Origin of the sequence: Saccharopolyspora soli (genome assembly GCF_022678645.1) — a bacterium.
GTDB classification, from domain to species: Bacteria; Actinomycetota; Actinomycetes; order Mycobacteriales; family Pseudonocardiaceae; genus Saccharopolyspora; species Saccharopolyspora soli.
On sequence record NZ_JALBWV010000002.1, the window covers coordinates 115,343 to 230,685 of the forward strand.

At 68.2% G+C, this 115,343-nt stretch carries 102 protein-coding genes, 3 tRNA genes and 1 pseudogene (2 of these 106 running past the window's edge); 53 read left to right on the forward strand and 53 right to left on the reverse strand.

Annotated features, from left to right (window positions below; genetic code table 11):
- Positions 1 to 105: the 5' end (the start) of a hypothetical protein gene (locus MOQ72_RS02000; protein WP_242180093.1), read on the reverse strand. It extends 144 nt beyond the left edge of the window; 105 of the gene's 249 nt are visible here — the first part of the coding sequence; it begins with the start codon at positions 103 to 105; its stop codon lies off the left edge, out of view.
- 437 nt (positions 106 to 542) lie between these two features.
- Here MOQ72_RS02000 and MOQ72_RS02005 point away from each other — a divergent pair, with 437 nt between their 5' ends.
- Positions 543 to 1,406 (forward strand): helix-turn-helix domain-containing protein, encoded by an 864-nt coding sequence (locus tag MOQ72_RS02005; RefSeq protein WP_242180095.1) that lies wholly within the window; start codon positions 543 to 545, stop codon positions 1,404 to 1,406.
- A 41-nt stretch (positions 1,407 to 1,447) separates the two neighbouring features.
- Positions 1,448 to 1,639, forward strand: a complete 192-nt coding sequence (locus tag MOQ72_RS02010) for a DUF397 domain-containing protein (RefSeq protein ID WP_242180097.1) — start codon at positions 1,448 to 1,450, stop codon at positions 1,637 to 1,639.
- A 506-nt stretch (positions 1,640 to 2,145) separates the two neighbouring features.
- Here MOQ72_RS02010 and MOQ72_RS02015 read toward each other — a convergent pair.
- From MOQ72_RS02015 to MOQ72_RS02045, 7 genes are all read right to left on the reverse strand, one after another.
- Positions 2,146 to 3,417 (reverse strand): HNH endonuclease signature motif containing protein, encoded by a 1,272-nt coding sequence (locus MOQ72_RS02015; protein WP_242180099.1) that lies wholly within the window; start codon positions 3,415 to 3,417, stop codon positions 2,146 to 2,148.
- A 788-nt stretch (positions 3,418 to 4,205) separates the two neighbouring features.
- Positions 4,206 to 4,637 (reverse strand): hypothetical protein, encoded by a 432-nt coding sequence (locus MOQ72_RS02020; protein WP_242180101.1) that lies wholly within the window; start codon positions 4,635 to 4,637, stop codon positions 4,206 to 4,208.
- Positions 4,634 to 5,833: an RAMP superfamily CRISPR-associated protein gene (locus MOQ72_RS02025; protein ID WP_242180103.1), complete on the reverse strand. Its 1,200-nt coding sequence runs from the start codon at positions 5,831 to 5,833 to the stop codon at positions 4,634 to 4,636. The genes MOQ72_RS02020 and MOQ72_RS02025 overlap by 4 nt, the downstream gene beginning before the upstream one ends.
- Complete coding sequence (locus tag MOQ72_RS02030) at positions 5,830 to 7,050, reverse strand: type III-B CRISPR module-associated Cmr3 family protein (protein WP_242180105.1); 1,221 nt, start codon at positions 7,048 to 7,050, stop codon at positions 5,830 to 5,832. The genes MOQ72_RS02025 and MOQ72_RS02030 overlap by 4 nt, the downstream gene beginning before the upstream one ends.
- On the reverse strand, positions 7,047 to 7,589 hold the full coding sequence (locus tag MOQ72_RS02035; RefSeq protein ID WP_242180107.1) for an RAMP superfamily CRISPR-associated protein: 543 nt from the start codon (positions 7,587 to 7,589) through the stop codon (positions 7,047 to 7,049). Before MOQ72_RS02035 ends, MOQ72_RS02030 begins: the two co-directional genes overlap by 4 nt.
- Complete coding sequence (locus MOQ72_RS02040; RefSeq protein ID WP_242180109.1) at positions 7,586 to 8,932, reverse strand: Cas10/Cmr2 second palm domain-containing protein; 1,347 nt, start codon at positions 8,930 to 8,932, stop codon at positions 7,586 to 7,588. The genes MOQ72_RS02035 and MOQ72_RS02040 overlap by 4 nt, the downstream gene beginning before the upstream one ends.
- Positions 8,929 to 10,863 (reverse strand): TIGR03986 family type III CRISPR-associated RAMP protein, encoded by a 1,935-nt coding sequence (locus MOQ72_RS02045; protein WP_242180111.1) that lies wholly within the window; start codon positions 10,861 to 10,863, stop codon positions 8,929 to 8,931. The genes MOQ72_RS02040 and MOQ72_RS02045 overlap by 4 nt, the downstream gene beginning before the upstream one ends.
- Before the next feature lie 105 nt (positions 10,864 to 10,968).
- Between MOQ72_RS02045 and MOQ72_RS02050 the strand changes: the two genes are divergently transcribed.
- The 3 genes from MOQ72_RS02050 (at position 10,969) to MOQ72_RS02060 (ending at position 13,691) form a co-directional block, all read left to right on the forward strand.
- Positions 10,969 to 12,054 carry a hypothetical protein gene (locus MOQ72_RS02050; protein WP_242180113.1) on the forward strand — a complete coding sequence of 362 codons (1,086 nt, stop codon included), beginning with the start codon at positions 10,969 to 10,971 and terminating at the stop codon, positions 12,052 to 12,054.
- A gap of 5 nt (positions 12,055 to 12,059) precedes the next feature.
- Entirely contained in the window at positions 12,060 to 12,755 is a 696-nt protein-coding gene (gene csb2 / locus MOQ72_RS02055) for a type I-G CRISPR-associated protein Csb2 (RefSeq protein ID WP_242180371.1), read from the forward strand.
- Between the two features lie 282 nt (positions 12,756 to 13,037).
- Positions 13,038 to 13,691, forward strand: coding sequence for a hypothetical protein (locus MOQ72_RS02060; RefSeq protein ID WP_242180115.1), 654 nt, complete (start codon positions 13,038 to 13,040; stop codon positions 13,689 to 13,691).
- 337 nt (positions 13,692 to 14,028) lie between these two features.
- Here the strand turns inward: MOQ72_RS02060 and MOQ72_RS02065 are convergent, their stop codons facing one another.
- From MOQ72_RS02065 to MOQ72_RS02090, 6 genes are all read right to left on the reverse strand, one after another.
- Positions 14,029 to 14,514 carry a hypothetical protein gene (locus tag MOQ72_RS02065; protein WP_242180376.1) on the reverse strand — a complete coding sequence of 162 codons (486 nt, stop codon included), beginning with the start codon at positions 14,512 to 14,514 and terminating at the stop codon, positions 14,029 to 14,031.
- A gap of 88 nt (positions 14,515 to 14,602) precedes the next feature.
- A complete protein-coding gene (locus MOQ72_RS02070; RefSeq protein ID WP_242180117.1) occupies positions 14,603 to 15,529 on the reverse strand; it encodes a LysR substrate-binding domain-containing protein in 927 nt (308 codons plus the stop codon).
- Positions 15,530 to 15,581: 52 nt separating this feature from the next.
- Positions 15,582 to 16,385: an HpcH/HpaI aldolase/citrate lyase family protein gene (locus MOQ72_RS02075; RefSeq protein WP_242180118.1), complete on the reverse strand. Its 804-nt coding sequence runs from the start codon at positions 16,383 to 16,385 to the stop codon at positions 15,582 to 15,584.
- Positions 16,385 to 17,560 (reverse strand): CaiB/BaiF CoA transferase family protein, encoded by a 1,176-nt coding sequence (locus MOQ72_RS02080; RefSeq protein WP_242180119.1) that lies wholly within the window; start codon positions 17,558 to 17,560, stop codon positions 16,385 to 16,387. The genes MOQ72_RS02075 and MOQ72_RS02080 overlap by 1 nt, the downstream gene beginning before the upstream one ends.
- 186 nt (positions 17,561 to 17,746) lie before the next feature.
- Positions 17,747 to 19,045: a 2-hydroxycarboxylate transporter family protein gene (locus MOQ72_RS02085; protein ID WP_242180121.1), complete on the reverse strand. Its 1,299-nt coding sequence runs from the start codon at positions 19,043 to 19,045 to the stop codon at positions 17,747 to 17,749.
- A 117-nt stretch (positions 19,046 to 19,162) separates the two neighbouring features.
- A complete protein-coding gene (locus tag MOQ72_RS02090) occupies positions 19,163 to 20,185 on the reverse strand; it encodes a DUF4331 family protein (protein WP_242180123.1) in 1,023 nt (340 codons plus the stop codon).
- A 759-nt stretch (positions 20,186 to 20,944) separates the two neighbouring features.
- Here MOQ72_RS02090 and MOQ72_RS02095 point away from each other — a divergent pair.
- Positions 20,945 to 21,427, forward strand: coding sequence for a RodZ family helix-turn-helix domain-containing protein (locus tag MOQ72_RS02095; protein WP_242180124.1), 483 nt, complete (start codon positions 20,945 to 20,947; stop codon positions 21,425 to 21,427).
- A 365-nt stretch (positions 21,428 to 21,792) separates the two neighbouring features.
- Here MOQ72_RS02095 and MOQ72_RS02100 read toward each other — a convergent pair whose 3' ends face one another.
- The 3 genes from MOQ72_RS02100 to MOQ72_RS02110 form a co-directional block, all read right to left on the reverse strand.
- Complete coding sequence (locus MOQ72_RS02100) at positions 21,793 to 22,395, reverse strand: dihydrofolate reductase family protein (RefSeq protein ID WP_242180126.1); 603 nt, start codon at positions 22,393 to 22,395, stop codon at positions 21,793 to 21,795.
- Positions 22,396 to 22,603: 208 nt separating this feature from the next.
- A tRNA-Arg gene (locus MOQ72_RS02105) sits at positions 22,604 to 22,680 on the reverse strand.
- A 132-nt stretch (positions 22,681 to 22,812) separates the two neighbouring features.
- On the reverse strand, positions 22,813 to 23,385 hold the full coding sequence (locus MOQ72_RS02110) for a DUF3558 family protein (protein ID WP_242180128.1): 573 nt from the start codon (positions 23,383 to 23,385) through the stop codon (positions 22,813 to 22,815).
- Positions 23,386 to 23,649: 264 nt separating this feature from the next.
- Here MOQ72_RS02110 and MOQ72_RS02115 point away from each other — a divergent pair, with 264 nt between their 5' ends.
- The 7 genes from MOQ72_RS02115 to MOQ72_RS02145 all read left to right on the forward strand — a co-directional run bounded on the left by MOQ72_RS02115 (position 23,650) and on the right by MOQ72_RS02145 (position 37,299).
- Positions 23,650 to 25,677 (forward strand): bifunctional copper resistance protein CopD/cytochrome c oxidase assembly protein, encoded by a 2,028-nt coding sequence (locus MOQ72_RS02115; RefSeq protein ID WP_242180130.1) that lies wholly within the window; start codon positions 23,650 to 23,652, stop codon positions 25,675 to 25,677.
- 284 nt (positions 25,678 to 25,961) lie between these two features.
- Entirely contained in the window at positions 25,962 to 26,372 is a 411-nt protein-coding gene (gene ssb, locus MOQ72_RS02120) for a single-stranded DNA-binding protein (RefSeq protein WP_242180132.1), read from the forward strand.
- A 141-nt stretch (positions 26,373 to 26,513) separates the two neighbouring features.
- Positions 26,514 to 28,190 (forward strand): energy-dependent translational throttle protein EttA, encoded by a 1,677-nt coding sequence (ettA, locus tag MOQ72_RS02125; RefSeq protein ID WP_242180134.1) that lies wholly within the window; start codon positions 26,514 to 26,516, stop codon positions 28,188 to 28,190.
- Positions 28,191 to 28,201: 11 nt separating this feature from the next.
- Positions 28,202 to 30,706: a hypothetical protein gene (locus MOQ72_RS02130; RefSeq protein ID WP_242180135.1), complete on the forward strand. Its 2,505-nt coding sequence runs from the start codon at positions 28,202 to 28,204 to the stop codon at positions 30,704 to 30,706.
- A 506-nt stretch (positions 30,707 to 31,212) separates the two neighbouring features.
- Positions 31,213 to 36,183 (forward strand): NAD-glutamate dehydrogenase, encoded by a 4,971-nt coding sequence (locus tag MOQ72_RS02135; protein ID WP_242180136.1) that lies wholly within the window; start codon positions 31,213 to 31,215, stop codon positions 36,181 to 36,183.
- 56 nt (positions 36,184 to 36,239) lie between these two features.
- A complete protein-coding gene (locus MOQ72_RS02140) occupies positions 36,240 to 36,665 on the forward strand; it encodes an acyl-CoA thioesterase (protein WP_242180137.1) in 426 nt (141 codons plus the stop codon).
- A complete protein-coding gene (locus MOQ72_RS02145; RefSeq protein WP_242180138.1) occupies positions 36,658 to 37,299 on the forward strand; it encodes a DUF8010 domain-containing protein in 642 nt (213 codons plus the stop codon). Before MOQ72_RS02140 ends, MOQ72_RS02145 begins: the two co-directional genes overlap by 8 nt.
- A gap of 110 nt (positions 37,300 to 37,409) precedes the next feature.
- Here MOQ72_RS02145 and MOQ72_RS02150 read toward each other — a convergent pair whose 3' ends face one another.
- Positions 37,410 to 37,751, reverse strand: coding sequence for an ArsR/SmtB family transcription factor (locus MOQ72_RS02150; RefSeq protein WP_242180139.1), 342 nt, complete (start codon positions 37,749 to 37,751; stop codon positions 37,410 to 37,412).
- Between the two features lie 84 nt (positions 37,752 to 37,835).
- Between MOQ72_RS02150 and MOQ72_RS02155 the strand changes: the two genes are divergently transcribed.
- The gene (locus MOQ72_RS02155; RefSeq protein ID WP_242180140.1) at positions 37,836 to 38,696 is read left to right on the forward strand and encodes an SDR family NAD(P)-dependent oxidoreductase; all 861 of its coding nucleotides are present in this window, start codon (positions 37,836 to 37,838) and stop codon (positions 38,694 to 38,696) included.
- A gap of 219 nt (positions 38,697 to 38,915) precedes the next feature.
- Here the strand turns inward: MOQ72_RS02155 and MOQ72_RS44275 are convergent, their stop codons facing one another.
- Entirely contained in the window at positions 38,916 to 39,050 is a 135-nt protein-coding gene (locus MOQ72_RS44275) for a hypothetical protein (protein WP_277953410.1), read from the reverse strand.
- A gap of 39 nt (positions 39,051 to 39,089) precedes the next feature.
- Complete coding sequence (locus tag MOQ72_RS02160) at positions 39,090 to 39,311, reverse strand: HC3 family zinc finger protein (protein ID WP_242180141.1); 222 nt, start codon at positions 39,309 to 39,311, stop codon at positions 39,090 to 39,092.
- 179 nt (positions 39,312 to 39,490) lie between these two features.
- On the opposite strand from MOQ72_RS02160, the gene MOQ72_RS02165 reads away from it, so the two are divergent.
- Both MOQ72_RS02165 and MOQ72_RS02170 read left to right on the forward strand, forming a co-directional pair.
- The gene (locus MOQ72_RS02165; protein ID WP_277953411.1) at positions 39,491 to 40,348 is read left to right on the forward strand and encodes a helix-turn-helix domain-containing protein; all 858 of its coding nucleotides are present in this window, start codon (positions 39,491 to 39,493) and stop codon (positions 40,346 to 40,348) included.
- 21 nt (positions 40,349 to 40,369) lie between these two features.
- The gene (locus tag MOQ72_RS02170; protein ID WP_308197834.1) at positions 40,370 to 40,561 is read left to right on the forward strand and encodes a DUF397 domain-containing protein; all 192 of its coding nucleotides are present in this window, start codon (positions 40,370 to 40,372) and stop codon (positions 40,559 to 40,561) included.
- 119 nt (positions 40,562 to 40,680) lie between these two features.
- On the opposite strand, the gene MOQ72_RS02175 is transcribed toward MOQ72_RS02170, so the two are convergent.
- The 7 genes from MOQ72_RS02175 to MOQ72_RS02205 all read right to left on the reverse strand — a co-directional run bounded on the left by MOQ72_RS02175 (position 40,681) and on the right by MOQ72_RS02205 (position 49,149).
- Entirely contained in the window at positions 40,681 to 42,255 is a 1,575-nt protein-coding gene (locus MOQ72_RS02175) for a hypothetical protein (RefSeq protein WP_242180148.1), read from the reverse strand.
- Positions 42,256 to 42,258: 3 nt separating this feature from the next.
- Positions 42,259 to 42,525: a hypothetical protein gene (locus MOQ72_RS02180; RefSeq protein ID WP_242180149.1), complete on the reverse strand. Its 267-nt coding sequence runs from the start codon at positions 42,523 to 42,525 to the stop codon at positions 42,259 to 42,261.
- Positions 42,526 to 42,645: 120 nt separating this feature from the next.
- Positions 42,646 to 43,938: a heparan-alpha-glucosaminide N-acetyltransferase domain-containing protein gene (locus MOQ72_RS02185; RefSeq protein ID WP_242180150.1), complete on the reverse strand. Its 1,293-nt coding sequence runs from the start codon at positions 43,936 to 43,938 to the stop codon at positions 42,646 to 42,648.
- A gap of 93 nt (positions 43,939 to 44,031) precedes the next feature.
- Positions 44,032 to 45,093 (reverse strand): alpha-amylase family glycosyl hydrolase, encoded by a 1,062-nt coding sequence (locus MOQ72_RS02190; RefSeq protein WP_242180151.1) that lies wholly within the window; start codon positions 45,091 to 45,093, stop codon positions 44,032 to 44,034.
- 257 nt (positions 45,094 to 45,350) lie between these two features.
- A complete protein-coding gene (locus tag MOQ72_RS02195) occupies positions 45,351 to 45,734 on the reverse strand; it encodes a globin (RefSeq protein ID WP_242180152.1) in 384 nt (127 codons plus the stop codon).
- 171 nt (positions 45,735 to 45,905) lie between these two features.
- Positions 45,906 to 46,883: a mechanosensitive ion channel family protein gene (locus MOQ72_RS02200; protein WP_242180153.1), complete on the reverse strand. Its 978-nt coding sequence runs from the start codon at positions 46,881 to 46,883 to the stop codon at positions 45,906 to 45,908.
- Positions 46,884 to 47,031: 148 nt separating this feature from the next.
- Positions 47,032 to 49,149 (reverse strand): prolyl oligopeptidase family serine peptidase, encoded by a 2,118-nt coding sequence (locus MOQ72_RS02205; RefSeq protein WP_242180154.1) that lies wholly within the window; start codon positions 49,147 to 49,149, stop codon positions 47,032 to 47,034.
- Positions 49,150 to 49,453: 304 nt separating this feature from the next.
- Between MOQ72_RS02205 and MOQ72_RS02210 the strand changes: the two genes are divergently transcribed.
- From MOQ72_RS02210 to MOQ72_RS02225, 4 genes are all read left to right on the forward strand, one after another.
- Positions 49,454 to 50,089, forward strand: coding sequence for an HNH endonuclease (locus MOQ72_RS02210; protein ID WP_242180155.1), 636 nt, complete (start codon positions 49,454 to 49,456; stop codon positions 50,087 to 50,089).
- Positions 50,073 to 50,669: a hypothetical protein gene (locus tag MOQ72_RS02215; protein WP_242180157.1), complete on the forward strand. Its 597-nt coding sequence runs from the start codon at positions 50,073 to 50,075 to the stop codon at positions 50,667 to 50,669. The genes MOQ72_RS02210 and MOQ72_RS02215 overlap by 17 nt, the downstream gene beginning before the upstream one ends.
- Positions 50,670 to 51,023: 354 nt before the next feature.
- Complete coding sequence (gene ctaJ / locus MOQ72_RS02220) at positions 51,024 to 51,284, forward strand: aa3-type cytochrome oxidase subunit CtaJ (protein ID WP_242180159.1); 261 nt, start codon at positions 51,024 to 51,026, stop codon at positions 51,282 to 51,284.
- Positions 51,271 to 51,774, forward strand: a complete 504-nt coding sequence (locus MOQ72_RS02225) for a DUF5130 family protein (protein ID WP_242180161.1) — start codon at positions 51,271 to 51,273, stop codon at positions 51,772 to 51,774. The genes ctaJ and MOQ72_RS02225 overlap by 14 nt, the downstream gene beginning before the upstream one ends.
- 50 nt (positions 51,775 to 51,824) lie before the next feature.
- On the opposite strand, the gene MOQ72_RS02230 is transcribed toward MOQ72_RS02225, so the two are convergent.
- A complete protein-coding gene (locus MOQ72_RS02230) occupies positions 51,825 to 52,562 on the reverse strand; it encodes a response regulator (protein WP_242180162.1) in 738 nt (245 codons plus the stop codon).
- 157 nt (positions 52,563 to 52,719) lie between these two features.
- A complete protein-coding gene (gene pepN / locus MOQ72_RS02235) occupies positions 52,720 to 55,296 on the reverse strand; it encodes an aminopeptidase N (RefSeq protein WP_242180163.1) in 2,577 nt (858 codons plus the stop codon).
- A gap of 303 nt (positions 55,297 to 55,599) precedes the next feature.
- On the opposite strand from pepN, the gene MOQ72_RS02240 reads away from it, so the two are divergent.
- Both MOQ72_RS02240 and MOQ72_RS02245 read left to right on the forward strand, forming a co-directional pair.
- Entirely contained in the window at positions 55,600 to 56,214 is a 615-nt protein-coding gene (locus tag MOQ72_RS02240; RefSeq protein WP_242180164.1) for a mycothiol-dependent nitroreductase Rv2466c family protein, read from the forward strand.
- A 194-nt stretch (positions 56,215 to 56,408) separates the two neighbouring features.
- Positions 56,409 to 57,071 carry an endonuclease V gene (locus MOQ72_RS02245; protein WP_372495263.1) on the forward strand — a complete coding sequence of 221 codons (663 nt, stop codon included), beginning with the start codon at positions 56,409 to 56,411 and terminating at the stop codon, positions 57,069 to 57,071.
- A gap of 28 nt (positions 57,072 to 57,099) precedes the next feature.
- On the opposite strand, the gene MOQ72_RS02250 is transcribed toward MOQ72_RS02245, so the two are convergent.
- From MOQ72_RS02250 to MOQ72_RS02285, 8 genes and pseudogenes are all read right to left on the reverse strand, one after another.
- A complete protein-coding gene (locus MOQ72_RS02250; RefSeq protein WP_242180166.1) occupies positions 57,100 to 57,447 on the reverse strand; it encodes a toxin-antitoxin system YwqK family antitoxin in 348 nt (115 codons plus the stop codon).
- Between the two features lie 28 nt (positions 57,448 to 57,475).
- Positions 57,476 to 62,002, reverse strand: coding sequence for a WXG100-like domain-containing protein (locus MOQ72_RS45080; RefSeq protein WP_242180167.1), 4,527 nt, complete (start codon positions 62,000 to 62,002; stop codon positions 57,476 to 57,478).
- Positions 62,003 to 62,015: 13 nt separating this feature from the next.
- Complete coding sequence (locus MOQ72_RS02260) at positions 62,016 to 62,345, reverse strand: WXG100 family type VII secretion target (protein ID WP_242180168.1); 330 nt, start codon at positions 62,343 to 62,345, stop codon at positions 62,016 to 62,018.
- Entirely contained in the window at positions 62,342 to 62,923 is a 582-nt protein-coding gene (locus tag MOQ72_RS02265) for a YbaB/EbfC family nucleoid-associated protein (protein WP_242180170.1), read from the reverse strand. The genes MOQ72_RS02260 and MOQ72_RS02265 overlap by 4 nt, the downstream gene beginning before the upstream one ends.
- A gap of 273 nt (positions 62,924 to 63,196) precedes the next feature.
- Positions 63,197 to 63,514, reverse strand: a complete 318-nt coding sequence (locus MOQ72_RS02270; protein ID WP_242180172.1) for a hypothetical protein — start codon at positions 63,512 to 63,514, stop codon at positions 63,197 to 63,199.
- A gap of 4 nt (positions 63,515 to 63,518) precedes the next feature.
- Positions 63,519 to 64,097: pseudogene (locus MOQ72_RS02275) on the reverse strand (YbaB/EbfC family nucleoid-associated protein); the annotation flags it as partial.
- A gap of 222 nt (positions 64,098 to 64,319) precedes the next feature.
- Positions 64,320 to 65,111: an MBL fold metallo-hydrolase gene (locus tag MOQ72_RS02280; RefSeq protein WP_242180175.1), complete on the reverse strand. Its 792-nt coding sequence runs from the start codon at positions 65,109 to 65,111 to the stop codon at positions 64,320 to 64,322.
- Positions 65,108 to 65,797, reverse strand: a complete 690-nt coding sequence (locus tag MOQ72_RS02285) for a 2-phosphosulfolactate phosphatase (RefSeq protein WP_242180177.1) — start codon at positions 65,795 to 65,797, stop codon at positions 65,108 to 65,110. Before MOQ72_RS02285 ends, MOQ72_RS02280 begins: the two co-directional genes overlap by 4 nt.
- A gap of 57 nt (positions 65,798 to 65,854) precedes the next feature.
- Here MOQ72_RS02285 and MOQ72_RS02290 point away from each other — a divergent pair, with 57 nt between their 5' ends.
- Genes MOQ72_RS02290 through MOQ72_RS02300 form a run of 3 tightly spaced genes read left to right on the forward strand, consistent with a single transcriptional unit; the run spans position 65,855 to position 67,485 of the window.
- Positions 65,855 to 66,325 (forward strand): ribose-5-phosphate isomerase, encoded by a 471-nt coding sequence (locus MOQ72_RS02290; protein ID WP_242180181.1) that lies wholly within the window; start codon positions 65,855 to 65,857, stop codon positions 66,323 to 66,325.
- A gap of 2 nt (positions 66,326 to 66,327) precedes the next feature.
- The gene (locus tag MOQ72_RS02295) at positions 66,328 to 66,657 is read left to right on the forward strand and encodes a hypothetical protein (protein WP_242180184.1); all 330 of its coding nucleotides are present in this window, start codon (positions 66,328 to 66,330) and stop codon (positions 66,655 to 66,657) included.
- An 18-nt stretch (positions 66,658 to 66,675) separates the two neighbouring features.
- Entirely contained in the window at positions 66,676 to 67,485 is an 810-nt protein-coding gene (locus tag MOQ72_RS02300; protein WP_242180185.1) for an Fpg/Nei family DNA glycosylase, read from the forward strand.
- A gap of 57 nt (positions 67,486 to 67,542) precedes the next feature.
- Here MOQ72_RS02300 and MOQ72_RS02305 read toward each other — a convergent pair whose 3' ends face one another.
- From MOQ72_RS02305 to MOQ72_RS02325, 5 genes are all read right to left on the reverse strand, one after another.
- Positions 67,543 to 68,298, reverse strand: a complete 756-nt coding sequence (locus tag MOQ72_RS02305) for a hypothetical protein (RefSeq protein ID WP_242180187.1) — start codon at positions 68,296 to 68,298, stop codon at positions 67,543 to 67,545.
- A 68-nt stretch (positions 68,299 to 68,366) separates the two neighbouring features.
- On the reverse strand, positions 68,367 to 69,581 hold the full coding sequence (locus MOQ72_RS02310; protein WP_242180189.1) for a GNAT family N-acetyltransferase: 1,215 nt from the start codon (positions 69,579 to 69,581) through the stop codon (positions 68,367 to 68,369).
- Positions 69,582 to 69,744: 163 nt separating this feature from the next.
- A complete protein-coding gene (locus tag MOQ72_RS02315; RefSeq protein ID WP_242180190.1) occupies positions 69,745 to 70,380 on the reverse strand; it encodes a 2'-5' RNA ligase family protein in 636 nt (211 codons plus the stop codon).
- Between the two features lie 46 nt (positions 70,381 to 70,426).
- A complete protein-coding gene (locus tag MOQ72_RS02320) occupies positions 70,427 to 71,854 on the reverse strand; it encodes an MDR family MFS transporter (RefSeq protein WP_242180191.1) in 1,428 nt (475 codons plus the stop codon).
- 501 nt (positions 71,855 to 72,355) lie between these two features.
- Positions 72,356 to 72,426, reverse strand: a tRNA-Gly gene (locus MOQ72_RS02325).
- Between the two features lie 109 nt (positions 72,427 to 72,535).
- On the opposite strand from MOQ72_RS02325, the gene MOQ72_RS02330 reads away from it, so the two are divergent.
- Positions 72,536 to 72,609, forward strand: a tRNA-Pro gene (locus MOQ72_RS02330).
- 304 nt (positions 72,610 to 72,913) lie between these two features.
- On the opposite strand, the gene MOQ72_RS02335 is transcribed toward MOQ72_RS02330, so the two are convergent.
- A complete protein-coding gene (locus tag MOQ72_RS02335) occupies positions 72,914 to 73,849 on the reverse strand; it encodes a ferredoxin family protein (RefSeq protein ID WP_242180192.1) in 936 nt (311 codons plus the stop codon).
- Between the two features lie 287 nt (positions 73,850 to 74,136).
- On the opposite strand from MOQ72_RS02335, the gene tig reads away from it, so the two are divergent.
- From tig to MOQ72_RS02360, 5 genes are all read left to right on the forward strand, one after another.
- Positions 74,137 to 75,504 (forward strand): trigger factor, encoded by a 1,368-nt coding sequence (tig, locus tag MOQ72_RS02340; RefSeq protein ID WP_242180193.1) that lies wholly within the window; start codon positions 74,137 to 74,139, stop codon positions 75,502 to 75,504.
- 242 nt (positions 75,505 to 75,746) lie between these two features.
- Positions 75,747 to 76,373 (forward strand): ATP-dependent Clp protease proteolytic subunit, encoded by a 627-nt coding sequence (locus MOQ72_RS02345; RefSeq protein WP_308197837.1) that lies wholly within the window; start codon positions 75,747 to 75,749, stop codon positions 76,371 to 76,373.
- A gap of 38 nt (positions 76,374 to 76,411) precedes the next feature.
- A complete protein-coding gene (locus MOQ72_RS02350; protein WP_242180194.1) occupies positions 76,412 to 77,044 on the forward strand; it encodes an ATP-dependent Clp protease proteolytic subunit in 633 nt (210 codons plus the stop codon).
- A gap of 491 nt (positions 77,045 to 77,535) precedes the next feature.
- The gene (gene clpX / locus MOQ72_RS02355; RefSeq protein ID WP_242180195.1) at positions 77,536 to 78,816 is read left to right on the forward strand and encodes an ATP-dependent Clp protease ATP-binding subunit ClpX; all 1,281 of its coding nucleotides are present in this window, start codon (positions 77,536 to 77,538) and stop codon (positions 78,814 to 78,816) included.
- A gap of 440 nt (positions 78,817 to 79,256) precedes the next feature.
- Positions 79,257 to 79,895, forward strand: coding sequence for an RBBP9/YdeN family alpha/beta hydrolase (locus tag MOQ72_RS02360; protein WP_242180197.1), 639 nt, complete (start codon positions 79,257 to 79,259; stop codon positions 79,893 to 79,895).
- A 53-nt stretch (positions 79,896 to 79,948) separates the two neighbouring features.
- Here the strand turns inward: MOQ72_RS02360 and MOQ72_RS02365 are convergent, their stop codons facing one another.
- On the reverse strand, positions 79,949 to 80,833 hold the full coding sequence (locus tag MOQ72_RS02365) for an alpha/beta hydrolase (protein ID WP_242180199.1): 885 nt from the start codon (positions 80,831 to 80,833) through the stop codon (positions 79,949 to 79,951).
- Positions 80,834 to 80,906: 73 nt separating this feature from the next.
- Complete coding sequence (gene fdhD, locus MOQ72_RS02370) at positions 80,907 to 81,743, reverse strand: formate dehydrogenase accessory sulfurtransferase FdhD (RefSeq protein ID WP_242180200.1); 837 nt, start codon at positions 81,741 to 81,743, stop codon at positions 80,907 to 80,909.
- 106 nt (positions 81,744 to 81,849) lie between these two features.
- Here fdhD and MOQ72_RS02375 point away from each other — a divergent pair, with 106 nt between their 5' ends.
- A complete protein-coding gene (locus MOQ72_RS02375; RefSeq protein ID WP_242180201.1) occupies positions 81,850 to 83,190 on the forward strand; it encodes an OFA family MFS transporter in 1,341 nt (446 codons plus the stop codon).
- Positions 83,187 to 83,294 carry an MFS transporter small subunit gene (locus MOQ72_RS45990; RefSeq protein ID WP_443706308.1) on the forward strand — a complete coding sequence of 36 codons (108 nt, stop codon included), beginning with the start codon at positions 83,187 to 83,189 and terminating at the stop codon, positions 83,292 to 83,294. The genes MOQ72_RS02375 and MOQ72_RS45990 overlap by 4 nt, the downstream gene beginning before the upstream one ends.
- On the opposite strand, the gene MOQ72_RS02380 is transcribed toward MOQ72_RS45990, so the two are convergent.
- The gene (locus MOQ72_RS02380) at positions 83,284 to 84,213 is read right to left on the reverse strand and encodes a LysR family transcriptional regulator (protein WP_242180202.1); all 930 of its coding nucleotides are present in this window, start codon (positions 84,211 to 84,213) and stop codon (positions 83,284 to 83,286) included. The two genes, MOQ72_RS45990 and MOQ72_RS02380, sit on opposite strands and share 11 nt — an antisense overlap.
- 71 nt (positions 84,214 to 84,284) lie before the next feature.
- On the opposite strand from MOQ72_RS02380, the gene MOQ72_RS02385 reads away from it, so the two are divergent.
- The 4 genes from MOQ72_RS02385 to MOQ72_RS02400 all read left to right on the forward strand — a co-directional run bounded on the left by MOQ72_RS02385 (position 84,285) and on the right by MOQ72_RS02400 (position 89,784).
- The gene (locus MOQ72_RS02385; RefSeq protein ID WP_242180203.1) at positions 84,285 to 85,343 is read left to right on the forward strand and encodes an SDR family oxidoreductase; all 1,059 of its coding nucleotides are present in this window, start codon (positions 84,285 to 84,287) and stop codon (positions 85,341 to 85,343) included.
- A 13-nt stretch (positions 85,344 to 85,356) separates the two neighbouring features.
- Positions 85,357 to 86,142: an SDR family NAD(P)-dependent oxidoreductase gene (locus tag MOQ72_RS02390; RefSeq protein ID WP_242180204.1), complete on the forward strand. Its 786-nt coding sequence runs from the start codon at positions 85,357 to 85,359 to the stop codon at positions 86,140 to 86,142.
- 84 nt (positions 86,143 to 86,226) lie between these two features.
- Positions 86,227 to 86,823 (forward strand): YwqG family protein, encoded by a 597-nt coding sequence (locus MOQ72_RS02395; protein WP_242180206.1) that lies wholly within the window; start codon positions 86,227 to 86,229, stop codon positions 86,821 to 86,823.
- A 327-nt stretch (positions 86,824 to 87,150) separates the two neighbouring features.
- The gene (locus MOQ72_RS02400) at positions 87,151 to 89,784 is read left to right on the forward strand and encodes a valine--tRNA ligase (RefSeq protein ID WP_242180215.1); all 2,634 of its coding nucleotides are present in this window, start codon (positions 87,151 to 87,153) and stop codon (positions 89,782 to 89,784) included.
- A gap of 45 nt (positions 89,785 to 89,829) precedes the next feature.
- Here the strand turns inward: MOQ72_RS02400 and MOQ72_RS02405 are convergent, their stop codons facing one another.
- Entirely contained in the window at positions 89,830 to 90,564 is a 735-nt protein-coding gene (locus MOQ72_RS02405) for a methyltransferase domain-containing protein (RefSeq protein ID WP_242180217.1), read from the reverse strand.
- A 28-nt stretch (positions 90,565 to 90,592) separates the two neighbouring features.
- Here MOQ72_RS02405 and MOQ72_RS02410 point away from each other — a divergent pair, with 28 nt between their 5' ends.
- Genes MOQ72_RS02410 through MOQ72_RS02430 form a run of 5 tightly spaced genes read left to right on the forward strand, consistent with a single transcriptional unit; the run spans position 90,593 to position 93,622 of the window.
- Positions 90,593 to 91,003 carry a helix-turn-helix domain-containing protein gene (locus tag MOQ72_RS02410; protein WP_242180219.1) on the forward strand — a complete coding sequence of 137 codons (411 nt, stop codon included), beginning with the start codon at positions 90,593 to 90,595 and terminating at the stop codon, positions 91,001 to 91,003.
- A 44-nt stretch (positions 91,004 to 91,047) separates the two neighbouring features.
- Positions 91,048 to 92,415 (forward strand): bifunctional tetrahydrofolate synthase/dihydrofolate synthase, encoded by a 1,368-nt coding sequence (gene folC / locus MOQ72_RS02415; RefSeq protein ID WP_242180224.1) that lies wholly within the window; start codon positions 91,048 to 91,050, stop codon positions 92,413 to 92,415.
- A 26-nt stretch (positions 92,416 to 92,441) separates the two neighbouring features.
- Positions 92,442 to 92,894: a DUF4233 domain-containing protein gene (locus tag MOQ72_RS02420; protein ID WP_242180225.1), complete on the forward strand. Its 453-nt coding sequence runs from the start codon at positions 92,442 to 92,444 to the stop codon at positions 92,892 to 92,894.
- Positions 92,895 to 92,948: 54 nt separating this feature from the next.
- On the forward strand, positions 92,949 to 93,197 hold the full coding sequence (locus MOQ72_RS02425; RefSeq protein WP_242180226.1) for a ribbon-helix-helix protein, CopG family: 249 nt from the start codon (positions 92,949 to 92,951) through the stop codon (positions 93,195 to 93,197).
- The gene (locus MOQ72_RS02430; protein WP_242180227.1) at positions 93,194 to 93,622 is read left to right on the forward strand and encodes a type II toxin-antitoxin system VapC family toxin; all 429 of its coding nucleotides are present in this window, start codon (positions 93,194 to 93,196) and stop codon (positions 93,620 to 93,622) included. The genes MOQ72_RS02425 and MOQ72_RS02430 overlap by 4 nt, the downstream gene beginning before the upstream one ends.
- Here MOQ72_RS02430 and MOQ72_RS02435 read toward each other — a convergent pair.
- Positions 93,619 to 94,488, reverse strand: coding sequence for a LysR family transcriptional regulator (locus MOQ72_RS02435; RefSeq protein ID WP_242180228.1), 870 nt, complete (start codon positions 94,486 to 94,488; stop codon positions 93,619 to 93,621). The genes MOQ72_RS02430 and MOQ72_RS02435 overlap by 4 nt on opposite strands.
- A 111-nt stretch (positions 94,489 to 94,599) precedes the next feature.
- Between MOQ72_RS02435 and MOQ72_RS02440 the strand changes: the two genes are divergently transcribed.
- Positions 94,600 to 95,511 (forward strand): DMT family transporter, encoded by a 912-nt coding sequence (locus MOQ72_RS02440; protein ID WP_242180229.1) that lies wholly within the window; start codon positions 94,600 to 94,602, stop codon positions 95,509 to 95,511.
- Between the two features lie 9 nt (positions 95,512 to 95,520).
- Here the strand turns inward: MOQ72_RS02440 and MOQ72_RS02445 are convergent, their stop codons facing one another.
- On the reverse strand, positions 95,521 to 96,621 hold the full coding sequence (locus MOQ72_RS02445) for a zinc-binding dehydrogenase (protein WP_242180230.1): 1,101 nt from the start codon (positions 96,619 to 96,621) through the stop codon (positions 95,521 to 95,523).
- Positions 96,622 to 96,825: 204 nt separating this feature from the next.
- On the opposite strand from MOQ72_RS02445, the gene MOQ72_RS02450 reads away from it, so the two are divergent.
- The 7 genes from MOQ72_RS02450 (at position 96,826) to MOQ72_RS02480 (ending at position 107,085) form a co-directional block, all read left to right on the forward strand.
- The gene (locus MOQ72_RS02450) at positions 96,826 to 98,361 is read left to right on the forward strand and encodes an alkaline phosphatase D family protein (protein ID WP_242180231.1); all 1,536 of its coding nucleotides are present in this window, start codon (positions 96,826 to 96,828) and stop codon (positions 98,359 to 98,361) included.
- A 422-nt stretch (positions 98,362 to 98,783) separates the two neighbouring features.
- Positions 98,784 to 99,194, forward strand: a complete 411-nt coding sequence (gene ndk, locus MOQ72_RS02455; RefSeq protein ID WP_242180232.1) for a nucleoside-diphosphate kinase — start codon at positions 98,784 to 98,786, stop codon at positions 99,192 to 99,194.
- 5 nt (positions 99,195 to 99,199) lie between these two features.
- Positions 99,200 to 99,745, forward strand: a complete 546-nt coding sequence (locus MOQ72_RS02460; RefSeq protein ID WP_242180234.1) for a GNAT family N-acetyltransferase — start codon at positions 99,200 to 99,202, stop codon at positions 99,743 to 99,745.
- Between the two features lie 210 nt (positions 99,746 to 99,955).
- Positions 99,956 to 101,938, forward strand: a complete 1,983-nt coding sequence (locus MOQ72_RS02465) for a TIGR03960 family B12-binding radical SAM protein (protein ID WP_242180237.1) — start codon at positions 99,956 to 99,958, stop codon at positions 101,936 to 101,938.
- Between the two features lie 345 nt (positions 101,939 to 102,283).
- Positions 102,284 to 103,078 carry a TIGR03936 family radical SAM-associated protein gene (locus MOQ72_RS02470; RefSeq protein ID WP_242180240.1) on the forward strand — a complete coding sequence of 265 codons (795 nt, stop codon included), beginning with the start codon at positions 102,284 to 102,286 and terminating at the stop codon, positions 103,076 to 103,078.
- Between the two features lie 166 nt (positions 103,079 to 103,244).
- Positions 103,245 to 106,109 (forward strand): translation initiation factor IF-2 N-terminal domain-containing protein, encoded by a 2,865-nt coding sequence (locus MOQ72_RS02475; protein ID WP_242180242.1) that lies wholly within the window; start codon positions 103,245 to 103,247, stop codon positions 106,107 to 106,109.
- Between the two features lie 64 nt (positions 106,110 to 106,173).
- Positions 106,174 to 107,085 (forward strand): hypothetical protein, encoded by a 912-nt coding sequence (locus MOQ72_RS02480; protein ID WP_242180244.1) that lies wholly within the window; start codon positions 106,174 to 106,176, stop codon positions 107,083 to 107,085.
- 73 nt (positions 107,086 to 107,158) lie between these two features.
- Here the strand turns inward: MOQ72_RS02480 and MOQ72_RS02485 are convergent, their stop codons facing one another.
- The 4 genes from MOQ72_RS02485 to MOQ72_RS02500 all read right to left on the reverse strand — a co-directional run bounded on the left by MOQ72_RS02485 (position 107,159) and on the right by MOQ72_RS02500 (position 113,982).
- Positions 107,159 to 107,881 carry a helix-turn-helix transcriptional regulator gene (locus MOQ72_RS02485; protein WP_242180246.1) on the reverse strand — a complete coding sequence of 241 codons (723 nt, stop codon included), beginning with the start codon at positions 107,879 to 107,881 and terminating at the stop codon, positions 107,159 to 107,161.
- Positions 107,882 to 107,938: 57 nt separating this feature from the next.
- Positions 107,939 to 111,166 carry an arabinosyltransferase domain-containing protein gene (locus MOQ72_RS02490; protein WP_242180249.1) on the reverse strand — a complete coding sequence of 1,076 codons (3,228 nt, stop codon included), beginning with the start codon at positions 111,164 to 111,166 and terminating at the stop codon, positions 107,939 to 107,941.
- A gap of 135 nt (positions 111,167 to 111,301) precedes the next feature.
- Positions 111,302 to 112,282 (reverse strand): glycosyltransferase family 2 protein, encoded by a 981-nt coding sequence (locus MOQ72_RS02495; protein WP_242180250.1) that lies wholly within the window; start codon positions 112,280 to 112,282, stop codon positions 111,302 to 111,304.
- The gene (locus MOQ72_RS02500; RefSeq protein ID WP_242180253.1) at positions 112,279 to 113,982 is read right to left on the reverse strand and encodes a hypothetical protein; all 1,704 of its coding nucleotides are present in this window, start codon (positions 113,980 to 113,982) and stop codon (positions 112,279 to 112,281) included. The genes MOQ72_RS02495 and MOQ72_RS02500 overlap by 4 nt, the downstream gene beginning before the upstream one ends.
- A gap of 415 nt (positions 113,983 to 114,397) precedes the next feature.
- Between MOQ72_RS02500 and rplU the strand changes: the two genes are divergently transcribed.
- From rplU to obgE, 3 genes are all read left to right on the forward strand, one after another.
- Positions 114,398 to 114,706, forward strand: coding sequence for a 50S ribosomal protein L21 (gene rplU / locus MOQ72_RS02505; RefSeq protein WP_242180255.1), 309 nt, complete (start codon positions 114,398 to 114,400; stop codon positions 114,704 to 114,706).
- 14 nt (positions 114,707 to 114,720) lie between these two features.
- Positions 114,721 to 114,978, forward strand: a complete 258-nt coding sequence (rpmA, locus tag MOQ72_RS02510; RefSeq protein ID WP_242180256.1) for a 50S ribosomal protein L27 — start codon at positions 114,721 to 114,723, stop codon at positions 114,976 to 114,978.
- Between the two features lie 118 nt (positions 114,979 to 115,096).
- Positions 115,097 to 115,343: the beginning of a GTPase ObgE gene (obgE, locus tag MOQ72_RS02515; protein WP_242180373.1), read on the forward strand. Its footprint extends 1,244 nt past the window's final position; 247 of the gene's 1,491 nt are visible here — the first part of the coding sequence; the start codon lies at positions 115,097 to 115,099; its stop codon lies beyond the right edge, outside the window.

Genomic DNA, 115,343 nt, shown 5'->3' on the forward strand with positions numbered 1-115,343 from the left:
GCCGTGGATGCTGGCTTCGACCAGGGTGCCGGGCTGGATTCGGTGTGGTGGTTGGGAAATGGGAGGGTGGCGGCCGTCGGTGGGGGCCGGGAGTTCGGCCGCCACCTCTCCCGCCCGAGGACGCGGCACTCGCCGGGGGGAAGCGGCCGTCCTTCCTCGGGAGATCGGTGTGATCGTCGCGGTCGTAGTCGAATCCGTTCTACGCGGTGAAGTTCGAAGCGGGCCCGGTGGACGAGGGGTCGGGGGCATGCACGCCCACCGGACCCGCAGCACCCAACGGCTGCACAGCTACCGGTCGAGCAACCGAAGCGAACAACGGCGCTGTTCGAGAGAAAAAATGCACTTCCAGATGATCTAGATCGGCTCGATCGGACGGCAAACATGCTGCCCTTCCAGCTTCTCTTGCTCTGGAGTGTCTCCTGCATCGTCGATGCAATTCCGTTTGGGTACGAGATCAAGGTAGCAACGCAATTGCGTTTTGGGCAGTAACATGATCGGGTGAGATCGCGCCGCTGATCGTCGAAGCGTGGAAGGCTGGCGTCATGCCCACACCAACCGTTCGTCGGCTCCAGCTCGGGCACGAGCTTCGGCACCTGCGCGAAGACGCGGGCTGCGACCTCGCCGAAGCCGGACGTGCGATCGGCAAAGCCGAAAGCACGATAAGCCGCCTGGAGTCAGGCCAAACCGGGCTGAAGCGCCACGTCCTGGAGCAGCTGGTCGGGTTCTACGCCAGCAAGGTCCGAGTGCGCGTGGACCGCAGCTTCTACCTCGACCTGGCCAAGGGAAGCGAACAGCGCGGTCGCTGGACGGGCTACCGGGCGATCTACCACAAGTACGCCCGCATGATGGTCGACCTCGAAGCAGACGCGTCGATGATCCGGAAGTACCAGGTCGAGATCATCCCCGGTTTGCTTCAGACACCTGCGTATCTGCAGGCGATCTACTCCGAGGCCGTGCCGCAGGTTGTACCTGATCTGAACGACGTTCTGTCGGCTCGGGCGGAACGTCAGGAGATCTTCCGGAAGTCCGGTGCGCCGGAGATCGGGTTCGTGCTGTCAGAATCGGCACTGATGACGATGGTAGGCACCTCAGAGATCATGCGCGAACAACTTGAGCATGTCGCGGAGATTGCCGAGTTGTCCAACGTCCACCTACAAGTTCTGCCGTTCCGGGCGCGGACACACCCTGACGTCCGACCACAGCCGTTCACCCTGTTCCGGATCGATGCTCCCGGAAACTCGGGGCCGTTGGAGTTCGTCTACCTGGAAGAGATGCATGACGGCAAGTACCTCGATGACCGCGACGACGTAGACCTCTACAGCCGCCTCTGGAACAGGCTTGTAGGAGCAGCGCTGGATCCGGTGAAATCCAGAGATAAGGTGCTGGAGGTAGCGAAAAGCTACTGAGCCAAGCACCGTTCCAACTGAACACGAGGAGGATCATCGCCATGGAGTTCACCGGCTGGCGCAAGTCCTCACGAAGCATCCAGAACGACAACTGCGTCGAGGTCGGCTTCGCACCGGGCCACGTCGGTATCCGGGACACGAAGCTCGGCGCGGACAGCCCGATCCTGAGCATCGACGAGAAGGCGTTCGCGACTTTCTTGACCGGAGTGCGAGACCGCTGGTCCGATATCTGATCGGACTGATACGAAAAGTGGGGCGGGCCACCAGCCACGGGCGGCCCGCCCCGCTGTTTGTCCATCGCTGAGGACACGGCCCGTGCCGCGCCTCATACAGGCCCCCGGTTCTCAGAGCCGGTGACAGCCAGAATGTCGATGTTGACGTTCCCGCTCCCACGTATGCCGCAATGGGGACCGGCTTTGGGAGCCGGTGACAGTACGGCGTCGATCAGCAGTGGACGCTCGCGTGCGCGCCGCAATGGGGACCGGCTTTGGGGGCCGGTGACGGGCTTGGCGAATTTGGTGTCTTTGACCTGGGGTTTCAAAGGTCGTTGCGAGTGGTTCCGTTTGGAGATCGTTTGCCTGCTGTTCATCGATCTTACACCGGTGCCATATGCCTTCTGACTTGCTGTTTTGGATTGCGAGCGGTTCGTGTGTGGAGGTGTTCGCACTGGACCGCTCGCGGTAGGAGCGCAGGTGGTGCTGGTGCGGGCACGGGCGTGGTTCATCGCACCCGCGCCCGCCTATGGGCATGCGGGGGTGGCCTCCGGTTGGCGTGGTCTTGGGATCGCCTGGCGGAGGATCGTGTGGTGTTCTTGGTGGCGTGGTCGGCCGCCTGGTCTTGGTTTTCGGGTTGGGTCTACTGAGGTTGGTGGGATGAAGATCGGGCGGTTGTGCTCGATGGTGATCTGCCAGTGCTGGTTGTGGATTGCTCGGTGGTGGTGGCCGCAGAGCATGACCATGTTGTTCAGGTTGGTGGGGCCTCCGTCGATCCACGAGACGATGTGGTGGGCGTCGGGGGTGCCGGGCGGCCGGTCGCAGCTGGGGAAGGCGCAGGTGTCGTCGCGTTGCAGCAGCGCCGCACGGAGGTGCGCGGGCGCGGTGCGTTCGGTACGTCCGACGTTCAGCGGTGCCCCGTCGCTGCCCAGCAGCACCGGGAGGATTTCGGCGTCGCAGGCCAGGCGGCGGGCGTTGTCGGCCGTGATGGGTTGGCCGGTTGTGGTGATGGTGCCGGGCAGGCCGTCGCAGCCGGGGGAGATCAGGCCGCGCTTGAGGTCGTCGAAGTCGATGGTGATCGCCAGGTGCGGGCGTTGGCCTCCCGCGCGGGGCAGGCGGTCGGAGCGCAGCGTGATGTCCAGCATCGCGTCGAATGCATCGGCATTGCGCTGGGCGGCGGTTCGCGGGTCGAGAGTCCCGTCTTCCGCAGGGCGCGGGGCGGCGAGGGGTTCGATCACGGCCGTGAACTTCGCGCCGGTTTCGCGGTCGAGCCGCGCCTTGATGAACATCATGCCGTCGGCGGCCGAACCGTAGTGCAGTTCGCGGATCGTGTGCTGGGTCTCTTCCTCGCGGAACGCGCCGTCCTGGTCGAAGTGGTAGCGCAGCCGCTCGGCGAGGCGGGCGAGGTGGTGCGGCGGGAACTCGGTGGCGTACCCGGCGAGCATCGCTTCGGCCTGTTCTTCCTGGTCGAACGTGCAGATCGGCGCCAACCGGGCCATGCCGTCGATGATGACGCGGGCGTGCTGCACCGTGATCGCACCGGCCTGGATCGCCTCGGCAGTCGCGGGCAGATCAGCGGGCAGCGTCTCGCCATACAGCGTGGCCTGCGGCGTCGCCCTGCGGGCGACCAACGTACGGCTGCGCGCTTCACCGGGCGAGATGTTCAGCATCTCCTGCAACCACACCTCAGTCTTACGAGCACTGCTGTCCGCGTACAGACCACGGCGCTCGGCCTCGGCGATCGCCTGCACCTGCGTCGCCAGAGCAGCACGCATCGCCGCCTCAGTCTCACGGATCACCGCACGAATCTCGGCATCCGAACGTGCTGCCATAGCCGACCGTGGACTCATGCCCTCCACAGTCGACGATGGCAGCAGCGCGATCGGTTCCATACCAACAACTATCCCACTGATCGAACAAAAATTCGATCGCTAGATAGAGTGATCAAGAAAATGTCGAACCAGGACTCGGGGCCCGGAAAGCGAGCCGCTCACCCGGAATATCTGGTCATGGTCACGCCGCTATGGGAACACCAGCTCTGGGAGCCGGTGACAGACAGTCCCAAGCGTGGATTCGGCCACGGATGCAGAGCTACATGCCGCAATGGAAACCGGCTCATGGAGCCGGTGACAGGCGGGCCTACTGGGCTTAACGATTCCGGAAGAATACGGCGAGCCGCAATGGGGACCGGCTCTTGGAGCCAGTGACAGGTGGAGCTGCGGTGCGAGGCACGCAGTGTGGCGTTGCAGGCCGCAATCGGGACCGGTTCTGGAAGCCGGTGACAGGCGGCATGAAGATCAACATGCACTTGGGCGAACTGTTCGAGCCGCAATGGGGACCGGCTTTGGGAGCCGGTGACGGGGCTTGGTGAATCCTGGTGTTCTGACCTGGGGTTTCAAAGATCATCGCGAGCAGTTCCGTCTGGAGATCGCTCACGTTGCGGTAGTCGGTGTTACACCGCTGTCGTTGCCGCTCTGACCTGCCGTTACGGGTTGCGAGCGGTTGGTGCCTGGGGGAGTGCTCGCTGAACCGCTCGCAGACCGGTCGGCATGAGTGCAGTGGCTGTTGCGGAGACGTTGTGTCCGGATCAAGCGTGTCTGCCGATGAACGCTGCGGTGGTTGGGCGTAGTGGGACGAGTTGGAAGAAGTCGTCGCGGTCCAGGATCTCGGTGTTGCCCCGGAACTGCCGCACCTGCCGGTCGCTGCCCACGTGCCAGTGCCGGATGTCGGAAATCGTCGGCTCTGGCACCTCGTCCGTTTCCGTCCACGGCTCACCGACACCCGAATCATCACTGCTCAACAATGCTGCCCACCAGCAGGCGCCATCGATTCTGACGCGTAGCCAATGGCTCTGCGACCACGCCCACAGGTGCGTGGTGACCGGCTGCTGCTCGGGCATCGGTTCCAGGTGGAAACCCGCCACATCCGCCCAACTCGCCTCCCAATCGGCCGCGAACGACTGGAGCATCGGCCAGTCGGAGCCCGTCCGTTGGCCGGTGCCGTGCAGGAACCAGGTCATGCAGCTTCCTTCCGGAGCAGATCGGCCAGGTCGGTCAGCACCGGCCGCCGCCAGTCCGGATCAAGAACCCGGACCGTCCCGTAGCCGCCCATCGTGTTCTCGCCGATGCCGATCAGGCCGTCGTGCAGGTCGGTGACAACCGCTTGCAACAACGCCACATCGCGTTCTTCCAGCTTCCCGATCCGGTCCACTCGCAGGCGGAACCGCCCGGCGACCACGACTTCATCGGTGTAGAGCGCCCCGTGCTTGTAGCCGCCGGTGAACCGGTCGATGGCCACATGCGGTCGGTCCTGGAACTCGGCGTCCTCGATGACTGCGGTGGGCACCGCCACAGCGGCACGAGTGCCGACGAAACCGAAGATCCGGCACGGCTGGCACCTGCCGCAGTCCTGTTCGGTGCAGGCATCGGTCCCCACTACGCGGCAGATGTACTCCGCGCGGGAACGAAGGACTCCCTTGAGCGTCGAGCCGGGAATCGCGCGCGGCCCGTCCTCGTACAACCGGTAAACGCGCCGCGGCTCCTTCTCAGGCTTCTCCGCCTCGTCGACACCGCAGTGCAATCCATCCACAATGGCCATCTCGATGTTGAACACTTCACTTGACGGCTCAGCTTCCGCCGGAAGCGTCGGCTTCGGGTACGAGTCGAGGCCGGTGTGCTGGATCCAGTCGAGCAGCCCGTCCGGCGTGTTCAGGTCGTAGTCGGCGACACCCCAGCCGACGAGTTTGCACTTGCCGGAGCCGTGGCTGACACCGCGCCCCAGCCGGGGGTGCCAGGACTTGAGTTTGCGCAGGAAAGCCTCGCGCCGCGCGGATTCCGGGTTGTTCCAGCGCAGCATGATGTCGAACTCGGTCCCCGCCAGAAGTTGCTCGACCACGTGGTAGGTGTTCGTCCTGGCGGCACCGCGCTCACGGTCGATTGCCGTGCGAGTGTGCGGGACCGGCTCTCCTGCTTCGTGGTACACCGTGCCGAGCACCTGGATTGGCGAAGCCTTCGATTCCGCGCCGAACAGGTCCGCCAGTCCCGGCCCGCAGTGCGCGCGCAGGCTTCCGGCGACGGTCGTTCCGGGCAGGTGAACGGTTCCGTCCGGGGCGAGACGGAGTTTCAGCGTGCTGCCCTCGGCCGTCACCACCTCGGTGCCCGCGACACCTCCCGCGGTTTCCATGCGAAGCCGCAGCGTGAACAGGGCGACCTTCACTTCCCGGCCTCCAAGTCGTCCAGCAGATCACTGACAAGCCGGGGTTCGGTGATGCTCAACAGTTCCCGCAGCGCGGTCGCATACCTGTCGTCGGCTTCGAGTCGTTCCTGGTACGGCGCGTCGTCGCGGATGCCGTCGCGCAACTCAGCGACACGGGCGCGAAGCAGTGGCAGTTGGGTCTGGAATGTTTTCCAATCACCCCGCATCGGGGCCAGCAGCCCCTTCCACCGGTGGCGCGTGAACGGCTCTTGGGGCAGGTAGAGCGCACCGAAACCTTCCCGCCGTCGCAAGCCGACACCTCGCACCATCAGCACTCGCCGCGCATCCTCGGCCGGTGCTTCGGCGCAGCGGATCTGGTAGACCGACCCGGCCCGCACCGCGCGCTCGGTCGATTTCGGCAGGCCACTGGCCTGGTGCCAGCCGCCGACGGTGGTCCAGCGCACCCGTTTCCGCGTCACTTTCAGTGCTTTGACGCCCAATACCCCTGATAGCTCACAAAGATCCGGCTCGTCGCTCGGCAACCCGAACGCATCGACGAAAACGCCCGGAGCAGCGAGGTACAAGATCACAGTGTCGCCGTCGACCTTGACCGGCTCGGGTTCGGCGGTGAAGTCGACCGCGATCTCAGCGCGCCCCTGCACGCTCTGCTTTCCTCCGAAGATCAATGTGTCGACGGGCGCGCCATCGATAGTCAGCGCGCGAACCGCCGGACCGGACAACCACCCTGCGAAAACGTTGCCCGCGGCGATGCTGTTCTGCCTGTACAGGCTTCCGTCCACCGCCACGCCCTCCTCGTCGAGAGCTACGTGCGTCCGCTGGCTGCGCTGGACCTGCCCTGTCGGATCGCCTTTGCTGAATTCGAGCTTCTGCCCGCACTTCGGGCAGGTATCGGCATTCACGCCGGTTGCGGTGTCCCACCAGAGTTGGGTGCAAGTGGCACCTGGGCGGTATTTGTGCACCTTGACGCTGAGCGGGACCGGCAGGCTGTTGTGCGAATGCAGCGGTCCGAACGTGCCGTCGCCCTCGAAGATTTCGAGGAAAGTCGCGTCGTCCTGCTTTGGCGGCCCGTAGTGGCGGATCCGCGCAGCCGCGAGCGCGCCCCGCACGACAGTGCCGGGAATGTGGTCGTAGGACTCCTGGCGGTAGTCGTTGCGGAGGTCGCGAACTGCCGCAACCGGCTCGGCGAGGGTTGCGGTTACTCGGGCGGTATCAGTCATGGCCTCAACTGGAGGAATCGGCGGACGGTGGCTTCGTCGGTTTCGTGGCTGGTGCACCGGATGCCCACCCAGCCGAGCCCGCGCCGCCGCAGCGCCCCCAGCGATCGGGTGGCCTGCGCGGCGACGACGAGAACCGCCCGGTGTGCGGCAAGGTCCGTGACGTGGCCGAACTGGGTCACGTTGAACGTGGCGGTGGCGGCACCGGTCTGCTCGGCGATGGAGAGCATGTCGTCGCGGGCGGTGTGCGTGTCGGGGTCGATGTTCACGCGGGCCGTTGGCTGCGCCGGGTACCAACGTTCTTGCGGTGTCGCGGAACTCCAGCGCCACGGGCACCGCGCGTAGTCGGAGCCGAAGACCTCCGCGACCACCGGGTTTTCCTTGCCCAACAGGAGTTTCGCCGTCGCCCGCATGACACCCTTGATGCCGTGGGAAGGCAGCGGGTCGTCCCTGCTGACCGTGTCGTGCACTCCGGCAGCACCTTCCCCCAGCGCGACCCGGAATGGGCTGTGGAAGGTGATCTCGAAGTCGAACCTGGTCATCGCCACCACCGCACCATCCCCAGCGCATCCAGTAGTTCGATCGGCCGGTCGCGGAATGGCGAGACGACTTCGCCGAGGCCGAGCCGTTGGAGGTGGGTTTGCAGCGGCTCGGACTCCACGCCGTTCACCCGGATAAGCTCGGCTAGGCGTTGCTGCGCCGAGTTGCCGCGTTCGGCGAGTCTGGTCAAGTCGGCATGCTTCGCCAGCAGGTCAGCGAGTCGGACGGGATCACGATCGGCCGGAGTCTGCCCGTCACGGGTCACGTCCTGCCACGCGATTGCCGCCTCGTTGCCTTGAACGGACTCCTTCGCACGTCGCAACAATGTTTTGGCGAGATCGCACATCACATGCAACGGCCTGGCGTAGTGGTGGAAGACAATCCCCGCTGACAGCGTCGGAAGCTGCGCACCAGCGCCGCTGGCCTGTGCCGCGATCCGCTCGGCGAAGGTCGATTGCAACGTCATCACGAATCGCCAAGCGCGGCGAGCGGGCACGCTGACCAGCACGTCATCTCCGCCCACCAGGTGCGGAACCACTGGTAGGAGGTGGTCGTCAGCATCCGAGATCGCCTCGACTGCCTTCACCAGCGCGGTCCAGGTGGCTTCGTCGATCTCCTTGGCGATCGTTGGCAGCAGCTTGCGCCCCTTCTTGGTGCCCCTCTGCAGGCCGCTGATGAACCTGCCAACGGCGTTTCCGTCGGCATAGACCAATGCGAGCGACCGCTCCTCCTCCAGAGCGGCGAGGTCTTTGAACTCGTCTGGCACCTTCTTGCCCGGTGGCAGGGCAAGCCTGGTGAGCAGCTTTTCCTCCTGGCTGGGCACTCGCGTGCCGCTTTTCGCCCAGCCTGCGGCTTCGCGTCGCATCACGCATTCGCGGCAAAGTCGCTTCTGCTCGCGATCCTGCTGGATCGGATCCGCGGGCTGAACGTGGCACCATTCGCAAGGTCGTCCAACAGGCCAGTCGGCAACTGCGGCTGGCCAATGCTCATCGTCCGGTTCGGAGGTGTTCAGCTGCGCGTCGGCGTAGTTCTTGCCGCTGGTCTTCCGAACAACCAGCGAAGCGGTGGGCAACTTCGCGCGCAGGTGCGCAACCACGGCGTTCTTCACCTGCTTCGCCGCATCCGGTTCGGGAGTCAGCAGTTGGAGGGCTACCACGCCATCCACGTCGCCGACTTCGTCGTTCCGCTTGACCAGATCCGAATGTGGCACGAGCAGCTTGTCGATGACCTCGCGTGCGGTGGCGGCCGAAATCATGGTGGAGGCACCGCGTCGGCCCTGAAGTTGTGGTGTGCGAGTCAGCCACGACTGGATCTGCACGACGCTGACGTCGAGATAGTCGGTCACGACCGGCGCTTCCTCTCGGGCTTGTCCTTCTTGCTGGCGATCTCCATCTTGTGGTTGGACGATCTGGTCAGATGCGGCAGCGACTTGAGCAGGTACCCGCCCTGCTGACCGCTGGGTTTGCCGTCCTTGCCCCGGCGTTCGGCCCCGCCTTGGCCCGAGGTGTGCTTCCAGAACTCGAAACCCTCGTCGAACTCCTCCGTGCCCTTCGCAGCCCACGGCTCGCCCGGCGGGTACCAGACCTTCGAAGCGTCCACCGTGTTCGGGTCCAGGACCTCGGCGATCTGCGGCCACAGCGTGCGGGGTAGATCTCCCAGCGATGCGCGGAACTCGTCGATCAACAGCGTCAGCTGGTCGAGCGCCAACGAGGTCGAGCCGTTGCCGTAACGGGCACCGGACGACTGGATCTCGGCCGCAACCACGGTGATCCGGCAACTTCCGAAACCCAACGGTCGACCGCCCCCGATGTGCTGCAACAGCCCGTCCCGCCGCAGCGCTCGCCCCGGTTGCAGCGCGGCGAGCAACCCACCGAGCTGCGCCCGGTCGATGTCGGTGAAGGTGATGTCAGCGGTGAAGCTGGTGTTGGCCGGAAACGCCTCGGCCTCGGCGGTCATTTTCTTGTCGAGCTGGTGTTTGCGGGCTTTCTCGCGGCCGTTCGGTTCTGGTGTGTGCCAGTAGTACTTCCGGCCCCGCAGCTGGCGACTCCCGCGTCCTTTCTGGAGATCTGCTTCCGAACCCCACTCGCGCAGCGGCGGGTTCCCCTTGCTCGCGATCGTTCCGTCAACGCTGGTGTTGTCCAGGTAGAACTGCCCGGCGCCAGGTCGCGGTGCACCCATTGGCGGGAGCGTGACGTGCTCGGGCGTCACCGGACCGTTCGCCAGAGCGTCCCCGAATCGCACGTGTCCCTGGTAGGAACGCTGCGCTGCGGCGTCCTTCGGACCGGACAGATCTGCGGACCCGAACAGGCGGCAGCTCGCGCACAACTCGTGGTTCGACGTGCATGGCTTGAACTTGCCAGCGCGTTCTCCGGCGGAAGTTGCGCCGAAGTGCCGCCAAGCCATGGCAAGGCCCAGTTCGGTTATGCCGTACCTGTTGCGCTTCACCCACACCGGCTGGCCTTTGCGCAGGTCAGGACTGGCTCGATAGCGGTGTCCGACTTCGAAGATCTGCTCGGGACCGTTCTTGGCCTTGCGCTTGATCGTCACTGGCGCGGTGACCTCATCGCCGCGCTCTTCGCGCTGCTTGGTGCGTTGGTCATCCGTGCCCTGCACCAGCGCTTTGAAACGGTCCCAGACCTCCACTGGGATCGCGCCGGTTTCCCCGGTGAGCTTGCGGATGTGGGCGCGGTAGGTCTGCTCGTCGTCCCGCGAATCGCGGATGAAGACCACCCACTCGCCATCTTTGGCGCGCTCGACGTCGATCGGGCGGCCGTGCGAACCCCGCTCTTTCACGTTCAGCCGCGCTCCGGATATCAGCGGGTCTGCGCTGTTCAGGTCGTGCAGCAGCTCCTGGTCGAGGCGATCGCTGCGCATATCGCCGGGCGCGCAGAAGCGCACTTCTGGTGGTCGTCCATCCTGCGGCGGTACTTCGACCACGGCCAGCAGACGATCTCCGCCGGATTCCACCTGGTCCCGGTACGACGGGACGAAATCCTCGTCGAGCACGCGCAGACAACTGCCGGTCAGGGTTTCGTGCAACGCCCGGGTGGCACCCTTGAGCGACGAGCCCGGTATGAACGCGGTGCCGTCCGGGCGCCTGGGCAGAGCGGATTCGCCGAACCCACGGATGAGCAGCCGGGTTACCGCTTCGATGGTGATGGTCAGCTTCCCGGACAGCAGTTCGGGTTTGCCCAGGTGACCATGTGGCTCGCCACGTTTCGGCGGATGCGCCGGTAGCGGCACGAACGTGTAGGGGTTGACGAACGTTTCGTCCAAGTGCGGCCTCCTGGGTGACCCTGGCCCTTGAGGTTGCAAACACTGAGCGTGACCGATCGGAGGCACGGTAGGTTACACGCCGTCCCCTGATCGACGTGGAGCGGCATGCGGATCTTCTCGGTTTTGACTCGCGGCAACGTCTCGAAACGCGTCCGAGTGGTCTCGCTGGTAGCGGTCATCTTCGGTGCGGTGTCCACCGCGATGCTGTCGCTGTTCCTGGAAGACCTGCTCCCGAAGACGGACCCGAACGCGCGGGTGGTGCTGATGCGCGTTGCCGTCCTGATCGTCGCGTTGATCGTGGTCGGCTTCGCGGTGTGGCTGCGCTACGGGGTTCGCCAGACCTCGGGGACGCTGTTCAGCGTGCAGGTCCTCGACGAGGGGATGCGGGACCGCACGCAGGAGCAAGGCGGCAATTCCCGTGCCATCGCGGCGAAGCGGCACATGTCGATACGCGTGGTGCACAGGTGGATCGACTTCGACACCAACACCGTCGATGGGGTCATCGACCTGCAAGAGCAGTGCCATGAGGTCGGCGCGCAGCTGCAGAACCTCGTCAGCACGACACACGATGACGGTAGGCATTCCGTCGCACCCGTCATGCTGTGGCCCATCGCGATGGCAGTTGGCGGCTACCTCCCGGCGCGCACGCACGATTTCCGGCTCGTGGAACTCCCTACCCGGACAGGTAAATCGGCCGAGGAGTTCAACCTGGAGTACGTGGCGGAGGCGGACGTTCCGACGCTGACCGCGCATGCCGAGACCGTCGAAGGTGCGCTGGGTGAGCGCATCGGGGTGCACATCGGGTTGACGAAGACAGCGCAACTCGTCCACCACCGCAGGTTCGAGCGTTTCCGCGAGTTCGGGGTCCGGACCTTGTACACCATCGGCGAATCCGAAGATGTGTTGACGGGCGAGGACGAACCGCACCTGAACGGGGCGGACCTGGAGCGGTGCGCTCGGCTGGTCGCCGGCCAGTTGGCCGGGATCAAAAGACAACACCCGGATACCGAACTGGTCGTGATCGCTCAGATGCCGAAGACCGTCGCTTTCGCGGTGGGCTGGCAGTTGGTGCAGTACAGGTGTGCCTTCTACCGACACACCTACCTGATGCACTTCGACCAGCCGACCGACGCGTTCATCCCCATGCGGGTTCGTCCCGCGCAGCCATCGACCGCTATTCGTTCGGAGTGACCAGGATGTTGGTGGAGGCGCCGACCACGATGTTGACGTTCGGCTTCCCGCCTGGTGTCCGCGTGGCGGGCCGCCAGTCCGGCGCCTTGGCAGCGTGCCTGCGGAAGGCCGTCATGAGCAGGGTGCCGAATCCGCTGCCTCCGGAGGTCAGCGGACACGGCGCGGATAACCGCCCGCACCTCGCCTACCTGCCGCTGCTCGATGCCGGGCATCCGGAGGCACGCGCCGAGGTGCTCGGTGTCGGCCTGCTGTTCCCCGCTGAGCGTTCGGATCTTGTCGACGAGGTCACCGCAGCGCTCGGGGACTTTTTCGAACTCCACCTGGCGGGTGTTCGCCTTCCGCTGCGGCGCGGCGAAGGCAGCGGACGGCTGAACCCGCAGTGGTGGACGAGGCCGTCCAGGTGTTGGGCGACGGTGACTCCGATGGTGCTCGACAGGTTCTCGGGGACCGGCAAGGAAGAGTCGGAAATCCGACGCGCATGCGTGCACAAGGGACTGCCTGATCCGGCGGTGGTGACGGTCTCCCGCGATCCGTTGGTCTCCGGAGGCGCGCACCTGGGCCGCAGTGACCTGGCGCGCCGGGAGCGGACGCCACGGCCATTCACCCATGCGAGGTTGGAGTTCCCAGGCCCGGTGGAGGGACCGGTCCTGCTTGGCGCCCAGCGCTATCTGGGTATGGGGCTTTGCGTTCCGGCGCAGTGATCTGAGACCGGGCAGGACCCGCCGAGCAAGCGCTCAGCAGCTGCGCCCGCACAACAGCTGGGTTTGTTGGCCAAAACGGGGAGGGGTCCCGGATCGAGGCGGGATACTCAGCTGGCGATTCGCTTTTCGTTGGCGGCGACCTGCAAGAGGAGGACGTTCGTGCTCGGTGTCGCTTATACCCCGCCCGGCCGACGCCGGGTTGGTTCTCCCGTTCCGTCAGACGGGGGCTCTCGCACGGCGTCCACCACTGCCCGGCGCGGGTGGATTTGGTGCCTGGTGGGCGTGGCTGTTTCGCTGGTGTTGACCGGGTGTGGCTCGTCGTCGACCAGCGTGTCGGAACTGTTCCGGGAGTACATGGAGTCGACTGACGTCGAGGGGGACGTGTTCCGCGGGGCGACGAGCGAGGATCGGCTTGCCCAGTTCGCCGCCGAGGGCCCCCCGAGCCAGGTCATAGCCGAGATGTTGGCCGCCTACTCGTGCGGTGACGACCTCGAAGAAGCCAAGCGCAGTTGTGAGCTGGACGGAGCGGTCAGCAAGGCGGTGGAGGACTTCGCCGGACCCGCTGCGGAGGTCTACGAACGCGACATCCTGGTCAAGCACGGGAGCGGGCAGCTTGAGCTGATGACGTTGTGGGTGGCGCGCAAACCCGACGGCGCCAGCGAGTTGGTCGACTCCCAGGGCAACCGCTACAGCGCGGGCTTGGACGACTTCCGCCAGCACAACGAACTGCTCGGCGCTGATGACCAGATCCTCGCACCGAGCAACATCACCGCTGTTCCGGGCGAAGGCGAGATAGTCGCGGTGTCCGGGCACATGACACCGCGGTGGGTGTGGATCGTCGGCGGGATCGGCATCGTGGTCGTCGTCGGTGGCGCCGCGTTCCTCCTCCTGCGCCTCCGCCGCGATCGCGCCTTCTCCCGATCCCTCGACGACTAGCAGGACCATGCCCGCCACCGACTGGGCGAGCCGACGCGAATCGGTCCTTGGCATCGAGGCGGTCACGCGGGGCTGGACCGGTGGCGATTTCGCGCGAAATCGCCACCTGCTCCTCACCGGAAGCGCCGATTTCGCGCGAAATCGGCGTCACCACCACCCATCCCGGTACGCGCGATCGAGGCAGGCGCTCAGCGGCCGATCGTGCCCGTCGGGTGTCGGCGCTGGTCGGTGACGTGGCGATTGGCGTGCTCAATGGCGCCGTAGCCCAGCGAAGTCACGCATGCCGCGAGCCTGCTCGACTTCACCGCTGCGCAAGTCTGCCGGAGGGATTGGTGTGTTACAGGAGCCAGGTGACGGCTCCCAGCGCCACCGCTACGCCGAGGAGGATCAGTCCGACGACCAGTGTCCAGCGGCGAGGCCGCAGCGGTTCTTCGCCCCATGCATCCGGTCGTTGCTCGAGAGGCGATACGGGCCAAGGGGCTGGCTGCTGGCCTGCTGGCTGACCTCCGTAGCCGTCGGATCCCCATGCGGGACCGGCTGGAAGGTGCTCCGGAGAGGGCACCCAGTCCGCGCGGTGCGGGACTTCCAACCGCTCGGGTTCCGGTTCTGGCGGCGGTTCCGGAGGCGGCACTACCGGCGGAGCAGGTGCTGAGGGAGCAGGCGTCGGCGGAGCAGGTGCTGGAGGAGTCGGAAATGGCGGAGCGGGCGTCGGCGGAGACGCTGCGCGGCGTTGCAGCCGCAGGCCGTAGCCGGTCAGCACCAACCCGATCAGTCCGATCAGGGCCGACAGCACCGAGCCCAGCTTGTCCGCGATCTCCAGCACCCGAACAGATTGCCAGAGCCGCGCCGGGAAATGCCTCCGCTCCTGTCATTCTTGACACGTCGGCCGACCGTGAGGTCAGCGCAGGTGCTCAGACCAGGCGGATTCCCGGCCAGTCGCCGTCGTTGGCCATCCGCGTCGTCACCGCCACGATGCCCTGCTGCATGGCCGCGACCGCGTCCCTGGACTGGTAGTACTCAACGGTGTTGCACACCGCCACGCTGCGCTCGATCACCGGGTTGCGGATTCGCCGCACCCCGAGCGCTCGGTGGTCGTCTTGGTCCGCGACGCTCGACAGCGGCAGGATCGTGCACGCCTCGCCGCTGGCCGCGATGCGGATCATCGCCCCGAGCGAGTCCACGTCCGCGACGATCGACGGCACCAAACCCTGCGCCGCGAAGACGCGGTCGATCAGCGCCCGCAGGTCGCTGCGCCCACCCGGCACCACCAACGGAGTGTTCCGCAGGTGCAGCAACTCGATCTCGTCCTCCTCAGCAGCAGGTGGTTTCGGTTGGCCGATGAGGTACAGGTCCTCCGAGTACAGCAGCGTTTCGGCCGGGCGGGCGGTTTCGTCGTCCCGGTACAGCACGGCCAGGTCGAGGCGGCCGAGGGTGAGCAGTTCCTGGATGTAGCCGCTCATCGACTCGAAGAGTTGGAGGTGGATGCCGGGGTGGTGCGCCTTCGTCCAGGAGAACAGCGCCGGAGCCAACCGCACCGACACGGTGGTCGGCAGGCCGACGGCGACCGGGCCGTGGATGCGGTCGCCGCTGAGCACGTCGCCCGCGATCCGGTCGAACTGCCGCACCAGTTGTTGGGCGTCGCGGTAGAGCGCGAGTCCGGCCTGGGTGGGGGCCACGCCTCGGGGTCCGCGTTCGAGCAGGCGGACCCCGAGTTCGCCCTCCAAGTGCGCGATCCGCTGGCTGAGGGCCGGTTGCGAGACGTAGAGCTGGGCGGCGGCGCGGGTCAGGCTGCCGGAGTCGACGACGGTGATGAAGTCGCGCAGGTGAGCGATGTCCACGTCGCCCCCCTTCCCGAGCGAGAGATCCACCACCTCCGCGAGCTGGGTCCGGCTACAGCGGGCCCAGGCCCGCCGCCCGCAGCAGGCGTCGGGCGCGTTCCACCACGGGCCGGTCAATCATCGCACCGTCCAACGAAACCGCAGCTCCGCCTGCCTGTTCGTCGGCTTCGACCACACGTCGCGCCCACGCGATCTCGTCGTCGCCGGGCCGCATCGCGCGCCGGACGATCGGTAGCTGCGCGGGATGGATGCACAGCTTTCCGCCGAAGCCCCACTCCTTGGCCCGTCGCGAATCGCGGTCGATCGCCTCGGTGTCGTTGATCGACGGTGTGACACCGTCGATCGGTGCGGGCAGCCCGCACGCCGCCGACCACCGCACCAGGTCGCTGCGCGAGGCGTCCAGCGCCGCGTCGGCGGTGACTCCGAGGTCCAGCGCGAGGTCGATGCTGCCGAACATCAGCCTGGCCAGACCGGGGGCGGCGCAGATCTCGCCGAGGTTGACGAACCCGCGTGCCGATTCGATGAGACCCAGCACCGCGCAACCGGTGTCCTCGGCCGTCGCCTCGACATCCGCCGCGCTCTCGGTCTTCGGCAGGACGACCGCAGCCGGGGCGATTTCCCGGCAGAGCGCAACATCGTCGTCGAACTCCTCGGTGCTGCGGGCGTTGATGCGCACCGCGACATTCGGCCCGATCGGCCACGCAGCACGCAGGTTCTCCCGCGCCGCCGCTTTGTCAGCAGCGGGCACGGCGTCTTCCAGGTCGACGATGACGACATCCGCGCCCGCCGCAGCAGCTTTGGCGAACCGCTCCGGGCGGGATCCGGGTACGAACAGCCAAGCGACCGCGGTCCGCATCACGCCACCCCGTCCCGGATCAGGTCGTCCACATCGGACTCCGAGAGACCGAGTTCGGTGAGGATCTTGCGGGTGTGCTCGCCCACGTCCGGGATCGGCTCCATCCGCGGCTGCGGGTTGACCGGCCCCGGCGGGGCCAGCGCGGGTACCGGACCGTTCGGTGTCTGCATCTCGTGCCACCGGCCACGCGCCCCGAGCTGCGGGTGTTCCCACACGTCAGCAAGGGTGTTGACGTGCGCGCAGGCGACCGGGACGGCGGTCAGCAGCGTGGTCGCCGCCTCGCCGGTCAGGGTCGCGAAGCGGTCGGCGATGATCCGCCCCAGTTCCCCGCGGTTGGCGTTGCGGTTGGCGTTCCCGGCGAAGTCGGGGTGGTCGGCGAGTTCGGGTTGACCTAGGAACCGATCGCAGAAAGCGCGCCATTCCCGCTCGTTCTGGACGGCCAGCATGATGACCTTGCCGTCGCCCGCGGTGAACGGTCCGTACGGGTAGATGGTCGCGTGCGCCGCACCGGCTCGGGGCGGTGGCTCGGCGCCGCGATAGGAGTAGTAGAGCGGGAAGCCCATCCACTCGACGGTGGCCTCCAGCATCGAGACGTCGATGTGCGCGCCCTTGCCGGTGTTCGCGCGTTCCAGCAGCGCCGCCAGGATCGAGCTGTAGGCGTACATCCCGGCGGCGATGTCGGAGACCGAGATGCCGACCTTGGCCATCTCGTCCCCGGACCCGGTGACCGACAGCAGGCCCGCCTCGCTCTGCACCATCAGGTCGTACGCCTTCATCGACTCGTACGGGCCGCCCTGGCCGTAGCCGGAGATGTCGCACACCACCAACCCGCGATTGTCGGCCTGCAACTCCTCGGCACCGAGCCCCATGCGGGCCGCCGCGCCAGGCGCGAGGTTCTGGATGAACACGTCCGCCGTGCCGAGCAGTCGGCGCAGGGCTGCCATGCCGCGCGGGTCCTTGACGTCGAGGGTGAGCGATTCCTTGTTGCGATTCACCCAGACGAAGTGCGAGCTCAGTCCTTCGACCCGGGTGTCGTAGTGGCGCGCGAAATCACCGACGCCCGGCCGCTCGACCTTGATCACCCTTGCGCCGAGGTCGGCGAGGTGGCGACTGGCGTAAGGCGCTGCGATGGCCTGTTCGAGCGCCACGACGGTCACGCCGCGAAGCGGTTGCACGTGTTTCTCCTTACCGGGTTGGAGAGTGCGCGATTGGTTTGCGTTGCGGTGCAGGTGGCGGAACCTCAGAGGCTTTCTCGCTGTGGGATCCCTGACATCATGAATGCCATTCACCACAGTTGCGCAGTTGGTGGAAAGCGGCTGACGCCGCTTGCCTGACGGACCACCCACGTCACATCCAATCCCTCAGTACAGGTTCGCGAAGGTGATGAGAGCGAGGGTCACCGTGACCGCACCGCCGATGCGTGTCGCGATCTGGGCGAACGGCATCAAGGCCATCCGCCGGGTGGCGCTGAGGATCGCCACGTCACCGGTGCCGCCCAGGCCGGTGTGGGTGCCCACCACGATCGCGGTGTCGACCGGGAACATGCCGATCCAGCGGCCGACCAGGAACGCGGTGGCCATCATGCTGACCACGGTGGCGATGATGGTGATCACGGTGCCGAGGGTGAAGGCTTCGAGCAGTTGATTCCACGGCGTGGACGACACCCCGATGGCGAACAGCAGCGGGTAGGTCACGGCCGTGGACATGAAGTCGTAGACCAGGCCCGAGTGGTGCTCCAGGCTGCGCGGCAGCCACCGGGTCAGCTTCAGCGCGATGGCGGCCACCAGCATCACGATCGGCGCGGGCCAGCCGAACAGCGCGTTGGTGGCCTCGCCCAGCAGATACAGGGCGATGGCCATGAACCCGGCGGCGGCCAACTGCCGGATGTCGAATCCGCTGCGTTCGCGGTCGGTGAGGTCGAGTTCGTCCTCGCCATCCGGCTGGATCTTGCCGAATCCGGTGGTGCGCGGGAACCGCTGGCCGATCATGCCCAGCACGCTGGAGAACACGATCGCGCAGACGTTGGCGAGCAGCACCACCGGAAGCACCTGGGCCAGCAGCGTTTCCGCCGGGCCCGCCCCGGACTGGGAGTAGCCGAGGGTCAACGGGATGGCGCCTTCGCCGAGGCCGCCGCCCATCACTGGCACGACGATGAAGAACACCGTCCGTCGCAGGTCGCCGGTGATCGCCCAGCCGACCAGCGAGCCGACGACCAGCGCGGCGAGGGAGCCAGCCACCAGCGGCACGAAGATCTTGAGGAAACCCCTGATCAGCACGGTGCGGTTCATGCTCAGGATGGAGCCGACGATGATCCCGGCGATGAACACGTAGAGGAAGTTGGTGGACTTGTAGAACGTCGAGATGTTCTTCGCCAGGTCCGCGGGAATCCACTGCGCGGCGACCAGGAACGCGGGCAGGAAGGTCACCAGGATGACCGGCCCGCCGATCGAGCGGAACCCCGGAATGCGTCGGCCGACCTCGTAGCAGGTGTAGCTGCACACGCCCAGCAGCGCGGCCATCGTCGGGATGTCGGCCGCCAGGTCGTCCTGCCAGGCGAGCACCGCGAGCACGACGACCAGGAGTGCGTAGAACGGCAGCGGGATGACACCGATCCGCAGGGACCAGATCGAGCGGGACTCGGTGCTCGGGGCCGATGCCATCTCACTACCTCCTCGTAGGGATAGCTGGCATCAAACCCCCGCATTCCACCGCGGAGTAGACGTCGATTCGCGATGCGGGTATAAGCCCGGCTTATGGCAGCCGGATACTGCTTCACATCACGCGGGCACGACGTATGGGAAGTTGTTGTCCCTCAGCTGCTCGGACACCGACGGCTTCAGCCCGGAGGGCACAGCCGTGCCTGCGACGAGGGACAGCATTGCTTCGGGTGCGTTGTCGGCCAGCGGCCGACCGTTGAAGGTGGCGAAGCCGTACGTCGCGGGCGTCCCGATCACGAAGGGCAAAACGTCGGGGAAGAGCTTCCGCGCGACGTTCTGGCCATAACCCTGCGGGTCGTCCGAGGTCCGGTTGGCCGCTACGACCCCGGCGACGCGGTCTGCGATGTCCTTGCCGACAGCCTCGAAGTCTTCCGAGGGGTGCCTGGTGTTGGCCGGATTGGAGAAGTCCGTGTCGTCTGGCCAGAAGATCGGCCACATCATCGGGTGCCCGGCACGGTTGATCTGCCGCCAGCCGCCCGCGTCCGTGGCGAGTTTCGTCGCGCACCAGACGCCGACGCGGCGGCCGGATCGCAGCTGTGGATGCTGCTGGGACACCTCCAGCACGATTGATTCCACGGTCGTGCCAGCAAAACTGTTCTGCGCGTTCGCCGGGTGCCATGCCGACAGGTCCACTGCGCTCCCGTTCTTGACCGGTGCGTTGATCATGCCGAGGAGCGACAGGTCGATGTAGAACGGATCGGCGATGCGTCCTGCCCATACCCGGATGCCGTCCGCGCTGGCGGGCTCGCCCGTACGCCCTTCCAGCACGAGTTCGCCGGTTGCGGAGTCCTCGCGGGCCTCGTCGCCGGTGAGGGTGTGCACCTGGAGGACCTGTCTTCCGTCTGAGCCCGGTTCGCCGAAGGACACCCGGCATGTCAGGTCTTCGAAATCGGCCCCGTCGAAGTGCACCTTGAACTCGTAGCGTGCCTCCGGGTGGAAGCCCGGTCGTACCTCGGCCCCGGTGATGGTCGAGTTGACGTCCATGACGAACGCCGTGCTGCGGTTGGCCCGGAAGACGAACAGGTCGTCGATGTACAGCTGGCCGTTCTGACGTGCGAGAGGCGTATCGAGGTGGTGGGACACGAGACTGTCCTTTCGACGATGCGGGCTGCTCAGGTTGCCTGCACTGGCGGTGACCTCGACCCGTATCCGGTCGCAGCGCGAATCCCGCGAACCAGCGCAACGCTCGGCATGGCGATGCTGGAACACGCCGGGCTTCCGGCACAGAGGAGATGGTCCTCCCCTCGTTGTCCGAAAGGACAAGGAAGTCCGCACCTGGTCTCCGGGCGCGGGGCGTTGGTTCATACGGCCGCCGGACGCCAGATAGCCGTGGACGTGAACCGACCACACTGGACGCTAACGAGCGAGAACCGACGTCCGATGATCCCAACGAGCGCGCGATCTGGGGACTCGCTGATGTCGACACCGCCACGTGGTGGGGGCTGATCAACTACCTGCTGCGACGTCGATGTCGGGACGGCCGAAGAGGTTGAAGCACATCACGCCGTCATCAATCGGCGTCCATGGATCGTGTGCGGGCTCCAAACCGAACTGAACCGATTCATGGGATGGTGCGCGATCACCGGATCATCAATTGCTGCGATCACACTTGGCGCGCTGCTCCTCGTTGCCGTGTTGATCTGGCAGAACCGCCGAATCCGCCTCCTCCGGACCAGACGGCAAGGCGCACAAGCCGAACAGGAGAACCGCGGCGCACACCTCGAAGCCCGTGACGCTGTGGCCGAGATCGTCCGAGAAGCCAACGCGCATCCTGCCCGGCCTGGTCCGCGACCGTCCCACCGACGGCACTTGCGGGTCATCAAAGGTGGACTTGTCGTCGCAGTGTTAGCCGCGTTGGCCGAGTTCGCCAGCACGTACCGCGAGCGGCTTGCCTTCTCCCTCGCCGCAGCGAGCGCGGCAACCTTGATCGTCACCGGGCTCTACGTCGTCGGCGCGACCGATGAACGCGAGGTGACCGATCCGCGTCCGCCGCGGCCCCTTCCTGCGGACCCGAGCACGTCCTCAGTTCCGCCGAGCGTCCTAGCGATGCCGCCGCTCGCGCCCAACGAGATCCTCGTGATCGTGCCGCCAGCGCCAGCGGATACATCGCGATCTCCCCACACCGCAGGGCAGTTGACGCCCGACATCGTCACGCAGACGATCACCGCGGCAGCGACCGAGACAAGCCAGGCGGACGCGGAAACCACGACCGCACCGGCACCACCGAGCAACGATTGCGCCAACAATCCGGTCGAGCCGGTCTGCGTGATCGTGCAAGACGTCGGACGCCTTGGCCGCGGTGTTCTCGAACTACTAGGGCCGTAGCTCGGGTAGGTCATTGCACGGGCGCGGTGCTCGGCGTGCGACGGCAGGCGGTGCGCACGAGAACATGTATCGATCATTTGGTGCGCCCCCAGCAGGACTCGAACCTGCGACCTTAAGGATTGGAAGTGCTTACGGCTTCACCGCTGTGCTGACCTGCATAAACGCAGGTGGGTGAGCACCGGAATCGGTCGAATCCTTTGTTCCCTGCATTACCGGCGGAACTTCACTCGTTCGGCCTAGGAGGGCGCCGCATGCCTGCGTTGGACTGGCCAGGCTGATCGAACCAGCGCTCGTGAAAAGCAGCGCGCCCCGTCCCCGATCTTCGGGCACGGGGGCGCGCTGCTCGGCGGTCAGTCGCCGTGGACCTACTTTTTGACCCGGTAGCGCAGGTGCGTGACGCCGGTGCCCTCGACCATCACGACGGGCCCCTCGAACTCCACCGGCGTGGCGTCGAGATCGCCGAACAGCGTCTTCCCGCCGCCCAGCACGACCGGCACCAGCTCGACACCGACCTCGTCGAGCAGACCGGCCTCCAGGCACTGCCGGGCCATCTGCCCGCCGTTGACAACGACGTTCTTTTCCCCGGCCAGCTCCTTCGCCTTTGCCACTGCCGCCTCGATGCCGTCGGTGACGAAGACGAAGTTCTCGTCGTCCGCAGGACGGTCGTCGGGGCGCCGGTGGGTGAGCACGACCGTGGTCACGTTCATCGGGTGGCGTCCGCCCCAGGCCTTCGTCATGTCGTAGAGGTACCGGCCGACGACCAGCGCGCCGGTGTTCTGCCACTCCGGCTTGATCAGCTCCGCGCTCGCCGCGGAGATGCGGAAGGCAGGTACGTCGGGGCTGGCCGACGGGATCTCGACGTCGCCGTTGCCGTACCACTGGAACAGCAGATCGAAGCCGCTTTCTTCGGGTCCGGCGATGTAGCCGTCGAGCGACATCGTCGTGCTGCCGGTGGTGACCTTGCCCATCTCGTCGTCTCCTTCGTTGTCGACTGTGTCGTCAACGCATCGAACGGCGGGCCCTCATTTCGACATCCGGCTTCAGGATTTTTGGGCAAGCAGGGACGAGCACCGTCGCAACGGCTCGCGGATGCAGCTGGATGGCTGAAGCCAAAGGTGGGGACAAAGCGGGGGCTGATCTTTAACCGGCCAACCCCCACTGTTGTGACCAGACATGTGGCGCCCCCAGCAGGACTCGAACCTGCGACCTAAGGATTAGAAGTCCTTTGCTCTATCCAGCTGAGCTATGGGGGCCGTTCGGTCGACAGCTTGCCTGAGCTGCAGCAAGCAGGGTAGCGGTAGGCGCACCTGGGTGTGGGACTGACGCTGCACCGTTGCCGAGCCGGTACCGAACGGCAAGCTGATCGACAACCGGGCTGGTTCCGCTCAGGCTGGCGGCAGCTTGTGCAGAGCTGTGGTGGTGAGCTGGAACAGCTGGTCAGAGGTGTCGGCCGCGGACGCGCCCTGCATCGACAGCATGGTCAGCAGCGAGCGGTCCGAACGGATCGCGGTCGCCGCGGTGCAGGTCTGGTGGGTGTCGACGAGCTCGCAGTACAGCCAGGTCGAATGCCCCTCGACGTCCACGGGCACGCCGCGCGGTTGACGGCTGGCCGCGATCTCGTACGACTCGTAGAACCCAGCCGCCGCGGTGTTCTCCGGGCCGCTGGCCAAGAGGTGGGCGCAGGCACCAGTGATCGGATTGTCCGGATGCGGCGGTCCCACCGGCCCGCCGACCACCGCGAGATCCGCCGGTGTCAACAGGCCGCACGGGTCGAAGCCATCTGGGTTCCGCGGCACCGCGATGCGTGCTGGCGCAGTGGCGGTCGAGCGCGGTTGCGCCGGATTCTCGTGGAATCCCGCTGCCGGGATCGGCTCGCCTGGCACTCGTGCGGCGCAACCGGTCACCGCGCACAACAGCAACATCGGCAGCACGAGTACACAGCGACGGACAGCGATCACGGCGTAACCGTAGCGGGCCACGCGAGCGGCAGACCATGCTCTCGCCCGTCAGCCGGTGTGTCGCCATTGCGATCGGCCCAGCGGGTTTGCGCAATGCGGCAGAGGGCGTTGATCGGCGCCGACCCGCCGTGGCGGGCTGTCGATCTTCGTTCGCCGCCCTGAACGTGCGGTGCACCGCCTTCCTGGAGCACGTCGTGGACGCCGAAGAGGCGCTGACGTTGCCAGGCGAGGCAGGCGTGCGATCCGGGCGGTTACGCTCGGTGCGTGCCATCCGAAACCACCCCTGAACCAGCATCCGAGCGGCGCAGCACGTCGAGCACGGTAGGCGTGCTGGTCGTTACCGCCGGGGTGCTGGCGGCGCTGATCGCTGCCGCCCTGACCACGCTTTCTGCCGGTGCCTCCCACGCCTTGCTCGGGCTGCCGGACCCAGGGCCGATAACGCAGTACGGACTGCCGGTCGTCCGGGTGGTGGCCGAATCCGGCGCGGTGGTGTGCATCGGCTCGCTGCTGCTGGCCGCGTTCGGGATCCCGGCGAAGCGGTCGGGGGCGTTGGCGGCGGACGGTTACGCCGCGGTGCGGACTGCGGGTTGGGGGGCTGCGGTCTGGTGCGTGGGCGCGGCGCTGATGGTGCCGTTCATCGCCGCCGACGCCACCGGACGTCCAGTCACGGACGTGCTCAGCACGGAGGTCCTTTTCGGCTTGGTGGACGCGTTGGAGGAAGCCAAGGCGTGGGCGCTGACCGCGTTGCTCGCGTTCATCGTCGCGTTGGCCTGCCGGGTGGTGCTGTCCTGGGGCTGGACGGTGGCCGCCTTCGGACTGGGGTTGCTCGGGTTGTTCCCAGTGATCGCCACCGGCCATTCCGCCAGCGGTGGCGCGCACGACATCGCGACCAACAGCCTGCTGTTCCACCTGTTCGGCGCGGTCCTCTGGGTGGGCGGTCTGATCGCGCTGCTGGCGCACGCGGCGCGGCGCGGTGACCACCTCCCTCTGGTGGCTCGGCGGTTTTCCCGGATCGCGTTGGTGTGCTGGGTGGCGATGGCGCTGTCCGGCGTGATCAATTCGCTGGTGCGGGTGGCGCCGAGCCAGCTGTTCACCTCGACCTACGGCTTGCTGCTGGTGTTCAAGATCGTCGGCCTGGTGCTGCTCGGGGTGTTCGGCTACGCCCAGCGCCGCAGCGTGGTGCACCGCCTGGACGAGGGAGCCGGTCGGGCCGCGCTGCTGCGCCTGGGTGCCGTGGAAGTGCTGATCATGTTCGCCACGATCGGCGTCGCGGTCGCCCTCGGGCGGACCCCACCACCCGCCGGGAACACCGCGGTGCCGAACCGGACCGAGCTGCTGATCGGCTACCCGCTGGACGCGCCGCCGACCTTGTTCCGGCTGTTGTTCGACTTCCGGTTCGACCTGGTTTACGGCACGCTCGCGCTGGTACTGGCCGCCTCGTACCTGTGGGGCGTGCACCGCCTGCGACAGCGCGGCGACCGCTGGCCGGTCGGGCGCACCATCGCCTGGCTGGGCGGTTGCGCCACGATCTTGGTGGCCACTTCGTCCGGGATCGGCAAGTACGCGCCCGCGGTGTTCAGCGCGCACATGGGCCAGCACATGCTGTTGTCCATGCTGGCGCCGGTTTTCCTGGTGCTGGCCGGTCCGACTTCGCTGGCGTTGCGGGTCTTCAAGCCCGCCGGGAAGAACCAGCCGCCGGGGCCGCGCGAATGGTTGCTGGCCTTCGTGCACTCGCCGGTGACCCGGTTGCTGACCAATCCGATCGTCGCATTGGCGCTGTTCGTCGGGTCCTTCTACGCGCTGTACTTCTCCGGGCTGTTCGACGTGGCGCTGAGCCAGCACTGGGCGCACCTGGCGATGAACGCGCATTTCCTGTTGGTGGGCTACGTCTTCTACTGGCCGGTGATCGGCATCGACCCGGCGCCGCGCCCGCTGCCGCCGATCGGCAAGGTCGGCCTGGTCTTCGCGTCCATGCCGTTCCACGCGTTCTTCGGGATCGCGCTGATGATGTCGCAGAAGCCGATCGGTGAGAACTTCTACCGCGGCCTCGACCTGCCCTGGCTGACCGACCTGCTCGCCGAGCAGCAGCTCGGTGGTGGACTGGCGTGGGCGTCCGGCGAAGCGCCGCTGGTCGTGGTGATGCTAGCGCTGCTGATCCAGTGGTCGCGCGAGGATCACCGGACGGCCCGCCGCATCGACCGGAAGGCCGATGCGGACGGCGACGCGGATCTGGCTGCCTACAACGAAATGCTCAAGCAACTCGCCGAACAGGACACCCCTCGGCGGAGTTGATCCGGAGTCGAGTTGGCGGGTGCGCGCGAGATAGCTCGGGGTTGTCCCCGCAGCACTGTTGAGAACCTGCGAGAGCGGCGGCAAGCGGCTCACGCTGTTTGCCTGACGACCACCCCTGGCACACCAATCCGCGTGCCCTCTTGGCCGATCGGCCGAGGCGGAATGGCCGATCGGCCGGAATCTCCACGGAAAGTAATAAATCTGTCGCGCTGCGTGACCGACTTCGGGCAATCTTGACTGCGCGCGCCGGAGGTCGGCCGCGCAGGACGAGAGGAGCGGCAGAGATGTTTGAGACCCAGGTGACCGTGGTGGGCTATGTCATCACCGAACCGGTCGTGCGGGAGACGTCGAGTGGAAACCGGGTGGCCAGCTTCCGGGTGGCGGCCACCTCGCGCCGGTTCGATCGGGCAACCGGGGAATGGGTCGATGGCGACCGGTTCTACGCCACGGTGAACTGCTGGAAGCGGCTGGCCGACGGGGTCGCCACGGCGTTGGGCAAGGGCGATCCGGTGGTCGCGACCGGCCGATTGCGCACGCGCGACTACGACTCGGGCGGGCAGTGGCGCACCGTCGTCGAACTGGAGGCCAACGCCGTCGGATTGGACCTGGCGCGCGGCGCTCCACCGGAGTCACCCGGCCTGGCCGCGTTGCGCCCGGCCACCGACCGCGGGCTTGCGGCGCTGCCCGGCGGCTGATTGCGATCTTCCTTGCTGACCAGGCCAAATCTTGTCTTGACGGAGGTGATAGAGGCCACCGCGCGGAGAGCGGGTGGCGACGGTGCCGTGCTGGGGGACCGCGTGCACGGACCGACACGAGGCGCAACTACGATTCGTGTCATGGCCGAGTTCATTTACACCATGAAGAACGTGCGCAAGTCGCATGGTGACAAGGTCATCCTCGACAACGCGACCATCCAGTTCTACCCCGGCGCCAAGATCGGCGTCGTCGGTCCGAACGGGGCTGGCAAGTCGACCGTGCTGCGCATCATGGCAGGACTCGACCAGCCGAACAACGGTGAAGCGTTCCTCACGCCGGGCTACACAGTCGGCATCCAGCAGCAGGAGCCTCCGCTCAACGAGGAGAAGACGGTCCTCGGCAATGTCGAGGAGGGCGTCGGGGAGATCAAGCAGAAGCTCAACCGCTTCAACGAGATCGCCGAGTTGCTTGCCACCGATTACTCCGACGAGCTCATGGAGGAGATGGGCAAACTCCAGGAGGACCTCGACCACGCCGACGCGTGGGAACTGGACTCCCAGCTGGAGCAGGCGATGGACGCCCTGCGGTGTCCGCCGCCGGACGCGGAGGTCAAGACCCTCTCCGGCGGTGAGCGCCGCCGGGTCGCCCTGTGCAAGCTCCTGCTGAGCAAGCCCGACCTGTTGTTGCTGGACGAGCCGACCAACCACCTGGACGCCGAGAGCGTGCTGTGGCTGGAACAGCACCTGGCCAACTACCCGGGCGCCGTGCTCGCCGTCACCCACGACCGGTACTTCCTGGACAACGTCGCAGGTTGGATCCTGGAGCTGGACCGCGGCCGCACCTACCCGTACGAGGGCAACTACTCGACCTATCTGGAGAAGAAGGCCGAGCGGCTGGCCGTGCAGGGCAAGCGGGACGCGAAGCTGCAGAAACGGCTCAAGGACGAGTTGGATTGGGTCCGTTCCAACGCCAAGGCCCGGCAGACCAAGTCGCGTTCCCGACTGGCGCGCTACGAGGAGATGGCCAACGAGGCGGAGAAGACCCGCAAGCTCGACTTCGAGGAGATCCAGATCCCGCCGGGGCCGCGTCTGGGCAACGTGGTGGTCGACGTGGAGAACCTGAAGAAGGGCTTCGGCGACAACCTGCTCATCGACGGGCTGTCGTTCACCTTGCCGCGCAACGGCATCGTGGGCGTCATCGGACCGAACGGGGTCGGTAAGACGACGTTGTTCAAGACCATCGTGGGCTTGGAGGAGCCGGACTCCGGCACGGTCAAGGTCGGCGACACCGTCAAGCTGTCCTATGTGGACCAGAACCGGGCGAACATCGACCCGGACAAGAACGTTTGGCAGGTCGTCTCCGACGGGCTGGACTACATCCAGGTGGGCCAGGTCGAAATGCCCTCGCGCGCCTACGTGAGCGCCTTCGGGTTCAAGGGTCCGGACCAGCAGAAGCCAGCCGGGGTGCTCTCCGGCGGTGAGCGCAACCGGTTGAACCTGGCGTTGACGCTCAAGAAGGGCGGCAACCTGATCCTGCTGGACGAGCCGACCAACGACCTCGACGTGGAAACGCTGAGCTCGCTGGAGAACGCGCTCGAACAGTTCCCCGGCTGCGCCGTGGTGATCTCCCACGACCGCTGGTTCCTGGACCGCGTCGCCACCCACATCCTCGCGTGGGAGGGCGACGAGGAGAACTCGGCGAAGTGGTTCTGGTTCGAGGGCAACTTCGAGGGTTACGAGGAGAACAAGGTCGAGAGACTCGGTGTCGAGGCGGCCCGACCGCACCGCGTGACGCATCGAAAACTGACCCGCGGCTGAACGGAGGCGCCTTGGCGAGCGTGTCCGGTTCACCGCACACCGACTCCGCGCAGGGATTGCTCGGCCCCGCACAGCAGATGCGGTGGCGAGTACCGGAGTTGGCGTTGGTGCTCAGTGATCGCGCGGTTGCGCTCGCCAGGCGCACCGGTGACCAGGCGGCACGGCTGCGCGCCGAGGCGCTTGCCGTGTTCGCCTCGAACCGGCTGGGTCGTGGCGTCCCGGCCACCGGCCGGGCGCTTGCGGCAGTCCGGGATGCGGAGTCGGCGGGCGACGCGGAGGTCGCCGCGGAGTTGCGGGTCGAGCTGGCTTGGTGTGCGCGCAGTGCGGGCAGCAACGAGATCGCGGCCCGGATCTTGAGCCCGGTGCTGGAGCGGGAGCGGATCGAACCGGAGGTGCGGGCCCACGGGCTGCTGGCGCTGGCCGCAGCGCTGCCCGCGCACCGGCAGGACGGTGAGCGTTCCGAGGCGCTTGACGAGGCGGAGCGGCTGTACGAGGTGTGCGAGCTCGGCCCGGACACCACCAGGCTGCTCAAGGCCCGCGTTTGCGCGGCGCGCGCGGGTCATCACCGCAGGCTGGGTGAGTTCGGTGATGCCATCGTGGCGGCTGACGCCGGGCTGGCGTTGCTCCAGCAGCTCGGTGATCCGGACGCGGACAGCGGCGAGATGCACACCCGGTTGGTGCTGGAGCGAGTGCAGTCGTTGCTGGAGTTGGGCCGCGGCCCGGACGCCGCCGAGGCGACCGAATCCGTGCTGGCGCGGCCGGTTCGCGCTGCGGCGGCCGGACCGGTCTGCTGGTTAGGGCTGGCGCTGGCCACCCGGGTGCACTTGCCGGACGGCAACGAGTGGGCAGCGGTGCGGGTACTCAACGACACCGCGGCGATCTCCGAGCGGCACAAGCTGGATGGCCTGCTCGCCGAAACGCTGAACGCCCTCTCCCAGGTGCATGAGCGGGGCGCGGATTTCACTGAAGCGCTTCGGACTTTGCGGGGTGCGTACGCCGCCGATCGCCGCTGGCGCGGGGCCGTGCACAACGCGCGGCTTCGGCTGCTGGCGGAGTTCCCGGCGCTCACCGGCGAGGTCGAGGTGGCGCGGCGCTCCAGCGGGTCAGCCGAACCAGCACCGCCCGAACCAGGACCGTCGGAACCCGAGCCATCCGGACCGCAGGCGGCCGAGCCCCAGCGACCAGCCCCCGGCCCGTCGGAGCCCGAACCGTCCAAACCCCAGGTGGCGCAGTCCAGGCGTCGATCTGAGTACGAAGAGGCGCACGATGCCGCACGTCGGCTGATGGAAACGCTCACCAGCCGGTCCGCGGAGCTGCGCGATGGGGGACAGCGCAAGAAGGCGGTTCCCGAAGCGGAGACATCGACCGCGGACCCGTTCGGTTCTGCGACTGCTGAATCCCCGGTCGAGTCTTGGCCGCGAGGTGGGCGGTCCGCTGTCGAACCCGTGGATGCGCCGGTCGGACGGGCCACCGCCATCGAGTCGGCCGATCAGGATGCTCCCACCCGAGGGGCGACCGCCAACGAGGACGCCGAGCCGAGTGCGCCGCGGGCGGACTGGTGGCCGTCGGAGTCCTGGGACCAGCCATCTCGTGCCGAGAGAACGATTCCCGAGGTGGCCGTACCGGCTGAGACCGAGTCGTCGGAGCCCCGGCGGGTCGAGCCGCGCTCCGGTGCGGATGCGCTGGCCGCGGCGGCGGAACGGCTCCGCCGGTCGACCACCTCGGCCGATCCTGACTCGGGCTCGGACGTCACGGCGATCATGCCGGTGGTCGAGACGCCGAACGCGCTCGATTCGATCTTGGCCGCCTGGTCGGGGAGCAGAGCGGAAGCAGATCGACAGCCTGCCCGAGCGGCAACCGAACAGCCGGTCGGCGAGCCGCCGGAGAGCTACCCGCCCGCGGCGGAACCGGCCCGCGACAGCAGCGAAAATGGTCCGGCCGAGGACCCGGCGGGTGGCCTGGACCAGCCGGAAGGTGGGCGCCGGTCGCGCGGCCGGTCGCTGGCCGAGATCCGAGCCAGCCTCCAGTTGGCCGCCGAGCCCCGGCGCGGGCGCCGCCGTGCCAGGCACGCCGAGTCGGAGGAAACAGCGGCCGCAGCACCCACTCCAGCCGCAGAGGTGCTCGCCCGTCACCGGGAGGACTGGGCGACCGAACCGAACCTCCCGGTGCCCGAACCGGAGCCCGCCGCACCGGTTCCCGAAGTCCGGGAACCGGCCGTTGACCAGCCGGTTGAGCCGCCCGCCGCCGATGCGAGCCTCCCGCCCGAGAAGATCGGGCTGGCCGAACTGCTCACCGAGGCGTTGATGGCCTACGAAACCGGGCGACGCGGACAGGCCGAAGCCGAGGAGATCGCCCCGTCCGGTCGGCACAGCGACCGGCGGGTGCCGGGAGCCACCGGCCATTCCCGCGTTTCGCGCACCAGATATTCGTCCACATCGGACGAATGGGATTCGGGCGCGGCGGCTCGGCACCGCCGCTCAGGTATCGACTCCGCAGCAGCTGATCCGCTGTTCTGATTCCTCGCAGTCGCGGCGGAGCCGCATGCCACTAGCACCGCTGCGAGTTCTCCGGCGTCGTCGAGGATCGGAGTCCGTTCTGCGGGCGGCAGCAGCCACTTGCGGTGTGGGACTCGGCGTGCGCCACCGCGGGTTCCCAACACCTCCGGCTATCTCGCGAGGACAGCCCCGACGTGGTGTATTGGACACACCTGATGCCGGGGAGCCCACAGCGAAATGGCCGCAGCAACTCCCGGAGGGGCACCGCCCCGGAAACCACAGCCGAAGCAGTCTCCAGCCGCCAGCGCCAACACGTTGTGCCGAGGTAGCGGCGCACGGTCTGCGGGGCGCACCGCTGGGCAAGACGCGTTCGAGGATTGGTTCTGAAACGTCAAAGAAATCGATCATTGTGCCTCTTTTCACTTGTTCGACCGCGTTACTGCCCTCCACCCGCCCCTGGAGCTGGCAGTCTTAAGGTGGAACCTGTTGGCACAAAGAGGTGCCGTCAAGCGTGGAGCTGCCTGAAGATGACCTCGAATCCCGGACAGTTGAAGACCGGATCACGACTGCGGACCGATGGGGAGGACGTGGCCGGGGAGCGGACCGAGAACCCCGAACTGGCCAAGCGTCGACTGCTGGACGCGGCGGTGGAGTTCGCCCCGGAACTCGCCGAACTGCTGCGCGCCTACTACCGGCACGTGCCAGCTGAGGAACTCGTCGACGACGAGCCCGTAGACCTGGTCGGAGCGCTGCGGTCGCACCACCTGCTGGCCGCGACGCGGGTCGCCGGGCGCCCGTTGGTGCACATCTTCAACCCGAACCGGGCCGACGACGGCTGGCAGAGCCCCGCGACGGTCGTGCAAATCGTCACCGACGACATGCCCTACCTGGTGGATTCGGTCATCGCCGAACTGGGCCGCGACGGCGCCGAGGTGCAGCGCATCATCCACCCCATCATCGCGGTGCGCCGCGACGTCGCGGGCGAGTTGCAGGAGGTCCTGCCGGGTGCGGATCCGGCCGATCCGCCGGTCGACGCGATGGCGGAAAGTTGGATGTTCGTCGAGGTGGACCAAGTCGTCGACGACGAGCGGCTCACCGCCCTCAAGCAAGGTCTGTCCGACGTGCTCAACGACGTGCGCGAGGTGGTCGAGGACACCGAGCGGATGCACGCCACCGCCCGCGCGCTGGCCGACGAGCTGGAGCGCAGTCCGCTGCCGTTGCCCGGTGAGGACGTCCACGATGGAGCCGAACTGCTGCGCTGGCTGGCCGACGGGCACTTCACCTTCCTCGGCTACCGGCACTACGAGCTGGTCGACGAAAGCGCCGAGCCCGCGCTGCAGGCCGTGCTGGCCTCCGGACTGGGCGTGCTGCGCAGCGACAGCATCGCGGCGCGCAGCCTGACCGCCGGGCCGGATTCCCGGGCCAACGCGCTGTCCAAGGACCTGCTGGTGCTGACCCAGGCCAGTGCACCGTCCACAGTGCACCGTCCGGTGCACCCGTTCTACGTGGGTGTCAAGACATTCGATTCGGTCGGCCAGGTCAACGGGGAACACCGTTTCCTGGGGTTGTTCACCACCACCGCGTTGCACGAGAACGTGCTCGACATCCCGTTCATCGAGCGCCGGGTGCGCGAGATCATCCACCGCGCCGGTTTCCCGATGGAGTCCTACTCCGGTCAGCGAATGCTGGAGGAGATCCAGAACTACCCGCGCACCGAGCTGTTCTCCACCGACCCGGACACGTTGCAGGACACCATCACCGGTGTGCTGGCGCTGGCCGAACGGCGCAAGCTCAAACCATTCCTGCGGCGCGACCCCTACGGCCGCTTCTACTCCTGCCTGGTGTACCTGCCGCGGGACCGCTACACCACCAGTTCGCGACTGGCGATGCAGGAGGTGCTGTTGGAGGAACTCGGCGGCACCGGCCTGGAATACAGCACGCGGGTCGGTGAATCGATCCTGGCGCGGGTGCACTTCGTGGTGCACACCGACCCGGCGCACCAGGTGGAGCCCGACCTGCCGCGCATCCAGCGGCGGCTCAACGAGGCCATCCACACCTGGGATGATGAGATGATCGAGGAGGTCGACGCCGAGCAGTCCGAGGGTGGCGCCGACGGGCACGCCGCCCGCAGCCTCTCCGAGGCGATCAGCCTGATCGGCCAGCGCTACGCGGCGAGCTTCCCGGAGGCGTACAAGGAGGACTTCAGCGCCAGCGAGGGACTGGTGGACCTCCGGCGGCTGGAGGCGCTGGCGGGTCTGCGGGACCTGAAGATGTCGTTCTACGCGCCGCGCGACGCCAGTGCTGGTCAGCGCCGCTTCAAGATCTACGTCGGCGGCCGGGTCACCCTCTCGCGGGTGCTCCCGGTGCTGCAGAGCATGGGTGTCGAGGTCGTCGACGAACGGCCCTACGAGGTCTTGATCGACGACACCGACCAGCAGTACTGGATCTACGACTTCGGGCTGCGGCTGGAAGCGGGTCTGCTGGACGCCGCCGAGGCCGACCGGCTGGACACGCTGCGGCAGCGCTTCGAGGACGCCTTCCGGGCCGCCTGGCTCGGCGACGCCGAAGTCGACCGGTTCAACGCGCTGGTGCTGCGCGCCGGGCTGACCTGGCAGCAGGCCGCGGTGCTGCGCGCCTACGCCAAGTACCTCCGGCAGGTCGGCATCGCCTACAGCCAGGACTACATCGAGGACGCCATCCTGGCGCACCGCACCACCACGACGGCGCTGGTCAAGCTGTTCGAGACGCGTTTCGACCCGGCGTTGGCCGAGGACGACCGCGCTTCGCGCGAGGCCGACCTCAGCGACGAGATCACCAAGCTGATCGACGAGGTCACCAGCCTCGACGCGGACCGCATCCTGCGCAACTACCTCAGCCTGATCAAGGCGACGCTGCGGACCAACTACTTCGTCGTCGACCCCGACCGGGAACGCTCCTACCTGGCGTTCAAGCTGGAGCCCAGGGAAATCCCAGGACTGCCCGAGCCGCGCCCGCAGTTCGAGATCTTCGTGTACTCGCCGTGGGTGGAGGGCGTGCACCTGCGGTTCGGCTCGGTGGCCCGCGGCGGACTGCGCTGGTCGGACCGGCGGGAGGACTTCCGCACCGAGATCCTGGGCCTGGTCAAGGCGCAGGCGGTGAAGAACGCGGTGATCGTCCCGGTCGGCGCGAAGGGCGGCTTCGTGGTGAAGCGGCCACCGACCCCCACCGGCGACCCGGCGGTGGACCGCAAGGCCAGCCTCGACGAGGGCATCACCTGCTACCGGATGTTCATCTCCGGGCTGTTGGACCTCACCGACAACCTGGTCGGCGGCGAGGTGGCCGCGCCGCGCGGCGTGGTGCGCCACGACGGCGACGACACCTACCTGGTGGTGGCCGCCGACAAGGGCACCGCGACCTTCTCCGACATCGCCAACGACGCGGCCAAGTCCTACGGCTTCTGGCTGGGCGACGCGTTCGCCTCCGGCGGTTCGGTGGGCTACGACCACAAGGCGATGGGTATCACCGCGAAGGGCGCGTGGGAGAGCGTCAAGCGGCACTTCCGCGAACTCGACGTGGACACCCAGACCCAGGACTTCACGGTGGTCGGCATCGGTGACATGGCCGGGGACGTCTTCGGCAACGGCATGCTGCTGTCCGAGCACATCAAGCTGGTGGCCGCGTTCAACCACATGCACGTGTTCATCGACCCCGACCCGGACCCGGCGGTGTCCTTCGCCGAGCGCCGCAGGCTGTTCGAACTGCCGCGCTCGACCTGGGACGACTACGACCGCGGCAAGATCAGCGCGGGCGGCGGCGTGTGGTCCCGCTCGCTGAAGTCCATCCCGCTGAACCCGCAGATCCGGCAGGCGCTGGGCATCGACGAGTCGGTGCAGCACCTCGCCCCGGCCGAGTTGGTCAAGCAGATCGTGCTGGCGCCTGCGGACCTGCTGTGGAACGGGGGTATCGGCACCTACGTCAAGGCCACCAGCGAGACGCACGCCGAGGTGGGCGACAAGGCCAACGACGCGGTCCGGGTCAATGGTGCGGACCTGCGGGTGAAGGTCGTCGGCGAGGGCGGCAACCTGGGCCTGACTTCGCTGGGGCGCATCGAGTTCGCCCGTGCTGGCGGCAAGGTCAACACCGACGCGCTGGACAACTCCGCCGGGGTGGACTGCTCCGACCACGAGGTCAACATCAAGATCCTGCTCGACCACCTGGTCGCCGACGGCCGGTTGACCGGTGAGCAGCGCAACGAACTGCTCGCGGACATGACCGACGAGGTCGGCGAGCTGGTGCTGGCCGACAACCACCGGCAGAACGCGGTGCTCGGCATCTCGCGGGCGCACGCGGTCCCGATGCTGTCGGTGCACGCCCGCCAGGTCAGCGCGCTGGAGAAGAGCGCTGGCCTGGATCGCGAGCTGGAGGCGCTGCCGACGCCGAAGGAGTTCCGCGATCGGGAGAAGGCCGGTGAAGGGCTCAGCTCGCCGGAATTGGCGACCCTGCTGGCGCACGTCAAGTTGTCGCTGAAGCGCGATGTGCTCGACAGCGGCCTGCCGGACACCGAGGCGTTCAGCAGTCGGCTCCCGGAGTACTTCCCGAAGCCGCTGCGGGAACGCTACGGCGACGCGATCGCCGCGCACCCGCTGCGCCGGGAGATCATCACCACCCTGCTGGTCAACGAGATGGTCGACGGCGCGGGCATCTCCTACGCCTACCGGCTGTCCGAGGAGATCAGCGCCTCGACGACCGACGCGGTGCGGGCCTTCGCCGTGGTGACCAACGTGTACGACCTGCACGACCTGTGGCAGCAGATCGACGCGCTGGGTGGTTTGGTGCCGAGTTCGGTGGCCGATGAGCTGGTGCTGGAAAGCCGCCGCCTGCTGGACCGGGCAGCGCGCTGGATGCTGACGAACCGGCCGCAGCCGCTGGCGATCGGCGCCGAGATCAGCCGCTTCCGCCCGGTGGTCGCGGAACTCTCCGCCTCGGTCCGCGGTTTGCTGCGCGGCCGGGCGGCGGAGGGCGCCACCGAGCAGATCGACCGCTGGGTGGCCGCCGGGGTCCCGGAGGAACTGGCGGTGCGCGTCGGGGTGCTGCTGGATTCCTTCGCGCTGCTGGACATCCGGGAGGTCGCCGAACTCGCGGAACGCGACGCCGGAGTGACCGCCGAGCGCAGTCCGCGGGAGAGCGCGGAGCTGTACTACACGCTCGCGGAGCACCTCGACGTGGAGCGGATGCTGCTGGCGGTCAACGAGTTGGAGCGCGGAAACCGGTGGCACTCGCTGGCCCGGTTGGCGCTGCGGGATGATTTCTACGCGACGCTGCGCGCGATCACCATCGACGTCCTGCGGACCAGCGATCCGGAGGACGACCCGGAGGAGAAGATCGCGCATTGGGAGTCGACCAACGAGTCGCGGTTGGCTCGGGCCAACTCGTCGCTGGAGCAGATCAAGAACTCCGGCCGACTGGACCTGGCCACCCTTTCGGTGGCGGCCCGCCAGCTGCGCAGCATGGTCCGGTGAACGCCGGGTGGCTCGCGGACCGCGAGCCACCCGGACAGCAGAAAGGAAGCTCGCCAGTGGGCGCGTTCGTAGCCGAGGTGGCTCTGCGCTGGTCCGATATGGACGCGTTCGGCCACGTCAACCACGCCAAGACGATCACGCTGCTGGAGGAGGCGCGGGCCGAGCTGCTGTTCACCGAAGCGGAGCGGCAGGGCCTGCTCGGCATGGCCGAGGGCATGGTGGTGGCGCGTGTCGTGGTCGACTACCACAGCCCGCTGCTGTACGCGGCGGGGTCGCTGCAGGTGCGCATGTCGGTGCGCGAGCTGAAGGCGGCGTCGTTCATCATCGACTACACCGCCTACGCGCAGGAAGCGGTGGCCACCGCGGAAACCCTGATGGTGCCCTACGACCTGCGGGCCGGGCGGCCGCGGCGGCTGAACGCCGACGAGCGTGATTTCCTCGCGGAGTGGCAACTCGAACACTCGGAGCTCGGTCGTGTCTGAATTGCGGATGCCCGATCGGGTCGAGCGCGAAGACCTCGGTGCGTTCGTCGCCCGCGCGGTGCGGCTGGACGGCCAGGCGCTGGTGCGCCTGCGCAACCGACCGGGCGCGGGTCGGATCGACGTGTGGTCGGCGACGCCGTTCGACGCGTTGTGCACGCGGTCGGTCGAAGGCGAGGTGGAACCGGCCGATGTCACGGTTTCCGGCAACGAGCTGCTGGCAACGCTGACCGTGGCGGGTGCGGATGTGATGGACCCCGGCCCGCCGCGAGACCTGATGTGGCGGTCCGAGCTACCGCCGGTCGAGGGCTGGCGCCGGGTGGACGACCTACCGGCGAGGCTCGTCGGCGAGGTCGCGGAACGCGGCATCGACGTGGCCAAGGACAACGTCGGTCCAAAGGGGACGCCTCCGGCATCCTTGCTGGACCAGGAGGTCTTCACGGTCAGCGGCGCCGGTTACGAGGTGAAGGTCCCGCTGCGCTGCCTGTTCGTGCTGTCGGGCATGGGCTTCCTGGTCACCGAACCGGCGGAGTCCGAAATAGTCCGAGTGAGCGCCACGGACGCGTGGCTGCGCCTCGATTCCCGCTACGGAGCGGTAGTCCGCCGCCGCCACGCCCTACTGCCCCTGCTGGTCTGACCCTGTTCGAGTGAGAGGTGAGGGGCACCCTTTACCAAGTAAGTGGGTAAAGGGTGCCCCTCACCTCATTCCCATCACGAAGTGCGGTTCGCTCCTGTGCTTTTCCGCACTCAGGACGGGCGAGCGTCTTCCGCCAGTACGAGCGCCAGCAAGCCTGGGAACCGCGCGTCGAACTCCGCCCGCCGAAGCCGGTTGAACCGGCGTGGCCCCCGGTCCACCTGCTCCAGCAGGCCCGAGGCGCGCAGCACGGCGAAGTGGTGGCTGGCGGTGGCCTTGGACACCGGCAGGTCGAACGTGCCGCAGGCACGGGTGAAGTCGGGTTCGTCCGCGAGTTCGCGCAGGATCGAGCGGCGCACCGGATCGGCGAGTGCGTCGAGCGCGTCCTGCAACGTCACCTCGGCCGGGTCGGCGTGGACCAGGCTCCGGCCACGGCGCGCGACTGCCTCGGCCATGTCGCCCTCCAACTCGACGTGTTCGACAACGATCGTACACTGACGAGTGTTCGAGTTTCATCTAACACAGGTTGGAGGCCAGTCGTGACGGCACATAGCGGCAGCCCGACTCCGGTAGCCGTGGTCACCGGTGCCAGCCGGGGAGCGGGCAAGGGCATCGCGATCGCGCTCGGGGAATCCGGCGCGACCGTCTATGTGACGGGACGCAGCCAGCAGTCGACCGACTCGCCGCACGGCGGGACGATCGCGGAGACGGCGGCGCTCATCGACGAAGCTGGCGGCAAGGGCATTCCCGTCGCGGTGGATCACGGCGACGACGAAGCGGTGGCCGAGTTGTTCAACCAGGTGAGACGTGATCACGGTCGACTGGACATCCTGGTCAACAACGCCGCCAAGGTGAGCCCGCCGCTGCCCGGCGGCTTCTGGGAGAAGCCACTCGAAGCGGTAGACCTGATCGATGTCGGCCTGCGCTCGCACTACGTCGCCAGCTTCCACGCGGGACCGCTGCTGATCGCGAACGGTCGTGGCCTGATCGTGAACACCGGGCACTACGGATCGGTGGCCTACTTCCACGGACCTGCCTACGGGGCGCAGAAAGCGGGCGCCGACAAGATGGCGGCTGATATGGCGAAGGAGCTGCGGCCGCACAACGTCGCGGCCGTCTCGATCTGGATGGGTGGCCTGGACACCGAGCGCGCCCGCGCATACCTCGCCTCCCTGCCCCCCGAATCCAGATCAACGGACAAACGCGAATCCCCGGAGTTCACGGGCCGGGTAGTAGCGGCCCTCTACGCGGCGGACGATTTCATGCACTATTCGGGCCGAGCCATGATCGGCGCCGAACTGGGCGCAAGGCTCGGTGTCACCGACATCGACGGCAGCGCACCGCTCTCGTTGCGGTACGACCTGGGCGGACCGCCAGAACTACATCCCACCCTGCGGTGACGCCGAAGGCTGCCGCGAAACGACGTAGGTGGTGTCCGGGCGCGGGGAGGGGGTTGCGCGCTCGGCCACCGGTTGGACCGAAGCGGGGTCGGGGAAGCACCGCACCGGTGCGGCTTCAGGAATGCGCGCCTGAGTCCGGCCGGTCGGCTCGCGGAGGCGATGTCGACCGGATTTCTCTTGCAGTGCTTGGTGTTCGGTCTCGATCTGGGCGATCAGGCGCTAAACCGGGTAGTCGCCGTCAGCGACGCCGCTGTGCCGCGCCCGCAGTAAGCGCGAGAACACCATGGCGAAGATGAGCACGTTGATCAGGACGAGTGCTGCGACCTGGAACCAGAACAAGGTGAATCCCTCCATCCTGCCGATTCGGCTTGGAGTGCTTGATGAATCGAGTCGTCATTGGCGGGCGGCGAGGACCCGCCAACACGCCATGCAGGTGTCCTCGCGGATCCAAGCGATCTCAGGTGCGATCCGCTGCAACTCGTCGGTGTCGACCTCAACCCCGCACAGGGCGTTGGCCACCAGGCCCGGCTCGGCATTCCGCGCCGCCGAATCGAAGGCGTGCCGACCCCCGGTAACGGGCTGCCACCGCCCGATTTTCGCGCCACCAGGCAACATCCCAACTCCTTCCGCTGATCAACTACCTTGATCAGAGTGGTCACTGCAACGATAAAAATGCAATGGTCATTTTGCTAAAAATCAGAATGCAACCTGTTCGAGTGACAATCTGCGGAAAGCCTTTCGGGTTAGGGCTACAAGCGGCAGGGTGTCCGGTGTTGACGTGATGGAGGTAGCTCATGGCGGTCCACGGTGGACCTACGGTTCGGCGACGTCGACTGGCCGCAGAGTTGCGGAGGCTTCGCGAAGTCGCCGGTGTCAGCTGGGAGAAGGCGATCGCTGAGCTCGATTTCTCCCGGTCCAAGCTCAGCCGGATCGAGACGGCCCGTTCCGGCGTCACCGTTAACGACGTCCGGGCGATGTGCGGTCTTTACGGCGTGTCCGGTTCCGAGCTGGACGGCTTGCTTGAGTTGGCCAAACAGGCGAAGAAGAAAGGCTGGTGGCATCCGTACACCAAGGTCATGTCGGACTGGTTCGAGGTCTACATAGGACTCGAATCGGAGGCGGCGGCCGTCCAGAATTTCGAGATCGACCTCATTCCCGGCCTGCTCCAGACCGAGGAATACGCTCGAGCAATCATCCGGTCTTGGGCGCCGGACGAGCCAGATGACGACAACGAACAGCGCACGCAGCTCCGCAAGGCCCGACAGTCTCGGTTGATCGATGAGGCGGAGCCGCTGAAGTTCTGGGCCATCATTTCGGAGGCTGCGATCAGCCAGCAGGTGGGTGGCGCGGACGTCATGCGAAACCAGCTGAAGCACCTGGTTTCGGCATCGAAGCTCCCGAACGTGACCGTTCAGGTCCTGCCGTTCCGAGCCGGGGCGCACGCCTCCCTGGGCACTGGGTTTTCGATGCTGTCGTTCCCGGACCTGATCGACCCGGATGTGGTCTACCTGGAGTTCCTCACCGGAAGCCTCTATTTGGAGGAAGCGGAGGAAATCGAGCGGTATACGCTGAACTTCGACCACCTGAGGGCAACCGCGTTGGATCCACGAGACTCCACGAAGCTGCTCACCAAGGTGGCTCGCGAGATGTAGCCGCATGCTGGGAGATCAACAGTGTTACCCGCGCAGACTCGGTGGCGTAAGAGCAGCTACAGCAATGGCGGTGGCAACTGCGTTGAGGTTGCGGTGGGGGTGCGCACTGGGGTTCGGGATGCGAAGGATCGGGCCGGGGGTGTGCTGGTCGTGTCGGCGTCCAGGTGGGGGAGCTTCGTCAAGTCGGTGAAGTCCGGCCGTTACGTCCGTTGAGTCTCGCGAGTAGTAATACTGGCTTTCAGTGCTTGTCCCTCGAAGTCATTCCGCGTGCCGCTTCGGGTGTGCCGCACTGGTGTCCGCGCGACCCTTTTGAGGACAACGCCTTATCGGAATTACCGCTCACCGCTGGTGTCGCCGGTTGATGCGTCACCGGTTGCGGAGCCGGTTGACGTGTTGGGTGCGTTTCGCGTCGTTGTCGCGGTGCCGTCGGTGCCGTCGCTCGACGTTGAGTTCTGTTGCTGGGATGTCGAGGTCGATCTTGGCCTGGTTGTGGCGGGAGCCTCTTGCTGCTGGTAGGTCGGCGTCGCGTTCTGCGACGGCCTGGTGATCTGCTGTGGGGTGCCGGTCTGCGGGGAGTTGGTGGTCTGTCGGGGTGTGGTGATCTGCGGGGAGTTGGTGCTCTGCTGCGGGGTGCTGATCTGCGGGGAGTTGCCGTGTCGAGGTGCGGTGCCCTGCGACGAGTTGGTGTTTTGCCGGGGTGTGGTGATCTGTGTCTGTCCGGTGTTTTGCCGGGGTGTGGTGGCCTGCGGGGAGCCATTGGACTGTTGGGTTCGGGGACTTTGTTGGGGCCTGGCGGTCTGCTCGGGGTTGCTGGCTTGTGGTGGCCCGGTCGCCTGTCGAGGTCCGCTGGTCTGTGGTCGCGTGGCGGTTTGTGACGGTGCGCTGGCCTGTTGTGGATCAGTGGCCTGGCGAGTCGTGTTGGACTGCGGTGGTCCCGTGGCCTGTCGGGGAGTGGCGGTCTGCGGGCTGGCGGTTTGCGACGGCGTGGTCACTTGCGTCGGTGTGGTCGTCCTTGGCGGCGTGGTCACCTGTGTCGGTGTGGTCGCCTGTGTCGGTGTAGTGGTTTGCGGGGGCCTGCTGGTCTGCGGCGCCGTTGTGGGCGCAGTGGTGGGGTCGTCCGCGGTTTGCGGCGGCCTGCTGGTCGCGGGTGTCGGCCTGGGCGACTGGGTTTCGTTGGGGCCGGTGGTTTGCTGGCCTTGTGCCGGATCAGCGGTCGTCGTCCGCGGCGGTGTTGCCAGCGCCGGTGCGTCGAGAGGTGCAGCGCCTGTTCCAGTGGTGTTCGGTGACCTCGACGTGGGAGGCGCGTTCGTGGTGGCTGGCGCAGGTGGCGTGGCAGGCGTGTTCGACGTGGCTGGCACACCCGACGGCGTCGTTGCGGGTGGGGCCAATGGTGTCTGGGCGATGATCGGCTCGCGGGGCGCCGCTGCTTCAGGGGAGTAGATGCGTTGTCGCGGTGCTTGGGGCTCCGGCGGCGGCTTCACGGTGTGCTCCACGAACGGCGGGATCCGGTTGAAGATGTCCGGCGGGATCAGGCCGAGGAACGGATCCGCGAACGGTGCGGTCAGGGTGTAGCTGCCCGCCGCCACCGCGGCGCCCAGCGCCGCCGTCGCGAGGGAGACGCGGAAATGCTTGCGCAGCGGAATCTTTCGGGGCTCCTGCGGCGGAACCGGTGAAACGAGCGGTTCGCTCACCAGCCAATGCCGGATCGCCGCGGTGTCTCGCGAGTGCGACGCCCAAACCCGGCCGAGCCAGCTCGTCACGTTGCACAGGTGGTCTTGCAGCGCGGCTACCGGTAGCGGGCTCGCCGACAGCGGCCCGTCGCGCCGAACCGGGTTGAGCTGTTCGGTGTTGCGGATGAGGCTGTCGAGCCGTTCCTGGAGGATCACGGGGTCGGTTGGGGCGGACATGGCTCACCCCTCGGCTTCGTCGAATCGGAGGCTGGACAGCGCCACGCCGTCGTAGCGCCACCACCGCTCGGTCGACAGGTCGAGGATCCAGGCGTCGTGGTCGCGCACGATCAGCCCGACGTTCAGGGCGCGGTGGCGGAAGGTCGCATCGTCGATGGTGCCCGCTTCCAGCTCGTCGAGCAGGGCTCGGTAGTCCGCCATCGCCTTGCCCAGGGCCGGTGGGATTTCGACCGCTTCCGCTGCGTCGTCGGGCCGATGCCGAAAATTCATGGCGACCACCTCCGGATGCGAGACGCCATTCGTCAACGCGACGCCAGCATCGCGCGGCTGTTAAGAGGCGAAAGTCCCACCACTTCGTGACGCGATCTCGGAATTCGGCGTTTTCCCAGCTCAACCGCGATGTGAAAGGTTGGTGGTCAGCCATCGCACGGACTCGCTGACGGTGGCCTCCAGCGGTCCGCGGCGGAAGAACTGCCGCCAGGCCACCGCGAAGGAGATCGAGAAGATCAGGAACAGCTCGGGCATGTAGGTGTTCACGAACGCAACGATCCCCTCGGGCTGGTGGCCGTCGCGCGGGAACGCTGGCATGTTCGGGAGGTCGGCGGGCAGCGCCGGACCCATGCTGGCCAGCTTGGCCAGGAAATCGGGCACGCCGCTCAGCGGCCAGCCACCGACGACGATCTGCCAGGACAGCACCAGCGCGTGGACCGCGTACAGGGTCAGTGCCATCGAACCGGCCGCGGCCAGCGGTTTCAGCGCCCGGCCGGTCCGGTCGGCCAGTTCCAGGCACACCGCCACGATCACCAGCGCGATGCCGCCGGAGTCGAGCAGTTCGAACGTGGTTCCGCTGTGCGCGGTGGTGGCCAGCAGCCATGCCGGGTGCTCGACCGGGACGGTGCCTTCGGTGGGGCCGGGTGGCAGGCCGCCGACGGCTGCCACCAGCCAGCGCGACACCTGGCATCCGGTGACCGACAGCACCAGCCCAGTTCCGCCGAGCCAGCACCGCACCCTGGTCGAGCGCAGATCCAGCCGACCGACGGCCATTCCGGCCAGCACCAGCGGCAGGTACGACGCAGCCGGGTAGAAGCCGAGCAGCAGCAGGTCGAATAGTCCCACGTCGGCGATCAGATGCCCCGGATCGACAGTGTTGACCGACGACACGAGCGTGCCCAGCGGAGTGCCCGAGGCGATCCAGGTCCGCAGCAGGAACGACAGTTGCGGCCCCAGCGCGGCGGCGACCACCGCGGCGATCAACAGCCCGCGCGCCCGCAGCCGGATGAACGGCACGGCCAGCAGGAAGTACAAACCGTAGAACGGGATGATCACGGTCAGCAGGAAGCCCGTCGCATCGGTCGCCCTGGCCAGCGCGATGCCGATCACCAGCAACAGCCCCGCGCGCGCCGCGATCTGGACATGGACTTGACGCAGCGCGGCGCCCGTCGGCGGCACGCTGCGCCCGGACAACATCGCCAGCGAAACCCCGGCCAGCAGGATGAACAGCGCGGTGGACCGCCCGCTGGCGAACTGCGCGACCCGCACCTCCGGCATGCCGTGCGCGAACGGCACGCCGAAGTGGATGCAGAACATGCCGAACACCGCGAAGAACCGGGCGATGTCGATGCCGACCAGTCGGCGGTTGCGGTCCGTCCGAGGCGGGCTCAGCTCGGGCGCGCGGGCAGGCATAGCATCCAATGGCAGTCGGCAGCGGCGTTTTGCCGAAACTTACCGAAACTAGCCAGTGCATCCGCGCAGCAGGTCACGTTGGCGAGGTCGGGCTCACACCAGCCACGCGGCGGTGCCCGGCGGCAACTCCCCGGACTCCAGCGGCCGGGAGGTCAGCAGCACGTCGCCGGGCGGTGTCGGCACCGGCGCCGGTGAGGTGTTCAACGCGCAGATCAGGCTGCTGCCGGTGCGCCGGAACGCGAAGCAATCCGCCGGCGCACCGAACCACTCCACGTCATCGCCGTTGAAAGCCGGATGCGTGTTGCGGGTTTCCAGCGCGTGCCGGTACAGCGACAGGGTGGACTGCTCGTCCTCCAACTGCGCCTCGACGGCGAACGCGGCCCAGTCCGCCGGAATCGACGACCAATCGGCTTCGGCGGTGGAGAAACCGAACGGCGGCCGGTCGCCTTCCCACGGCATCCGGATCCGCTGGGTGCCGGGCAACCCGAGCTCCTCGCCGTGCCGCAGGCACACCGCGCCGGGCAGTGCCAACTGCACCAGGGCCATCGCGCGGACCGGGGTCAGCGCGGCGTCGTCCCGGCTGCGCTCGGTGTCGCGGCTGGCCATCGCCCACGCCGATCGAGAGGTGGGGGCTGCGAGCACGTCGGTGATCGCCTTGCGGACCGATTCGGCTTGGAAACCGGCCACCGCCAGGTCGAGGCTGAATGACAGGTGCCAGTCGCCCACCCCGCTGCCGATGACCACGCGATCCGGGTAGCTGGCCAGCGCGGCGCCGATCGCATTGGCCGGATCGCTGCGCGGCGCCAGGTGGAAGCCGTCCACGCCGTGCTCCAGCCAGGGCCCGAGCACCGATCTGGGGTCGTTGCGCGCCGGGTCCACGTCCAGCGCGAGCATCAACCGCATCCCGGCCTCGTGCGTCTCGGCCAGCAGTTCGGCGAACGACCCGGCCATCGGGCCCAGCCCGGCGACACCGGCCAGCACGATCGCATCGACCCCGAGCAGTTCCAGGTAGCCGAGCCGGGCGCGCAGCCCGTCGAAGTCACCGATCCCGTCGCCGTTGCCGTCCGCGAAGGAGCCGACGTCGATCTGGTAGCACACCGCATCCCACCACCACGGCCGTCCGCCGTGGCCTGCCTGCGCGTCCACCTGCCGCATCACCAGGTCCTCCGCTTGAGATTCGCGGTCGTCAGGGACGAGTGTTCAGAGTCCGTCTTTGTTCTTGGCGTTTGAATCGGCGTAGCCGCTTAGTCCACCTACGGCGCTTGCACCGCCGCAGGTTCTCAGGCGTCGTGTCGGGAGGACAGCCTCGACGTGGTGTTTTGGCATACATGATGTCGGGGATCCCGGACCGAGACGGCGTCTGAGGTTCCGCCACCCGCACCGCCACGCAAAACGAGTACGAAGACAGGTTCTCAGAACCACGAGTTGACCATGCTGTTGGCCGCCATCTCCAAGTACTCCCAGAGCTGGGCGCGGTGTTCCGGAGCGAGGTCGGCCTCGTCGACGGCGATCTGCATGCAGCGCAGCCACGCGTCGCGCTCGGCCGGACCGATCTTGAACGGTGCGTGCCGCATCCTCAGGCGCGGGTGGCCGCGCCGGTCGGAGTAGGTGTGCGGGCCGCCCCAGTACTGGATCAGGAACAGCCGCAGCCGCTCCTCGGCGGGACCCAGGTCCTGCTCGGGGTAGAGCGGCCGCAGCAGCTCGTCCTTGGCCACCTCCTCGTAGAACCGCGCCACGATGCGGTGGAAGGTCGCCTCGCCGCCGACTTGCTGGTAGAAGGTCTCCACGGAAGTCACGGCTCCATCCTCTCAGGGGCAGGCGGGCTTTCGACCACGATGGCGACGAATGCCGCACACCTGCGGTCAGTGCCTGTCTTTGATCTTGTTTTTGAAGCGGCGCAGCCGCGAGACGGCTTCTGAGGTTCCGCTACCCGCACCGCCATGCAAAACGAGTTCGGAGACAGGTTTTCAGAGCTGCGCGGGGCTGTTCGGTGGTTGGGGTCGGCCGTACGGGTACGGCGGCTCGATGTCCTCGTCGTCGTAGGCGCGCTTGATCTCGGCGCGCAGCCGCCGCTGCACCGCCCACTGCTTGCTGGGCCGGACCTTCGCGGTCAGCCGCAGCGTGATGGTGTCCGCGGTGATCTGGTCGACGCCCAGCATCTCCGGCGGTTCGAGCACGTCCTTGGACAGCGGTTCCCGGGCGGTCGCGTCGGTGGCGACCTGGGTGGCCACCTCGATGGCCTTCTGCACATCGCTGTTGTGCGAGATCGGGAAGTCCACCACCGCGACCGCGAAGCCCTGGCTGGAGTTGCCCACCCGCAGGATTTCGCCGTTGCGGACGTACCAGACGGTGCCGTTGATGTCGCGCAGCGTGGTGACCCGCAGGCCCACCGCCTCGACGGTTCCGCTCGCCTCGCCGAGGTCGACCACGTCACCGACGCCGTACTGGTCCTCGACGAGCATGAACATGCCGGACAAGAAGTCCCGGACCAGGTTCTGCGCACCGAAGGCGACGGCCACGCCGAGCACCCCGGCCGACGCCAGCACCGGCGCGACCTGGATGTTGAGCACCTGCAGGATGTAGATCGCGGCCAGACCGAAGATCACGAACGAGGCCAGCGACTTCAGCACCGAGCCGATCGTGCGCGCCCGCTGGATGCGGCGCTCGGAGAGCAGTTCCGCGGTCAGCGCGTCCGTCCGGCGTTCCCGCAGCGGCTGCAACAGCTTCGGGGGTTTGCCGTTGCCCCGCGTCAGGCGGTTGATCGTGCGGTGCACCAGCCACCGCAGGATGAACGCGACGACCACGATGAGCACGATGTTCAGCGGTTTGGCGATGAGCAGGTCGGCGTAGGAGGCGAGCCAGCTGTTGCCGGTCCACTGGTAGATCGACTGGCACCAGCCCGCTTCCTGGGCACAACTGGGTTGGGTCAGCAGCGGCAGATTCATGGGTCGGGGGTCTCCATGCTGTCGTTCAAGGCCCGCGGTGGGTTTGGGGCGACGTCACCGGGTCGGACAACCAGCCAGCCCGAGCATCGTGCACGCCCCGCCGCGCACGAGACTTCGAACAGCCGACCGCCGGGACCGAGTTCGGGGCTCAGCCCAGGGCGAGTCCGGTGGCCTCCGCGAGGAAGGCGAGCTGGTCGGTCGCCAGCCCCACAGTACGTGAAACCGAACGCGCGGCATGTCCGACCTCGGTCTCGCGGCGCAGCAAGATCGGCCGTTTTGCCGGGTCAGAGCTGGTGGCGTGCTGCAACGCCGCGCACATCTTGCGGGCGTGATTCGGGTCAACTCGGGAGTCCGACTCGAAGACGGTGAACAACACCGACGGGTAGTCGGTCTGCCCGGTCACGTTGTGGTAAGGCGAGTAGGACAGCAGCCAGCCGAGCTCTTCGGGATCGTCGGCGGTGCCGTACTCGTCGTTCCAGGTGCGGCCCAGCAGGAACTGCTCGTAGCGGACCATGTCCAGCAGCGGTGCCGAACACACCACCGCCCGGTAGAGCTCCGGGCGCTGCGTCAGCGCCGCGCCGACCAGCAGGCCGCCGTTGGAGCCGCCGGAGATCGCCAGCTGATCGGACGTCGTCCAGCCCTCGCCGATCAGGTGCTGCGCAGCGGCGTGGAAGTCGTCGAAGGTGTGCTGCTTCTGCTCGCGCATGCCCGCGAGGTGCCATTCCTCGCCCTCCTCGCCGCCGCCGCGCAACGACGGGAGCGCCCAGACGCCTCCGGCGGCGACCCATGCCAGGGCGGACGGTGTGTAGCCGGGCTCGCGGGACAGCGAGAAGCCGCCGTAACCGGTCATGAACGCCGGTCGCGGGCGGTCCGGTTCGGCCGTCGGGCTCAGCAGGAACATCCGCACCGGAGTGCCGTCCAGCGAGCGGTAGGTGACCTGCCGGGTGTGCACCGCGGGCAGTTCGGCGGTGCCCGGTGCCTGCCGGTCCAGCGCGGTCTGCCCGGTGCGGCGCGAGTAGGCGTGCACGCAGGGTGGGGTGGCGAAGTCGGTCCAGCCGATCCACAGCCGGTCCCGGTCGTGTTCGGTTGCCTCGTCCACAGTGTTCAGCGCGGTGACCTGGCCGGTGCCCGGCAGCGGCACCTCGGCGGTCTGCCGCCCGGTGGCGGGATCGTGCAGCGTCACTTCGGAGACCGCGTGCCGGGTCCGCAGCACGGCCAGTTGCGGATCACCGTCGCCGGAGTCGAACCAGCGCACGGCCTCCAGCACGGAGTCGGGTTCCTCGCTGATCAGCTCGGTCCAGTTGCTCGGTTCCGGTCGGGCGGGGTCGGCCACGCACAGCCGCCAGCGCGGGGCGTCCAACGTGGTCATCACGTACAGCCGACCATCGCGCTCCACCCATGCGCCCACCCGGTAGCCGTCCGAGGTGTCCACGATCTGCCGCAGGTTCGGCACCTCGGCAGCCTCGGTGAGGTCGGCGATCCACACCGAATCGCGCCGGGCGGTACCGGGACTGCCCTCGACCACCAGCCAGCGGCCGTCCCGCGAGACCCTGGTGCCGTAGTAGTACGTGTGGTCGAGGCCCTCGCCGTGCACCAGCAGGTCCTGATCGGGGTCGGTACCCACTCGGTGCCGCCACACCCGGCGGTGGAACTGCTGCTCGCCGTCTGGCACCAGTTCCGGGGCGAGTCGGCGGATGTAGAAGTACTCGTCCCCGCCGGGCAGCCAGGAGATCGTCGAGTAGCGGCACCGGTCGATCGGACCCTCGACCATCTCGCCGGTGGCGACGTCCATCACGTGCAGCAGCGACTCCTCGTCGCCACCGACGGAGATCTGGTACGCCAGCCGATCGCCCTCCAAGCTCGGCGACCAGCTGTCCAGCGTGGTCAGTCCGGACGGGTCCAGCTCGGTGACGTCCAGCAGCACCCGCTCGGTGCCGTCGGGTTCGCGCACGTAGAGCAGCGGGAACTCCTGGCCCGGCTCGCGTCGGGTGAAGAACGCCCGTCCGGCGCGCCAGGCGGGGGCGGACACCGAACCAGTCGACAGCAGGGATCGCATGCGCTCTTCGGCCGCGTCGCGGCCGGGCAGCGCGTCGAGCCAGGTCCGGGCGAGTTCGTCCTGGGCCGCCGACCACGCTTCGGTTCGCGGATCGGTCGGGTCCTCCAGCCACCGGTACGGGTCGGCCACCTGGTGGCCGTGCAGGTCTTCGACGAGGTCGTCGCGGTCGGTACCGGGGTAGTTCAGGTGCGCTGCTGGAACGTCGGTCACCTCCGCGACGATACGTGCCGCGCGCGGTCGTCAGGTGATCTTCGGTGATCGACTTCGGTCGCCGAACACGATTCACCCGGAATGATCATTATTGATTCACACCGGCGCGCGCTCGGGAATGACTGACCTGCGCCGCCGGGTTGGTCGTCAGGCCCGAGCGAGACGTGGTCCGAGGCCCCGCCACCGGCCCCGGCAAGGGCCGGACGAGGTGCGCGCTCTATCCTCGGCGTGGCGTGTCGAATCACACGTGCGTTCGGGCAGGGTTGTGTGTTCGACTATGCCCGACACCGGTGGAGGTGGTCGCGTGCCCGACCGACAACCGACCCGACAACCGGCGCTGAAGGCAGCCAGCCTGGCGTCGCGGGCCTCGTTGTGCCCACCAGGCCGCGCCGAGGTCGATCGGCCTCCCGGTCATGCTCCGTCCTGGCGCAAGCGGCGGGTCCTGCTGCTCAACACCACGTTCGAGCCGCTGACCGCGTTGCCGCTGCGCCGGGCGATCGTGCTGATCGTTTGCGGCAAGGCTGAAGTGGTGCACGGTGACTCGGCGGGCATGGTGCTGCATTCGGCTACCAGCAGTGTCGAGGTCCCATCCGTGATCAGGTTGAGCAACTTCGTGCGAGTGCCGTACCGGGGCCGGGTGCCGTTGACCCGAGCGGCTTTGATGCTTCGGGACAACTACCGGTGCGTGTACTGCGGCGCTCGCGCCGAAACAATAGATCATGTCGTGCCGCGCAGCCGGGGCGGCCCGCACACGTGGGAGAACTGCGTCGCCAGCTGCACCAAGTGCAACCACCGCAAGGCGGACAAGACGCTGAGCGAGTTGGGCTGGCGCCTACCGGTGGCACCGCACGCGCCGCGCGGGCGGCACTGGCGGTTGCTGGCGGGACTGTCCGAAACGGACCCGTTGTGGCTGCCGTACCTGGGTGAACCCGCGGCCTGAAGGTTTGGTTCGGGTGCTGGAAGAACGCCGCGGGGTGCGCCGGTCGGCAGCCTCGTCGCTGCCCGGCCGATCAACTGATCCGCACACCTCGCTGGCAGCTGATCCGCACACCCTGCCGAGCGCTGATGCGCACGCCGCGCTGAGCACTGATCCGCACGCCACGCTGGCTGCTGATCCGGACACCATGCTCGCGTCCGCTGATCCGGACACCGCGCTGGCCGCTGATGCGGACACCGCGGCTGATCCGCACACCCTGTCGACCACTGATCCGCACACCCTGTCGACCACTGATCCGCACACCCTGTCGACCACTGATCCGCACGCCGCGCTGGCCGCTGATCCGGACACCGCGGCTGATCCGCACGCCGCTGGAGATCCGGACGCCCTGTTCGCGTCCGCTGATCCGAACGCCGCGCTCGCTGCTGATGCGCACCCCGCGGCCCCGGCCGCTGATCCGGACTCCGTGTTCAAGCAGTGGCCGGTGAGTCGCCGGAAGAGTGAGGGCGCTGCTCTGAGTGGCGGTTTCGATGATCGACATTGTGTGCCTCCCGCATTCAATTGCCGCTTTGAACGCACGTGATCAAATATGCAAGACCCATACAGGTGAAAAACTATGATCAGGAAGGCCCGGGAACAAGCCGCCAAGTCGCCGCGTATTGCAACCGTCTGGTTGGACTCCATTCGGTCGCAATGGTTACTCTGAACGAGTTACCTTGAGTGATATATCGCACACTTGACTAGTCACCGTACGTAGTTTCGTGGGGTTTTTGATCGGTTCCCACCAGCAGAAACCACGTCGGGGGCGCCCCGAGCCCGTCTTCGAGCCACTCGAACGTGACGTATCGGCGGGGCGCCGGATGTCGGTCACCAGTGCCGTTCGTGCGCCTGCTAGGTCCCGGCGCACGACGGAGAGGTCATCGGATACCGTACTCCCGTGACTGTCGTGGAGACTGTGCTCGCCTTGGCGGTGATCCCAGCGGCCATTTATGGCCTGATCGTGCTCATCGCGATGTGGCCCAGGCTCACCCGCCCGCGTTATCGCGCGGGACAGGAGTGGGACTTCGCGCCGGTGTTCTGGGTGGCCAATCCAGCGGGTCTGAACACCGCCGCACCGATGGCAGATGTGGACTCGGAGGTCGCGCCAGAGGATGCGCGGCCCAGCACGGCTCGGGGAGGCGCACGTGGCAGCTGGTGAGATCGCTGGGCGGTCCGCCGCAGACGCGCGGGAGCTGAGCGCCGGTGAAGCGATGATGGCCACCGGACGGCTGTCCATCGCGCGGCGCGTCGAGCCGGACCGGCCCCGGTTGCCGTTCAGCCCCGGCCAACTCGCTCGGCTCGACGAGGCGCTGACGTTGACCAGCCGCAGCACCGGGCTTGAGTTTGCGATCTACCTCGGCGACCTCGGTGAGGACACCCGCAAGCAAGCCGAGGAGCTGCACGCCAACCTCGGCCCGCGGGCCACCGAAGGCGTGCTGATCGCGGTTTCGCCCGGCCAGCGGAAGTTCGAGATCGTCACCGGTGACGAGGCGTACCGGCGGATCCCGGACCGCAGTTGCCAACTGGCCGCGATGAGCATGGTGGCGTCCTTCAAAGAGGGCGAACTGATCGCTGGCCTGGTCGGCGCCCTGCGGATGCTCGCCGACGCGGCCGGGAACAGCTACCAGGAATCCCGCGCCCAGCACTAGAGATTGTGCTTGTGGTCTTTTGCGTGGGGCGGACCGGCCACTTGGCGCGGTCACAGCAGGCCGAAGCTCTGGAAGTTCTGGAACATCTCGTAGGCCGACGACGTCGTGCCGACCGCGCCGGACTGCCTCGCCTGTTCGCCGTACTGCTGCTGGGCGCGCTGGCTGCTGAACACGATCACCGGGGTGTCCACGCCCAGATCGCGGAGTTCGCGCAGCAGCGCCAGTCCCGCGTCGGGTCGCCACCGGCCGTTCTCCTTGCGGCCCATGTCCTCCACGATCAGCCGGTACGGACGCTGCGACAGTTCCGCCAACGCCTCATCGGTGGTCGACACCATGGCGACCCGCACACCGTTGTCCCGGAGCTGCTCGGCCAAGATCGCGTGCGCTTCCGGCTTCTCCGCGACCCACAGCACCGCGGACGGCTCCGAGCCGACCGGCGCCTGCACCGGAGGCAGTTCGCCTTCGCCGTCACCGGAGATGTCGGGCACGTCGGGCAGCGCGGTTACCGGCATCGGCGGCGAGGCTTCCAGTGCTGCGGCGCCGACCCGGTCGCGGTCCTCCAACTGCCTGCTGAGCAGGCTCAGCTGCCGCTGGAGGTCCTGGATCATCTCGTTCTGCTGGTCGTTTAGCTCGTGCATGGTCAGCCGCTGGCCGCCGATCTCGAACTCCAGCTCCCGCCGCTCGGCGGTGCGCAGCACGCGCCCGATGGCGCGCCGGAACACGAAGATCGCCATCAGGGCGATCAACGGCCACAGCAGCTGGGCGATCGAAGAGATCAACTGAGGCATCGACGCTCCCACCCTCACGCCGCACAGATCACCAGCAGCTTACGCGCCGTGCCCGACCGAGCACGAAACGTGTTTGCGGGGTGTTTCGCGATGAGTGAAGGGCACCTTTGACCGAGCAAGCCGGTCGAAGGTGCCCTTCACTCATCACCCTTGCGGGTTAGGAGCGGTCGAACTCGCGGGCCGCGAGCGCGCGGACGATGCCCGCGCGGCCTTCGGAGACCAGGCGGCGCAGCGCCGACGCGTGTTCGTCGGCCAACCAGGAGTCCGCTGCGGCGACCGTGTCGTCGGCGACCGCCCACGACGGGAACAGTCCGATCACCGTCGGCTGGGCCCGCTCACTGGAGCGGCGCTGCCAGACCTCGTCGATCTCCTCGAAGTAGCGCTGCACGTACGACGTGAGCAGCTCGCGCTGGGACGGGTGCTGGAAGCCCGCGATGATCGCGTCGCTGACCGCGTTCGGCAGCTGGTCGTCGTGCACCGCCCGCTGCCACGCCTTCTCCTTGGACTGCGGCGTCGGGATCAGCGCCCGAGCCCGCTCCGCGCGCCGTCGGCCGGTCGCGGTCTGGTCCTTCTCCAGCTCGGCGTCGATCTCGGACTCAGCGGCCGCGCCGTGCGCGACCAGCGCCTGCAGCAGCTGCCAGCGCAGGTCGGTGTCGACGGCCAGCCCGGCCAGCGGCGCCGAGCCGTCCAGCCAGCCGCGCAACTCGGCGATCTGGTCCCCGGAGAGCACCGAACCAGCCAGCGAGTTGACGAACGCGAGCTGGTGGTCCGAACCCGGTTCGGCGTTGCGGGCGAGCTCGAACAGCCGCTCGGTGAACCGCCGCCAGCCCTCGTCCTGCCAGGAGGGGTCCACATAGGAGGCGAGCGCGGTCTGGGTTTGCAGCAGCACTCGCTGCACCACACCGATCTGGCTCTCGGCGCCGATTCCGCCGTCGGCGGAGGCACCCAGCACCAGGGTCACGAAGTCGCGGGCCTTGAGCTCCGCCTCGCGGGTCATCTCCCAGGCGGTCGACCAGCACAGCGCGCGCGGCAGCGACTCGGCGATGTCGCCGATCCGGTCGATCAGCGTGGCCAGCGACTCGGCGTCGAAGCGCAGCGAGCAGTAGGTCAAGTCATCGTCGTTGACCAGGACCAGCTTGCCGCGGTGCACGCCGATCAGGTCGGCCACCTCGGTGCGTTCGCCGGTGACGTCGAGTTCCACGCGGTGCCTGCGCACCAGCTTGCCGCCCTCGTCGTCGTAGATGCCGATCGCCAGCCGGTGCGTGCGCAGCTCGCCCGCACCCGGCCGGGCGCCGTTCTGCACCACCGAGAAGGAGGTGAACCGGCCCTCGTCATCGGTGGTGAACCGCGGTCGCAGCATGTTCAGGCCGGTGGTCTCCAACCACTGCTCGCTCCACCACGACAGGTCGCGGCCGGATGCCTCCTCCAGCGCGCGCAGCAGGTCGTCGAGGGTGGCGTTGGCCCAGGCGTGCCGGTTGAAGTAGATCCGCAGCCCGGCCAGGAAGTTCTCCAGGCCCACGTAGGCGACCAGCTGCTTGAGCACCGAGGCGCCCTTGGCGTAGGTGATGCCGTCGAAGTTGACCTCGACGGCCTGCAGGTCCGGGATGTCCGCGGCCACCGGGTGGGTGGAGGGCAACTGGTCCTGCCGGTACGCCCACGACTTCTCCACGCTGGCGAACGTCGTCCACGCGTGGTCGTACTGGGTGGCGCCGACCTGCGCGAGCACGCTGGCCCAGGTGGCGAACGACTCGTTGAGCCACAGGTCGTCCCACCAGCGCATGGTCACCAGGTCGCCGAACCACATGTGCGCCATCTCGTGCAGCACCGTCTCGCAGCGCCGCTCGTAGAGGTAGCTGGTGACCTTCGACCGGAAGACGTAGTCCTCCAGGAAGGTCACGCAGCCAGCGTTCTCCATCGCGCCGGCGTTGAACTCCGGCACGAAGCACTGGTCGTACTTGCCGAACGGGTAGGGGACCCCGAACGCCTTGTGGTAGAAGCTGAAACCCTGCTTGGTCTCGGTGAACAGCCGCTCCGCGTCGAGGTGCTCGGCCAGCGAGGCGCGGCAGTAGATGCCCAGCGGGATCTCGCCCTGCCCGTCCTCGCCGGGGAAGACGTCGCGCCACTCGGCGTACGGCCCGGCGACCAGCGCGACCAGGTAGGTCGACATCCGCTCGCTGGTGGCGAACTCGTGCCGGTTGCCGCCATCCGTTCGGGCGGTGACCTCGGCGGTGGCGTTGGAGATCACCTTCCAGTCGGCGGGCGCGTCCACCGTGATCTGGTAGGTGGCCTTCAGGTCGGGCTGGTCGAAGCAGGTGAACATCCGCTTGGCATCGGCGGTCTCGAACTGGCTGTAGAGGTAGACGCCGCCGTCCACCGGGTCGATGAAGCGGTGCAGGCCCTCGCCGGTGTTCGTGTACGCGCAGTCGGCGCGCACCACGAGCTCGTTCTCGGCGGCCAGGTTCGGCAGCCGGATGCCGGTGGACTCGTCGTAGTCGGAGAGGTCCAGTTCGACACCGTTGAGCACGGCGCTGTGCACCCGGTCGGCCACCAGGTCGATCCAGCTGTCGGCACCCGCCTTATTGCTGCGGAACCGCACCGCGGTGGTGGAACCGAACGTCTCGACATCCGGCCCACCCGCACCGGCGGAGAGATCCAGGTCGATCACGTACGACTGGACCTCCAGCAACGCAGCACGCTGCTCGGCCTGGTCGCGGGTGAGGTTCGGCGGGGCCACGGATCACCTCGTTGTTGTTCGTCGGGGACTGGTCGGGCCAGGGACCGGGCGGGCACCTGGCGCAAGGCATCAAATCACGTCCGCGTGCGGGCGCGCCGCCGGGCAGGTCCGGCTTCGTCGTCGGCGTGTCGGGTCGGTGGGAAGACAATCGGCTCTACCGGGGTTGGTACCCATGACGGCGCGTGCCCGAACGCGCCTGCGATCGGACTTTTCGAACACCGGAGGCGTCATGGGCGGAAACTTCGCGCGCCGCGCCCGTGCAGGCCGACCGGTCGTGGGTGTCGCGCAACTACTGGAGGCTTGATGAGCACCGCTGCCCGACCCAGGGTCGACTTCTACTTCGACCCGGTGTGCCCGTTCGCGTGGGTGTCCTCGCGCTGGATCCTGGAGGTCGCCAAGGTCCGCGACATCGACCTGCACTTCAGGGTGATGAGCCTGGCGGTGTTGAACGAGGGCCGCGACCTGCCCGAGCAGTACCTGGAGCTGATGGTCAAGGCGTGGGGTCCGGTGCGGGTGGCCATCGCCGCCGCCAAGCACCACGGCGAGGAGGTCCTGGAGCCGCTGTACACCGCGATGGGCACCCGGCTGCACAACCAGGGCAACAAGGACTTCGAGCAGGTGATCGCCGAGTCGCTGGACGAGGTGGGCCTGCCCGCGTCGCTGGCCGAAGCGGCGGGCAGCGCGGAGTACGACGAGGAGCTGCGGGCGAGCCACCACGCGGGCATGGACCCGGTCGGCGACGAGGTCGGCACGCCGACCATCCACGTCGACGGGGTGGCGTTCTTCGGGCCGGTGATCACCCGCATCCCGCGCGGCGAGGAGGCAGCGACGATGTTCGACGGTGCGCTGGCGCTGGCGCGCTTCCCGTACTTCTTCGAGCTCAAGCGCACCCGCACCGAGTCACCCCAGTACGACTGACCGGCAGTAGCCGCGAGTGCGCAACCGGGTTGGAGCCACTTCGTCCCCCACACGGTGCGGACGAATGAGGTGAGGGGCACCCTTCACCAACTTACTTGGTAAAGGGTGCCCCTCACCTCTCACCTGAACGGGGTCGTGAGTGCGTAACCGGGTTGGAATCCGGTTGTGCACTCACGACTACGATCGGCGGTGTGATCCGCGTGCGCGACCTGCACCCTTGGCCGTCGACCGAGGCCGAAGCCGTTGCGATCCAAGAACAACTGCGTCCACTGGTGCGCTTCGACGGGGAGCCCGCGGGGGTGCGCACGGCCGCCGGACTCGACGTCGCGTACCGGGAGGGCTCGGACCAGTTGGTCGCCGCGGTGACCGTGCTCGACGTGGCGACGCTGTCCGTTCTGGACAGTTCGGTCGTGCACGGGAAGGCGGAATTTCCTTATGTCCCAGGGCTGTTCGCGTTCCGCGAAGCTCCGTCGCTGCTGCGGGCGCTGTCGGAGTTGTCGGTCGAACCGGACGTCCTGGTCTGCGACGGGCAGGGCCTGGCGCATCCCCGGCGCTTCGGCCTCGCCTGCCACCTCGGCGTGCTGACTGACATCCCGAGCATCGGTGTCGGCAAGACCGCGATGGGCCGCTACGAGCCGCCAGGCGAGGAGCGGGGCGCGTGGTCACCGCTGCGGTTCGACGACGAGGTCGTCGGCCGGGCCCTGCGCACGCAGGCGGGGGTGAAGCCGGTGTTCGTCTCCGTGGGCCACCACTTCACCCTCGACGGAGCCTGCAACCTGGTGCTGCGCCTGGCCCCGAAGTACCGCCTCCCGGAGACGACCCGAACGGCGGACAGCTTGGGCCGTCGATCGGTATGAACGCCGACGTTCGCCCTCGGTGTGGTGACTACTGCGGTTCACCGGTCTTTCGGGGCGCCTTGCCGGTGTAGTCTTCGATCAGATCGCCAGATTCGTCCCATCGCTGGCGTTTCAGCAGATCCCCGAGATCGTTGAATTCTTCGTACCTGGCGAGCTGCCCGGTCGGGTACCACTCACGCCATTCACCAACGGCCTGCCCGTGATCGCACTGCCCTTCCAATTGTTTGGTCCCGTCGGTGAACCACTCGAACTGCGGGCCGTGTTCGATTCCGTTTTCGTAGTTCGTCAGCTCGATCATGGTCCCATCGGGACCGAAGTCGACGATCTCGCCGGTGAAGGGCATTCCCCGGTACGAAGTGATCATGCGATCGTCCATGGAGGTTTCCGCTCTATTGACGCGCATCTCACTCACCCGGGTCCTCGCCGTCTGTTCGCAGGCCGCCATCGTTCTCAATTGAATGCTTGCTGTCAGTGTAGCGGTAGTCGTACGGGTTGTAGGAGAAGCGTCCGGTGTAGCTGGGCACCCCGCGGAGCATGGTGTCGCAGTTCGCGCACGCCGCTGCTTCGTTGCCGATGGACATGTTGCCGCCGTTCTTGATCCAGCGCGGATCGAACCGCAACTCGTCGAGGGTGGCCCTGGTCACCGGCTCCCCGCTGCGCTCGCGCGCCCACAGCAGTTCATTGATGGCCTTCACCTCGGCATGTCTCAGGGGCTTGTCGAAGTGCGGTTTTCCGTCGAGCACGGTGTCGTTGCCATCGCGGTCCTTGACGACCGTGGTCTCGGATTCCATCACCGGGTATTGCCAACGGCCCAGGGCCTCGTGATTCTCGCGGAGAAGCGGGTGGAGGTTGTCGGTCTTCAGCAAGTCGTTCGGACGCCCGTTGACGCCTTCGGTGATCATTCCTGTGCGGAGGTCGATAGCGACGGCCGAGCAGGGGCCTTCTTTTTTGCCGGTTCCCGGCGCGATAGATTCCGATCGCTCCTGCGAAAGGTTCTGGATGTAATCCCGAACGGGAACGAAATTACCGTCCTTGTCCTTGACGTGGGTGATGAGCTCATCGCCGTTGCGTCTGACCCGGTCCTCCGGCAAGTTCTCAACGAGCGAGCCTCGCGTCCGGTCGGAAGGACCGTTCTGCGAAAATTCCGGGGTTTCCCCTGGATCCGTTATCGGGGTGTCGGAGAAGTCGATCGGGTTGTCGGAGAATTCATCGGCAGCCGGTGGCTTGTACTGCGTCGGATCCTCATTATCCTGATCATCAGCCGTCTCATCGGATGCGTTCTGGTCGTTGTCCGACGGTTCGTCGCCCGGCTTCTCATCCGACTTCGAGTCCGTGACGTCCTGTTGGTCACTGGTCGCGGGATCGTGCTCGGGCGGCTTCGGCGAGCCTTCCTGCGTGATCTCGAACCGGCCAGGGCTGGTTTCGCGGATGGCGGGCAGCTGGTTCCCGGCCGCGTCCGCCTGGTAGACGTCCCGGCGCCGCCACACGCCGTTGGCGTCCGGGCCGTTGTAGTAGCGGTTGCGGTAATCGGGGTCCTGGATGCGGTCCTCGATCCGTTCCTTGAAGTCCGGATGTCCCGGGGTCTCGATGCCGAGTTCCTCGCCCCGCGGCGGATTTCCCCGAGCCTCGGCGTCGTCGGGCTGGCTTCCCGGGTCTTGGCCGTCACGGGTCGGGTGGAAGCCGTCGTTGCTGGCTGGGGTGGTGGTGCCGTCGGGGTTGTGGGTGTCCCAGCCTCCGTTCGGGGGCCAGCCCGGACGGCCGTCGGGGCCCATGTCACTGGCGAAGACGCGGCCGTTGCCGTCGGTCCAGGCCAGGCCGCGTGGTGCGGTGACTGGGACGCCGAGTTCGTTGGACAGGTCTCGGGCGAGGCCGCTGGTGCCCGCGTCGCAGGACAGCAGGCGGATCGGTTTGCCGTCCCAGTTCGGGTCGTTGCGGAGCATGTCGGCGAATTCCTTCGCGGTGAAGGTGTGGTCGCCGATGCGGACTCGTCCGTCGGGCAGCGCGTGCACGTCCACGGTGTGGTGCACACCGTCGTCGGGCACGCGCTGCGCGAGGTCGCGCATGTTGGGGTCGGTGTGGAAGGACGAGCCGCCTGGTGTGTTGTCGCGTTGGGCTGCCGCGTCGTCGATCTGCTGCTGGCGTTCCGGAGTTCCGGGGTCCGCGTCGCCGTCGTCGTGGTGCCGCGGGTCGGAGTCCGGGGTGGCGTCGGGGCGCTGGTCGGGCCCGGAGTCCTTCGGGTGCGTCGGGTCCGAGCCGTCGGGCTGCGAGCCCGAACCGTCGCGGCGACCGTCCGGGCCGGTGCCTTCTGGCCGTGCGCCCTGCGGTGTCGGCTGGCCGTTCGGCCGCTGATCCGCACCAGGGCGCGACGGTCCGTCGGGTCGCTGTGTGCCGTCTGGACGCGTTGTTCCGTCAGGGCGCGAACTGCTGTCCGGACGCGGTGAACTTCCATCCGGTCGCGCGGGAGGACCGTCGGGACGAGGTGGTGTTGCGTCGGGCCGTGGCATTGCGCCGTCGGGGCGCTGGTGCATCGGTCCGGGACGGGAGCCTGGCCCTTGCGGGGTCGAATCCTGCGGGCGCATCGGACCGCCGTCGGGGGTGCGCTGGTGCGGCACGCCCGGTCGGACGGGGCCGTCCGGGCCGCCGTGCGGTCGCATCGGCGTGTCGGATGGCGCTGGCCCGCGCGCTGCTGCGCTGGTCGGCCGGTCCGGTGTTCGAGGCCCGTCCGAGCGCGGAGGACCGCTCGGACGCCCGGTGTCCGGGCGTGGTCCGGCGTCGCCGCCCATCGGGCGACCCGCCGCGCCGGGGGAGCCCGAAGTACCGGTCCATCCGCCGCCAGCGCCAGGGCGGCCCGCACCGCCACCGGCAGACGGCGCTCCACCTGCGCCAGCACCAGGCGCACCGGCCATCCCACCAGCCATGCCACCGCCACCTGCGGCGGCGGGCTGGTCGGCTCGCGGTGCGTTGGACGTGGGCATCGGCCCGGCCACGCCCGGTGCCGCGGCTGCTGCCGGAGCGTCCACATTGGATGCCGCAGCGGTGCTGGCCGGAGTGTTCGGAGAACGGTCGGCGCCACCACCGGAGCTCGGCACCCCGCCGCCCGCACCGCCACCGTGCGGTACAGCACCGCCACCACCGGCCGCTGCGCCACCGGAGGAAGGGTCTTGCGAGCCGCCTCCGGACGGCGCGTGGCCACCGCCACCGCCGGAGGACGAGTCCGCACCGCCACCGCCGGACGATGCATGGCTGGCACCGCCGGAGGAGCCACCGGAGTCCGATGGACCGGGGTCGCCCGCGGACGAGCTGCGTGCCGATGCACCCGAGTCGGCTTGCGAACCGCCTCCGTCACCGGACGAATGCGACGAGCTGGGGGAGTCCACATGGGACGGACCAGATCCCGAGCCGCCGGACGAACTCGGCGAGTCGGACGAACTCGCCGACATCGTCTCCGGTCGCGACGAACCGCCGCCACCGGAGGACGAGCCGGAATCCCCCGCCGCCGAACGGGATTCGCCGCCCCCGGAGGACGGGCTATCCCCGGATGCGCTGTGCGACGACCCGCCGGAACCGCTGGACGAGTCACCGCCGGAGTCTCCGCTGGAGCGGGTGGAAGCACCGCTGTCCCCGCCGCTTGAGCCTCCTGAACCCGAGCCGGAGTCGCCATCGGAGCTCGAACCGGATCCGCCACCGGAGCCACTGCCCGAACCGGAGCCGGAGTCGCCAGCAGAGCCCGAACCGGATGCGGCGCCGCCGGAGCCACCGTCAGAACCGGAGCCGGAGGCCGCACCGCCCCCGTCAGCGCCGCTCGAACCGGAGCCAGAGCTCGCGCCGCCCCCGCCGGAGTCCGATCCGCCCCCACCGTCGGAACCGGAGCCGGACGCCGCGCCGCCGCCAGCCCCGTCGCCGGAGCCGCCGGCGCCACTGGTGTCGGGAACGTCGACGTCGCCCGCGCCCCCGAGTGCTTCGCCTCCGGCGCCCATTCCGGCTCCAGTAACGCCGCCGGACATCGCGCCGGTGCCGACGTCGCCCCAGTCGACCTTGCCTTCGGTGATCAGCTGCTCAGCGACACTGCCGACCGCGCCTTCGGCGGCGCCGAGGGCCCCCTCCTTCACCGCCGTCTTGCCGAGCGCCGCTGCGGCGCTCTCCGCGGCCTCACCGGCCGCGTCACCAGCGGCCTCGCCCGCCGCGCGACCGGCCGCCCGGCCCGCCGCGCCGCCTGCGGCGTCCCCGGCGGCATCTCCGACGGCGTCCCCGGCCTGCTTGCCGAATGCTTTGCCCGCGCCTTCGAAAACGCCACCGACCGCACCGCCGATGGCACCGCTGATGGCCGCGTCCTTGAACTTCCCGCCGTCGAAGCCGTCCCGCTCGCCCGAGGCGATCTGCACGCCCTGCACAGCGAACTCGATCGCGACCGAGGTGGCGATCTCGATGGCGACGTTCTTCACGATGGCTATCACGAGCTGCTTGAAGATCTGCAGCACGACGGTCCGCGTGACGGCTTGGGCTGCGGCGATGCCAGCCGTCGAGGCGCCGAAGGTGAACGGTCCGGCGGCGATCATCGCGGCGATCTGGATGGCCAGCGCGATCAGTGACGCGATGATCGTCAGCTTCGTGTGCTCGACGTCGAGTGCGGCGTCGTCGCAGCTCTTGGCGAGCTTTTCGCACGCTTCCTTGAGTTTCGGCAGCGCGGCCTCGCCGCCGTCGCCGATGTCCTGCCACAGCTTGGCGAAGGCGTCGGCGGTCTCGCCCTCCATCGCGCCTTTCGCCTGCTCCGCGCCGCGGTTGGCGGCGGACTTGACGTTTTCGATCCCGTCGGCGGCGGCGCGCCACGCATCGGCCATCCGGCGCATCGCGTCTTCGTCGCCTTCCGGCCAGGACTCACCGACGACGATGGGCAATAACCACTTGACCTCGTCGGGCATTTCGATGCTCACGAAAAGTCAACTCCTACGAGGGCATGTTCGAGCCGGACTTGCCGATGTCGGCAGCGGATTTCGCATCCCCGGACTCGGTGTCGTCGGCGGTGGCCTTGAGGTTGTCATCGATGTCACCAAGCGCCTTGACGACCTTCTTGAGGCTGTCCAGCACGCTGTCCCGACCCTTGGTGTAGTCCTTGGCGAAGTTCTGCCCGGCCTCGTCGTTGCCCCAGCACTCGCCCTCGCCGTCCAAAGCGGACTTCAGGGTCTGCATGACCTTGTCCAGGTCGTCACCGGAGTCGCCGACCTTCTTGCCACCCGAGCGGATTTCCTCGGGCTCCATCCGCATCTTGCCGCTCATCGCCTACCCCCACGGCGGTTGGTTCCATCCCAGTCCCAGTCGTCCCACTCGTCGTCGGACGACGGGCGGTTGCGGACCTGCGGCGGGCCCTGTCGACCCGTTGGCGCGGCCGTCTCGTCGCTGCGCCGCTGCGCGCGCTCGGCGGCCGGGTCCGGGGGCTCGACCAGCGGCCCGCTCCGGAGGAGACCCTGCAGGGAGGGGATGCCCGGGATCTCGGGGACGTTGGAGGTGTCGGCCATCGGCGCGAATTCGCTCTGCAGCGTGCGCTGCGCGGTTCCGGCGGCCTCCCGGAGGACGCTGGTGATGGTCCGCGCGAGCTTGTCGGGCGTGGTGCGCTCGAACGCTTTCGACGACAGTTGCAGATCCTGCACCGTCCCGGTCGCATCCACCCGAACGGTCACCATGCCGTCGTCGGAGGCCACCTCGTAGGTCTGCTGCGCGGCCTCGGCCTGTTTCTGCTGGATTTCAGCGGTCCGCCGACGCAGATCCGAAAGCATGCTGTCGATCTGGTCGCGAAGCGCGGCGTTGCGCGAGGCAAGATCCTCACGGCCAACCCCGTAGTCATCCCGTCCGGACATGATCGCCTTCCACCCGTCGCTGCTCGTCGAACCGATGGCGCTGCGGAGCCAGCCATCCGGGGCAACCACCCGGTGACCAGTCGCAAGCACTCTTGATGCCGCCCTTACGAGAATGACGTTCGCATTGACGCAGCGGTGCCCTGGGGTGGTGGAATTAGGCCGAATGGCCTAGCAATACAGGCTGTTTGGCTGTAGATCAGATGTGGGATCCTCGATGTTGACGCACCCATGGGTGCTCGCTGGATTTTGGGCGATCGCGGAGTGCGTGGCCCATTACTCGCCGTATCTCGCGAAGTTCGCGTACTCGCCCAGTGCGTCCTCGATCCAGCCCCGGCTGACCCAGTTGCCGCCTTGGTCGACGTCGCCTTCGTATTCGATCTCGAAATAGCTCGAGTCGTGTCCTTCGATAGCGACCCGTCTGTTCTGGCTGTACATGAATATGGACGCGCTGGCGTGCAGATGGCCTTCGATCGGCTCCATGCCGAGAATGCCCTCCCAGCACAGCCCGAACCCGTCTTGCTTTGGCGGCCTGCTTCTGATCATGCAGGAGAAGGTTTTGTCATCCGGGAAGGATCGATCGACGACCTCCACGGGTTCAGACTGACTTCCGCAACGTGTCAACGCCGTGCTGCTCGATCGGTTGCAACAGCAGCGCGAAGGGCTGGCACAGGGTTCCGCAGGCGTCGTTGTTCATCGTCACCTGCGAGGCGTCCACGGCGACGTTCAGCTGGTCCACCAGGTCCGGGTGGCGCCGAGTGGGTCGCTGCTGCGGCGGGGGCTGCCGCCGCTGCGGCTGCTCGTGGTCGTCCTCGACGCCGAATTGCATCTCCTGCACACCAGAACCGCGCTGCTGTTGAGCGTCCTCGTCCTCCGGTGGCAGTGGGAAGTTCTTGCGCGCCTCGGTCAGCACGTGCTGCGCGGCGGTGTCCTCCAGACCGACGGTGTCGGCCACCGTGCGCCGCATCAGATCCGGGATCTTCGCCCGCGCGGCCTGGACGGCACGCGTGATCTCGGCGGCCAGCTCAGCCATCGGGCGGTTTCCCGCGTTCTCGGCCAACTGGAGGTTCTGCAGGATGCCGTTGGACCCGATGGTCACTTCGACGGCGCCGTCGCGCGACGATTCGATGACCGAGAGCTGTTCGATCTCCTGTTGCATCCGGCCGAATTTCTCCGCCTTTTCGGACGCCCGTTCCTGTCACTGCCGAACCATCCGCTCAGCAGCACCGATATCCGCACCGAAGCTCTCAGACACGCGTCCCCCTCCGGCAGTTCCCCCTGTTCCGGAAAAGGATGGCGGGTTCGAACCGAATTCGGAGCCACTTCGTTGCGCAAAACCAATGAAAGGAATAGCTCGCTGCGCTGAACGGACCAGCTGAAATTGCCGCGAAAAGGGCCTCTAGAGGGTTCGCGACAAGGCGGTGCGAAAAGTTTCGGTCGGGAAAGGCGATTGCCGCACGGATTGTTCCCAGGACAGCATGCCATCGCGGTGGCGGCGGCAAACAGCGGCCAGTTCGGCGAGTTCCGCTCGTTGGGCGCGGACGAAGTCCGGGGCGACTGGGCTGCCGTGACCAGCGACGACGGTGGTCGGATCGAGTGCCAGCAAGGCGTCCACCGTGGTTGGCCACTGCTGCGGGTGGGCGTCTTCGAAATCCGGGGGCGCACCTTGCTCGACGAGATCGCCCGCGAACACCACACCGGCATCGGGCACCGCGACGACCAGATCGTGATCGGTGTGCCCGAGCCCGAGGTACCGCAGCTGCGCGGTTCGGCCGCCCAGGTCGAGATCCGCCCGTTCGGACACCAGGTGGTCCGGCATAACCGGAACGGACGCGGCCAGCGCTGCCGCGGTGTCGTCGGCGCCTTCCTGGCGGTAATGCGCGACCCACCAGTCCCGCTGCTGGTCGGCGGTGCGCGCGAGGTGCGCCGGACAACGCTCGTGGGCCCAGACATCGGCGGGCAGGAACGCGTCGGTGCCGAAGCAGTGGTCGAAATGGCCGTGCGTGATCGCGACCTGCCAAGGCAGCGGGGTGACCTGGCGGACCGCTCCGGCCAGCTCCGCGCCCTGCACGTGATCACCGCGCGTGTCGATCACCAGCGCGGACTCGGCGCCGACCACGAGCCCGACCGAGAGATCCAACTCGGCATACCGCCGCACGAAGACCCCAGCTCCGACTTCCGACCAGCTCAACGAGCCTCCAGGACGCCGCCGCGCAGCACCGGCACGGTGCGGCTGCTGTTCACCTCGGCGGCCAGCGCGACATCGTGCGCGAAGCCCAGCTCCGCGAGTTCGCGCCCGGACGCGCAGTCCGCGAGCAGCCCGCCGATGTTCTCCGACACGGCTCGGAACGCGGCTGCCGCCAGCTCGGCTTCGGGCGAACGGCGCCCTGGCAAGGCGGAGATGATCGCGCCCGCGCCGAGGAAGTCCTCGATCGCCGGTCGCAACTCGTCGTCCCGGCGTTCCCCAGCGGCCACCACCCCGATCGGCCCTCCGGAGCGCACCGCCGCGTTTGCCACTGCTGCGGAGTTGCGGAGACAACCGGCGAACACCGTGGCCCCTGAGCCGGACGCCTCGGCGCACAGCGTCGCGCCGTTCGGCGATGGCAGGCCCAGCAGCACGTCCGGGGTCAGCGTGCGCAACGACGACGGGCTCAAGGACCACCGGTCCCGGCTGCGCGGCTGCGCGAGCACGACGCCCTCGGGCACTGAGCTCTCCCGCCAGCGCATCGGCAGCACCCGCGCGCCGGTGGTCGTTGCGACGTCGGCAGCGGTGGTGAAGGACAGCACGTCGACGACCACCAGCACCGCGCAATGCGCCAAAGCACGCAGACCGGGCAGTCCCCAGTCGGTGTGCACATCGATGTTCACGCTGGTCACAGCGGGAAGCGTAACCAGGGTGTGCGGGGTCGGTGGGGGGTTTGGCAAACTGCCCGCGTGCGTGTCTACATCGGCTCCGACCATGCGGGCTTCGAGCTCAAGAACCACCTCGTGAAGTGGCTGACCGACCACGGGTACGAGGTGACCGACATCGGCCCGGCGGTTTACGACGCCCAGGACGACTACCCGCCGTTCTGCATCGAGACCTCCCGCCGCGTCGTCGCCGACGAGGGCAGCCTCGGGCTGGTCCTCGGCGGCTCCGGCAACGGCGAGCAGATCGCCGCGAACAAGGTCCCCGGCGCGCGCGCCGCGCTGGCCTGGAGCGTCGAGACCGCGAAGCTCGCCCGGCAGCACAACAACGCGCTGCTGGCTGGCATCGGCGCCCGGATGCATACCGCTGACGAAGCGGAGCAGATCGTCGAGGCATTCCTGACCACGGAGTTCGAGGGCGGTCGGCACCAGCGCCGGATCGACCTGCTCACCGATTACGAGAAGACCGGCCAGCCTCCGGCGCTGCCCGGCAACTGACCATGACACCCGCACGCCCGGCCGCGGCACTGCTGACTCCGCTGGTGGCGTTGGCGGGAACCGCGGTCGGCGTGCTGGTGCTGTACTTCGGACAGCGCGCGCTCGCGCCCGTCCTCGTTGGTGGCCCCGGCGCGGTCTGCGCCGCACCGGACTGCATTCTCGGCGTGGGTGTGTGGCTGATCGTGGGTGGCATCATCGCGCTGTGCGTTTCGCTGATCGCCGGGGCAGTGTTCCGGCACCCGGATCGACCACTCCGACGCGGCCTGTTCGTCGCGCTGTGGTGTGTGCTGGCGTACCTCGTCGAGTCGATCGTGCTGTGGATCCTCGCTTGACGCGGACGGATTGTTGACATGCCTGAAGGCCACACGCTGCACCGACTCGCCGGGTTGCACGGCGAACTCTTCGCCGGTTCGAAGGTCCGGGTGCACAGCCCGCAAGGCCGGTTCGCCACGAGCGCTTCGCTGCTGGACGGCTCGGTTTTCGAGCGGGCCGAAGCGCACGGCAAGCACCTTTTCCACCACTACGGACCGGATCGGGTCGTGCACGTGCACCTGGGGTTGTACGGGACGTTCACCGAGTTCGAGCTCCCGCTGGCCGAACCGCGCGGCCAGGTGCGGATGCGCGTCATCGGCCGTACACATTGGACGGACTTGCGCGGACCGACCGCCTGCGAACTGCTGACCGGCGAGGAAGTCGCCGCGCTGCGCGGACGGCTGGGGCCGGATCCGCTGCGCTCGGACGCCGACCCCGAACAAGCCTGGCAGCGGATCTCGCGCTCCCGCACCAGCATCGCCGCGTTGCTGATGGACCAGAAGGTGCTAGCCGGGGTCGGCAACGTCTACCGGGCCGAAGTGCTGTTCCGGCAAGGCATCGCGCCCGGCACGCCCGGCCGGGAGCTCGGGCGGGCGCGGTGGGAATCGATCTGGGCCGACCTCGTCGCGCTGATGACCGACGGGGTGCGCGTCGGCCGCATCGACGCGGTGCGACCCGAGCACCTGCCGGAGGTCACCGGTCGTGCGCCGCGGCAGGACCGGCACGGCGGCGAGGTCTACGTCTACCGGCGTGCCGGGATGCCTTGCCTGGTGTGCACGACGCCGGTGGCCATCGCGGATCTGGCCGGTCGCAAGCTCTACTGGTGCCCGACCTGCCAGCCGGAGTAGCGCGGGGTCGTGCGTGGTTGTGGTCGCTCCAGCAGCCACAACCACTCACGACCGCGGTCAGAAGCCGCCCATGTCGAATCCGCCGCCGAGATCTCCGTCGAAGCCCGGATCGAAGTCCTGGTCGCCGCCGTTGAAGTCCTGGTCGCCGCCGTCCGCGCCCGCGCCGTCCTGGAAGCCCTCCGCGTAGGCCGCCTCCGCCGGGATCCCGGCCATACCACCGAACAGGGCGCCCATCAGCACGAACGAGCCCACGCCCCAGGCGCCCGCGACCAGCGCGGGCTTCCACCACGGTTCGCTGTACCAACCCTGCGGCACCGGCCGCCCGGCGACCGTGCCACCGGGGTAGTAGTGCGGGGTTTGCGAGCTCGGGTCCGGCGAGGCCACCTGCTGCTGACCGGCCACCTCGACCTCGCGGTACTCGGTGACCTTGCCCGCACCGCGCTGGCCGGTGAGGTCGGGCAGTTCCGGACCGGGATCCATGTCCATCGCGGTCCGCGCGGCGCGCACGTAGTACAGCCCCTCCAGGGCGGACTCCGTGGTCAGGCGGGCTTGCGCGGTCGTGGTCGCCTGTTCGAGCTGGGAGACCGCCGCGCCGTGCCGTTCCGCGGCGTCGGCGAGGGCCTGCTTGGCGGCCTCGTTGGTGCCGATCAGGTTGAGCACCTGGCCACCCAGCCGCTCCACCCAGCGCCGCGCTTCAGCTTTGGCGTCTTCGAGTTGTTTCTGCTGGTGCGCCACGGCCTTCTGGCGGGACCACCAGACCGCGGCGACGATCACCACGAGCGCGATCACGATGATGATGAGTGCGGTGGACACGCGTGCCTCCTGACCCAGCCGAACACCTCGATTTCGACAGTACCCGTCTGCGGTGCGGCGCAGGCGGGTCAGAAGCTCTCTTGGCAGTGCGGCGCGTGCTCGGTGGCGAAGGCGCGAGAGGCTTCGAGCAGCGCGCCGGGCGCGAGCTCGGCAACTCGCCCGGCGCGGGCCAACGCGGCCAGCGTGTTGCCGCCCAGGTACGCCGAGGCCAGGTCGGTCACGTCCAACCCGAGTTGACCGGGCTCGTCGGTGCGGGCGACGGTCGCGGGGCCATCCGCGTCGGCCGTCAGCCGCCAGCGGCCCGCGTTCCACGGGCAGAACCGATCGGAAACCTCCAGCACGACGTCCACCGGCGCGGCGTACCGGCGGGCCGCCAACGCGAGATCGAGTTCGATCAGGCGTACCCACAACCCGTCGCCTATCCGCCGGTCCGCCGCGCGCGGGTCGGCGAGCATGTGCACCACCGGCTCGTCGATCGCGGCCTTGGGCCAGCTCACCTCGGCGACCAGGTCGAAATCGAGCAGGTACCGCCACAGCGCGGCATAGGCACGCGGGGTCGAGGCGACGAGTTCCAGGACCCGAAGCTGGTAAGCGGGGCCGCGGGCGGTCCAGTTCGACTTGGGGCGGTAGATGACGTAGCCGTCGGGGTGCAGCGCGAACCTGGTCTTGCCGAAGTCACCGCGTTCGCCGCGGTCGTCGATCATCCGGAGCTGCCAGGAGCCGTCGGACCGGGACAGCCAACCGGTCCGGTTCGCGGCCACGGCCGGGTAGTGCCGGTGCACGAACTCCATCGCGGTTTCCTGGTCGACCTCGCGGATCCGCCGTTCATCGATATCGACAGTGGACGGAAAGGCGGCGCCGCGGGGCAGGGTCAGGTCGGCTTCGTAGCTGGCGAGGCCGTAGCCGAACCGGCCGTAGATGGCCCCTTCCGAGGCGAACAGCGCGGCGATCGGGGATCTGGCGTCGTGCAGTGCGTCGAGTTGGGCGCGCATCAGCGAAGTCAGCACACCGCGCCGCCGATGACCGGGCTTGACCCCGACGGCCGTGACGGCGGCGAGCGGGCTGTGCGTCGGGCCCGGCAGGGTGATCCCCATTTCGAGCCGCGCGGCGGTACCGATCATCTCCTCGCCGTCGAAGACCCCGATGGCCAGCGCCGGTTCGAAGACGTCGCGGTACCGCTGCATCGCGGGTTCCCGCCAGTCCTCCAGGAACGCATCCGAGAACACCGCGGAGAACGCGTCGTACTCGTCGGCCGAAAGGTTTCTCGTGATGAGGTCCGCCATACGACGTTCCTACCGCCCGCAAGCCGGGCATGCGACCTGTTTTCGGCGTTCGTCCGCATTGGACACGCTGAGAACCGCGGGCGGTTCGGCACGGGTACCTGCCGCTTGGCTTCGGCAAGTCGGCCGGGGGGAGTTGCCGATTTCGCGAGAAATCGTCAGAGGATCAGGGACCGAGGGGGACTTCGGCGACGGTCTCCCACTCGGAGCACGAGTGGTCCCTGTTCAGCTTGACCAGGGACAGCGACGAGATCTTGGCCGTGGTCGGCTCCACCGGGGTCGCGCTGAGCGTGGCGATGGCGAAGATCGCCGGTCCGTCGGTGGTGGAGTGCGCGAGGCTGACGTGCTTGTCGATGTCCTCGGGTTCTGGCGGCACCGCTGTTTCGCCGAGCGACTCGGCGGTCGCTTCCCGCACCGCGGTGCGGAGTTCGAGCACCGTCGACTGCGGCTCGGCGGGCAGCGACAACGACTCCGGCAGCACCACGGCGTGGTGGAAGGCCAGGGTGAGGGGCAGCACGGACGCCAGCCGAGCCCGCGCGGCGGTGAGCAGCGGCTCGATGCGCGATTCGTCGATCTCGTCGGTGAAACCGATCTCCTGCACCAGGATGTGCATCCATTCCAACGGGACGAGGTCGAAGCCGGGCAGGTCCCGCAACGCGTACTGGTAGTCGTTTACCAGCTTGCGCAGTCCAGGTTGGTCGGCCAGCGGCAGCAGCCACGCGTAGCCGGTGCGTCCGGCGTGCCAGCCCGTGCGCCAGCGGGCGTGGTTGCGGACCTGCTCGGCGTGCGTTATCTCGGTCACCCTTCACATACTGCCCCGGCGGGTCCGGGAGTGGGGAGACCTTGACCTATCTCACGGTTTCCGACGGCTCGCGTTCACCCGGCTGTGACCCGCTGGTCGGTGCGTCGAGGCTGGCGGCCGCATCGGCGTCGCGCACCCGCATGGCCAGCAGGAAGCCCAGCCCGGCGAACACCACGGAGACCAGGAACGCCCCGTGGTAGGCGCCCAGTTGCACTTCGGCGAGCTGCCCCGGCACAGCCGGATCCACTGTGGACAAGCCGCGTTCGGTGAGCACGACCAGCACGGTCGCCACGATGGCGGTGCCCAGCGCGGTGGCGACCTGCCTGCTGACGTTGAACATCGAGCTGGCCTGCCCCATCGCGGCGCCGGAGATCCGCGCGAAAGTCGCGGTCTGCACCGGCGTCATCAGCAGCCCCATCGCCACGCCCTGCACCGCGAGCAACCCGACCAGGAACCACAGCGAGGTGTCGATGCCCTGCAGCAGCAGCCCGAACCCGATCACGATCTGCACGGCGAATCCGGCCAGGATCAGCCGCTTCGGCCCGACCCGGCCGTAAACCCGGCTGACCACCTGGGTGGTCAGCAGCATGGCGACGGCCTGCGGCATCAGCACGAGTCCGGCGTCCATCGGCGACACGCCGCGCAGGTTCTGCAGGTACAGCGGGATGAGGAATAGCACCCCGAACATCGCCCCGACCTGGAACAGCAGCAGCACGTTGCCGATGCCGAACAACCGGTCGGTCAGCAGCCGCAGGTCCAGCATCGGAGCGCGAACGGCAAGTTCCCGCCAGATCAACCCACCGATCAGCACCGCCGCGGCGACCAGGCTCAACCACACCTGCGACGCACCCCACCCGAGCTGAGCGCCCTGGTCCAAGCCGTAGAGCAGGGTCGCCAGGCCAGCCCCGGCGAGCACGAAGCCGGGCAGGTCGAACCGACCAGGATCGCTGCGCGCCTCTTCCTTGAGGAACAGCACGGTGAACAGCAGTGCGAGCGCGCCAACTGGAACGTTGATGAAGAAGATCCAACGCCAACTCGCGTACTCGACGAGAACGCCACCGAGCACCGGACCGAGCATGGGCGCGATGGTGACCGGAATGGACAGCACGGCCCCGGCCTTGGCCCGCTCGTTGGCCGGGAAAGCGCGGAACAGCATCGCCTGCCCAACCGGCACCAACATGCCGCCACCAACACCCTGCAAAACCCGAGCCCCCACCAACTGCCACATCTCGGTGGAAACCCCGCACAACACGGAGGCGAGCGTGAAAATCACCACGGCCAACTGGAAGGTCCGCTTGCTGCCGAACCGATCGGCGATCCAACCAGAAGAGGGGATGAAAACGGCAAGGCTGATCATGTACCCGGTGAGCACCCACTGCAGAGCAGCGGCGTCCACCCGGAACTCCCGCCCCAACGCGGCCAAAGCAACGTTGAGCACGGTGACATCCAAGATCTGCATGATCAAGGCCAGCACAAAAGTAATGCCAACCAACCACTTGTACTCCAGCCCCCGCACAAAACCCCCAAAAGATCAAGAACCCGAACCCCGACCCAACCCCCCAAGCCTGACCCAACGCCCCGACAAACCCAAAAACCTTTTCACCCCACAACCGCGAAGCAGCACCACGCACCTAGGACAGCCGCGAAGCGGCACCACACTCCAGCACCAGCCGAAACAGCCGCGAAGCAGCACCAATCCCCAGGCCAGCCGCGAAGCGGCACAACCCACCCGAGACCACCACGACAGCCGCGAAGCGGCACAACTCCCCAGGACAGCCGCGAAGCGGCACCAGAAGCTCGGAAAACGACGGTGCGGAAGAAGCTGGTGGCAACCCAGGCCGGGAACGCTCCAAAACGGAATGGAGCTGTCGAAAAGCAACCACCGCACCGTGGGGGTGTGGGGGGCTCGGCCCCCCACAGCAATGGCGAAGAGTAAAGGTCGGCGCCCTCCGCCGACACATGTATCCCAACTCGGAGCGGGCGACGGGAATCGAACCCGCGTAGCCAGTTTGGAAGACTGGGGCTCTACCATTGAGCTACGCCCGCGTGCAGTCCGCCTGCCCGTGGGCTTTGGCGACCTTGCGTGCCACAGCTTAGCGGGTCGCGATAGGCTCTTCGCAACGCACCCGGTGTTCCGGGTGTGCCGCACGTCGGACGGGGTGTGGCGCAGTTTGGTAGCGCACTCGCTTTGGGTGCGAGGGGTCGTGGGTTCAAATCCCGCCACCCCGACGTCGCGGCCGGTCGCTCGCCTTTGGCGGGCGGCCGGTTTTCGTTCGCGGGTCGGGTTGTCCGTTTTGGTGATGTGCGTCGCAGCGCTGGGTCGCGGACAGTAACGGTCGGCCGGAAGGGGCCGATTTCCCGTTCGTGCGCATTCGGGGTCAGGCCGGGTTCCGTGCTCAACTGCCTGCTGTGGTGGTGTGCGCGGTGCTGTGCGCTGTCACGGCTTTGTTGATCGGTGTGTCGTTGTGGCTTCCGGGGCCGCCCGCTTCGCCTGCTTGGGCACCGGCCGATGGCATCGCGACGGCGGTGACGCCTACTGACTTGGATTCCGCGGCGGAACTCGTAGGCCGTTGATCGTTTCGGCGATGAACGCGGTCGGTCGGATGGCCGCTTTGCCGCAGCTGCTGGGGCGTGGCGGGTCGAGTTCGCGTTGCCGCACCGCCACTTGCCAGCGGCGGCCGTCCTGGTGGGCGACCTCGATCCGGTCGGTTGCTTCGATGGTGACGCGCAGCGCGTCGACGAGGTACTCACCGATGTGTTCGCGGACGGCCAGTTCGGCCGTTTGTCCGGGGCGGTTCCAGGACGATCGGCCGCGGCAGTTGTCCAGCACTACCTTTCCGGCGGCTGCGCAGGACAGGACCGCGTCGGCGGTTTGCGCGGTCAGCCGCCCGTAGGTGTATCCGCTGGGCAGCAGCACCGCGGCGGGTGCGAACCGGTGTCCGCCGAGGTGCGAGCACTCCCAGATCGAGCCGTCGTGCCGCCCGGATAATTCGTTGACCAGTTCGCGGCCGAGCAGTGCGCAGCAGCGATCGCGGCGGCCGTTGGTGCACACCAGCAGCAGCGGGTCGGTGACCGGGTGGCCCCGGTCGTCGTGGTGACCGGCGGCGAGCCGGGCGAAGTCCAGGTCGAGCAGGTCGGCCGGATCGGTGACGGTCGTCTCCCGCAGCCAGCTGGTGCCGGGCTCGGTGTGCGCCAGGAAGACCCGCCGACGCGGGTCGTTGGCGGTGTCCGCGTGCCGTCCGGGGTGCCGGATGAGCTGGACCCGCACGCCGTGTGCCTCGCCCCGCGCGGACAGCGCCCGCCCCAGTTCCGGGTCCAGATGGCTCTGCACCAGCGCGTTGTGGCCCCAGGGGCCGCGTTGTTCCAGGCACAGCCAGCTGCGCGCGACCGCGGCGGTCCCGGCCAGTGGTTCGGCGAAGGCATCGGACATTCCGGCGCAGGTAGCGGGCTCGGCTGCGGTGTGGTGCACGTTTCCACTCAAGCACGAACGCGGCTCGGTGGACCTGTGGGCCATCTCGCTCAGCGGTTGCCGGTCGAGCACTCGTGGCGCGCGAGTTGCCCGCGGGGTGGGAGTGCTGAGGTGGCCTGCCGGGCGGCAGGGAGCGGACGTCCGGTTCGCGGTTTGGTGCAACCCCGGCCCCTGCGTCCGGGTGGGAAGCAATAGACTCGGAGGTCAGCCCGGCATCGTTGGACGTGGTGGTACGCCGCGCCCGTTGGCAGTGCCGGGAGTCAAGCACGTTCGCACTAGGAGACCACGTGAAGAGCACCGTCGAGCACCTGAGCCCGACGCGCGTCCGGATCAACGTCGAGGTGCCGTTCGACGAGCTCAAGCCGAACTTCGACCGCGCGTACAAGGCACTCGCCCAGCAGGTCCGCATCCCCGGTTTCCGGCCGGGCAAGGTCCCGGCGCGGGTGTTGGAGAGCCGCATCGGTCGGGGCACCGTGCTCGACGAGGTCGTCAACGAAGCGGTCCCGGCCAAGTACCTGGAGGCGGTCAACACCACCGAGGTGCGCACCCTGGGGCGTCCGGAGATCGAGGTGACCAAGATCGAGGACGGCTCGGAGATCGCGTTCACCGCCGAGGTCGACGTCCGTCCGGAGATCACCGTGCCCGCCTTCGGCGAGCTGTCGATCAGCGTGGACGACGTCGAGGTCACCGAGGAAGAGGTGTCCGAGCAGCTGGACTCGCTGCGCGCCCGCTTCGGCACCCTCACCGGGGTGGACCGCCCCGCGCAGCAGGGAGACTTCGTCAGCATCGACCTGTCGGCCACCGTCGACGGGGAAGAGGTCGAGGACGCCAACACCAGCGGCCTGTCCTACGAGATCGGCTCCGGCCAGCTCGTCGAGGGCATCGACGACGCGCTGATCGGCGCGCGCGAGGGCGAGACCAAGACCTTCACCACCAACCTGGTGGCTGGGGACCACGCTGGCAAGGACGCCGAGGTGTCGGTCAAGCTCAACTCCGTCAAGGAGCGGCAGCTGCCCGAGGCCGACGACGAGTTCGCCCAGCTGGCCAGCGAGTTCGACACCGTCGAGGAGCTCATCGCCGACCTGCGGGAGCGGCTGGGCCGGGTCAAGAAGATGCAGCAGGGCATGCAGGCCCGGGACAAGGTCCTCGACGCGCTGCTGGAGACCGTCGACGTGCCGCTGCCGGAGAAGGTCGTCGAGTCCGAGGTCGAGGTGCGCCAGCACGACGCGGTGCACCCGTTCGACCACGACGAGGCGCGCTTCGAGGAGTGGCTCGAACAGCAGGAGAAGACCCGCGAGGAGTTCGACACCGAGACCCGCACCGAGGCGGAGAAGGCGGTCAAGACCCAGCTGGTGCTGGACACCATCGCCGACGCCGAGGACGTGTCGGTCTCCGACGACGAGCTCACCCAGCGGATCATCTACCAAGCCCAGCGCTTCGGGATGAGTCCCGACCAGTTCGTCCAGCAGGCCCAGCAGTCCGGTCAGCTCGGCGCGCTTTACGCCGATGTCCGGCGCAGCAAGGCGCTGTTCTCCGTGGTGCGTCAGGCGACCGTCACTGACGCGGGCGGCAACGCGCTGGACCTGGACGAGCTGTTCGGTCCGCAGGAGGCCGACGACGTGGCGGAGCCGGTCGAGGCCGCGAAGGCGGAGTGACCGCGCTCTCGCTGGACAACTGAAAAGCATGCTCTAAGCGAACGTGGGCGGTACTGGGAAGCTGGTGCCGTCCACGTTCGTTAGGGTCGGTCGTAGCGGATCACCCGAGAGGGAAGCAAGACATCACCGGGGGTCGCCGATGTCGTCCGACGACCCGGTTAGCTGGTCCACTGTGGAAGAGGACCGAGTGACCCGAGTGGCCCCGGTGGACAAGGGCCCATTGTGGGAGAAGGCAGGGAGACGTGACGCAGCACCTGACTGTTCCGGCGTCCGAAGCGCAGTCGCCGTCCATGCGGACGGGGACGAACGGACTCTCGCTCAACGACTCGGTTTACGAGCGGCTGCTGCGGGAGCGGATCATCGTCCTCGGCTCCCAGGTCGAGGACTCGATCTCGAACCAGATCTGCTCGCAGCTGCTGCTGCTGGCAGCTGAGGACCCGGACCGCGACATTTCGCTCTACATCAACTCGCCGGGCGGCTCGGTGACGGCGGGCATGGCGATCTACGACACCATGCAGCTGATCAGGCCGGATGTGGCCACCGTGGCGATGGGCATGGCCGCCTCGATGGGGCAGTTCTTGCTGTCCGCGGGCGCCAGGGGCAAGCGGTTCGCGCTGCCGCACGCGCGGATCATGATGCACCAGCCCTCGGCCGGTCTCGGCGGCACGGCGTCCGACATCGAGATCCAGGCCAAGATGTTCTCCAGGCACAAGAAGGAGATGGCGGAGCTGATCGCCGAGCAGACCGGCCAGACGGTGGACAAGATCACCGCCGATTCGGACCGCGACCGGTGGTTCACCGCGGAGGAGGCCCGCGACTACGGGTTCGTGGACCACGTCGCGAGCGCGGCGAACCTGCCGAGCAGCTGATCACACCGTCCGGATCCAACAACGAGGAGTCACCTGTCGTGAACTCATACCAGCCTCTGCAGTCCCGGTACGTGCTGCCCTCGTTCGTCGAGCGCACCGCGTACGGGGTCAAGGAGTCGAATCCGTACAACAAGTTGTTCGAGGAACGCATCGTGTTCCTCGGAGTCCAGGTCGACGACGCGTCGGCGAACGACGTGATGGCGCAGCTGCTGTTCCTGGAGTCCGACGACCCGGACCGCGAGATCCAGATGTACATCAATTCGCCCGGTGGCTCGTTCACCGCGCTGATGGCCATTTACGACACCATCCAGTACGTCCGGCCCGATGTGCGCACCATCTGCCTCGGGCAGGCCGCCTCGGCCGCCGCGGTGCTGTTGGCCGCGGGCACCAAGGGCAAGCGGATGGCGCTGCCGAACTCGCGGATCCTGATCCACCAGCCGTCGGTGGAGGGCATCTACGGTCAGGTCTCCGACCTGGAGATCCAGGCCGCCGAGGTGCAGCGGATGCGGGAGCTTTTGGAGACCACGTTGGCCAAGCACACCAACCGGTCCCAGGAACAGGTCCGCGAGGACATCGACCGGGACAAGATCCTCACCGCCGATCAGGCGGCCGAGTACGGCATCATCGACGAGGTGCTGCCCTACCGGAAGCTTTCGACGCAGAAGTCCTGAAGAACCTGTCTCCGGGCTGGTTTTGCGGGGCGGTGCAAGTAGCGGAACCTCAGAAGCCTTCTCGACTCCGGGATCCCCCGACATCATGTATGCCGATTCACCACGCCGGGGCTGTCCTCCCGAGAAGGCTTCTGAGAACCCGCGCCGGTGCCGGTTGCGCAGGTGGGCCAAGCCGGCTGACGTCGCTTGAAAAACAAGATCAAAGACGGGCCTGTCGTTGAAATCGGTTGGCTTTGCGGTGCGGATAGCGGAACCTCTGATGGGCGGCTCGCGCCGCTCGCAGGACGACGCGACCGCCGCCCACGGCCGGGTTGGTGCGCCACGCCCGGCCGTCGGCGACGACACGCCGGGCGCGACGCTGGTCACACCACGCTCGGCGATGGCGGACACTGTGAGTCTCCCCGAACTCGGGGAACGCCAGGTACCGTCGGAGGCACATACGGTCAGGCGCGCCACCGGACGGCGCGCCGGAGGGGACGGGGTCAGCGGTCATGGCACGTATCGGTGACGGCGGCGACCTGCTGAAGTGCTCCTTCTGCGGGAAGAGCCAGAAGCAGGTGAAGAAACTCATCGCCGGCCCCGGCGTGTACATCTGCGATGAGTGCATCGATCTCTGCAACGAGATCATCGAGGAGGAACTGGCCGAGGCGGGCGAGGTCAAGCTCGACGAGCTGCCCAAACCGGCCGAGATCCACGAGTTCCTCGACCAGTACGTCATCGGGCAGGACCCGGCCAAGCGCAACCTCTCGGTCGCGGTCTACAACCACTACAAGCGCATCCAGGCCGGTGAGCGCCGGGAGAGCCGTGGTGAAGAGGCCGTCGAGCTGGCCAAGTCGAACATCCTGATGCTCGGCCCGACCGGGTGCGGCAAGACCTACCTCGCGCAGACGCTGGCCAAGATGCTCAACGTCCCGTTCGCGATCGCCGACGCCACGGCGCTGACCGAGGCCGGTTACGTGGGCGAGGACGTGGAGAACATCCTGCTCAAGCTGATCCAGGCGGCCGACTACGACGTGAAGCGGGCCGAGACCGGGATCATCTACATCGACGAGGTCGACAAGATCGCCCGCAAGAGCGAGAACCCGTCGATCACCCGCGACGTCTCCGGTGAGGGTGTGCAGCAGGCGCTGCTGAAGATCCTGGAGGGCACCACCGCGAGCGTGCCGCCGCAGGGTGGCCGCAAGCATCCGCACCAGGAGTTCATCCAGATCGACACCACGAACGTGCTGTTCATCGTGGCGGGCGCGTTCGCCGGGCTGGAGAAGATCGTCGAGGACCGGGTGGGCAAGCACAGCGTCGGCTTCGGCGCGGAGCTGCGCTCCAAGAGCGAGATCGACACCACCGACCACTTCGTCGACGTGATGCCCGAGGACCTGATCAAGTTCGGCCTGATCCCGGAGTTCATCGGCCGGTTGCCCACGGTCGCCAGCGTGACGAACCTGGACAAGCCGTCGCTGGTGCGGATCCTCACCGAGCCGCGCAATGCGCTGGTCAAGCAGTACAAGCGGTTGTTCGAGATGGACAACGTGGAGCTGGAGTTCACCAAGACCGCGCTGGAGGCCATCGCCGACCAGGCGATCCTGCGGGGCACCGGCGCGCGGGGTCTGCGCGCGATCCTGGAAGAGGTCCTGCTGCCGGTCATGTACGACATCCCGAGCCGCTCGGATGTCGCCAAGGTCGTGATCACCGAGCAGACCGTGCGCGAGAACGTCAACCCGACGATCGTGGCCCGCCAGGCGACCCGCCGCGAGCGCCGCGAGAAGTCCGCCTGAGCACGAATCCCGGAGTCACCGCGGCCGCTGGCCGATGAAATTCAGCGCGTCGGGCAGCACCCGACGCCAGTAGCCGTCGGTGTGATCGCCCAGTTCGAACGAGGTCGCGGTCGGATGCCTGCGGGCGATGTGATGAAGATCTCGATTCGCGCTGATCGTGCGGCACTGTTCCGGCCTTCGAATACCAGCCGTCCCGGCGTGGTGCTCGGCATGGTGCCGTCAGGCCCAGGTTGCGGTGTAGCCAGGCACCGCCCGGCAGCAGGCCGATGCCCCGAGCCCCAGCAGGGCAGCGGCACTGACTGACCCTTTTCGCCGTGTTGATCGCGCCCGCATTGCGCTGATTGAGGCAGCATCGGTGCGCCCCGGCGGCGTGCCCTGCGAATCCGGCGCGGTTAGATGATCATTGAGGCCACCAGACCATCGATTCCGGGAGCGGTGCCATGAGCGAGATGCATGTCCTGCTGATTCACGGGATGACCGGTTCCGGCCCCTGGCACTGGCAGCAGTGGCTCGCCGGGCAACTCCGCGAGCGAGGTGTCCAGGTGGACATGCCGACGCTGCCCGACCCCGACCAGCCGGTGCTGCAGCGGTGGCTGCCGGTGCTGCGGGAGCGCCTCGAAGCAGTGCCGCGAGAGGCCGAACTCGTCGTGGCGGCCCATGCCTGCGGCGTGGCGCTGTGGTTGCACCACGCGGCGACCATCTCGGGACGGGCCCGTCGGGCGGATCGGGTGCTGCTGGCGGCACCGCCTGGACCGGACTGGCAGCACCCGGACGCCCAGGGCATCACGCCCTACCCGATGGATGCCGCCGCGCTGCGGCGCGCCGCCGGGATCACCCGGCTCGTGGTGGGCACCGGTGATCCGTGTCTGTCGATGTACCGGGCGCATGGTCTGGCGGAGGATTTGCAGGTCGAGATGGACGTGATCCTCGACGGCGAACACCTGAACACCGACGCCGGGTACGGCCCGTGGCCATCGGTGCTGCGCTGGGCCCTTTACGACTCGGTGCCCCTGAGCGACCGCTTCGACACCGACCCGTACTCCGCCGACCGCGCCCACGACCGCCTCCGCCTGGTGTGAATCCTTCGAGGTGAGGGGCACCCGTGACCAAGTAAGTTGGTGAAGGGTGCCCCTCACTCGTCGCCAGATCGGGTGAGGTGGGTGCCGGTGAAGTCGACGAGCTCCGGGAGCGCCTTGCGGTAGTAGCGGCTGTTGTGGCCGCCGGGCGTGGTCGAGGCGTACGCGGGCTCGGCGGCCTGGATGAACCTGCGGGTGCCCTGGATGAACCGATCTTCGGTGCCGCACCACACACCAAGCGGCACGTCGCCGAGCGCGTCGATGTGGCGCAGCGGGTCGATCGCCGCCCACGCGGCCTCGTTGGCGAACGCCCGGCGCTTGCTCATCTCCCGCCAACTGGTGATCAATGCCGGGGAGACCACGGCAGCAGCCGACAGCGGATCGCCCTGTTCCCGTCTACGGCGGGCGTACAGCAGGGCGCCGAAGCCGCCCATCGAGATCCCGGCTGCCGCGAACGGTTGGCCGTTCTCGCCGCCGAGGCGGCGTTCGGCGAGCCAGCGCGGCACTTCGTCGAGCAGCATCCACATCGGATCATCGCCGGGCCACCGGTGCCAGTAGCTGTTCCCGCCACCGTCCACCGCGAGGAACGCGAACGGCGGGATGCGGCCCGCGGCGACCGAAGCGGACAACCAGGTCGGCAGCCCACCTACCGACTTGCGCGCGTCGCCGAACCGGCCGTGCAGCATCAAGCACACCGGAAGTCCTTCGCGCGCAACGCCTTTCGGAAACATCGTGACCAGGTTGACGTCGCGGTTGCGGGCTCGTGAGGGCACCCGCTCCACGGAAACGTTCGTCTGATCGGCCAGGGGCGCGGCGCGACTGACGGGTCGCTCTCCCGCATCGCCGGTCAACCCGAGGCCCAGTGCGGCGAGTCCGGCCACCCCGGAGGCGAGGACGCTGCGCCGACCCAGCATTCGGCCTGTCGCTGCACCGTGGCCCATGCGTCCTCCCGATCGCCATCCGGGTCTCATCGTGCCAACGGGAGGATCGCGACAGCAAAGAGCTCCGGTTGGATCAGGCGATGTCCTGCAGCACGATGCGCTCGGTTCCGGTGTAGACGTTCATCGACCGGCCGCGCAGGAACCCGATCAACGTCATGCCCTGCTCCGCCGCCAAATCCACGGCCAGCGACGACGGCGCGGAGACCGCGGCGAGCATCGGCACCCCGGCCATCGCGGCCTTCTGCACGAGCTCGAACGACGCCCGCCCGGACACCATCAGCACGCATCCGGTCAGCGGCACCCGGTTCGCCAGCAGAGCCCAGCCGAGGACCTTGTCGACAGCGTTGTGCCTGCCGACGTCCTCGCGGACCACGAGCAGTTCGCCATCGGCGGTGAACAGGCCAGCGGCGTGCAGGCCGCCGGTGCTGTCGAAGACGCGCTGGGCTGCTCGCAGCCGGTCCGGGAGGTCGACGAGGGTGTCGATGTCCAGCGCGAGCGGATCGTCGGCCGGGGAGTGCCGGGTGCTCAACCGGACCGAGTCCAGCGCCGCCTTGCCGCACACCCCGCAGGACGAGGTGGTGTAGAAGTTGCGCGTCACCGAGGAGTCCGGCGGCTGCACACCGGGCGCGAGCAGGATGTCCAGCACGTTGTAGGTGTTGCGGCCGTCCGGGCCGGGGCTGTCGCAGTAGCGCGCCGTGGACAGCTGTTCCTTGTCGTGGATGACGCTCTCGGTCAGCAGGAAGCCGTGCGCGAGTTCGATGTCGTGACCCGGAGTGCGCATCGTGACCGAGAGTGGTTGGCCGTTGACCCGAATTTCCAGCGGTTCCTCGGCGGCCAACGTGTCCGGTTTGTTCCGACTGCCGTTTGCGGCGATCTTCAACACCGGTCGTCGCACTGTGACGCGTCCCATCGGCCCCTCCGTGCCCGTTCACTCGGCGGAAATCGCCCCTCGATTGGGTGACTTGTACACAGTATGCTCAGCCGAGCTGTGATCAATGCCGTGTCGGGGAGGTCCCATGGTCGCAGACCTGCTCACTCCCGCCCGAGCCGTCGCACCCGCTGACTGGAACAGGTGGCTGGTTCCGCCTGCTGCCTTAGCGGTGCACTTGTCGATCGGGCAGGTCTACGCCTGGAGCGTGTTCAAACCGCCGTTGGAGGACGCCCTGGGGCTGTCCGGGACGCTCAGCGCGCTGCCGTTCCAGTTGGGCATCGTGATGCTCGGGCTGTCCGCCGCGTTGGGCGGGACGCTGGTGGAACGCCGCGGCCCGCGATGGGCGATGGCGGTGTCGACCACCTGCTTCTCGCTGGGCTTCCTGCTGTCCTCGCTCGGGGTGGCGCTCGGCCAGTACTGGCTGGTGGTGTTCGGCTACGGGTTCGTCGGCGGCATCGGGCTCGGCATCGGCTACATCTCACCGGTGTCGACGCTGATCAAGTGGTTCCCGGACCGGCCTGGCATGGCCACCGGGATCGCGATCATGGGTTTCGGCGGTGGCGCGTTGATCGCCTCGCCGTGGTCGACGCAGATGCTGGATTCCTTCGGCACCGGCCAGTCCGGCATCGCGCTGACCTTCCTGGTGCACGGCTTGGTCTACGCGGTGTTCATGTCGCTGGGCGTGGCGCTGGTACGCGTGCCACCGCCGGACTGGCAACCCGCTTCGGCGCCCAAGCCGGTGGCCCGGCGGCCGATGATCACCACGGCGAACGTGACGGCCCGCAACGCGGTGCGCACGCCGCAGTTCTGGATGCTGTGGGTGATCCTGTGCTGCAACGTGACGGCCGGGATCGGCATCCTGGAGAAGGCCGCGCCGATGATCGTCGGTTTCTTCGCGGAGAGTTCGACGCCGGTCGCCACCGGTGCGGCAGCCGGTTTCGTCGCGCTGCTGTCGCTGACCAACATGGCGGGGCGGTTCATCTGGTCGTCCACATCGGACATCGTCGGGCGCAAGAACATCTACCGCCTCTACCTGGGCGGTGGCGCGCTGCTCTACCTGGGCATCCTGCTGTTCGGCGCGACCGGGGTTCCGGTGTTCGTGCTGTGCGCGATGCTGATCCTGTCGTTCTACGGCGGCGGTTTCGCCACCATTCCGGCGTACCTGAAAGACCTGTTCGGCAGCCTGCAGGTCGGCGCGATCCACGGTCGGCTGCTCACCGCGTGGTCGGTGGCCGGGGTGCTTGGGCCGCTGATCGTCAACGCCATCGCGGACCTCCGCGAGGCGGCCGGGGCGCACGGCCCCGACCTCTACACGACGTCGCTGTACATCATGATCGGCCTGCTGATCATCGGTTTCGCGTCCAACGAACTGGTGCGGCCGGTCAACCCCAAGTACCACGAACCGGCGACCGGAGGTGCGGTATGAGCCACCGCGGATTGCTCGTGCTGGCCTGGGCCTGGGTCGGCCTGCCCTTCGCCTACGGCGTCTACGAACTGGTCCAGAAGGTCACCCAGCTCTTCACCGGCTGACCACCGCCGACGACCCGAGCCGACGGCGGACGTGGTCTGGCAGGACCACGGCCTTGCGAGCGAGGGCGTCGATGAAGGCCGTGGTGAGTGGATCCGCGCCGCGGCGCGTGTAGGCGGTGAGAGTGCGGTGCACGGGCGGATCCGGCCGCAGCAGCCTGCCGTCGAAGTGCGGCGGGATGATGTTCGCCGGGACCAGCGCGGAACCCAAACCTGCGGCGGCGAGCATCGGGGCCGCGGCGGTCTGCTCGGTTCGAACCGCGGCCTGCGGCTGGAATCCGGCGCTCGCGCACGCCTGGTCCAACACCTCGGCGAGCCCGTTCTCCTGGCTGTAGTGCACCCAGCCGTGACCGGACAACATCGCGAGGTCGATGCGCGTCGCGTTCTCGTCGGCGACCGGGTCCTCCGGCGGCAACACGACGACGAACTCCTCCACACCCAGCGCGTGCACCGGACCGTCCCAATCCGATGGCGGTGGCCCCACCGCCAGATCGGCTTGCCCGGCGGTCATAGCCGCCTTGAGCTCGGCGGTGTGCCGGTGCTCGAAAAGTCTGATTTGGACACCGCTGTGCTGCCGCCGCCAGGCGCGGAGCACCGGCGGTAGCACGCCGAGGCTCACCGAATACACCGTGGCGAGCCGCAGTTCGCCGCTTTCCAGTCCGGATGCCTGCCGGGCGGCGAGCCGGGCCCGTTCGGCGTCGGCGAGCGCGGCGCGGGCGTGCGGCAGCAGCGCGCGGCCCATCGGGGTGAGCCGGACCGAGCGCGCCAGGCGTTCCAGCAGCGGGCCGCCGACATCCCGTTCCAGCGCGCGCACCTGGTGCGACAGCGCGGGTTGGGTGACGTGCAGGAGCTCTGCCGCGCGGGTGAACGACCCCTCGTCCACCACCGCCACCAGGTATTCGAACTGGCGCAGCGTTGACATGAGTAGAATTTATCAACCGTAGAAAAAACAAGCCTTGGACTTATCGCTCCGCTGCGGCGAACGTTGTGGCCATGAGCACGGAGCACAACGTGGCCCTGGTCGTCGGGGCCAACGGCGTTATCGGCGGCAACCTCATCGACCACCTGGTCACCCTGCCGGGCTGGGAGGTGATCGGGCTGTCCCGGCGCGGCGGCGTGCACACCGACCGGGTCCGGTACCGGGCCGTCGACCTGCTGGACGCGTCGGACACCCGGACCGAATTGGGCGATCTGACCCGTGTCACGCACCTCTTCTACGCCGCCTACCAGGACCGGCCGACCTGGGCGGAACTCGTCCCGCCGAACATGGCGATGCTGACCAACGTCGTCGACGCGATCGAAGCCGTCGCGCCCGGCCTGCGGCACATCAGCCTCATGCAGGGGTACAAGGTCTACGGCGCGCACCTCGGGCCGTTCAAGACACCCGCTCGCGAGACCGACGCGCCGCCGATGCCACCCGAGTTCATGTCCGCCCAACAGCGGTTCCTGGAGCAGCGCCAACGGGGCAAGACCTGGACCTGGACAGCGCTGCGCCCCTCGGTGGTGGCTGGCTTCGCGCTCGGCAACCCGATGAACCTGGCGATGGTGATCGCGGTCTACGCGGCCATCTCGAAGGAACTCGGCCTGCCGCTGCGCTTCCCCGGCAAGCCCGGCGCCTACGACTCGCTGCTGGAGATGACCGACGCCGGTCTGCTGGCGAAGGCGACGGTGTGGGCCGCCACATCGGAACGGGCCGAGAACCAGGCATTCAACATCAACAACGGTGACCTGTTCCGCTGGCGGGAGCTGTGGCCGAAGATCGCCGCGCACTTCGGGCTGGAGGTCGCCGATCCGCTGCCGATGTCGCTGTCGGACGTGATGGCCGACAAAGCGCGGCTGTGGCAGCACATGGTGGCGAAGCGCGGACTGAAACCGCTTGACTACCAAGAGGTTTCGTCGTGGCAGTTCGGCGACTTCGTCTTCTCCTGGGACTACGACATGTTCGCCGACGGCTCGAAGGCCCGCCGGTTCGGGTTCCACGAGTTCGTCGACACCGAGGAGATGTTCCTGTCGATCTTCGACGACCTCCGCGAGCGCCGGATCATTCCTTGATGGGGGCTGGACGATGGATCTGCAGCTGACCGACAAGGTCTTCGCGGTGACCGGCGCGTCCGCGGGCATTGGCGAGGCAACAGTGCGCCTGTTGGCCGCGGAGGGCGCGAAAGTGGTCGCGGTGGCGCGGGAACCGCACGGCGTCTGCGCGCTCGGCGGCGGCATCAGCGCGGTGGCGGTGGACGTCACCGCCCCGAACGCCGCAGAGCAGGTGGTCGGCACCGCGCTCCAGCGGCACGGCCGCCTGGACGGGCTGGTCAACAACGTCGGAGGACTCCAGTCGCACACGGGTTTCCTGGACGTCACCGACGAGCAGTGGACGCGGACCTTCGAGCTCAACCTGCACTCGGCGATCCGCATGACCCGCGCGGCGCTACCGGCCCTGCTCGACCACGGCGCGGGCAGTCTGGTGCACGTGACCAGCGAAGCGGCCCGCTTCCCGGACCCAGCTCTGGTCGACTACGCGGCCTCGAAGACCGCGATGTTGTCGGTGTCCAAGGCGCTGGCGGTCGAATTCGGGTCGCGGGGCGTGCGGTCCAACGTCGTCGCGCCCGGACCGACCCGAACCTGGCTGTGGGACGCGCCGGGCGGCTTCGCCGAGCAGTTGGCCGACCGGTTCGACCTGCCGGTGGAAGAAGCGATCGAGCACTTCGTCCGCGAGGTGCGGCGGTTGCCCAGCGGACGCCTCGGCAGCCCGGACGACGTCGCGCGGGTGATCGCCTACCTGTTGTCCCCGCTGGCGGCCCAGGTGACCGGCGCCGAGTGGGCTGTCGACGGCGGCGCGTTGCGGCAGTTGTAGGGGATACCGTTGTCGTGGATCAGCCCCGCGTTGACGGTCGGTGGCGCTACGGTCGGCCGCGCACCCCGCACAGTGAGGAAGCAAATGGCCAACAGCACATCGTCCACGCGGCAGGACGTCAGCTTCGTGGAAGCGGCGGAACCGATCACCGAGCCGGTCACCAAGCTCGGCGGTCAACCGGTTTGGCTGGCAGAACCGATGTGGCCGCTGTCGGCCAGCACCGGCCGACCGATGCGGTTCATCGGCCAGATCCGCCTACCGGGTGAGGAGATCAGACTCGGCTACCTGTTCATGACCGAGGACGACCCCGGTGAGTTCGTCGACGGCACCTCCGAACCGACCGGCGGCGAGAACGCCTTCTTCGCCCAGCCCGGCGAGCCCGCGGACTTCTACCAGGTGGCCAGCATCCGCCGGGGCCCGACGTTCGGCCCGGACCACCACGTCGAAATGACGCCGTACGATCCCGACGACGCTGGAGACTCGTTGCGCAGCAGGCTGTGGGGCGAACCGGACTGGCTGCAGGGCGAGCAGTGGCCGGACGACCCCGGCACCTGGCAGTTCGTGGCGCAACTGGACAGCGCGGACGAACCGTTCGGCATGAACTTCGGCGATGAGGGCGTCGCCTACGCCTTCATCGACGAGAAAACCGGCCAAGGCCGCTTCCTCTGGCAATGCGGCTGACACCGGCTTAGAACTCGCGCGGATTGGGCATGTCGAGGGGGTCGTCAGGCAAGCGGCGTCAGCCGCTTCCTCCCACCCTCGCAGCTTGCGCCGCCGCGGGTTCTCAGAGGTTTTCTCGCGAGGACAGCCCCGACGTGGTGTATTTGGACATACATGATGTCGGGGATCCCACAGCGAGAAGACCTCTGAGGTTCCGCTACCCGCACCGCCACGCAAACCAATCCGAGCATCCTCTCGGCTTAGGTGGTTGGAATCACAATCGTGCTGGTCGGGGCAGGGGTGAATGCCCGGAAAAGGCATTGCGCAGGCACTCGTAGAATTCTGCGTGTGACACAGACCCATGCCGCTCAGCAACGTGAACTTCCGTCGACCTGGAATCCGGCCGACGTCGAGGCCGAGCTGTACCAGCGCTGGGTAGCCGCCGGGTACTTCACCGCCGACGCGAACAGCGACAAGCCGCCGTTCTCCATCGTCATCCCGCCGCCGAACGTCACTGGCAGCCTGCACATCGGGCACGCCTTCGAGCACACCCTGATGGACATCCTCACCCGGCGCCGCCGGATGCAGGGCTACGAGGCGCTGTGGCTGCCCGGCATGGACCACGCGAGCATCGCGGTGCAAGCGCTCGTCGAGCAGCAGCTCCGCGAGGAGGGGATCGACCACCGCGACCTGGGCCGCGAAGCGTTCGTGGAGCGGGTGTGGCAGTGGAAGGAGAAGCACGGCGGCGCGATCCTGTCCCAGATGCGTCGGCTCGGCGACAGCGTGGACTGGACCCGCGAGCGCTTCACCATGGACGCCGGGCTGTCCCGCGCAGTGCAGACGATCTTCAAGAGGCTCTACGACGACGGCCTGATCTACCGGGCCGAGCGGCTGGTCAACTGGTCGCCGCAGCTGCGCACCGCGATCTCCGACATCGAGGTGGAGCACCGCGAGGTCGAGGGCGAGCTGGTCTCGATGCGCTACGGCGACGGAGAGAACTCGATCGTCGTCGCGACCACTCGCGTCGAGACGATGCTCGGCGACACCGCCGTCGCGGTGCACCCCGACGACGACCGCTACCGGCACCTCGTCGGCACCGAGATCGAACTCCCGCTCACCGGGCGCAAGATCCCGATCATCACCGACGAGCACGTCGACCCCGAGTTCGGCACCGGCGCGGTGAAGGTGACCCCGGCGCACGACCCGAACGACTTCGAGATCGGCAAGCGGCACGACCTGCCGATGTTGACGATCATGGACGAGCAGGGCCAGATCGCGCACACCGGTACGCAGTTCGACGGCATGGACCGCTTCGAAGCGCGGGTGGCCGTCCGGGAGGCGCTGCGCGAGCAGGGCCGCATCGTCGCGGAGAAGCGCCCGTACCTGCACAGCGTCGGCCACAGCTCGCGGTCGAAGGAGCCGATCGAGCCGCGGCTGTCGCTGCAGTGGTTCGTCAAGGTCGGCCCGCTGGCCAGGGCCGCTGGCGACGCGGTGCGCGATGGCCGGGTCGCGGTGCACCCGCCGGAGATGGCCAAGCGCTACTTCGACTGGGTCGACAACCTGCACGACTGGGCCATCTCGCGGCAGATGTGGTGGGGCCACCGCATCCCGATCTGGTACGGCCCGAACGGCGAGGTCGTCTGCGTCGGACCGGACGAGGAACCGCCGTCGGGTGAAGGCTGGCACCAGGACGAGGACGTGCTGGACACCTGGTTCTCCTCGGGCCTGTGGCCGTTCTCCACGATGGGTTGGCCTGCCGACACCGCGGATCTGCGCAAGTTCTACCCGACCAGCGTGCTGGTCACCGGCTACGACATCTTGTTCTTCTGGGTCGCCCGGATGATGATGCTCGGGCTGTACGCGATGGACGACGTCGAGCCGTTCCGGGTGATCGCGCTGCACGGGATGGTCCGCGACGCGCACGGCAAGAAGATGTCGAAGTCCGCTGGCAACACGGTCGATCCGCTGGTGTGGATGGACACCTACGGCACCGACTCGCTGCGGTTCACCTTGGCGCGCGGCGCCAACCCCGGCACCGACTCGCCGATCAGCGAGGAGTGGGTGGCCGGGTCGCGCAGCTTCGGCACGAAGCTGTTCAACGCCACCAAGTTCGCCATGATGAACGGCGCGCGGGTGCCGGAACGACTGGCAGACCGGGCCGAACTCACCGATGCCGACCGCTGGATCCTGGACCGCGTCGACCAGCTGGTGTCCGATGTGGACGAGCTGCTGGAGGACTTCCAGTTCGCCAAGGCCACCGAGGCGCTCTACCACTTCACCTGGGACGAGTTCTGCGACTGGTACCTGGAGCTGTCCAAGGTTCAGCTCGACGCGGATGGGCAGCGGGCCGAGCGGACCCGCGAGGTGCTCGGACACGTCCTCGACGTGGTGCTGCGGCTGCTGCACCCGACGATCCCGTTCCTCACCGAGACGCTGTGGACTGCGTTGACCGGCGGCGAGTCCGTGGTCATCGCGGACTGGCCGAAGGCGTCCGGGGCGGTGCCCGACGAGGCGGCGGCGGAACGGATCGTCGCGGTGCAGAAGCTGATCACCGAGATCCGGCGGTTCCGGTCCGACCAGGGGCTCAAGCCGGGGCAGCGGGTCGCGGCCAAGCTCGGCGGCATCGCGGAGCTGGGGCTGGGAGACCACGTGCCCGCGGTGCGGGCGCTGGCCCGTGTCACCGAGCCGACCGACGGTTTCACCTCCTCGACATCCATCGAGGTCGGGCTGACCAGCGGGACGGTGTCGGTAGAGCTGGACCTCTCGGGCGCGGTCGACGTCGCCGCTGAGCGCAAGCGGCTTGCCAAGGACCTCGCGGTGGCCGAGAAGGAGCTGGCGGGCACCGACAAGAAGCTGAACAACCCGGCGTTCCTGGACAAGGCCCCGGCCGAGGTGGTGGACAAGATCAAGACCCGCCGCGAAACGGCCCAGGCCGACATCGCGCGCATCAACGCCCGCCTGGCAGCCCTGCCCCAGGGCTGATCACCCGACAGCACGGTGAGTGAAGGGTGCCCTGCTGCTTCCGGATCATGGGTTGGTGGCGGCGGCTACGAAGATCGGGATGGCGCAGAAGAGGCGGTCGGTTTCGGCTCGGTGGCGTTGTTCGGTCGTCCAGGCTTCGGCTTGGTCGGCCGTGATGGCGCCAGCGGCGCGGGCGACTTCGGCGAGTCCGAGCAGGACCGGCAGGGCTAGGTCACCGGTGAGGAGTCCGGTGTGGACTTCCATTGTGACGTCCTGGAAACCGTTGTTCAGCAACAGGTTTCGGTACCTGCGTGCGGAATGCGGGTTGGGCATCGTGTCGGTGCGGGCTTGGACCGCGGTTCGGGTCGTCGCCATGTCGTCGGCGTCGATCAAGATGGCTTCCCAGTCCTGGCCGAGCAGCACGATGCGCCCTCCTGGCGCGAGCACCCGGCGCGCTTCGGCCAGCGCCCGGTCTGGGTCGGCCACGGCGTGGTAGACCTTCTCGGCCCGGTACCCGGACAGCTCGCCGTCGGCGAAAGGCAGGGCGCACGCATCACCGACCCGGAAGTCGGCATCCGGATAGCGGTCGGTCGCGGTCGCGATCATCTCCTCGTCGACGTCCATTCCGATCGCCGGAACACCTCGTTTCCGCAGCTCGGCAACCGCCGTTCCGACGCCGCAACCCACGTCGAGGACGGGTCCGATCGAGGTGAGGAGGTCGTAGGAGCGCTCGCGGAGCCGGGTTGCTTCCGGGAGCGCGCCGAAGCGGTCGAGGACCTGGATCAGGTTCGCTGTTGACATGGCCGCAAGCCTGCGACTTCATGTCGACGTGAAGTCAACACTCGGCATCGGCGACCTGGCCGCCCGCTTCGGGTTGGCGACGCACGTGCTGCGGCACTGGGAGTCGATGGGGCTGCTCGTGCCCGAGCGTGTCTCGGGCCGCCGCCGCTATGGGACGGACGACCTCTACCGCGTCGCGACCATCATGCTGGCCAAGGACGCAGGGCTGGGTCTCGAAGCGATCCGGGAGATGCTCGACACGAACGATCCGCAGGCCCGACGGCAGATCATGCGCCGCCGCCGCGACGAGCTCCACCAGCGCATCGCCAAACTCCAGACGTCGCTTGAGCTCATCGAGGGCGCGCTGGACTGCGACCACGCCGACCTCGCGAGCTGCCCGCACTTCCAGGCGGAGCTGGACGAACGGGTCTTCGGCGGTCGCTTCGCGGCCGAGACGTAGACTGTGACCTCGACATTCGTCGCCGTGCGCTAGGGAGTGAGCACTTGTCCGGCACTGATCCCGCCGCGTTGCACGAGTTGCGCGTGGTGGAGGCCGAGCTCGACGAGCGCTGGCCAGAGACCAAGATCGAACCGTCGCTGGACCGGATCCGGGCGCTCACCGATCTGCTCGCCGAGCCGCAGCGCAGCTACCCGGTGGTGCATATCGCCGGTACCAATGGCAAGTCGTCGACCTCGCGCATCACCGACGCCCTGCTCAGCGGCCTCGGCCTGCGCACCGGCCGCTACACCAGCCCGCACCTGCAACTGGCCACCGAGCGCATCAGCATCGATGGCAACCCGATCAGCCCGGCGGGCTACGTCGAGGCGTACCGGGACGTCGCACCGTACGTGTCCATTGTGGATTCTCGGAGCGACGTTCGGATGAGCAAGTTCGAAGTGCTCACCGGGATGGCCTTCGCGGCTTTCGCCGATGCCCCGGTGGACGCCGCGGTGATCGAGGTTGGCCTGGGCGGCAGCTGGGACGCCACCAATGTCGCCGACGCGAAGGTCGCGGTGATCTGCCCGGTCGCGCTGGACCACGCAGAGTACCTCGGCACCGAACTGGGCGCCATCGCCAAGGAGAAGGCCGGAATCATCAAGCCCGGTTCCATCGCCGTGGTGGCGGCGCAGTCGGCCGAGGCCCAGAAGTCGATCATGGAGCGGGTCGCCGAGGTGGACGCGACGGTCGCCCGCGAAGGGCACGAGTTCGGTGTGCTGTCCCGGACCGTCGCGGTCGGCGGGCAACTGCTCCGGTTGCAGGGCTTGGGCGGCGTGTACGACGAGATCTTCCTGCCGCTGCACGGCGAGCACCAAGCTCGCAACGCCGCACTGGCGCTCGCCGCCACCGAGGTGTTCTTCGGTGCTGGTGCGCAGCGGCAACTCGACGTCGAGCGGGTCCGCGAGGCGTTCGCGACCGTCATCACGCCTGGGCGGCTGGAGCGGGTCCGCGCGGCACCGGCGGTGCTCGTCGACGCGGCCCACAACCCGCACGGCGCTCGCGCGCTGGCCGACGCGTTGAGCTCGGAGTTCTCCTTCCGCCGACTGGTCGCCGTGGTCGGTGTGCTCGGTGACAAGGACGCGCGGGGCATCCTGGCCGAACTTGAGCCGGTGGTCGAGGAGATCGTGCTGACCAGGAACTCCTCGCCCCGCGCGATGGATCCCGACGAGCTCGCGGGCGTGGCCAAGGACATCTTCGGCGCGGACCGGATCGTCGTCGAGCCCCGGCTGGACGACGCGGTCGAAGCCGCGATCCAGTTGGCCGAGGAAACCGAGGAGCCCGGTGAGTCGGTCTCCGGCGGCGGCGTGGTGATCACCGGATCCGTGGTGACCGCGGGTGAGGCGCGCACGCTGTTCGGCAAGGAGCCAGCGTGAGCGAGCCGCGAGACACTGGAGCCGTTGTGACCGATCAGTCGAAACCCGAGCCCGGCAAGGGCTTGCCGGAGGCGCCGCCCGGCGTGCGCGACCCGTGGAAGGGCCTGCGCGGGATCATGGCGGGGACGCTGGTGCTGGAGTTCATCGCCTTCCTGCTCGCGCTGCCGGTGGTCTGGAAGTTCAGCGGTGGGGTGTCCAGCATCGGCTTCGGCATCGTCATCGCACTGGCGGTGCTGATGCTCGTCGCCGGGTTCGTGCAGCGTCGGCCGTGGGGTCTCGGCGTCGCGCTCGCCCTGCAGGTCGCCGCGATCGCGTGCTTCCTGGTGCACCCGGCGATCGGCATCATGGGCCTGGTGTTCGGCCTGGTCTGGGCCTACATCCTGCACCTGCGCCGCGAGGTGGCCCGTCGGATGCGCGAAGGCCAGCTCTACGACCAGCTGGGCCACCCACCCGGCTATCCCCCGGAGCAGACCGACTGAACATCAGTGGTCGATCATGGTGCATCATGATGCATAGGGGTTATGCTCAGATGCATGAGGACGACCATCACTATTGATGATCAGTTGCTCGACCAGTTGAAATTGCGTGCCGCGCGCGAGCGCACAACCGTAAGCGCGCTGATCGAAGACGACGTCCGCATGGGTGAGCTGCGACGCGCACAGCGCGAAGCCCCCGAACGGAATCGATTTCGGCTGCCGACATTCGACCTGGGAGAGCCGAAGCCGGGTGTTGACCTCAACGACAACGCCGCAGTAGTCGAATTCATGGAGCGCGACGAGTGATCGCCTGCGACGTAAACGTACTGCTCAATGCGCAGAACGCTGCGCTGCCCGACCATGCGAAGTACTTCGCATGGCTTGAGGACGCGCTGAACGGTGCGACCCCGGTTGGCATCCCGTCACTGGTCTTCAGCGGATACCTGCGGATCATCACCAACCATAAGATCTGGAACCGGACGTTGGCTCCCGAACAGGCATTGGAAATCATCGCCGCGATCCGGACAGCACCCGCATTCGTGCAACTTGAACCCGGCCCGCGGCACTGGGAGATCTTCACCGAGCTCTGTCGCAAAGCCGACGCGAAGGGCAACCTGGTCCCGGATGCCTATCTCGCGGCCATCGCGATCGAGCACGGTTGCGAGTGGATCACTGCTGACCGAGGCTTTGCCCGCTATCCGGGGCTGCGTTGGCGGCACCCCTTGGACTAGGCGGTGTCGGCTTCGGCGCGGAGGGCGTCGACGAGCGCTGTCGTAGCCGGGTGCCAGGGTTTTGCCAGCGGGCCGGTGAGGACGAGGTGGCGCTTGAGGCGTTGGCGCAGCGGGACGAGAACCAGTCGGGTGTCGAGCATCGACGCCGCTAGACCGGGGACCACCGAAACGCCCACACCGGCTCGGACCATCGCCAGCAGCGTGCCGAGCTCGCGGATGCGGTGGGCCGGTTCGAGCCGCGATTCAGCCTGGCGGTAGATGTCGCGGATGTGCGGCTCGCAGCCGCCGCAGGACAGCAGGAACGGGTCGTCGTCAAGATCGCGGATGTCGACTTCGTCCTCTTCGGCGAGCGGGTGTTCGTGCGGCAGCAGCGCGTGGAACAGGTCCTCGCCGATCTGCACCCCCGGACCGGGCGGCGGATCTACGAGGACCGCGAGATCGACGATCGCCGAGGCCAGCCAGTCGGCGACTTCGTCATCCTCGCCTTCGAAGACCCGGATCCGCAGCTGCGGGAACTCATCCCGCCAGCGGGTCAGCAAACCGGGCAGCAGTCCCTGGCAGATGGTCGGCGGCGCGGCCAGTCGCAGGATGCCCGTCGGGCGACCGTCCTGCTGATCCGCCAGCGCACGGATGGTGTCGGTCGCGGTGATGGCCGCGCGGGCGTGGTCGAGGATGCGCTCGCCGAACGCGGTGGGCCGTGGCTGTCCGTGGCGGATCAGCACCCGATGACCCAGGGATTTCTCCAGCGCCGCCACGGCGTGCGAGACCGCGGACTGGCTGATCTGCGACACCTCCGCAGCAGCGCCGAACCCGCCCTCGTCGGACACCGCCAGGAACGCGCGGAGCTGTGTGATGTTGATCGTCATGAGCAACTCTCATCGTGAGATCAAACCTACTTGTTTGACTCATGATGCCCGGTCGAATGTGATGGCCGAAAGCCGCCGGAGGTCGGCGGCGTCAGACGACAAGGTGGTGGCATGGCCAAGCAGGTGGCGGACGTTTCGGCGCGCGGAACCGGTCAGGTGACCTGGTTACCGGGCTTCGTGCTGCTGTCGGCGATCTGGGGATCCAGCTTCGTGCTGATCAGAGTCGCCGTCGACGCCGGTGTCGCGCCGCTGTGGGTGGCGCTGGCGCGCTGCCTGTTCGGTGCCGCGGCGCTGTGCGGCGTCTGCGCCGTGCAGCGGGCTTCGATGCCCCGCGACCTCCGCACTTGGGGCCATGCCGCAGTGGTCGGGTTGTTGCTGAACGCCGCGCCATTCACCTTGTTCGCCTACGGTGAGACGCACGTCAGCTCGGTGCTCGCCGGGGTCTGGAACGCGACGACTCCGTTGACCACGCTGGTTTTCGTCCTCCTGCTGGTCCCGCAGGAGAACCCCACCGTGCGTCGGATGATCGGCTTGCTGATCGGCTTCGGCGGTGTGCTGGTGGTGCTCGGCGTGTGGCACGGCGTCGGCGGTGGGGTGCTGGTCGGCAGCCTCGCCTGCCTGGGCGCGACCACCTGCTACGGCGCCGGATTCGCCTACACCAGGAGGTTCTTCTCCGGCCGCACCGAGTCGGCGGCTGCGCTGACGACCATGCAGCTCACCTGCGCGACGGCCCAACTGGCGCTGGGCGCGGTGCTCTTCGGGTCGGTGCCCGAGTGGCCGGGCGTGACCGCGGTCGGGTCCCTGGTGCTGCTGGGTGCGGTGGGCACCGGGCTGGCGTTCCTGCTGAACCTGCGGGTGATCCGCGCGGCGGGATCGACCATCGCATCGACCGTCACGTACGTGACGCCGCTGTGGTCGACGGCGCTGGGCGCGATCCTGCTCGCCGAGCCGGTCGGTTGGAACACCGTGCTCGGCGGTGCGCTGGTGATCGCTGGCGTCCTGTTCGCCAGATCCGCCCGGTAGCCGGGTGCGTCAGCTGATGTCGACGACCGCGCGGCCGACTGTCTCGCCGCGCTTCAGGGCGTCGTAGGCGTCTTGGACCTGGTCGAAGGGGTAGTGGCGGCTGATCGTGTCCTGCGGGCGGAGCAGGCCGCGTGCCACCAGGTCCAGCAGGACCGGCATGTCGCGTCGCGGTTTCGCGCCGTAGGAGCCCTTGATCTGCAGCTTCCGCCGGGCGATCGTGGCCAGGTCGAACTCGCCGGTGGTGCCCCGCGCGGCGATGCCGACCACCACGATCTGCCCGCCTTCGACGACCGAATCCCGCGCGATGTTGAACGTCGGCACCGCGCCCAGCGCTTCGAAGGCGACGTCCACGCCGCGCCCGCCAGTTAGCTCGCGGATCACTGCGGGGGCGTCCACCTCGGCGGAGTTGACCACATGGGTCGCGCCGAGCTTCCGCGCCCCGGCCAGCTTCTCCTCGCTGATGTCCACCGCGATGATCATCGACGCGCCGAACACCGCCGCGAGTTGGATCAGCGCCGAGCCGACACCGCCCGCCGCGACCACCGCCACGGTGTCGCCGACGTGCACGTTCGCCGCGTGGCGCAGCGCGCCGTAGGCCGTCATCGTCGAGCAGCCCACCGAGGCGACGTCGGTCAGCCCGACGCCCTCCGGGACGCGGTAGACCGAGGTCGCGGGGGTGACGCAGCGCTCGGCCAGCCCGCCCATCGAGTACATCCACACCGGCTCGCCGTCCGGCCGGAACAGCCGGGTCTCGTCGTCGTACAGCCGCCCCTTGCCCCGGTTGAACTCGAAGAACCGCTGGCAGATCTCCTCGTTGCCACGCGCGCACTGCTGGCATTGGCCGCACGGCATGATGAAGCTGGTCACCACCCGGTCGCCGATTTCGAACCCGGTGACCCCAGAGCCGATTTCGGAGATCACCCCGGCTACCTCGTGTCCGAGCACGGTCGGCGTCGGGAACGGCAGTTCGCCCTTGAGCACGTGCAGGTCCGAGTGGCAGGCGCCGCAGGACCGCACGTCGATGGCGACCTCACCGGACTTCGGCTGGGGATCGGCGAGCTGCTCGATCCGCATCGGCTGGTTCGCGGCGGTGTGCACGGCGGCGCGCATCCGGACCTCCTTGTCAGGACTTGTCACAACTTGTCAGACCGGCCAGTCGGTTTGACCGTGAAGCTATCGCGCCGATCAGGCCCGCACCAGGGGTCGTGAGCGCGTGGCCGGGTTCTGCACGCACGACCAATCGGCACCAATCGTTCATCTCCCAGTCGGCCAGCGGTGATCGCGTTGCTGCCTGGTGCGGATAGAAACCGCCGCATGAGCCCCGAATCTGCCCTCAACCGGCGCGACCTGCTCCGCCGGGGTGCCACCGTCGGCCTCGCCGCAACCGGGTTGCTGCTGTCCGGCGCCCCGGCCTTCGCGCGCTCGGGCCGCCCGGTCCTGACCCACGGCGTGCAACTCGGCGATCCCCGACCGGACGGCGCCGTGGTGTGGACCCGTGCCGACCGGCCGTCGCGGATGTTCGTCGAGCTCGCCCGCGACGCCGATTTCCGCAATGCGGTGCGGATTCCCGGTCCGGTCCTGACGCCGGAAACCGACGGCACCGGTGAGCTCCGGCTGACCGGCCTGCCGCCGGGGCAGCAGGCGTACTACCGCGTCATCGCCCAGGACCTGGACGGCCGCGTCGAAAGCGATGCGCTCACCGGATCCTTCCGCACCGTGCCGCGCGACCGCCGCGACCTGCGGTTCCTGTGGTCCGGCGACGTCGTGGGCCAGGGTTGGGGCATCAACCCGGACCTCGGCGGCATGACGATCTACACCGCGATGGCCGCCCGCAACCCGGACTTCTTCCTGCACAGCGGCGACACGGTGTACTCCGACGGGGCGTTGCAGGAGTCCGTGGTGCTGCCCGACGGCCGGGTGTGGCGCAACATCGTCACCCCGGAGAAGGCAAAGGTCGCCGAAACGCTGGCCGAATACCGCGGGCAGTTCGCCTACAACCTGCTCGACGAGAACGTCCGCCGCTTCACCGCGCAGGTCCCGCAACTCGTGCAGTGGGACGACCACGAGGTCACCAACAACTGGTACCCGGGCGAGATCCTCGACAACGACAGCTACACCGAGAAGCGCGTCGACGTGCTCGCCCAGCGCGCGTTCCAGGCATTCCACGAGTGGCAGCCGGTCCGGCGCCAGGACGCGGTGGACGGCCGCGTGTACCGGAAGGTCTCGCACGGCCCGCTGCTGGACGTGTTCGTGCTCGACATGCGCAGTTACCGCGACCCGAACTCCACCGGCACCTCGCCGGAGCGCATCCTCGGCGACCGCCAGGCGCGCTGGCTGGTCGACGAGCTCGCCAGGTCGCGCGCGACCTGGAAGGTGATCGCCTCGGACATGCCGATCGGCATCATCGTGCCCGACGGCGACAAGATCGAGGCGGTCGCCAACGGCCTGCCGGGCGCGCCCAACGGGCGCGAGGCGGAACTGGCCTGGGTGTTGCAGGAGATCAGCCGCCGGTCGGTGCGCAACATCGTCTGGTTGACCGCCGACGTGCACTACACGGCAGCGATCCACTACGCGCCGGAGCGCGCGGCCTTCGTCGGGTTCGACCCGTTCTGGGAATTCGTCTCCGGCCCGCTGCACGCCGGTGCGTTCGGCCCGAACGAGTTGGACCCGACCTTCGGCCCGGAGCAGGTGTTCGTCAGCGCCCCGACCCGCCAGGGCGCTTCGCCGTTGGAGGGCTTCCAGCACTTCGGCGAGGTCAACATCGACGGCCGCACCGCGGAGCTGCGCGTCGACCTCCGCGATCAAACCGGGCGCCCGCTGTGGACCAAGACCCTGCCCCCACAGCGCTGACCAGCCACGACCGAGTTAATAAGAGGGTGCTCGGATTGGCTTGCGTGGCGGTGCGGGTAGCGGAACCTCAGAGGTCTTCTCGCTGTGGGATCCCCGACATCATGTATGCCGATACACCACGTCGGGGCTGTCCTCGCGAGAAAACCTCTGAGAACCCGCGGCGGTGCCAGCTGCGGGGGTGGGAGGAAGCGGCTGACGCCGCTTGCCTGACGACCCCCTCGACATGCCCAATCCGCGCGAGTTCTAAGTCGGAAGTGGAAGTAGGAAAAGTCGCATTCGCACCGCCACGCAAACAGAGTTCTAAGACAGGGCTCTGAGACAGGCCCGTCGGTCGGTGTGCGACCTGCATCGATACGCTGGCTGGCAAATCGGGCGCGGTGCATCGTGGCACCCGGCGCCGAAGGAAGTGAGGAGAGTCAACCGTGAGCGAGCGCACCCTGGTCCTGGTCAAGCCCGACGGTGTCGAGCGCGGGCTGGTCGGCGAGGTCATCAGCCGCATCGAGCGCAAGGGCCTGAAGCTGGTCGCGCTGGAGCTGAAGAACGTGGACCGCCAACTCGCCGAGCAGCACTACGCCGAACACGACGGCAAACCGTTCTTCGGCTCGCTGATCGAGTTCATCACCTCCGGCCCGGTCGTGGCCGCGTGCGTCGAGGGGCCCCGTGCCATTTCGGCGTTCCGGCAGCTGGCCGGTGGCACCGACCCGGTCGACAAGGCCGCGCCGGGCAGCATCCGCGGCGACTACGGCCTGGAGGTCCAGTTCAACCTCGTGCACGGTTCCGACTCCGCCGAGTCGGCCGAGCGCGAGCTCAAACTGTGGTTCCCGGAGCTCTGACCGCGGTGGCCGACAGCGACATCGACCCCGACGGCTTCGTCACCGGGCCGCACCGGGTGGACACCCCGCACCCGGACCTGGTGGACGCGCTGGCGGACCTGTGGGGCCGGGTCACCGTCGCCGGGGGAGCGGTCGGCTTCAGCCCCACCGACCCGGTCGATCAGCTGCGCGCGGCGGCCGCCTCGCTCGTCGAGGACATCCGCGTCAAGAAGGCGCACCTGATCACCATCGGCCAGCAGCACGTGCTGGTCGGTCTGGCCGTGCTGCGACCGCGCCAGCTGCCGGTCCGCAAGCACACCGGCGAGCTCGTCTGGCTCGCCGTCGACCCGGTGCTGCAGGGCAAGGGCTGGGGGAAGCAGCTGCTCGACGCGGTCCTGGTGCAGGCGCAGGCGATCGGCCTGGAGAAGCTGGACCTGGTCACCCGCAGCGGGCACGACCTGGAGCGCTTCTACGAGGCGCACGGCTGGGTCGAGCGCGGGCGCTGGCCGGGCGCGGTGCGCGTCGCCCCCGGCGACGACCGGGACGAAATCTGGTTCACCCGCGACGTTTGAGCCGCGGTGCACAGCGCGGTGAGTGGCGATTTCTCGCGAAATCGCCACTCCTTCCCCAAGGGAAGCGCCGATTTCGCGAGAAATCGCCCGCTGTGCCGTCCAGAACGAGTGCAAGGCCCGGCGCGGAAGCCCACTGGATGCCGGTGCGGCGGCGAGGTGCCGGAATCGCCCGCTTCCCCTCGGCAGGGGGCGAACCTCTACCCTGACCGGGTGCGTGTGGAGTCCGTTTTCGACAGGTTGGAACCGCTGTTGCCGCGCGTCTCCAAACCCGTGCAGTACGTGGGTGGCGAGCTCAACGCAACGGTGAAGGCGTGGGACGACGTCGCCGTCCGGTGGTGCCTGATGTACCCCGACGCCTACGAGGTCGGACTTCCCAACCAGGGCGTGCAGATCCTCTACGAGATCCTCAACGAGCAGCCCGATGTGCTGGCCGAACGCACCTACTCGGTGTGGCCGGACCTGGAGGCGCTGATGCGCGAGCACGGCATCCCGCAGTTCACCGTGGATGCCCACCGCCCGGTCGTCGCCTTCGACGTGCTGGGCGTCAGCTTCGCCACCGAGCTGGGCTACACCAACCTGCTCGGCACGCTCGACCTCGCGGGCATCCCGCTGCATTCCGTCGACCGCACCGACGACCATCCGATCGTGCTCGCGGGCGGACATGCCGCGTTCAACCCGGAGCCGATCGCGGACTTCCTGGACGCCGTCGTGCTCGGCGACGGCGAGGAAGCCGTTCTGGAGATCACCGAGGCCATCCGGCGGTGGAAGGGCGAGGGGCGGCCGGGTGGCCGGGACGAACTGCTGCTGCGGCTGGCCGAGTCCGGTGGCGTCTACGTGCCCAAGTTCTACGACGTCAGCTACTGCCCGGACGGCGCGATCGAGCAGGTCGTGCCCAACCACGAACGGGTGCCGTACCGAGTCTTCAAGCGCACCACCATGCAGCTCGACGACTGGCCGTACCCGAAGCAGCCGCTGGTGCCGCTCGCCGAGAGCGTGCACGAGCGGATGAGCGTGGAGATCTTCCGCGGCTGCACCCGCGGTTGCCGGTTCTGCCAGGCCGGGATGATCACCCGGCCGGTGCGGGAGCGGTCCATCGAGGGCATCGGCGAAATGGTGCAGCGCGGGTTGGCGGCCACCGGCTTCGAAGAAGTCGGGCTGCTGTCGCTGAGCTCGGCCGACCACTCCGAGATCGCCGAGCTCACCAAGGGCCTGGCGGACCGCTACGAGGGCACCAACACCGGGCTGTCGCTGCCGTCGACGCGGGTGGACGCCTTCAACATCGACCTGGCCAACGAGTTGTCCCGCAACGGCCGCCGCTCCGGACTGACCTTCGCCCCCGAAGGCGGTAGCGAGCGGATCCGGCGGGTGATCAACAAGATGGTGTCGGAGGAGGACCTGATCCGCACCGTCTCGGCGGCCTTCGCCAACGGGTGGCGGCAGGTCAAGCTGTACTTCATGTGCGGGCTGCCGACCGAGACCGACGAGGACGTGCTGCAGATCGCCGAGATGGCCAAGGAAGTCATCCGGGCTGGTCGGCAGGCCGCAGGTCACAAGGACATCAGGTGCACCATCTCCATCGGCGGGTTCGTGCCCAAACCGCACACCCCGTTCCAGTGGGCATCGCAGACCGACCCGGACACCATTGACGACCGGCTGCGCAAGCTGCGCCAGGCGATCAACTCCGACCGCGGCCTCGGCCGCAACATCGGCATGCGCTACCACGACGGCAAGCCGTCCCTGATCGAGGGGCTGCTGTCCCGCGGCGACCGCCGCATCGGTCGGGTCGTCGAGCGGGTGTGGCGCGAGGGCGGCCGGTTCGACGGCTGGAACGAGTACTTCTCGTTCGAGCGCTGGACCTCCTGCGCCGCCGCCGAGTTGGTGCCGCTGGGCGTGGACATGGACTGGTTCACCACCCGGGAGCGCGCCGAGGACGAGATCCTGCCGTGGGACCACCTCGACTCCGGGTTGGACAAGGAGTGGTTGTGGGCCGACTGGCGGGACGCGCTGGACGCCCGCGAGCAGGACGACTGCCGGTGGACGCCGTGCTTCGACTGCGGCGTGTGCCCGACCATGGGCACCGACATCGAGGTCGGCCCGACCGGGCGAAAACTGCTGCCGATCTCGCCGGTCGGCCAGGGCGCCCCGGTCCGCAATCCGGCCTTCACCAGTTGGCGGGCGCCAAATCCGACCTAGCCGGATCTGTCAGTTTTGCCCGGAACTGGCGCACCCGAACCGGGCAAAACGCCGCGCGGTTCTAGGCAAAACCGTCCACCAGGGCAACGTGATTCCGTGATGTGGAAGATAGCTCGCGCTGGTGACCGGCTCACCGGAACCGGGACCGAGGTCGGTCGAGTGCTCGGTGCGGGGTTGGTCACCGGGGTACGGTCCTTCGAAACATGACGCGCAGGTGTTGTCACACTGCGGTTGAGCAAGCAAGCATCGGCATCGGAACAGGTCGGCGACGACCGCCGATGACGATCATTGGTCGGGGAGGACATCCTGAGTCGGCGAGATCACCCCAATCCCTCGGCGCCACCGGTGCAGAAGCTGCGGCTGCGTTACGCGAAACGGGGACGGCTGCGGTTCACCTCGCACCGGGACGTGGCGCGCACCTTCGAGCGCGCGTTGCGGCGTGCCGGGGTTCCCATGGCGTATTCCCAGGGCTTCAGCCCGCACCCGAAGGTCTCCTGGGCAGGTGCGGTGCCCACCGGGGTGTCCAGCGTGGCGGAGTACGTCGAGCTCCAACTCGTCGAACGACTCGACCCGGCGGTGCTGCGCGGCGAGCTCGACGCCGCGCTGCCCGAGGGCATCGACGTGCTCGACGCGGTGGAGGCCGCGCCGGGCGCGCTGGCCGACCGGCTGGAGGTGAGCCGGTGGCGGATCGATCTTCCCGGCACGGACGTCGCTGAGCTGCGTGACGCCGTAGCGGCGCTGATGGCCGCCGAAAGCGCGCTGGTGGAGCGGCTGACCAAGGACGGTCGCCGCACCATCGACGCACGAGCGGCGCTGGTCAGCGCGGAGGTGCGGGAGGGTCACCGGGAGGTTGCGGACAGTGATCGAAATTCCGCCTCCACCGCCCAGGTGGACGATTGGCCGAAGGCATCGGAACCGTATGGGATACTCGTAACGGTCGTGCGGCAGACAACACCGGTCGTACGACCCGACGACGTACTGAGCGCCCTGCGTGTCGTCGCCGGTCTGGCACCGTCGGCCGCCGCGAGCGCGACCCGGCTGGAGCAGGGTCGGCTCGACGACGGGGGAGGCATTGCCGACCCGTTGGCCCAGGACTCAGGCGGCGACCGGATTCCGGCGGGAGAGCCCGCGGCCGGGTGACGGACGGCGCGGACGTCGTCGACCCGCCGTGTGACTTCCCGGCCTGAAGGCCCGGGGCGGAGGGACCACCAGAATTGCCGTCGCCCAATGGCGGCGGAGACCGAAGAACGCACATGCCTCTGTGCGGCCGCGTCCACCAGGACGCGCCCGGGGGCGGAGGAGCTGGATGTTGAACATGGATAGGCCCGCTGGGAACGCCAGCGGGCAATCGCCCACACCCACCCGAGAAGAGCAGGGCACGATCGAGCTGCCAGCCAAGCTTCGGGTGCACGCACTGGCCAAGCTGCTGGGCGCCAGCAGCCGGGACATCATCACGACGCTGGAATCGATCGGTGAATCGGTCCGCAGCGCCCAGTCGAACATCGACCGCGACGTCGCCCTGCAGGTGGTGCGAGCCCTGCACCCCGAGTTGCTGGCGGAGCCGTCGGCCGAGTCCGAACCAGCCGGTGAGCAGCCGCCTTCGGCAGTGCCAGCCGCCGACTTCGCGCCCGCCGGGGGCGAGCCGGACGCGTCCGCGGGACTGACGCCGGTCTTCGCCGCTCCGGAGGCGATGTTCCTGGCGCCGCAGCCGCCGGAGCAGCCGACCGCGCGCAAGGCCGAGCCGGCGGAACCCGCGGAAGTGAAGCCGGAGCCCGCTGAGGCCACCAAGACCGCCAAAACCGCCGAGCCAGCGGAGGCCGCCGAGAGCGAGGACGAGCCCGCTGGTCGTCGCCGTCGTCGGCGGGGCCGCCGGGGCCGCGGCCGGGGGCGCGGTGCCGACTCCGAGTCGGGTGCCGAGGAAGAGACGTCGGAGGCAACCGAGGACGCCAGCGGCGAAACCGCTGAACCAGCCGCGGAGGACAGCACCGAGGAACAGGCCGCCGAGTCCGAGGGTGGGGGTGAGTCCAACAGGCGTCGTCGTCGGCGCCGCCGCCGCAAGGGCTCTTCGGACGACGAGAGCGGCGCTCGCGAGGACGATCCGCCGAACACCGTCGTGCACGTCCGCGAGCCCGCCGCCGAGCCCCGCCAGGACAGCAGCGACGACGAGGTCCGCGCGGTCAAGGGCTCGACCCGCCTGGAAGCCAAGCGCCAGCGCCGCCGGGACGGCCGGGAGGCCGGGCGCCGGCGGGCGCCGGTGCTCTCCGAGGCGGAGTTCCTGGCCCGCCGCGAGTCGGTGGACCGCAAGATGGTGGTCCGCCAGAACGGCGACCAGACCCAGATCGCGGTGCTGGAGGACAACGTCCTCGTCGAGAACTTCGTGACCTCGTCGGGCTCCGGCTCCCTGGTCGGCAACGTCTACCTGGGACGCGTGCAGAACGTGCTGCCCAGCATGGAGGCCGCCTTCGTCGACATCGGCCGGGGCCGCAACGCGGTGCTCTACGCCGGTGAGGTGGACTGGGACGCGGCCGGACTGGCTGGCAAGGCCCGCCGCATCGAGCAGGCCCTGCAGACCGGCGATAGCGTGCTGGTGCAGGTCACCAAGGACCCGGTCGGTCACAAGGGCGCGCGGCTGACCACGCAGATCAGCCTGCCCGGCCGATTCCTGGTGTACGTGCCGGGCGGCGGCGCGACCGGCATCAGCCGCAAGCTGCCGGACACCGAGCGCAAGCGGCTCAAGGAGATCCTCAAGCGGATCGTGCCGGAGAACGCCGGGGTGATCATCCGCACCGCGTCGGAGGGCACCAGCGAAGCGGCGCTGGACCGCGACGTGCGGCGGCTGCAGGCCCAGTGGGAGGTCATCAAGGAGAAGGCCGAGACGCCCGGCGCGCAGGCCCCGCAACTGCTCTACGAAGAGCCGGACCTGCTGATTAAGGTCGTCCGCGACCTGTTCACCGAGGACTTCTCGGCCATGACGGTGCAGGGCCCCGACGCCTGGGACACCATCGAAGCCTACGTCCAGCACGTCGCGCCGGACCTGGCGCAGCGGCTGTCCAAGCACGTCGGCAAGAACGACGTGTTCACCGAGCAGCGGATCACCGAGCAGATCGCCAAGGCTCTGGACCGCAAGGTCTGGCTGCCCTCCGGTGGCTACCTGGTGATCGACCGCACCGAGGCCATGACGGTGATCGACGTCAACACCGGCAAGTTCACCGGCTCCGGGGGCAACCTGGAGGAGACGGTCACCCGCAACAACCTGGAGGCGGCCGAGGAGATCGTCCGGCAGCTCCGGTTGCGCGACATCGGCGGCATCATCGTCATCGACTTCATCGACATGGTGCTGGAATCCAACCGCGACCTGGTGCTGCGCCGCCTCACCGAATGCCTGGGCCGGGACCGCACCCGCCACCAGGTGGCCGAGGTGACCTCGCTGGGCTTGGTGCAGATGACCCGCAAGAGGGTCGGGACCGGCCTGCTGGAGGCGTACAGCAGCACCTGCGAGCACTGCCGGGGTCGCGGCCTGATCGTCTCGACCGAACCGGTCACGCATCCCAACGGCCATGCGACGACCAACGGCACCCGACGTAACCGGCACCGCGGCAAGCAGCAGGAGGGACCGGCGGAGCAGCCCGTCGTCGCCCCGGAGCCGCGCAGCGAGACCAAGCACGAGGCCGTGAAACCGGCGGAGCCGGTGCAGGCCGAGCCGGAGCCCGTGGCGGCGGAGCCGGTCGAGGTGGCGCCGGAGCCGGAGGCGAAGGCCGCGGAGGCTGCGGAGCCCGAGGCTGCGGAGCCGGTAGTGGCGGAGCCCGAGGCCGTGGCGCCGGTGGTGGCGGAGCCGGTGGCGACGCCCGAGCCGGAGCCCGAGCCCGCGCCGGTGGCGGAGACGACTCCGGTCGTCGAGCCGACCATCGTCGAACCCGTTCCGGAGCCCGTCGCGGCCGAGCCGGTGTCCGAACAGGCCGTCAACGGTCGGCCTCGTCGCAAGGTGACGCGGGCTGCGGGTAGTGCCGGTGCGCCGGTGACCCCGCTGGTGGTCAGCAAGCCAGCGGAGTCTCAGGAGCCCGCCGACAGCAGCATCCCGGACGTCGCACCGGCCGCGCCGGTTCGGCGGGTCCGCCGTGCCGCGTCGCGGCCTGCTGGGCCGCCGGTCGAGGACGCGCCCACCGAGGGCTGAGCAGTTGGTTGGAATGGCCGATTCGTTCAAGAGCGGATCGGCCATTCCCGGTTAGCGTCGGCCCATGATTCGATGCACCGCTGAGCTGGTGGCCGCCGCCGAGCAATTCGTCTGGTTGACCGCCCGCGTGCTGGAACAACGCCTGTTCGAGTTCTTGTTCGCCGACGGCGGCGCGGAAGGCGTGCTGGCCGCGCTCGATGCCTACCGCTGCGCGGATGGTGGCTACGGTTACGCCCTGGAACCCGATGCGCGCGGTCCGATCAGTCAGCCGTTGCAGACCTACACCGCGCTGGCGACCCTCGACGGGGTGGGGGAGTGCGGGGGCGCGACCGTGACACGGATCTGCGACTACCTGATGTCGATCACCCGCCCCGACGGCGGCGTGGCTGGGGGCGACCCGCGGCTGCGGGACTACCCGCACGCGCCGTGGATGCCGATCGCCGAAGAGCCGGAAGGGCAGTTGCTCACGACTAGTCTGCTGGCCGGGCTGCTGCACAAGAACCGGATCGAGCACCCGTGGCTCGCCGGGGCCACCGAGTTCTGCTGGGAGCGGATCGACCGGCTGACCGAAACCCATCCGTACGAGGCGCACGCGGCCGTGTCGTTCCTCGACCACGTTCCGGACCGGGATCGGGCGGGCGCCGTCGCCGAGCGGCTGGGCAAGATCGTGCGGGAACAGCGGCTGGTGCTGCTCGACCCGCAGCACCCCGAACAGGCTCGGCTTTCCCCCGGCTATGCGCCCGGTGAACTGCACGGCGTCTGGGACTACGCGGCGGAGCCGACGAGCTTGGCGCGACCCTGGTTCTCCGACGACGAAATGTCCCGCGGCCTCGACCACCTCGCCGACATGCAGGAGGCCGACGGCGGTTGGCCGATCCGCTGGCGTCATTGGGCGCCGGGCACCCGCCTGGAGTCACGCCCCCGCGTGGCGATCGGAGCACTGCTCACCCTGCGCGCCTACGACGAAGAGTCGTAGCCGTACGCGGCCAACTCCGCGCGGAGTCCGGTGTGGACTTCTAGCGGATGCGCCGAACCAAACCGCGCATCCGCTACGTGGCAGCGAAGTAGTGCCGTGGGGTAACACCGGTCAGCCGCCGGAATTCGCGCGTCAGGTGCGCTTGGTCGGCGTAGCCGACGGTGTGCGCGAGTTCCGCGAGCCCACCTCGACCTAGGCCGAGCCGCGTGGCCCGCTGGAAGCGGAGCACCCCGGTCAGGGTTTGCGGGCTGTATCCGACGGCGGCGGTGACCCGTCTGCGCAACTGCCGCTCGGACAGCCCGATGGCGTCGGCCAGCGCGGGGATCGACGGCGGTGCCGGGACGTCGAGGGCGGTCACCACAGGTGCGAGCGCCCGATCGGGCTCGTACTCCGCCAATCGCGCAAAGGCGAACTGCTCCAGGATCCGCTCCGCCTCGCGCTGGTCTTCGACCTCGCCCAGGCGTTCCACCACGGACTGTGCGGAAGCTCCGCAGACGTCGGTGCTGTCGACCTGGAGATCGCGCAGTTCGGTCGCGGGGATGTGGCCGAGCAGCAGGCGGGCGGCACCGGGTTTGGCGCGGATCCCGGTGATGCGGCTGCCCGGCGGCATCGTCGCGAGGCGAGCAGTGGTGTCCGGCCCGACCACGTCGAGGCGGTTGCCCATCCAGATCAGGTCCACGCAGCCGTCCGGCACGACGCGCTGCACGTAGCCGTCCTCACCCGCGCCATGCGTCCACACGCACGCGATCATCCCGGCCAGCGCCCCGACCGGCTGTCGCTCCCGATACCGACTCACCAGGCCATGATGCCCGCTCGCCCCGACACCGGGAACGTGCCGGGCACCCGATCCCGGTCAGTCGGTCTCGTCGTCGAAGGTCGGGATGTCGGTGCGGTCGTCGGAACTGGGCATGTCCCCCGGCAGTTCCAGGCCCTGCGTCAACGGACCGGGCGACCAGGTGCCCCAGTGGGTCTCCGAGTGCACCTCCATCGCCGCCTGCGCGGGCAGCGCGTCCGCCTCGTAGGGGTGCACCACGAACAGCGAGCCCCAGTCCTGCTGCGGATCGTTGCGCAGGTAGGTCGGCAGTTCGCGGACGCTCGACGCGACGGTCAGCCAGCCGAACGGGCCACCCACGTCCGGCGACGACCAGCCCTCGCCGATGTCGCGGACCAACTCGCCAGCCGACACCCGGAATTGCGGCATCTCGGCGATCCCGTTGTACAACCCGGAGATCCGCAGGCACGGGTGCACCAGCGCGGCAGGCCACTCCACGAAAGTCGCACCGTTGCCGATGACCTCGGTCATGCGGGTCAGCTTCGGCACCCGAGGCGCGCTGACCGACAGCCAGCCTTCCTGGCCGAGGGTCTGGTCGACCGCGATCATCCGCATCTTCGTCGCACCCTTGGCCTCTTCGCCGAGCATGTACCGGTGGTCCCGCCACCCCGGCGGCGGGCCCTGGTGCACGGTGTACCGCCCGGTGAGCTGGAAGCCGCGGTCGGTGTCCTTGCCGAATTCGAAGACGACGAAGTTCGCGCCGGTCTCCGCGCCCGCCAGGCTCAGCACCACCGGGACTTCGCCGTTGCGGGCCGATTCCGGCAGGTCATACCAGGGCGTGCGCAACTCGCCGGTGCCACTTCCGGCCTCGTCGTAGCTGCCCCACACCGGTGCGTTGTCCCCGCCGAACTGGTGCGGTGGCCGCCAATTCGGCGCCTCCGGGTCGGCGCCGTCGTTGACGGGCACCCCGGGGCGGGTGAAGCCGTCCTGTTTGGACTGGAGGTACTGCGCGGCGGTTTCCCGATCGGCCACGCGGCGTGGCGGGAGTTTCAGGTCCGCGTTCTTCGCGGGCGCGGCCACCGTCGGTTGCTGGGCCGACACCGGCAACACGCTGGCCTGCGGATCGGTCTCCACGTCGATGTAGTCCGACAACCCGCAACTGGACCCGGTGAGCTGCTTGATGTTGTCCGTACCCAGGGTGTAGCTGTTGCCCTGCTCCTGGATCGCTTTGCCGAACGCGGCGAGCTCACCCAACACCATCAGCGCGCACAACAGCGAAAGCGGCGCGGTGCCCAGCCGCAGCGCTCGGCTCCGCTTCTCCGGGCTGTCCCAGCGCTCGTCGACGACCTTCGGGTTGTTCTCGTCGATGCGCAGGTGCTCGACCAGCGCGATGATCCCGGCTATCCCGGCGAAGATCAGGAACAGCGTGCTGGCCCGATGTCCGTCGATCGATGGCGGCTTGTCGAACCACGGTATGCCCCAACCCGAGACGTACCACCAGGCGTTCGGCCCGGTCACGGCGAACGCCAGGATCACCATCAACCCGGCCACGAACGCCGCCCGGTTCCGCCGCGACCGCAGCACGGTGCTGCTGGTCGCGAGCGCGGTCAGGGCCGCCAGCGCGCCGCCGAACGCGGCGAAGATGCCGAAGTGGTGGGTGTGCTTGGTCGGGGTCAGGGCGAGCACCACGAAGCACAGCCCGGTGATCGCCAGCAGACGTCGGCTCGGGCCGAGCGCGGCGCCCCGAATCCGCCCGCGCCGCAACAGCACCACCGCGCAGGTCGCCAAGCACAGGATCACCAGCAGCACCGGGAACCGGCGGGTCAGCGAACCGTCCGGGCTCTGGCTGAACAGCAGGCTGTAGCGGTTGAGCTCCTCGTACCAGCGGCCGTTCGGGCCGAAGGTGGTCTTGAGCTCCAACGCGTCCATGACCGACTGCCAGGTCTGGTCGTAGAACACCAACGTCAGGATCACGAACCCGGACGCGGCGATCGGCGCCAGCACCGGCACCCAGCCGAATTCCTGGGCCCGCTTGCGCACCAACCGGAACAGCGGCTTCACCGCGGCGATGTAGGGCAGCACCGCGACGAGTCCATGCGGGTTGGCGCCCACCGACAACGCGGCGCCGACCAAGCCAAGCCCCGCTGGCATCAGCCGTCCAGTCGCCACCGAGCGCTCGACGGCGCACAGCGCGAGCAGCGAGAACAACACCACGACCGGCTCAGCGCGGAGCCCGTTGTTGTAGGGCAGCCAGAACGCCAGGAACACCGCCGCGGCGGCCCAACCGGCGGCGTTGCTGCGGCGCACCTGCTGGCCGAGCCGGGGCAGGATCTCGCGGCTGATCAGCAGCCAGCTGACGATGCCCATCAGCAGTGCGGGCAACCGCACCCACGGCGTGGACGTCGAAATCTGCACCCACAGCGAATAGAACTCGTAGAACCACCCGAACGGCGACTCGGGGTTGGCGAACCAGCGGTAGTAGTTGCTGACGTACCCAGCGCTCTGCGCCGACCGCACCATGCTCAGCACGTAGCCGTCGTCGGAGGTCATCGCGCCGACCAGCCACCACACGACCAGCGCCGCGTAGACCGCCGCGTCGCGCAAGGTCGGCTTCCACCAACCGCGCGGGACCAGGCGCGGCGCGCGCCGCCCGGCCCGCACGTCCAACCGGTGCAAGCAGATCACCGAACCGACGAACGCCGCCAAGGCCAGCGCGATCACCACGATCTTCAGCGGAGTCGCGTAACTGCTGAACCGGTTGTCGACGCGAGCTTCGAAGGACAGCCCGCGCACGTCGTCCACGGCGTTGTCCAACGAGGAATAGATGCCGGTCAGCTGGGGCCGCTGGTCACCGCCGATGCGTGCCCACTGCTGGTTGCCGATGCTGGACGTGGTCCCGGAGGCGTTGGCGCGCACCGCGATCGTGCAGTTACCGGCGGGCAGCGCCACGGTGCTCACCTGCTGCCCCTTGGAGAACAGCGCGGCCTGACCGTTGTCGACCTGCAACACCAGGCCGGTCAGCTTGCCGTAGTCCGACGACGGCGGGTTGGTGCTCAGCAGAATGCCCGGACCGTTGGTGCGCGCGTCCAGGCCGCGCGCCGCGGCGCACGGCACCTTCGCGTTGAGCCACAGCGGCGAGTACGCGACCAGCGGCGCGGAAACCGATCTGGTGCCCTGCGCGGTTGGCCACCGCAAGGTGACCACGTCGTGGTTGACGGGTAAGAACGGCACGAGCAGCGCCAGCACGGTGCCGACGAGCCCGAGGAGTGAGGCGAACAGCCGAAGTTTCTTCGCCGACCCAGGGTGCACGGGGGAACCATACGGGCGCTTGCTGTCCGCTGTTGTGCGCACCCCATGCGGCGCGTCGGAACACGCCCGCTCGCGTGGGGGAATCCCGTTCTTACCGAAATTCCCACCGAAGTCATCGCGCGGCGTGGGTGGGCGTCAGCCGCTCTGCGCGCGGTCTCCGGTGGTCGTGTGGTCGGACACGAGCACGTCCACGTCGTGGTGCCGCCCGGTCCGGTGCAGCACCAGTTCGGCGAGCAGGCCGAGGGAGACCATCTGCACCGCGAAGATCTCCAGCAGGATGCCCAGCGTCAGCAGCGGGCGGGTGCCGATCGACTGGTCGGTGAACAGCCAGACGCCGCTGAGGTAGAGCAGGACCAGCGTGCCGATGGTCCCGGCCAGCAGCCCGAGCCCGCCGAAGAGGTGAGCCGGGCGCCGCCCGTAGCGGGTGAGCGTGACGACGGTGAGCAGGTCCAGCGCGCCGCGCACGTAGCGCTCCAGTCCGTAGTTGGACTTGCCGTGCACCCGCGGCCGGTGGTGCACCGCGAGCTCGCGGACCCGGTAGCCGAGCTGGTGCGCCAACGCCGGGATGTAGCGGTGCAGTTCGCCGTACAGCGGAACCCGCTGGTAGACCTCCGTTCGCGCCGCCTTGAGCCCGCAGTTGTGGTCGGCCAGCTTCAGCCCGGTGATCAGTCCGGTGATCCAGTTGAACACCTTCGACGGCAGCCGCTTGCCCAGCGGGTCCTGCCGCTGCGCCTTGTACCCGCTGACCAGGTCCGCCGGTTCGGCGCCGTCGAGTTCGTCCAGCAGTCGGGGGATCTCGGCGGGATCGTCCTGCAGGTCGGCGTCCAGCGTGACCAGCAGCCGACCGTGCACCTCGGCAACCCCGGCGGCCAGCGCGGCGGCCTTGCCGAAGTTGCGCCGCAACCGGATGCCGCGGAACCGGGGATCCGACCGGGCTTGCTCGGCGATCATCCGCCAGCTGTCGTCGGTGCTGCCGTCGTCGACGACCAGCAGTTCCCAGGACCGGTTCTGCTGTTGCATCGCCTCGCGGATCTCGGCGAACAGCTGGGGCAGGTTCTGCTGCTCGTTCTTGGCCGGGGCGAGCAGCGAGACCTCCGGACGCGCGCTTTCAGTCATGACGTGACCTGCGGGCTTTCGGTGAGAGGCCGGATCCACCAGCCGTCGGGGAAGCGGAAGGCGACGCGCAGCGGGCCGGGCTGCGCCGGGGCGACCGCCTGGAAGCCCAGCCCGATCTCGATGCCGGGTGTCTGGGCCTCGGCGTCCGACCGCGGGATGTCGACCACCCCGCCGCCGACCACGGTGCCGGTCTGGTCGAGCGCGGCGACGCACTGGGCCCGCTCGATCCCGGAGATCGCCCAGCCCTTGAGCAGCCGGGCCCCGCCGTGGATCTGGTCGGTCTCGACGTTGAGCACCACGTCGCGGCCGTCCGGGCGCGGCTCGCGCAGCGCGCCAACGCTGGGCGTTCGCCAGTTGGCGGTGCTGATCCGATCGCCGATCGTCACGCCATCGGGGCAGCCCAGGGTGAATTCGGCGGAGAACGGGTAGTGCCCCAGCGCCCGCAGTCGCGGCAGCAGCCGATCCGGCTCGGGGAACCGGTCGATGAACGCATCGGGGTGGCCGATGCGCGCGGCGATGGCCAGCAACTCCTGGTTCGGCGCATCGGCCCGCACGCTCTGCGCCACGGGAGCGCCGAGCGCGACGGTGGCCAGCACCGTGCTGGCGACGGCCACGGTGCGGATCTTCGGCCAGCGCGGCCAGCTGACCACGATCACCAGCACCGCGATCCACAGCGCGGCGGTCATGCTGTTGTAGCGGCTCTGCAACCCGGCGGATTCGCCGAACGCGGCGCGCGAGCCGGAGATCATCACCGCGCACCCGATCGCGTAGACCGCCAGCCCCCACCAGACGGCAGCGCTGCGGCGCTCTTGCTGGCTCTGCCGGGCGTGCAGCACCAGCACTGCCAACCCCGCCACGCCCGCGACCAGCGCGATCGACGGTTCGGTGCCGGTCCAAACCATGCCGAGCATGCTCAGCCCGGCGAGCAGCGCTTGCGCCGGATCGTCGGTCGGCGAACTGCCACCACCGCCCTGCGGCCCGCGCAGCACCAGCCAGGCACCCACCGCGAGCACACCGACCACCAGCGGCGCGGCGACCCAGCGGCGTCGATCGCCGCGCAGCCAGGCCACCAGGGCCAGCGCAGGCCACACCGCGAACGACGTGCCGTAGCTGATCGATGCCAACAGGCCGAAGCCGATCGCCAGCACCCGGTGCTCCCGCTGCATCGCCAGCACCGCGGCGAGCACCAGCAGCAATGCGAGGATCCAGGACGCCCCGCTCATCGAGCGCACGTAGTTGTGGATGCCGTGCGGGTTGAACACCAGCGTCGAGGAAGCGACCACCAGCCCGGCGCGCTGCCACGGGTTCAGCTCCTCGGGCAGCATCGCCCACACCAGGAGCACGCAGCCGATGCCGAAGGCGATGATCAGCAGCCCCAACGGCTGGTTCAGCCCGTGCCCGAACCGGGCGCTGAGCCAGAACAACAGGCTCGGCAGCACGAACGGGTGCTCGTTGCGGAAGCCGAACAGCGCCATCGGGCGCAGCGTCCCGTCGTCGTTGGTGATGTCGAGCAGCACCCACCAGTAGTCGTAGAAGTGCATCTGCGGATAGCGCAGCACTTCCCGAAGCATCATCAGCGGCGGTACCGCGGCCAGCAGGCCCAGGAGCACCGGGCCGAACCGGCGCAGCGGTGCGCGACCCGGCGGGGATTCGGGGACGGCGCGATCGTCGCGGTCGGTCTTGGATGCGATGTCAGTCACGCTGTGTGTCCCCAGATTCATCAGAACGGCGACTCAAGGTAGCAAGCGCAGGTCCAGGCGGGGCACTTTCGAAAGTTGGTTGGCGCGATTTGACCTCTCGGATCCAGCGGCCGTAGCCTGACGCGGCTCACCTGCCATCGGCTTGCGCAGCCGGTTCGGCGCGTGCTGCCGCCCCGGTCGATCGGGACCCGGAAAGCGGTCTGTATGATGGGTGAGAACTTCTCGCCGCCGGACGGGCGGAGAGGTTAAACGCCTGTTTCGGGTGCGGTAGCCCGTGCGCTCGGCTGCCGAGACAGGAACCCACCGAGGCGCTGCACCGGCGGCGTGGTAGGAATCCTCGATCACGCGGTCGGGGTGGACGTCCGCCGCAGACCTGGTGAAGTAGCGAAACCGAGCAGCAGGAGACTTCCGACTCATGTACGCGATCGTCAAGACCGGCGGCAAGCAGTACAAGGTGGCTGTCGGGGACGTCGTCGAGGTCGAGAAGCTCGATGGCGAGCTGGGCTCCGAGGTCCGTTTCCCGGCGCTTCTGGTCGTCGATGGCTCTGAGGTCACGACCGACGCCGACGCGCTGGCCAAGGTGTCGGTGACCGGCAAGCTGGTCGAGCAGACCAAGGGCCCCAAGATCCGCATCCACAAGTTCAAGAACAAGACCGGCTACCACAAGCGCCAGGGTCACCGGCAGAAGCTGACCCGCGTTGAGGTCACCGGCATCACGAAGTGAGGACCTGAGTAGTCATGGCACACAAGAAGGGCGCTTCCAGCTCTCGGAACGGCCGCGACTCGAACCCCAAGTACCTCGGGGTGAAGCGCTACGGCGGCCAGGTCGTCAAGGCCGGTGAGATCCTTATCCGGCAGCGGGGCACCAAGTTCCACCCCGGTCTCAACGTCGGACGGGGCAACGACGACACCCTGTTCGCACTGTCCGCTGGCACCGTCCAGTTCGGACGTTACCGCGGCCGCAAGGCCGTCAGCGTGCTGCCGGTCGAGGTCTGACCCGGCTCTCGACTGCGAGTACTTCCCGACGAGGGGCGGGTCCGGCTAGTCCGGCCCGCCCCTCGTCGTTTGCGCCGGGCGCCAGCACAGTTCCGCCGGGTCAGCTCGGCCGTATTTCCTGGAGGCATTCGTGTCGCGGTTCGTTGACCGCGTGACCATCCACGTCGCGGCAGGCGACGGCGGGCATGGCTGCGCCTCGGTGCACCGGGAGAAGTTCAAGCCGCTCGGCGGCCCGGACGGCGGCAACGGTGGCAAGGGCGGCGACGTGCGGCTGGTGGTCGATCCCGGCGTGCACACGCTGCTGGACTTCCACTACCGGCCGAACGCGCGCGCCGCCAACGGCAAGCCGGGCAAGGGCAGCATGC

Excerpts from the sequence above, each read along its gene's own strand:
- MOQ72_RS02005 (WP_242180095.1), top strand. The coding sequence starts at position 543 with ATGCCCACACCAACCGTTCGTCGGCTCCAGCTCGGGCACGAGCTTCGG.
- MOQ72_RS02010 (WP_242180097.1), top strand. The coding sequence starts at position 1,448 with ATGGAGTTCACCGGCTGGCGCAAGTCCTCACGAAGCATCCAGAACGAC.
- MOQ72_RS02020 (WP_242180101.1), bottom strand. The coding sequence starts at position 4,637 with ATGACCTGGTTCCTGCACGGCACCGGCCAACGGACGGGCTCCGACTGG.
- MOQ72_RS02030 (WP_242180105.1), bottom strand. The coding sequence starts at position 7,050 with ATGACTGATACCGCCCGAGTAACCGCAACCCTCGCCGAGCCGGTTGCG.
- MOQ72_RS02035 (WP_242180107.1), bottom strand. The coding sequence starts at position 7,589 with ATGACCAGGTTCGACTTCGAGATCACCTTCCACAGCCCATTCCGGGTC.
- MOQ72_RS02050 (WP_242180113.1), top strand. The coding sequence starts at position 10,969 with ATGCGGATCTTCTCGGTTTTGACTCGCGGCAACGTCTCGAAACGCGTC.
- csb2 (WP_242180371.1), top strand. The coding sequence starts at position 12,060 with ATGTTGGTGGAGGCGCCGACCACGATGTTGACGTTCGGCTTCCCGCCT.
- MOQ72_RS02075 (WP_242180118.1), bottom strand. The coding sequence starts at position 16,385 with ATGCGGACCGCGGTCGCTTGGCTGTTCGTACCCGGATCCCGCCCGGAG.
- MOQ72_RS02085 (WP_242180121.1), bottom strand. The coding sequence starts at position 19,045 with ATGGCATCGGCCCCGAGCACCGAGTCCCGCTCGATCTGGTCCCTGCGG.
- MOQ72_RS02100 (WP_242180126.1), bottom strand. The coding sequence starts at position 22,395 with ATGGGCAAGGTCACCACCGGCAGCACGACGATGTCGCTCGACGGCTAC.
- ssb (WP_242180132.1), top strand. The coding sequence starts at position 25,962 with ATGTTTGAGACCCAGGTGACCGTGGTGGGCTATGTCATCACCGAACCG.
- ettA (WP_242180134.1), top strand. The coding sequence starts at position 26,514 with ATGGCCGAGTTCATTTACACCATGAAGAACGTGCGCAAGTCGCATGGT.
- MOQ72_RS02135 (WP_242180136.1), top strand. The coding sequence starts at position 31,213 with ATGACCTCGAATCCCGGACAGTTGAAGACCGGATCACGACTGCGGACC.
- MOQ72_RS02150 (WP_242180139.1), bottom strand. The coding sequence starts at position 37,751 with ATGGCCGAGGCAGTCGCGCGCCGTGGCCGGAGCCTGGTCCACGCCGAC.
- MOQ72_RS44275 (WP_277953410.1), bottom strand. The coding sequence starts at position 39,050 with ATGGAGGGATTCACCTTGTTCTGGTTCCAGGTCGCAGCACTCGTCCTG.
- MOQ72_RS02160 (WP_242180141.1), bottom strand. The coding sequence starts at position 39,311 with ATGTTGCCTGGTGGCGCGAAAATCGGGCGGTGGCAGCCCGTTACCGGG.
- MOQ72_RS02165 (WP_277953411.1), top strand. The coding sequence starts at position 39,491 with ATGGCGGTCCACGGTGGACCTACGGTTCGGCGACGTCGACTGGCCGCA.
- MOQ72_RS02175 (WP_242180148.1), bottom strand. The coding sequence starts at position 42,255 with ATGTCCGCCCCAACCGACCCCGTGATCCTCCAGGAACGGCTCGACAGC.
- MOQ72_RS02180 (WP_242180149.1), bottom strand. The coding sequence starts at position 42,525 with ATGAATTTTCGGCATCGGCCCGACGACGCAGCGGAAGCGGTCGAAATC.
- MOQ72_RS02185 (WP_242180150.1), bottom strand. The coding sequence starts at position 43,938 with ATGCCTGCCCGCGCGCCCGAGCTGAGCCCGCCTCGGACGGACCGCAAC.
- MOQ72_RS02190 (WP_242180151.1), bottom strand. The coding sequence starts at position 45,093 with ATGCGGCAGGTGGACGCGCAGGCAGGCCACGGCGGACGGCCGTGGTGG.
- MOQ72_RS02200 (WP_242180153.1), bottom strand. The coding sequence starts at position 46,883 with ATGAATCTGCCGCTGCTGACCCAACCCAGTTGTGCCCAGGAAGCGGGC.
- MOQ72_RS02230 (WP_242180162.1), bottom strand. The coding sequence starts at position 52,562 with ATGCCTCAGTTGATCTCTTCGATCGCCCAGCTGCTGTGGCCGTTGATC.
- MOQ72_RS02240 (WP_242180164.1), top strand. The coding sequence starts at position 55,600 with ATGAGCACCGCTGCCCGACCCAGGGTCGACTTCTACTTCGACCCGGTG.
- MOQ72_RS02250 (WP_242180166.1), bottom strand. The coding sequence starts at position 57,447 with ATGGACGATCGCATGATCACTTCGTACCGGGGAATGCCCTTCACCGGC.
- MOQ72_RS02260 (WP_242180168.1), bottom strand. The coding sequence starts at position 62,345 with ATGAGCGGCAAGATGCGGATGGAGCCCGAGGAAATCCGCTCGGGTGGC.
- MOQ72_RS02265 (WP_242180170.1), bottom strand. The coding sequence starts at position 62,923 with ATGTCCGGACGGGATGACTACGGGGTTGGCCGTGAGGATCTTGCCTCG.
- MOQ72_RS02295 (WP_242180184.1), top strand. The coding sequence starts at position 66,328 with ATGACACCCGCACGCCCGGCCGCGGCACTGCTGACTCCGCTGGTGGCG.
- MOQ72_RS02300 (WP_242180185.1), top strand. The coding sequence starts at position 66,676 with ATGCCTGAAGGCCACACGCTGCACCGACTCGCCGGGTTGCACGGCGAA.
- MOQ72_RS02310 (WP_242180189.1), bottom strand. The coding sequence starts at position 69,581 with ATGGCGGACCTCATCACGAGAAACCTTTCGGCCGACGAGTACGACGCG.
- clpX (WP_242180195.1), top strand. The coding sequence starts at position 77,536 with ATGGCACGTATCGGTGACGGCGGCGACCTGCTGAAGTGCTCCTTCTGC.
- MOQ72_RS02360 (WP_242180197.1), top strand. The coding sequence starts at position 79,257 with ATGAGCGAGATGCATGTCCTGCTGATTCACGGGATGACCGGTTCCGGC.
- MOQ72_RS02365 (WP_242180199.1), bottom strand. The coding sequence starts at position 80,833 with ATGGGCCACGGTGCAGCGACAGGCCGAATGCTGGGTCGGCGCAGCGTC.
- fdhD (WP_242180200.1), bottom strand. The coding sequence starts at position 81,743 with ATGGGACGCGTCACAGTGCGACGACCGGTGTTGAAGATCGCCGCAAAC.
- MOQ72_RS02375 (WP_242180201.1), top strand. The coding sequence starts at position 81,850 with ATGGTCGCAGACCTGCTCACTCCCGCCCGAGCCGTCGCACCCGCTGAC.
- MOQ72_RS45990 (WP_443706308.1), top strand. The coding sequence starts at position 83,187 with ATGAGCCACCGCGGATTGCTCGTGCTGGCCTGGGCCTGGGTCGGCCTG.
- MOQ72_RS02380 (WP_242180202.1), bottom strand. The coding sequence starts at position 84,213 with ATGTCAACGCTGCGCCAGTTCGAATACCTGGTGGCGGTGGTGGACGAG.
- MOQ72_RS02385 (WP_242180203.1), top strand. The coding sequence starts at position 84,285 with ATGAGCACGGAGCACAACGTGGCCCTGGTCGTCGGGGCCAACGGCGTT.
- MOQ72_RS02390 (WP_242180204.1), top strand. The coding sequence starts at position 85,357 with ATGGATCTGCAGCTGACCGACAAGGTCTTCGCGGTGACCGGCGCGTCC.
- MOQ72_RS02395 (WP_242180206.1), top strand. The coding sequence starts at position 86,227 with ATGGCCAACAGCACATCGTCCACGCGGCAGGACGTCAGCTTCGTGGAA.
- MOQ72_RS02405 (WP_242180217.1), bottom strand. The coding sequence starts at position 90,564 with ATGTCAACAGCGAACCTGATCCAGGTCCTCGACCGCTTCGGCGCGCTC.
- MOQ72_RS02425 (WP_242180226.1), top strand. The coding sequence starts at position 92,949 with ATGAGGACGACCATCACTATTGATGATCAGTTGCTCGACCAGTTGAAA.
- MOQ72_RS02435 (WP_242180228.1), bottom strand. The coding sequence starts at position 94,488 with ATGACGATCAACATCACACAGCTCCGCGCGTTCCTGGCGGTGTCCGAC.
- MOQ72_RS02440 (WP_242180229.1), top strand. The coding sequence starts at position 94,600 with ATGGCCAAGCAGGTGGCGGACGTTTCGGCGCGCGGAACCGGTCAGGTG.
- MOQ72_RS02445 (WP_242180230.1), bottom strand. The coding sequence starts at position 96,621 with ATGCGCGCCGCCGTGCACACCGCCGCGAACCAGCCGATGCGGATCGAG.
- MOQ72_RS02450 (WP_242180231.1), top strand. The coding sequence starts at position 96,826 with ATGAGCCCCGAATCTGCCCTCAACCGGCGCGACCTGCTCCGCCGGGGT.
- MOQ72_RS02475 (WP_242180242.1), top strand. The coding sequence starts at position 103,245 with ATGTTGAACATGGATAGGCCCGCTGGGAACGCCAGCGGGCAATCGCCC.
- MOQ72_RS02480 (WP_242180244.1), top strand. The coding sequence starts at position 106,174 with ATGATTCGATGCACCGCTGAGCTGGTGGCCGCCGCCGAGCAATTCGTC.
- MOQ72_RS02495 (WP_242180250.1), bottom strand. The coding sequence starts at position 112,282 with ATGACTGAAAGCGCGCGTCCGGAGGTCTCGCTGCTCGCCCCGGCCAAG.
- rplU (WP_242180255.1), top strand. The coding sequence starts at position 114,398 with ATGTACGCGATCGTCAAGACCGGCGGCAAGCAGTACAAGGTGGCTGTC.
- rpmA (WP_242180256.1), top strand. The coding sequence starts at position 114,721 with ATGGCACACAAGAAGGGCGCTTCCAGCTCTCGGAACGGCCGCGACTCG.